Below are 103248 nucleotides of genomic sequence, written 5' to 3'. Positions count from 1 at the left end.
CTCGTTCAAATCTGACAATGGAAAAGAGGGGGGTGTTAACTAATGGCATTAACATTGATGCTTATCGTTTTACTAGTTCTATTTTTAATTAATGTACCTATCGCATTTGCATTAATAGTGAGTACATCGGTTTATTTCTTCTTTAATGATAGCTTTACGATAACAGTCATGATACAAAGGATCATTGGTGGATTAGAATCGGTTCCCCTTCTTGCGATTGTTTTCTTTATCACCGCTGGTATTTTAATGAATTATACAGGGATTACATCCAGAATGTTAAAATTTGCTGAAGTTATTACTCGTCCGTTACCAGGAGCGCTGGCTCAGGTTAACGTTGTACTTGCAACATTAATGGGTGGTATTAGTGGTTCGAACTTAGCAGAAGCGGCAATGCAGGCAAAAATGATCGTGCCTGAAATGGAGAAAAAAGGATATTCAAAAGCATTCGCAACAACCTTAACTGGTGCGGCAGCATTGATTACACCGATTATCCCTCCGGGTGTTGCAATGATCATGTACGGCTATGTTGGAAATGTTTCAATTGGAAAACTGTTTTTAGCAGGGGTATTACCAGGCGTGGCTTTGTGTATCATGTACATGATTTATATTTATTTCTACGCAAAGAAGCACCATCTTGAAACCGATAATAAAAAGAAAATCACAATGAAGGAGTTTCTATCTTCCTTTAAAGATGCCATCCTGGCTCTAATTTTACCGGTTATTATTATCGGTGGAATCCGTATGGGAATATTCAGTGCAACAGAAGCAGGAGCAATTGCGGTATTGTATGCGTTAATTCTTGGATTGTTAGTATACCGTGAAATGAAAATCAAGCATTTAATGCAGGCTTTATTGGAAACTGCTCATACAGCAGCCTCCATTCTTATTATCATTGGGGCAGGCTCTGCGTTTGGATGGGCATTAACCTTGGAGCAGGTTCCTCAAAAGATGACAGAATTAATGGTTGGAAATATTGCTTCTCCAACAATGTTCTTCATTGTAGTTCTAGTCTTCTTATTAATTGTGGGTATGTTCGTTGAAGGCAACGTTTCTATTATTATCTTAACACCATTATTTATGCCAATGCTGATGCAATATGGGATTGATCCCGTCCATTTCGGAATCTTCTTCATTATCTGTTTAAGTATAGGTACAATGACACCACCGCTTGGTACAATCATGTTCGTAACTTGTGCCGTTACCGGTACGAAGGTAGAGGAATTCGTAAAAGAAAGCTGGCCGTTCTTAGTAATACTAATTATTGCAGCGTTATTAATGGCGTTCGTTCCAAGTATCTCTATGTTCTTGCCAAATCTACTATTCTAGTAACAGGGGGAGTCTTTTCTAATGAATAATGCAGTCCTAAATGTCACTCAAATTCATCCTGATGATAATGTCTGGATCTGTTTGGCTGATATGAAAAAAGGTGACGAATTAACAATAAGTGGTATACGGGTCACCCTTAAAGAGGATATTTCCAGAGGTCATAAGGTAGCATGCAAACCTATTAAAAAGGGATCCAATATAATTAAGTTTGGATTTCCGATTGGCCATGCCGAGGAAGATATTGATCCTGGTGAATTTGTTCATACGCATAACGTAAAAACAAATTTAAAGGGTGAACTTGAATATACCTTTAATCCTACAAATAATCAACTAAGCTCAACCAATGATAAAGTAAGCCCTACGTTTATGGGGTATCGCCGTGAAAATGGCGATGTAGGGGTGCGTAATGAAATTTGGGTTATTAATACTGTAGGCTGCATTAACAAGGTGGCCGAAAACCTTGTGAAAATGGCGGAGCGTTCAATAAAGGTAGACAATATCGATGGCTTTAGTCATTTTGCTCACCCATATGGCTGCTCGCAGCTAGGTGATGATTTAGTTTATACCCAAAAAATATTAGCAAATCTAATTCATCATCCAAATGCAGGCGGTGTACTCGTTTTAGGACTTGGCTGCGAAAATAATTATATTGATCTATTTAAAAATGTGATTGGTGAATACAATCCAAATCGCGTAAAATTCCTTGCTGTGCAGCAGGTTGAGGATGAGTTTGAAGAAGGTCTTGCAATCCTTGAGGAGCTCGCAGAGTACGCTGGTCGAATCAAACGAGAAGCGGTTCCGGTTTCTTCCCTGAAGATTGGGTTAAAATGTGGTGGTTCTGACGGGCTTTCCGGTATTACAGCCAATCCACTGCTTGGCGTATTCTCTGATAAGCTGATTTCTTATGGAGGAAGTACAGTTTTAACAGAAGTACCTGAGATGTTTGGTGCGGAAACGATTTTAATGGACCGCGCCAAAGATGAAGAAACATTTACTAAAATCGTAGACTTAATTAATAATTTTAAAAAGTACTTTATTAAATATGACCAGCCGGTTTATGAAAATCCGTCACCTGGAAACAAAGCAGGCGGTATTACAACACTAGAAGAAAAGTCGTTAGGCTGTGTTCAAAAGGGTGGATTTTCTCCCGTTAATGATATCCTTGAATACGGAGGCCGTGTAACTGAAAAGGGCTTAAGTCTTCTTCAAGGTCCCGGCAATGATCTGGTATCGGTAACTGGCTTGGCAGCAACCGGCTGCCAAATCGTCTTATTTACAACAGGAAGAGGTACTCCATTTGGAGGCCCAACACCAACTGTCAAAGTCGCAACGAATACGGCACTTGCAGAAAAGAAAAAAAGATGGATAGATTTCAACGCCGGTCAGTTAGTAGAAGGCACTACTATGGAAGAATTATCAGAACAATTTTTCCAGTATATTATTGACGTAGCTTCTGGAAGAAAACAGACTAACAATGAACTTTATGGTTACAAAGAAATAGCCATTTTTAAAGATGGCGTAACCATGTAGGAGATGAGTAAATGTCTAATACTTCGTCATTATTAAATAAAAAAACTCTATTAGAAACTGGTTTTGCTAACGGACTTCCATCATCCTCTTATCCTGAACGTGTGTTGCAAATTGGGGAAGGAAACTTTTTAAGAGGATTCATTGATTGGATGTTTTTCGAAATGAATAAGGTTGGGGAGTTTCAAGGCCGTGTTGTTGCTCTTCAGCCAACCCCTAGAGGGAAGGTTGTACCGAAGCTGAATCGCCAAGACTGCTTGTATACCCTTATCCAAAGAGGGATTTACCAAGGGACTACTGTCGAAAAGATTGATGTAATTGATTCCATAAGTAGAGGCATCAACCCTTATTCAGATTGGGAAGAGGCTCTAAAGGTAGCGGAATCTCCTGACATTGAATTTGTATTTTCTAATACAACAGAAGCAGGGCTGCAATATGTTGATGAGAGTTTTGACGAAGCTGCTTCCCCTCTATCATTTCCAGGCAAACTTGTGTCACTGCTATTCCACCGTTATACAATTTTTAACGGTGAAAAGGGCCGTGGCTGGATGATTATTCCTTGCGAATTAGTAGAGAATAATGGGGTTGTTTTAAAGGAGCTTTGCAAAAAGCTTACATTGAATTGGGGACTTCCGGAGTCATTTTGGACATGGGTTGAAAATGAGTGTTCGTTTTGCAATACACTTGTGGACAGGATCGTAACAGGTTTTCCGCATGGCGAAGAGCAACAATTAGCGGATCGTCTTGGCTATCAGGACGAATTAATGACAGTTGCAGAACCCTATCATTTGTTTGTTATTGATGGACCAACTGAACTACAAGAAAAGCTTCCTTTTAAAAAAGCTGGATTAAATGTTTATTTCGATGATATCACTTCGTACCGTGAATTAAAGGTAAAATTGTTAAATGCACCTCACACGCTCCTTGCCTCCTGCGGAATTTTGTATGGGGTTGAAACGGTAAGAGAGGGGATTAAAGATGATTTACTCGGTAATTTCATAATTCATGCGATGATGGAAGAAATAAGTTCAACATTACAGCCGAAGGAAAAGGAAAGCTCTAGTCAATATATTCATGATATCATTGACCGTTTCTTGAATCCGTTTCTGCATCATCGATTGTTGGATATTAGTTTAAATGGATATTCAAAATATCGAACAAGGGTTATGCCAAGCTTACTGGCTTTTAAAGAAGCAGAGGGGGCATATCCGAAAAGACTGGCTTTCAGCCTGGCAGCTTTAACTTCTTTTTATAAGGTAGTCGAAGACGATAAGGAAGCAAACAAGTTTTTTGGACATGGTCCTAATGGATTGTATGAAATTAGGGACAGCCATGACGTTATTTCGAAATTCCGTGAATTTTGGGAGAAATATGATGGAACGACGGAGTGTACAACTAAATTGGTGAAAGAACTTGTTGTTAATGACTTGCTGGGTGAAAAGACGTTATCAGAAGCAGAGGGGCTTTCAATATTTATTGCGAAACATATTATGATGCTTCAAGAATTAGGAATGAAAAAAACTTTAGAATTCATTGAACAATAAGTGAAACAGGGGGGCGGTTCTGCTGTTCCAAATTTTGTACAGTCCCTCCAGTTTCTTATTTTACTAACGGGAGATGTAAAAGTTGAAAACGATCGTATGTCAACAGCCTGGCGAAATGAAAATGATTGAACAAGAAAGACCTTCAGTCATTGCTGATAATGAAGTATTAGTAGCGGTAAAAAGAATAGGAATTTGTGGTACAGATATTCATGCTTATGGCGGAAACCAGCCATTTTTTGCCTATCCAAGAGTTCTTGGTCATGAATTATCAGCCGTTGTTGAACGTGTTGGTGCCCATGTAACAAAGGTTGAAGCAGGTGATCTAATCTCTGTTATTCCTTATATGCATTGTGGAGAATGTATCTCTTGTAAAAATGGTAAAACAAATTGCTGCACTAATATGAAGGTTCTTGGCGTTCATATAGATGGAGGAATGACTGAACATTTAGTCCTTCCGGAAAGCCATGTTTTTAAAGTAAACGAATTATCTCTAGAAGAAGCGGCGGTAATTGAACCGTTATGTATCGGTGCCCATGCAGTAAGAAGAGCTGATATTCGTGAAGGTGAAACAGTATTGATTGTTGGTGCAGGACCGATTGGGATGGGGGCAGCAAGATTTGCCAAGCTTCAAGGCGCGAAAACAATCATTATGGACATTAATGAAGAACGTTTACAGGCCTGCAAAGAATGGGCAGGTTGTGATTTTGCAGTCAAAGCATCTGATGCGGCTGTTGAAGAATTAAAAGCTGTGAATGACGGCTGGCTTCCAACTGTAGTTATGGATGCAACTGGAAATAAATTTTCGATGACGAATGCATTTGATTATGTATGCCATGGCGGGAAGGTCGTTTATGTAGGGCTTGTGAAAGATACAATCACTTTCAACGACCCAGACTTTCATGCGAAGGAACTAACTTTAATGGGAAGCAGAAATGCGACTAAAGAAGATTTTGAATATGTTATTCAGTCTGTTAAAGATGGAAAAGTAAACGCAGCGTCTTATATTACTCATAAGATTAATTTTGATGATGCAGTTTCATATTTTGAAGCTAAAAGTTTCAATACCAATAAAGCGTTAATCGTCCTTGAATAGTGATGAAAGGAATTTTTTGAATGGAAAAATATCAAATTTTTCAACGTTTAATGGAATCTGGCGTTGTCGTAGTCATGCGTAAGATGACACCAGAGAAGGTTGTATCTATTGTTTCCGGATTGAAGTCTGCGGGGATAACAGCTGTTGAAATTACAGTTGAGGATAATGGTGGTCTCGAGGCAATCCAAACGGTTAAGGAGCACTTTAATGGTGAAATACTTATTGGTGCCGGTACCGTTTTGGATGGTGAGACTGCGAAGGAAGCTATTAATGCAGGTGTTGACTTTATCGTAACCCCAGTTGTTTCAAAAAGTGCGATCGACGTTGCCAAGCGCTATGGCTGTTTTATTGGGGTAGGTGCGATGACACCAACGGAAATATTGACTGCCTATGAAGCCGGGGCAGATTTAGTGAAAGTTTTCCCAGCAGATAATTTAGGTCCTTCTTATCTGAAAAATGTAAAAGGACCTCTAGGACATATTCCGCTAATGCCTACTGGTGGTATTAATTTGAATAATATCGGTGACTATGTAAAAAGCGGTGCAGTATGTGTAGGCGTAGGCGGAGCACTATACAATTATGATACAGAAGAAGAAATTGCAGCAACGGCAAGAAAGTTTGTTGAGGAATATCAAAAAGCTAAAATGAATATGAAGTAATTTAATTTTAGGAATTTGGTTACTTTGGGGTTTTGCACAAGGGATTTTGCTTATGATCTCTTGTGCTTTTTTTATTTATTGGATTTAATATGACATTTCGTATAGGTTTTAGGTATTTTGAGGATGATTCTATTTTTGCGCATTAAAAATATGGCATAAAAATGCCTGTCCCTACATAAATCTGTAATGTCATAGTAAAAATTGGATTCGAAAGGTGAAGTTGTATTTTGCTTTTTGAATAACCTCTAAATATAGAAGGGGGAGGACGTTCATTGACATTTAATCAAACATCTTCTATACGATTTTCAGTAGAAGAATCTGTATGGTTTAAAAAAGGACAGGAAGTATCTGATTTAATTGGTATATCGTTAGAACCTGAAATTTCTGTACAAGAACATGACAAATATATATCCATACGTGGTGCATTAGTACTTTCTGGAGAATATCGTGCACAAACTCGTGATGGTGAGGACGAAATTAATTCACTTCGGGATTCCGCCATCTACAGAACTGTCGACGAAGTTAGCGAAAATGGTGATGGAAATCTCGCTATGAAGCACCGCTTCCCAATTGATATTACGATCCCGACTAATCGTATCCGTAGCCTTGAGGAAGTATATGTACTTGTGGAATCCTTTGATTACGAAATTCCCGAAACCGGCAGGCTTGAGCTAAAGGCGGACCTGTGCATTAGTGGGATTGCAAATGAGAGAGAACAAGAGCAACAGAGTGTTTATGAACCACAAGAGGTCCGTGAAGCTGTACAGGAAATTTCGAGATTTAGTGAAATTCCAGTGGCGCAGGATATACGGGGAGAGTTAGGTATTCAACCGGATCAAGAGGTTCAAGCAGATCAATCGGTTGATGATGACGAGGAGGCGATAGAGGCTCGCCAGGCTTCTTTGAATGTACAGCTGGAAATTCCTCAGCCGCCCTCTTTAATCGAAGCTGTAACAACCAATGACGGACTCGGAAGTGCCTTTAGACAAAGTGTATTTGATACTTTTAAAAAGTCACAGGTAGAAAGCGAAAAAGAAGAAGAGGATACTTTTCCATCGTTTACTACAGAAGTTCGAAAACAAGAGGACGAAAATGAGGCTGCTGATTTAGAAAATGCTGCTGAGGCAACAGAGGCACCGCCAGCCGCAGAAAGAGCAGAGGTTAATTTAACGCTTGTTTCCAAAGGAGTGCCAAATCAGAGCGAAGTCGTGGATGTTGATCAAGTGGATGAATTTGAGTTAGCAGAGCGACCAATTGTGGCCGAAGCAAACACGGAAGATGTTGTGGATGCAGATGCAGTTGCTGAAGCTGCCGTTGAAGAAACGGCCATCCCAGTGAATATTGTAGCAAAGAGGTCTCCGCAAATTGGTATGAAAGGTCGTTCGGAGCAACAAGAACAAGGCTGGAATCCAAAAAGCCTATATGGAACACCGCAAGCAACCTATAATACTTCCGGAGCAAGAGAAAATGTTGCAGAGGCAGTTGAAAATGAAACAGTAAAGCCACAACGTTCAATGAGAACAGAAAATGCCTTATATTTAACAAAAATGCTTTCTTCCGATGGTGAAGAGGATTTTTCAAAATTAAGGCTCCGCATTGTCCAAAATGGCGAGACATTAGGAACAATTGCTAAAACCTATGATATTTCTACAACTCAAATAATCCGCTTGAACGGGTTGGATGATGAAATTGTAAAAGAAGGGCAAATTCTCTATATCCCTGCCTATGCTGGAGTTGAAAAATAATGGGCTTCCATATGGGAGCCCTTATTTTTACTTTATGAAATAGGCTTTGTGCTTCGTTAAGCACTTGTTTTTCTAATCATCATGGAGTTCCGTGAGGTGATTTTTATTGAAACAACAAACACTTGAACCATATTTTAGAATATTAACAAAGTATAGGTTGGAACCTGATTTTATCGAGGATTATGGGAAGATCAAAAAAGTATACACAAAACAAGGAATTTTTGCATTAAAAGAAGTCAGATACTCGGAAGAGCAGCGAAATCGATTTATGCAAGCCGTTAATCGTTTGCATGACAAGGGCTACCGCCATGTTGTTCCAATTTATTTAAGTTCCGATGGCAGGCATTTACAAAGTGATAATAGCAGTGGCTGCGAATTTTATCTAATGCCATGGATTGATAATGGGCAAGTACGAGCGGATCAACGGTTTGTGGATTTAATGAGGGAAGCAGCTCGAATCCATAAAGTTACCGAGGTAACAGGGAAAGCAAATCACTCTTATTTTCAGCATTTTTATGAAAAATCTATTGCAAATATCGATAAGCGCAAACTTGATTATGAACGATTTATTGAAAAAAGTGAGCAGAAAATATATATGTCTCCTTTTGAATTATTGTATTGCACGCATTTTGTTCAATTAATGCGAATGGAGGATTTTGTATTAAATACCTTAGTGGACTGGTATGAAGCAACAAAAGAGAAAAACAAAGACCGCATATCTATTTGTCATGGCAATTTATCTCCTAACCATTTACTCTACGATGAAAGAGGGTACAGCTATCTTTTCAACTTTGACCGAACATTTAGGGCATCTCCCATATACGATCTGCTTGATTTCTTTAGAAAGGCGCTATACCGCTATCCGCAAAAAGCGGCTGAAGCCGTAGGATGGTATAAGGAATACAGCCAAAACCACCAACTTACAGACGATGAAAGATTATTATTATTTTACTATTTAACTCAAACAGATAACATTCACAGAATCATTCATCAATACCAAACAGACCCATCCATCTCAGAGAAAAACATTGTTGTTAAACTGCAACGATCAATCTGGCAAATGCAAGCCGCCCACACATTAGTCACACAAATAAATGAAGGCATTCAACAGGAAAAGAACGAGGCTTTATTTGCGGAAGATAACGGGGGTGGCGGTGAAAGCAGTGAAAGCTTTGTTGGTAGCGAAAATAATGGAGGAACTGAAAACAATTATTAGTAAAAATAGCGAAGCAGTGTTTACGAAGAAAACTATGACAGCATCTTCTCTAACACAGCAAAAAGGGCTGACCCCGAAATTCATAGGGCCAGCCCTTTTCATATCCACTCCAAGTAAAAGGCAACTAATGTTAAAATCAATATAGAAAGCAAAATGACATCAAAAGTCGTTGGGAGAAAAAGAGTTCGAATTGCTTGGAAAATAACAAGTGGCAACATAATCTGTTCCAACACTAAAAGAAAATGACGACACCAAGGAGGAAGACGAAATCGATAAAATCTACTCATGGGAACGATCTCCTTTCTAAGTTGTTGAATGAAAGGTCGTAAAATTGTGTAGTAGTATTTATTATATGAACAAATTTGGAAATTGTGTTGTTTCATTGGTCAAATTTTTAAATATGATTAGAAGATAAAATGCGGCCAATCTGGCGTGTCCAGAGCAGGTCCTGTCCGCAAAATGATGATAACTATCTAACTGCTCTATTAAACTCTATCGGTACTATATAATGCCCGGGCTTTCCATAGCCTTCATATTCAAAATTGTTTGCGAGAATTCTACGGATAGTTCTTATTGACTTATTCCCCTTACACCACTCATAAATCCTATTCGTCGTAATCTTTTCATCCGGGAACAGCCATCGAAACTCCTCAATGCTTCTCAAAATTGCTGCAGAGGGAGCCTCCTCAAATCCACATTTACACTTTAAGGTTACATCTACAAATGTTCGGCAATGTGGGCAATATATGCCTTTTTCAAGTTGATCATATTCATAGTTGGGCAGTCGTTTATAGGGGGATTGAAAGGTTTGTTTTGAAACTAATGTTTCTGCAAGTTTTGAATGCTTCCCATTTAATTTGGATGGTGTCCGATTGAGCTTGTCTAAAAATCGGCTGAGTTGTGATGGGAAAATAATTGATTGATTAATTGGAGCATGGTATAAGTGGAAATTAGGATTGATGAATATTAGGTAAGATTCGATGTGCATGTTATAGCCATTGTTTTGGAGAAGTTGCTTAAGCAGGATTTCGCTTCGTTCCAGTTGATGCAATGGATTCCTAATAGTAGACCCTGATAGTGTGAGCCATTTGTCGCCTTCAAGATAATAGTCGCCTTCAAAATTTTTGACCTCGAATTGAAACAGTGTTCCTTGAGATATAAGCGTTGAGTCGATTTGAAATACGGTGTTATTAACCTCAAAAAGCAAATCATTTAAAAGTAAACCATCAATTAATATATCCTCAGACCATATATCAAATTGCTGTTCACCTTTAAATCCCTTCTCAAGGTTCTCGTAACGTCTTAAATCATCAATTGGAAACTCCATCCTCGAATATAAAAATCTAAGGAGTTTTAATTCATCAGAAACAAAGCGTGGTTTAATGAATTTCATGAAAACCCTCCATAACAAAAATATAAGATTATGTTAATTTTATGCAATTAACAGAACCTTTACAAGAAAAAATTCCACCAAACGACAACTTTTTCCTCCAACTTAGTATTAAAAAAGAAAAATATTGGGGATAATGTTGACGATTTGAATTTTTTAAAGTTAATATATATTAAGTGAACTGAAAAAAAGCGGGTCAGATGTGAAAACACGATATCGGTTTTATGAAGTTAGACTCAGACACTATGTTAGTTATAACAAAGTAATGGTCCATTCACATATAAGGTCGTCCCGCCATATTAATAAGTAAGTTAATTAAATTCAATTCAATGAAATGCAATGATAGGGAAGAGTACTTCGTGAACCCTTCAGAGAGAGAGGTCAATTTGCTGGGAGATCTCTTAGGATGTAGCGCGGGAAGGTAGCCCTTGAGCAGCTTTTCTGAACAAAACGTAAACTAACGTGGGAAGTATGTGTGGAGCTTCTTAATTTGCTAAACTATTCTGCAAAAATTTACTTGCCCAATCAAAACGTAAGTAGGAAAAGCCGGCCACAGTCCGTTATCTGTTTGAGCGCATTGATATTTTTTTGCATGGGTATGCGGGTATGTATCGCATAATCAAATAGCCATAACAAAAATATCAATGAAAAAAGGTGGTACCGCGAAGAATAGCTTCTTTCGTCCTTTTATATGGACGAAGGGAGTTTTTTTATTTTTTTGAAAAAAAAATACATAATTAAATTCCCAACCAAATCAGGAGGTACAAAGGAATGACTAATCAAGAGATCAATTTACCTACAAAATATGATCCGCAAGCTGTTGAAGAAAATCGTTATGAATGGTGGCTGCAAGGAAAGTTTTTCGAAGCTGATCCAAGCTCAGGAAAAGAGCCGTATACAATCGTTATTCCACCACCAAATGTAACAGGTAAACTACATCTTGGTCATGCGTGGGACACAACGCTCCAAGATATTTTAACAAGAATGAAGCGGATGCAGGGCTATGATGTTTTATGGCTACCAGGGATGGACCATGCTGGCATTGCGACTCAAGCAAAGGTTGAAGGTAAACTTCGTGAGGAAGGTAAGTCACGTTATGACCTTGGCCGTGAGAAGTTTCTAGAAAAATCTTGGGAATGGAAAGAGGAGTATGCAAATTTCATCCGTACCCAATGGTCTAAACTTGGCCTTGGCCTTGATTATAGCCGTGAGCGCTTTACGTTAGATGAAGGTCTTTCAAAAGCGGTTCGCGAGGTGTTTGTAAAGCTTTATGAAAAAGGTCTCATTTACCGCGGTGAGTATATTATTAACTGGGACCCACAGACGAAAACAGCTTTATCTGACATCGAGGTTATTTACAAAGATGTTCAGGGTGCTTTTTATCATATGAATTATCCATTAGCAGATGGCTCAGGTTCCATTGAAGTTGCGACAACACGTCCAGAAACAATGCTTGGCGACACGGCTGTTGCTGTTCATCCTAAGGATGAAAGATATCAACATTTAATTGGTAAGACGGTAAAACTCCCTATCGTTGGCCGTGAAATTCCAATAGTTGCTGATGATTATGTTGATATGGAATTTGGTTCAGGGGCGGTAAAAATTACGCCTGCCCATGATCCAAATGACTTTGAACTAGGAAATCGTCATAATCTTGAACGTGTTTTAGTTATGAATGAAGATGGAACGATGAATGAAAATGCAGGCATTTACCAAGGCATGGACCGTTTTGCTTGCCGCAAACAAATCGTGAAAGATCTTCAAGACCAAGGTATTCTATTCAAAATCGAAGATCATTTACATTCAGTTGGTCATTCAGAGCGCAGTGGGGCCGTTGTTGAGCCGTATCTTTCAACACAATGGTTTGTAAAAATGCAGCCACTTGCTGACGCAGCAATTGAACTACAACAAAAGTCCGGTGAAAAAGTAAACTTTGTTCCTGAAAGATTTGAAAAAACATACTTACATTGGCTAGAAAACATCAGAGATTGGTGTATTTCTCGTCAATTATGGTGGGGTCACCGCATCCCGGCTTGGTACCATAAAGAGACAGGCGAAATTTATGTTGGTCACGAGGCACCAGCTGATGCGGAAAATTGGAATCAGGATGAGGACGTTCTAGATACATGGTTTAGTTCTGCACTATGGCCGTTTTCAACATTAGGCTGGCCGGATGAAAACGCTGAAGATTTCAAGCGTTATTACCCAACAGATTGCTTAGTAACAGGCTATGATATCATTTTCTTCTGGGTATCAAGAATGATTTTCCAAGGACTTGAATTTACAGAAAAACGCCCGTTCAAAGATGTTCTTATTCATGGCCTTGTTCGTGATGCAGAAGGTCGTAAGATGAGTAAGTCCCTTGGCAACGGTGTAGACCCTATGGATGTCATTGAAAAATACGGTGCGGATTCACTCCGTTATTTCCTATCAACTGGTACTTCACCAGGTCAGGATTTACGTTTTGTTTGGGAAAAAGTTGAATCAACATGGAACTTTGCCAATAAGATTTGGAACGCATCCCGGTTTGCCCTCATGAATATGAATGGCATTAAATATGAAGAGCTTGACCTGAGCGGTGAAAAATCAGTTGCAGATAAGTGGATTTTAACTCGTTTAAATGAAACAATCGAAACAGTAACGAAAATGGCTGATAAATACGAGTTCGGTGAGGTTGGTCGTGTTCTCTATAACTTCATTTGGGATGATCTATGTGACTGGTATATCGAAATGGCGAAGCTTCCATTGTATGGTGAAGACGAAGCAGCGAAGAAGACAACTCGTTCTGTATTAGCTTATGTTCTTGATAATACAATGCGCTTACTACACCCATTCATGCCATTTATTACCGAGGAAATTTGGCAAGCACTTCCACATGAAGGCGAGTCTATTACGGTAGCAAAATGGCCAGAGGTACGTGCTGACTTAACAGATAATGCAGCTGCCGAAGAAATGAAACTATTGGTAGACATTATCCGTTCAGTACGTAATATCCGTGCGGAAGTTAATACACCAATGAGTAAGCAAATCAAGCTAAATATCAAAGCGAAAAACGATGATATTTTAGCAAGCTTAGAAAGAAATCGTCATTACTTAGTACGATTCTGTAACCCAAGTGAATTAACAATCGCAACTGAACTATCAACAGATGAAAAAGCAATGACAGCAGTAGTGACAGGTGCAGAATTATCGCTACCACTAGAAGGCTTAATTAATATTGATGAAGAAATTGCCCGTCTGCAAAAAGAATTAGAAAAACTAAATGCAGAAGTAGACCGTGTTCAAAAGAAATTAAGCAATGAAAAATTTGTAGGAAAAGCTCCAGCCAATGTTGTTGAAGAAGAACGTAAAAAAGAACAAGATTACCTTGAAAAACGTGCAGTAGTGGAAGCGCGCATTCAGGAATTAAGAGGCTAAAGACAGACTCTGACCCCAAAATAGAGGAACTAAAAAGCAAATCTCAAAAATTATCATGAGATTTGCTTTTTATTCTTTTTCAGAATTATAAAGATCCTTAAAAAATTGAATTCTCCCGTCGGACTTAGGCTAAGGTATGGTATTAGCTTTTTAAATGCGGTCTATATACATTCCCATGATTTTGCTATAATAGAGGTAAATCGTGGGAGTTGATGCAATGTCTAAGGAACGCATTAATCATGACGGTCTATTTAAAGAACTGCTTAATAACTTTTTTGAAGAGTTTATGATTTTATTTTTTCCTGAAGCATGTGAAGAAATTGATTTCAATCATACAGTATTTTTATCACAAGAATTAATTCGAGATATTTTTAAAGGTGAAAAGAAAGTTGTGGATTTGTTGATTGAAACAAAGCTTAAAGGTAAAGATGGGTTTATTCTTGTGCACATTGAATCCCAATCCTATGAGCAAATAGACTTTAACGAACGAATGTTTTATTATTTTACTCGGCTTTATGACGAACATCGTAAACAAATTTTGCCTATTGCTATTTTCGGTTATGATAAACTTAAAAATGAGCCAAACACATTTTCAATAGGATTTCCTTTTCTTGAAGTCCTTAATTTTCAATTTTTGAAGGTTGAATTAAAATCCCAGAACTGGCGAGAATATTTAAAACAAGATAATCCAGTAGCAGCAGCACTTTTAAGTAAAATGGGGTATTCCGATGAAGAACGTGTCCAAGTCAAAAAAGAATTCTTAAGAATGTTAGTTCGCTTGGAATTAGACCCAGTGAGAACGGAATTAATTGCTGGCTTTTTTGAAACATACTTAAAATTAACCTCAGACGAAGAAAAACAACTATATGATGAAATAAAATCTTTAGGACGTGAAGAGGAGGAAAAGGTTATGCAAATCACAACTTCATGGCATGAGAAAGGCAGAGAGGAAGGAGTTAAAAAAGGGATTGAGGTAGGTAAAGAAGAAGGGATAAAAGAAGGCATAAAGGTGGGAAAAAAGGAAGGAAAAAAAGAAGCCTTGATTGAAGTAGCCCAAAGTATGCTGAAGGATGGCTATACAGTTGAACAAATTGAAAGATTAACAAAACTTAGCAAGGAAACGATTAAAAATCTAATTCATTAATATTAAAATTCTAATTTAATTTGGAAGGATGAAAAAACTTGATAATTTCTCATCCAGATCGAAAATTCAAACCGAAGTATGTATATTATTTCCATGTTGAAAATGGTCTTGCTGCCTATGATAGTGAAGAAAAATCGGAGGTTGGCTCTGTTATTATTGTTGATGGGATTGGAACATATTCTATTAAAATTACTCGTATTTGGACATCTGAAGAAAAAGAATTTATTGAATATGAATCTTTCAAGACTATTGTTTGTAGACCGAAATTTTTACCTTTAGAGGAAATTCAAAGGACCATTAAATACCCAAAAACGTCATATTTTGAAAAAGGCAAAGAAGAAGGGTTAAGAGAAGTGAAAAAAGAAGTTGCTCGTAATTTAATTAACGAAGGGATTGATTTGGAAAGAATCGCTAAAATAACTCAATTGTCAATAGATGAATTAGAAAAAGTTCAACAGCAATTAAAACATTAAACAATCAGTCTGCATAAAAAATAAAAAGCAAATCTCAAAATTACATGAGATTTGCTTTTTTAATTTTTTTCGGAGTTATTAAGTTCCATTAAATAATTTTCATATTCTTGTTTGTTCTTTTCAAGATACTGAACGAGATCGCCAATTCGATCAATGGAGTTCCAACTTAAATGATGTTCAATGCCTTCAACATCATTATAAATATTCTCCTTTTTTACCCCGATTAACTCTAAAAATTGTTCCAACAATTCGTGGCGTAATAATAATCGTTGACCAATTTTTTTTCCTTTCGGCGTGAGTACAATACCTCGGTATTTTTCATATATAAGGTAGTCGTCTTTGTCTAACTTTTGTACCATTTTAGTTACGGAAGATGGTTGAACAGATAAATTTTCGGCAATATCTGATACCCTTGCATAACCTTTTTGGTCAATTAATAAATAAATTTGTTCAAGATAGTCTTCCATACTAGGTGTAGGCATTTCGATACCATCCTTAAAAATTTTCAGTGTACCTATAATTATAAAGGAAGATAAAAGGTCTTACAACAAATTATAGGAAAGCGACTATCCAATTATCATATCCAACCAAGTGCCCTTACTACTGTTGCGATTAAAAAGGTTATAAGAACGGCAACCATGGTTGGAATAAGAAAGGAGAGAAAGGTCCATTTCTTACTTTTTGTTTCTTTGTAAATATTAAACAAAGTTGTTCCACAAGGATAATGCAGTAGAGAAAACAGCATCATGTTTAGGGCTGTTAACCAAGTCCAGCCTTGGTTAACAAAAATCAGCTTAACCTCTGCCAAACTATCAATTTCAAGTAAAGCCCCTTGGGATAAATATCCCATTAAAAGAATCGGAACAACAATTTCGTTAGCAGGCAATCCTAGAATAAAAGCAGTCAAAATAAATCCATCCAAACCTAACATTCTCGCGAAAGGGTCTAGAAAACCAACAAAATGGATGAGAATGGAGCTATCCCCAATAGTAATGTTTGCTAAAATCCATGTAAGGATGGAAGCTGGGGCAGCAACGATAACCGCTCTTTTTAAAACATACCATGACTTATCAAGACTTGAGCGCACAACGGTGTTCCAAATTTTTGGACGACGATAAGGGGGGAGTTCTAATGTATAGTGGGAAGGTACCCCTCTTAACAATGTTTTAGATAAAAACCACGATACAAATAAGGTTACAGCAATTCCGAATAAGACCAGAACCATTACTGTTGCAGCTGTAACAATGGTAGCCATTCCACCGCTAAAGGTGGCCGCCATATATAAGGATGCAATCAAGATTAACGTTGGCCAGCGACCGTTACATGGTACGAAATTATTCGTTAGAATCGCCAGCATTCTCTCCCTTGGTGACTCGATAATTCTTGTTGACATAATTGCGGCCGCATTACAGCCAAACCCCATTGCCATTGTCAGACCCTGTTTTCCATGTGCGCCGACCCCTTTAAAAAGGCGGTCAAGATTAAAAGCAACCCGGGGCAAATAGCCATAATTCTCAAGCAAGGCAAACAGCGGGAAAAATATAGCCATTGGTGGGAGCATCACGCTTACGACCCATCCGGTTCCTCTGAAGAAACCTAGAACTAATACTCCATGTAGCCAGCTGGGTGCATGGATCGCAATAAAAAATTGAGTTATGTGCTGTTCCACCCAAGCAAATCCGGAAGCAATTAGACTTGATGGAACATTTGCTCCAGCAATTGTAATCCAGAATACGATGCCAAGCATGAAAAACATAATAGGAAATCCCCATATAGGTGAGGTCAGAACAGCATCAATTTTTTCTGTTTTCCATTTTTCTTTGTCTTTATATGTCACGACATTTTTGCATATCGTTGAACTTTCCTTATAAATATTTTCAACAATTTCATCTCGTATTTCTTCATTTACCAATGTAGAAGCAAATTTTGCAACATCAGCTAATGAAGAATTTGGTAACGGTAATTGTGCACCCATGTTCTCACATCCTTTTATTCAAGCTTTCTACTAATCCTCTATCCCCATCTAAAAGCCTCAGTGCAATCCAGCGAGAGGGGAAGCGATTGCCAACTATTTTTTCAACAATCGGTTCTAATTCATCAATTTTCTTTTCTAGTTCTGGAGAATAATTGATTTTGTATTTTTTTGTAGTTATGTTTCCATGGACTAGGTCGTGGATTGTTTTAAATAAATGGTCAAAGCCCAGCTTGTTTCTTGCCGAAATTTTTACAACAGGTACATTTAGTTGTTCAGACAACCGCCCGCTATCTATTGTAATTCCCTTTTTTTCCGCCTCATCTATTAAATTAACGCAGACAATCACCTTTTCTGTCATTTCTAGTACTTGAAGGGCAAGATTTAAATTCCGTTCCAAAGCTGTTCCATCTACAACAACGAGGGTTACATCAGGGGTTTCAAAAAGAATATAATCTCTGGCAACCTCTTCATCAACTGAGTTGGAATATAAGGAATAGGTTCCTGGCAGGTCAATGATTTTGAATGTGTCATCCAAATATTCGAATGCCCCTTCCGCCAGTTCAACGGTTTTTCCGGCCCAATTGCCTGTATGCTGTTTTAAGCCGGTTAGTGCATTAAAAAGGGTGCTCTTTCCAGTATTGGGGTTACCGGCCAAGGCAATTTTAAATGTACTCATCATGTGCGCTCCTTTACAAAGATTTTGGAACTTTCTTCTTTTCGCAAAGCAATCGTTGTGTTATTAACTCGATAAGCTGCGGGATCACCCAATGGGCTTTTTTGCAAAACTTCGATAAGTGCTCCTTTTACAAACCCTAAATCTAATAAACGACGGCGCATCACACCTTTGATGGACATGCTTTCTATTACAACGTTATCACCAATTTCACATTGACAAAGTGGTATGGAATTTTCAATCATATTATTTACCCTCACTAAAAATAGTTATATAGACGCCAAAAAGTTTCCTTAAGGAAAATTTTATTTTATTTTATGCAAATTTCAATAAAAAGTAAACTATTTTGTTTCAAAAAATTATGTAAGCCACTCACGTTGACAATAAGAAAGAGTTATTCTTACAATTATTGTAGGTATATACTGTAAGTATGGTAGGAGGATTAACTAATGAACAATGAATTTAACGAAGCACTTCACTGGCTAAACAGTCGTACTACATTTGGGATCAAACCAGGCTTAGAGCGGATGAATTTCATGCTTGAGCAGTTGGGTCATCCAGAAAGACGCTTAAAAACTGTTCATGTTGCCGGTACAAATGGCAAGGGCTCAACTGTAAGTTTCATGTGTCATATTTTACAAGAAGCAGGCTATATTGTAGGTACCTTTACTTCACCTTATATTGAGAGCTTCAATGAGAGAATTAGTGTTGATGGAATACCGATTTCCGATGAGGATTTTGTGGAGATAGTAAAAAAAATAAAGCCAATCGTTGAAAAATGCGAAGCAACGGAATACGGTGTCCCAACGGAATTTGAAGTATTAACTGTGATTGCACTTGAGTATTTTGCTAAAGTTGCAGTTCCATACATTTCACTTATCGAAACTGGTCTTGGAGGCCGATTAGACTCAACAAATGTAATCACCCCACTCGTTTCAGTGATTACAAATATCGGACAAGATCATATGAATATCCTTGGCAACACAGTAGAGGAAATCACAAAAGAAAAGGCTGGAATCATTAAGTCAGGTTTCCCAGTTGTAACGGCAGTTGAACAACCTGAAGCGGAGGAAATCATTGCTGATGTGGCTAAATCCAAAAACTCTAAGCTATACAGATTAGGCAAAGAATTTAAAACTATCGATACAGCCCTACATAATGGCAATGAAGTATTTACGTTTCAATCGCTATTTAATAGGCTCGAAAACCTAGAAATTACAATGAAAGGCGAGCATCAAGTGAAAAATGTTGCAACTGCCTTGATGGCGATTGAATACTTAAAACAATATTTTGCCTTTGTTATTGATGAAGAGCATATTAGAACTGGTCTTTTAAAAACAACGTGGAAAGGACGTTTCGAAAAAGTCTCAGACAAGCCGCTTACCTTTATTGATGGCGCCCATAATCCTGAAGGTATTGATACATTGTGCAAGACAATCCAAAGATATTATTCGGACAAAAAAGTTCACATCATTTTTAGTGCACTTAAGGACAAACCTTTAAAAGAAATGATTGGCAAATTGGATGCTATTGCAGATAAAATCACTTTTACTCAATTTGAATTCGCTCGTTGCACGGAGGCTAGCGAACTATTTGAGCTTTCCTCATCAGCAAATAAGCACGTTAATGTGGATTGGAAGGAAGCAATTGAAAGTGAGAAGCGGGAAATCGGTAGGAGTGAAGAAGAAGTTCTAATTATTACCGGGTCGCTTTATTTTATCTCGGAAGTTCGTAAGCTAGAATGCAGGTAGCAACAGAGAATGTTTGTATAATTCCCAAAAACTGAGATGGGACTTGAAAAGGGGAATCATAGAACCTGTATGATTCCCAAAATCAATATTTTTTATTTTGGTGCATATGTTGGAAGGCGATGATAGTGTAAACATCTTTTTGAGGATTATTTTTAAAAGAAATTATATAGGGTTTTATCTTTACGTAATACCTGTCCTTGTAATTCATCCTTTGTTGATATGTCTGGTAAATCTGTGGATAGAAATTCCTTAACCTTAGCTGTTTCAAAAGAAAGAATAAAAGACCGCCAATGAAAAGCAGTCTTGTCTTTTATTTATATTCAATTTCAAAGGAGTCCTCATCCAATGCCCAACCCAGAAATGGTTCTTCCCCTTTAGATATGTTTGCTAGAGGAGATTGACTAATATAGGAATAAGCCGACGCACAAATTCCACGAGATTTAGTAGCATTGCAATAGCTTGGGTAATTACCTGGCAGGTCACTATTATCCGCAACATAGACTGTCCCTGTTACTTTAATTAACAGTTGGTTACCTTTATTTGTTTTAAAATTTGTCACATCACCAAATATATAAGCGTCACCATTGACGGTTATTTCACCATTTACTGCTCCAGTAATATCTCTAAAATAGGCATCTCCATTTTGAACAAGGATGGATGATTTATTCCCAATCGTAACTTTTCCATTAATATACAAATTACCGGATTGAATTACAATATCACTATCGTTATTGGTTAATTCAAGCCCTCCATTAATATATAGCCCTTTTATTGTGAGATCCGTTTTTTTGTCAACAACACTCGTACCGGATATTAAGATGTTACCTTTATTATTACATAGTTCAAGTCTAGTACAGCTGTTAAAATTGGAAGGCGGATTTGGAAAGATAATATCTTTCCCTATATCGTTTCCGTTGTTTGCTAGACTATGATTATCGATTAAAAAGCTCCCATTGATCACTTTCTTATACCCCATAAAGTCACCTTCACTCGTAAAATGGACCTCGATATGGTTGCAGTTACTTCGATTGATAGTTACATCTTTTATTGTTGATTGATAACTGGATTTCATAGAAGTAGGAATAGCCGGGAAACCATTTAGTTGAATTGAACTACAAAAAAGCCGTGATAGATCATCTATTTTAACTTTGGGATCTTTCAAACGAAAGTCCTTTACCTCATTTTCTGCCTTCTTTATTTGCTGGAGGGAATATTGGTGAAAATATAATATCCCCATTTCGGCCAAATTTGTTGCTTGAATCTGTTTTTGGCTAATCCCCGTTTGTTTAGCAGAATTCAGGACAGCTGCTGATAAAACGGCTGAAAAAATGAGAATAATAACCATGACCAAAAGTACAGTAACAAGGGCAGAACCTCGATTATTATGAAAAATATTCATTACCTCATCCCAGCCTCAATGCGAATAATCCCTGTCTCAATTTCAAAAGGAGTGCTCCCATTCGGAGCCGTTCCCTTAATTTTTACGTTCAAAAGATTCGTATCCGGTGAAACACTAAAAGGATTGCTTTCTGATATCTTCATATTATTGATTTCTACCTCAAAGAAAACATTTCGATTTCCAAGTGTATCCGTCGTACTATTTGGATAGGTTACGATATAAATGTTTTCATTTTTATCGTAGGAAATTGTGTAACTCCTATTTTGCTGATGAATCGTCCGCAGTTGTGTTAGTAATAGGTTTGCTTCCTGCTGAAGAAGCTGCTCGGAAGCAATATTTTTATAGCTATTCATACTATTAATCAATACAGAAGCGGCAATCCCCATTACGATTGTTGAGATGGCAATTGTTACCAACAACTCTACTAACGTTAGACCTCGATTATATTTTTCACGCATATTATAAGGAGCCTTCCAAGTAATGGTAGGTTTCAGTGATGACCGAATCCTTAGGTTCTTCTATCAGAATATGAATTAAATAGAGGGGATAATTTTTATCTTTCCTTAGCTCTAGTTGAAGTTTAAATTGCTCCTCTTTGTTAACGAAATATTGGTTATTGTCAATTCCCAAAATGATTTTCTCTTGTTCAGAAAATGGATCTTCAAACGATTTATTATGTTGAAAGATAGTGTTATTACTTTTAATAATCCCGATAACCTCTTGAGCAAGATTGATTGCCATTAATTGATGATTATTCTTATTTGTAAATAAGGCAGACTGACTAAAAAAAACGAAAAATGATAAAAGAATAACCGATAAAATTACAACTGCCACTAAGACTTCAATTAATGTAAAGCCACTCATGTCTCTTTTATTTAACACATTCATCACATTACCTTTCAGAGAACAGTGTTCTATTTATTATTTGCAACATGATTTAAATAATTCAAAAATCAAAGGATTTTAGTATGGTAATTCACAATATTGTTACAACCTTACAAGTTGTAATTTGTATTTTTTTGTATAATTAAGTCAATAGCAGGATAAATTTTACATTTGGTAAAAATGATCGGTGAAAAAGTGTTTTGAGCAGTATAAGGGAGGGAGAAAGGATGAAAGCTAAGAAATCCATTGCCATATTACTAACATTTCTGTTGTTAGTTATGCAATGCTATCCGTTCAGCGATATTTTTGCTGGAGGTCATGTAGAAGCAGCAGATACATTAGTTGAAGTCAAAGTTTTAACAGATGTAAATGTAAATGCAACACTAAACCCAGGAACAGGGGACCATTATGAACTTGGTTTAAATATGTCTAGTGGTGATGGGCTTCTTGATGTAAAACTTGTGGGTGCAGATGGGGTTGCTATATTTTATGCACCAGATTTAGCTGGGAAGTTATCTGTAGAAGAAAAGGCAAATGTGCGAGTTGAACTTCTTCCAGTTACAATGAATGATTTGCCTACGTTGAATAATTTAGTCGGTCAATTGACTTCAGAACTAAACGGTTTAGTGAATAAATTAGTTGGTGGAATAGAATCAATTCTGAACAACCCTTTAACAGGCTGGCTATTAAATGTACAAGGGCTTACTAAATTGACAACATCACTTACAGCTTTAAATAATTTGAATAAAAGTCTAGAAGACTTAACGGCTTATAATGGTCAAGCAGATGTACAAGTACTTGATAATGGACTATTGATTGTTGATTTTGGTGAAGGTCTAGGGAATCATTTGAATACAGTAGTAAATGATGTTGTGATAGAATTACTTGAAAATGTTGCTGATGCAATTGAAGGAGTAAAAGTTGGTGGGGTAGCAGGCTATCTGCTCTCACCAGTAGTAAACCCAACAATAGGATTGTTAAAAGGATTAGTTACAACTATGATTAATCCACTAATTACTAATCTAACGAATGGAGTTATTGATCTAACGAATGATTTAGTAAAACTCCATGTAATTGGTAATACAACCGTTTCCCTCAATGTATTGTTAGATAAGCCGGCTGGAGTGGTTGGTGAAACAAAGATTTATGGAGCAGTTGCAACTGATGCTCTGATTGATATTACGTTGCTAAGTAAGTTGACTAACTGGGATTCTATATTTATAAATGAAGAAGAAAGTGAAGAGGAAAATGTAGATTATAATTTGGCGTTTAACCAATCCGAATATAAAATTAATGTAAAACAAACCGATATAGATTATGACGGAATAGAAGAAATTTGGTATAAAGACCTATACAATGAACTTAATGTTGTTCCTCTTTCAGGTGAGGATCATATAAAATTGCCTAAAAAAGAGGATTTAGAATTAACTTGGAAAATTAAAGAAGGCAAGCATGTAGCAAAAATTGACGAAACAGGAAAGGTAACAGCCCAAGGAGTTGGAAAAGCAGTTATTGGGGTGACAGCAATAGATAAAAATGATCAAGTAAGAACGGCAACGGCAGAACTATTAGTTAACTTGAAAAATATGGAGTTTTCAAAACCGTTATACGTATACCCAGATGATGGAGACGACATGTTCGAAAAACTAATCATTGAACCAGATGGTTTCAACAAAACCCGAGAAGTATTTGAATGGTCATTGACTAGCGAGGATAGTACAGTGGATAATTTAGCATTAAAAGTAGATGGAAATGGCAAAGTTAAACAGAATGGTGATAAGTGTGGCTTTGTCATATTGAAGGTAAAGCTTAAAGAGACATATGATAGAATTGATGGTATATTAGAAGATTCAAATGACCAAGCGATGACATTAATAAAAATAAATAAAATAGATGGTCCGATAAAAGACCCGGTTAAAGAGTGGTAGACTTATATTGACAAACATGTAATAGCAGGCTGAGAATTTGTTCTCAACCTGCTATTTTTATTTGAATAGGCAATGTCAATCTATTTATCGAATAATGTCAGACTTTGGGTAAACGTTTGTTATATTGTCAATTTTTGGGTGAAAACCAAATAGATATTTTTGTATAATTATATAAAAACAATAAAGAATAATAGTTTTAAATGGGGGTTAATTCAATGAAAGGAAAAAAGGATTTCAGTCTATTGTTAATCAATTTTAATATTCTCTTAATAGCTTTACTAGTTTTAGGACAGGTGTGGTATCCGTTAACGGCCGATGCAGCAACAAGTTCAGCTTCATTAGATGTAAAAGTTGAACCGACAAAACCTGAAGGTTACCTTATTGATCTGAACACCGGAGTTGTGACTGCTGAGATTAATACTGGTATTTTACCCCAAGGGGTGCTAGATAGCGAAACTCGTGTTACTCCGATGGATGTAATTTTTATGGTAGACGTTTCATTATCAATGTCCGGAACGTTTGACCACGAATGGAAGAATGGATGGCTATTTCATGTCGTTAATAAATTAGAAGGGGCCCAAAGAGCCTCTAACAAACTAATAAACCAATTGAAGGAAACAACGATTGATGGTGACCGCTTTGCGATGATTTCATTTCATAACGGGCTCCAAGAAGTCCAGCCATTTAATACTTCAAATCAAAACAAAAATGCAATAAATACACATTTAGATAGTATCAATAACAGAATACAAGGTTTAAAAGTTTCAACAAAATGGTCAAACTTTCAAGCAGCATTAGATAAAGCAAATACAATGTTTGGTGATAGCAAAAATGTTAAATATATTATCTTTTTTACGGACGGATTGCCCAATGCCGGAGTACAGACCGTCCAGAGAAATATAGATGGAATGTATGAACCGAAATGGTGTATAAATTGTAAAAAGGAATATGTAAAACAAGATTATACAACAATCACAAATCATTTATTGGGGCATAGTCCATTCTTACACCGTTCAGAATTTTGGTATAACGGTAAAGAGTATAAGTACTCTTATAAGTACAATGTCTACGATTTAGCAGCTTTTGATGCAGTTAGTTCTTTAGCATCCAAAAATATAAAATTATATTCAATTGGTTTAGGCAAGTGGATGGACTTCGATAAAGAGATATTGTCGGAGTTCTCAAAGGCTACAGGGGCCAATTCCTATAATCCACAAACGCTAGATCAATTGACATCTCAATTAAGTCATATTAGTGAAACGATTAACGAAGCGGCAATGAAAGAAATCCAACTTAAGATTAATTTGAAGGATGTTTCAACTCCTGATGGCGGCCACATCGGAATACCAGATGATTCTAGTGCAACTGAAACGAAAGATGGGCATTACGCTTTAGTCAGTATACCAGATATTAAATATAAAGCTGGAGAGGGAACCCCTAGTGAATTAAATAAGTTGTTTACAATGGAATTTGATAAAGCGGGAGAATATACATTCCATGATGTGAAATTAACTTATACGGATTTAGCTGGACGAAAACAATCCATTGATGCTCCGTTTACAATAAAAGTAATAGACAATGAAAGCTTTGGTTTGAAGTTCAAAAATCCGCCATATGCGATTAATGTTTATAAAAATCCTAGTAATCTTACACTTGATTTAAATAGTGAAGTGGAGGTTGTACCACCAGTTGGTTTAGAAATTGAAGAAATCGAAATGCCGACCGACTTTACGTGGACCTCCTCCAACGAAAAAATAGCAGTAGTAAACGAAGGTATTGTTACTGCGAAAGGTGTAGGGACAACAAAGATTACAGTCGAGGCAAAAGATAAAAAAGGCAATATCGTTAAGGCGGAAACGCTAGTTAAGGTTAATCTAGAAGGAATTTCATTTGGAAAGACAATCTATGAATATACCCCTGGTTCAACCAAAAATATGTTTAATGAGCTAAAAGTCAAACCTAATGGTTTTAATATTTCACCGGATGTCCTTACATGGACAGTTACTGGCGAGAATTCTATTATAACCGTAGATGACTTTGGTAATATTGAACAAAGAGGATTAGATAGTGGTTTTGTGGTTTTAACCGCAGAACTTAAAGATGAGTATAAAATTGACGGTGATCCCGTTACACCTCATGATAAAGCAACGACATTAATAAAAATCAATAAAACAGATAATGCAATTGGCGGGCCGCTTCAGGAGTGGTAAAAATCACCTGATAAAAAGGTATCTGAGGTTAATCGTGGCTTCAGATACCTTTTTTGTTGCAATATGATTCATTACTTAGAATTTCCTAGATTTCACTAAAAGGTTAGAATTTTGATATATCCAAAATTTTGTAATAAAATTTACATAATAAATTAATATAAATATATACCATTTTTGAAAAATATTATATTATTTAGTAGTAGAGTGTATTTTTGGGCTTATTTAATAGTGTATAAGGAACGTTAAATTATAGCTTGGAGGGATAAATTAATGATGACTAGAAACCTATTACCTTTATTACTTGTCTTTCTTTTAGTTTTTGGCGGCTTAGGAAGTTCATTTGCACAAGCAGCCCAAAAAGCCAGCCTTGATTTCGAAGTTAAGCCATCACAGACAAGCGGCTATATTATTGATCCAGAAACAGAAGTTGCAGTAGTTGATATTAATGCGAATATTATTCCAAAAGGTGTAGCGGGGGACGCTACCCGAAAAACACCAATTGATGTTGTATTTGTTTTTGATACATCAGGGTCAATGGTGTTGAATATGAAAGACCGCAGTTCTGATAAAGATAAATTTAAAAAAGCTAAAGATGCTGCAAAAAGTGCAATTGATAAATTCAAAGAATCATCGATTAATGGTGATAGGTTCGCTTTTGTACCATTTGCAATAGAAGTTGGTAGTGTTAAACAGTTTAATAGCAATACCTCAAAGTCGGCTATAGAAACACAATTAAATTCAATAAAATCATCTATAGATACACTGAAAGCAGAGGGCGGAACGAATTATTATGCAGCCTTATTAAAGGCAAATGAACTTTTTGGAAGTTCGAGCAATCCGAAATACGTCATATTTTTAACCGATGGTCGTCCAGACACATATGAAAACTACTCAAGTGCAAAAATAAGTGGTGAGTTTCCAAAAATGGAAAGAACTACGAAAGAAGTTAAGGTAAAAGAATGCTTCTTATTATGGTGTGATTGGAAGATCAAGACTCAAACTGAGGAAAAATGGTCGAGTAAAAAATATCCTGTAAACGGTATAAATGTTTCATTAAGTAGGAATAAGACCAATGGGGAAATAACATTTAATTATAATAGTGACAAATATTTATTTGGAAATGGTGACATTGACTACGCATATGCAAGGATAGCTGCTTCCAATTTGGCATCAAAAGGTGCTAAATTATATTCTGTAGGTTTTGGTTCAGATGGTGATGTCGATATGGGCTTCCTTAACGAACTTTCAAATCTTACAGGTGCTTTCGCTATTAAAGGTGAAAAATCTAATATAATCTCCATCTTTGATAGTATTACCAATACGATCATTAAACAATCAATCAGGGATATTAAAGTAAAAGTAAATATCAAGGACCCAAGTTTTCCTGGTAATGTATCTTTAAATGGGGGTGCTGTCATTGATGAGACAACCCCAAATTATGCAGTACTCAATTTCGATGATATCCAATATGAAGCGGATAAGACGCCAAGTCCATCAGGGGCAAAATCGTTTTCATTAAATATTGATGAACCAGGAACTTACACATTTAGTGATGTGAAACTTATTTACACCGATTTATCCAATGAAACAAAAACAATTGAAGGTGCACCTTTTACAGTAACCGTATTGAATAATAAAAGCGTTGGAATGAAGTTTAATGCGGATAAGTATGAGATTGATGTTGACTCTGATCCTGCGCCTACCATTGATTTTACAACTGAAGTTGTCCCTGAAACCGAGGAAGGTGAACTTCCGGAGAATATAGTATGGACTTCTACCAATAGAAATGTAGCTACAATCAATAATGGGAAATTAACACCTACTGGGGTAGGGGATACACAAATTAAAATCACAGCAGTGGATGAAGATGGGAATCCAATCCAAGCCACAACGATGATAAAGGTTAACGTAGTGATTGAAGGAATTGAATTTGATGCCCCAAGTTATCAATATAATGGTCCAATGGATATGCTTGAAAAAGATAATGAAAAAATTAAATTAATTCAATCAGCAGATAAAAAATTCAAGCTGCCTAACCCTCGAAATGTATTACAATGGGGACCGGCAGACAACGATATAATAAAGATTGAAGATGGAAATGTTACTCGAAAAGGGGATGCTTCTGGATTTCAAATAATAACAGCTAAACTTAAAGATCCAGATCCAATCAACGATTATTATAAGATTAAACCATCTGCAAAAAAGGAAGCAAGTGCTTTAATAAAAGTAAATGGAAGCAGTAAGGTAATAAAAGAACCAAAAGAACAATGGTAAGTGAAAAGAAGAGGCTCCAGGTGGGGCCTCTTCTTTCTTAATGAATCACTTGGTTGTCTACAATCACTTGCAGTCGATTTACTCGAGGAAGGGAACTAAGTTGATCGGTTATGACTCGGTTGTCGTATTCTACATAGAAACGCGAGCGTAGACCTTCGTATGAATTATAGTTAGCAAATTTTACGACATCGATTGATTCTGTTGATGGAAATTTATACCGAATTGCATTTATTATTAGTTGTTCACGGGCAAATATGCCACCTTCAATTTGAAACAGTGATCCGACCCCATAAAGGGTAGCGGTCTTATTAGTGTAGAAAACCCCTTTTAAATTTGGTGGCGTATTAATAATATTAACAAGACTTTTGTCGTCTAATGCAGCATTATCATATTCGTTCACCCTTACAATCTTTAAATCACCATTACTAATGACAACAAGCTGCTTTCCATCTGCACCATAAATATTAACGTTATCAATAGTTGTGTTACCACGCACATAAATTGTTGCATCGAATTTTAGAATTTCACTTTTGTCATCATTCTCTGCATCAGTACTTCTAATGTACAAGTCACCATTTACGAGAATATTTCCTTTAATAACAGGCGCTGTTGATAACTCTTCACTACCATTTATTTCGAGCGAACCATTAACTACGAGCCACCCTTTTTCACGATTATCTGGATTTTTTAATAGTAAATTATTATCACCACCTATTTTAAGTATATTTGGCATTGGAGTTTTATCTTCGTCTTTATTTTTAATATAAGTATTTAGTAGTCTCCGTTCAGTACTAATTTCATTCTCCGGATCAAATCTATCAATATTGGTAAAAAATATTGTGTTTGTAGTATCCTTTACGTCAGTATCAAAAAGTTTTGCTTTATAAACATTGTATGTTTCAAGCATTGATTCCTCAATTAAATAAACAGGTTTCGTGCCATCTTTATTTTTGCAAGTGAATTTCGGATTATTGTATCTCCCATCATGAGGTGTGACTGTACTTGTAATCTTTCCATTTTCTTTTTCGACAGTAGTAAAATCATTCATAAGTTCATCAGGATCGCCTGTTACTATATGATTATTCTCAACCATAGCATCTAAATTTTCTAATGCTTTAAATAGATTATCGTCTGAGCAGTTTAATTCTCCATACAAAGGGTTATTAGCAAGCGAACCATCAGAAAGTATAGGTAGTTTAGGTGCTCCAGATTCTATCCACTTAAGATAAAATGTTTCATCAAAATCCATATCAACAAAATTCGAACCAGTTGATTTTATAGCAGGTATTCCATTGATACCATCGATTTTTTCATCGAATTCACCATCAAAAAAAGGATAAAATACTTTTCCTTCTGGATTGCTAGGCTGATTATCTTTATTAATCTTTTTTGTGTATAAAGTTCCAAAAATACTAGGTCCTTGAAAATCCCCTGTGGGATTTCTAGTATTATTTTTAATGTAGTTCGCTCTACTATTGAGCTCTAATGTCGGTGCAAAAACGTTGCCGATAATGTCTGGTGAGCCGTTAATAATTAGTGCACTATCGCTGCCACGTTTTATGTCCTTATTTTCTTCATCTTTACCGATTACATCATTGATGTTAATGGGTTTATCTGTACCGAACCTCTTTCCATATGCTCCGACAGCATAATTTAAGAAGCTAGGTGTCGGTGATAATATAACATTTTCTGTTATGGTCCTTTTAATAGCAGGATTACCGGAATCTGCACCTGTATTATCAATCTTAATCTCGTAAATACGCAGAAAATTATTTTTTTTAAAATTAATCACATCAGATATACCATATTGCTTATAAATTTCCTCATTATTAATTTCAATGGTAACGCCGGTAAAAGCACTTGCTGTATTGCGAACTGCTGTTTCTACTTGACTTTTATAATCTGTAGACGGTGTCTCTTTTTGTAGTTCCTTTTCATCAATTGTGTTATTCAAATTCTCTTGCAATTTTGCCACTACTTCACTCATCAACACTTTGGTGTTTGCTGTAGTCTCAATTTCCGCTTCTCTAATTTCTGTTCGTTTAACGTTATTTACAGATGCTCCTAAAACTGCTAGGCCAAGTACTGAAAATATTAGTGTAATTAACAGGACAACGAGTAAACTAGAACCCTTTTCATTCATATAATTTTCCTTCCTTAAAATCCAAATTGACTTTTTAATTCAAGCTTGTATTTATCATTCGAAACATTTGCACGTTTAATAATTAATGATATATCAACAATTCCATTTGAACATTTTTTGTTTATAAGTTTTTTCCAATTAGTAGGGGCATGGTCTGTTTCGTCTATTATAATGGCTGCTTCGTATGAGCAAGTAGCATTAATTTTAGAGCCATCAAAATCATAATGCTCAGAATTGATTTTTTCGGATTCCGGAGGTGAGGACGAATCAATGGTAATGTTATTTGTAGAATCCACAATCGCATTATATTTTTCAAAGACTACATTATGATTATCATGATTATCGTCTATTTTAATTCTTGTAATCTTTCTATTAGAAGCATCTTTTAATTCATTGAAACTTGTAATTCCCACTTCAGTGCTTCCAGTTTTAATTTTCAATGATTCTGTACTAAGGATCTCTATGCATAATTTCGATGTCGAATCACAGTTTCTAATATCACTAATATCGCCCTCGTAAAACTTCTCCATTATCCTTGAAACAACATAATCTGCCTCATCGCGCTGTCCTTGTTCTATTCCAACTTTTTCGTATGTTTTATAGCCTGCCATTAACAAACCGTAAGCTATCCCTAATACAAGTGTACTAATGACAATGGCTGCTAACAATTCAATTAATGTAAGGCCATTATTATTTTTTAATAGTTTAGCGAAATGCCTCATCAGAGATAACTCCTTCTAGGACAATATTGTCTCTTTTTTTATGCCATGTAACAACAACATAGAATTTCATTAATTGTGATTCATAATTCGGAGACCCTGATAAAATGGGATTAATTTGACCTATAATAGCTGTTTGGTCATTTTCAGATTTTAATAGATTGATTAGTTGATCACTTTTTGTTCTATCTTCATAATAGTCTGTTAAATAGACTTTAATCTGGTCTTTAAAGTCAATATTGTTGATTTCAGGTGCTAATACAGATAAGCAGATTCTGCCATCTTCTATTTTATTTCCTGAAGGGTCTACTCCACTAGTAAATAGAGGGAAATCGTTAAATTCTGATTCGCTACATGTCGAAAGGTCTCGATTCCCGTCAACGCTTGGTTTTACGCAAGTCTCATCTTCAACACAGTCTCCCCAACTCAATGTTACAAATTTGTTGCCACCTTTTGTATCATCGAGATAACCTTTAATAACAAAAATGTTTTGCTTCTCCATATAATTAACAACATTCCTAGCAATATTCACAGCAATAGTTTTATTCCTACTATCCATTGTGTAATCATACGCTTGCAAGAAGAAGCGAAATAGGGGGAAAACGATTAGAAAAATAAGTGTAAGAGATAGTAAGACTTCTAGTAATGTAAATCCGTTTTTGTTTTTAAATGAATGAATGGTGAACAAATTTTCCCCTTCTTTCGAGTGTTTTTACTATTGTGGTAGTTGTTTGTAGATTATCGTCGGAATATGTTAAGAATTGTATAACATTATCTTAATTTACTTTTAAATTACCAATTTTTATTATACAATAAAATTCAGGTTAAAAAGTGTCATTTTTCATACACTTGGGAAATAAATGGAATGATTAATCTTTGATATGAAAGCGGGTGATGATTTGGAAGTTTACATTTTTGGATTTCTCTTCATTTTGATTCTAATACCTATTTTATATATCGTTCCGATTGGTTTTAATAAGAAGGAAAAAGTATTGATCGCAGGCCTATCTTTCATACTTGCAGAGGTTGGCATGTTGGTCAACAAATTCCTTCCTTTATGGAAGGCGATTCTTATCATGTTGTTGTTTGCATTAATTGCTACCTATTTTTATGAGACAAGGTTAAGATCCCGTTTTGAAAAGGGGAAAGACACTAGTAAACGTTCATTAAAAGGGCAACTTGCTGGAATAGATTTACCTGGGAATGAGTTTAAAATGATTGATAAACCGCAAGATGATGAAGTCCAAAAAGATTTTGGCGACTATAATCTAGGTCAAGATGCGATTGACAGATTGCTTTTTGAAAAGAAACAAGCTGAATTAATACAAGACTCCGATAGCTTAGCAGAATTACCATCCAATCTGGCAACAGAAGAACCTATATCCGAAAACGAAAATCTCGATCATATTGAGGAGCAGAGTGGCGTAATTGAGGACTCCTATAATAATACTGAGCTTTTTTCTGATTTTGATGAGGCACAGCAATTAGAAGAAGACAGACAAGCAATCATCTCAGAACAAGATGAAACAGAAGTAATCGCTGTCAATGAACCGGAAATGCAACCAAACACTGAGGAACAACATGAAGATGAAACTCAACTAGAAATAGTAGACGCAACAGAAGAGCAGGACGTTTTAGAGATACTTTCCGATGAAATTTTATCTAATGAAGTTTTACAAAATGAATCTATAGGATCAGAAGACGTTGATTTAGAAGATTTAGTAAGTGGGCAACGTTTCGATAACGATGATGATGTTGGTAAGGATTCTATTCATACTTCTGATACGGCTGAGCCTGAGGATGATGAAGTTGAGTTGTTGCAACGGCGGTCTGCATTATTTGAAGAACTTGAAGGGGAAAGCATCATCGAAAATGCCGATCTATTTAGTGAAGAAGAAGCTGAAAAAAATGAATCAGTCATCGAAGAAATATTGGAAGAAGCTGAATCGGAACCACAAGACATCGAGAATGAAATTGAGTTAGAGGAAAATGTTCAAATTGAAAAACTGGAAAAAGTCAATAAGGTAGAAACTGAAGATAACAATACTACAGATCACATCATAGAAGATATGGAAGTGCTTGAAGTCATCGATGAAATCCAAATCATTGATGAAAACAGTAAAAACACTGATATCACTGAAGATGATATTCCATCACTAAAAGAAGAGCATGAAATAGAAAAAATTTCTGAAACAATAATGGAAGACATCACCCCACAAATCAAAGATGATTATGAGGAAATATTGGATAAACATGAATACATTTCTACTAGTGAAAATACTGAAAACAGCAGTAAAATAGGTAATGATGTAGAAGAAAAGACTGATATTCTGAACGAAGTGATAGAACAAGTAAATCAACCGAAAGAAACAAAAACACAACAACAAATGGTCCAAACAATGCTGGACTATATTAATGTATCGAAACAAAGCTTATCAGCGGGCGAGTATGAAGATCTAGTTCGTGCCCATATGCATTCAGAATTATCGGATCATGATTATTATACTTTCGCTTATCTATTAATCGAACATTATATTTCACATGGGAAATCTGATGAATTATTCGATTTGCTGAAAAATCTAGATAGCAAATTCTCTAAATATCCAGTTTTAAAACAACAGATAAATTATCTTATTGAAAGATACTGTTAATAAGCAAAAGACAATAAGACAAATTCAACAAAGAAGCAGAAAAATTAAAAACAGGTATGGTGAATAAGATGAAAAAAAGTAATCAAATAGTAGGACTGCCAATCATTTGTATTTCTGATGGATCAGAAATTGGGGCTGTAAAATCGCTAGTTATTAATCCAGATAAAGGCTCAATTGATTTCATAATTATTGAGAAGGAAGATTGGCAAGTAAGTGTCAAGGCCATCCCTTATAAAAAGGTTGTTGGAATTGGGGAATATGCGGTTACGGTAGAATCCGATAATGCTGTGATTGATTTAAATGAGATCCCAATTGCAAATCAATTAGTCAATAAGAAAATAAAAATTAATGGTTCTAAAGTAATGACTCGAAAAGGTGAGTTAATAGGTGAAATAATCGAATATTACCTAGATGAGGATAATGGTCAAATACTAGGGGCATCCCTTAATGTTGCTAACCGTGAAGTAATCATCGCTTCAAGCAGTGTCATTACGTATGGAAGAGAAATTATTATCGTAAAAGAAAATGCCTCTAATTATTTTTTGGACACGCCTGAACAATTGATTCAAGACAAAGGAATAAAGGGTGATCCATTTCAAAATGAACTTGCTGAAGATTACCATATAAAAGGCGGTACGGATTTATTCGAAGATCTAACTGCCACATCCAAAAGACAAGCTAAGCAAGAACTTGATTTTGAACCGGACCCTGTCAAAGCTATTAAAGATCAGCAATATGAAATATTAAAAGGGAAGGTAACAACAAAGGATCTACTTGATTTAGACGGTAATGTCCTTATTTCTAAAGGGACTGTTTTGGGAAAAGAAGAAATTTTAAAAGCACAACAACTGGGCCCGAGCACAATTGTTCAGTTATCTATGAATGTTGAAGGTGAATAAGGGGTGATCTAACCTGTGAGTAGATATTTGAATGTGAAGCTATTTGGGTTATTGATCACATGTGCAGGACTTATTTTTATACTTTCTTATTTAAGTACAAAAACATATGAAACAGTATTTCATGATCAAAACCCAGTGTTTGCAAGTGGAACGATGATTAGTTCAATTTCTTTAGATGGTATGTCAAAAGAGCAAGCAGAGTCTGAATTAACGAACAAAATCAAGGAATGGAGCAAAGCCAGCTCCTTCTCCCTTCGATATCAAAACAAAACAACAGAATTGCCTGACAATATCATTAGTATTGATGGAAATGCAAGTATACAAAAGGTAAAAGATGGCCAACAAGTTGGGTTAGTGGTTGTTATTGACAAATCATTACTAGACGAAGCCATAAACAAAACGATTGAGAATAAAGCAATTTTAAAAGATTTAGATATTGATAAGCTTGAAGAGGCATTAATACATTCAGTCCAAGAGCTTCAGGCTGAACCAAAGCAATTTCAGTTATTGGCTTACCTCAAAACAACGGGTGAAAATGCCAAAAAGGAATTAACAGTAAGTAATATTAAGGGGATTGCCAACCAGTATAAAAATCTTGAAACAATCCTAACGAATCAAAAGGAATTTGAAATTGGGCCGAATGAGACTTTTTCATTTCAAAATGTTTTTGATAGTAATCAGCCGAATAATGAAGCGCTGGGCATGATTGCATCGGGTATTTATGAAGCTATTCTTCCAACCAATTTCATGATAGTAGAAAGAAATATAAGCAAACAATTACCATCCTATAGTGAACTTGGCTTGGAAGCAAAGGTTTCAGACAAAATGGACCTAGTATTTACTAACCCTAATCCATATTCGTATAAAATCACATTCAGTCTATTAAAGGATACATTGCAGGTAAAATTAATTGGTCCACCATTCCCTTACAAATATAGTATAAAAAAAGAAACAGAATCATACTCACCTAAGACAGTGCTCCAATTTTCAGCTAAACTTTCTCCAATACAATCAAAGATAATTGATAAAGGAAAAAATGGTTTGTTAGCAAAAGTATATCGTGAAGCCAAAGATGATCAAAATCTAATTGTTGAAACAACCTTTGTTTCTGAAGACTTTTATCCACCTGTATATCGGGTCGTACAATCGGGACTCCTACCATCAGAAAAAAGTGCAAGTGAGAATAATAGTGAAAATGGTGGCAATGATAGTAAACAAGACTTAGAGAATTCAAGTAATGGTAGTGGCGATTTAAATAGTACTAACATGCTACCAACAGAAACTGACATTGAAAATCCATCTTAAGAAAGCTAATACGGTTAGCCAATATGTTAGTAGGTGATCTCATGAAATCGAAGCGGAAACGACTTGGTGATTTACTGGTTGAAAATGGTCTTATCACCCATGATCAACTACAGGAAGCTTTAGCAGATAAAGAAGAAGGACAAAAACTAGGAAATGTTCTTATTAAAAAAGGATATATAACAGAACAACAATTAATAGAAGTGCTCGAATTTCAGTTGGGAATTCCGCACGTTAGCTTGTTTCAATATCCAATTGACATCAATTTAGTCAATCTAGTTCCAAAAGAATTTGCACGAAGGAAATCTCTTGTTCCCTTAAAAAAATCGGGCGATCGTCTCTTTGTGGCAATGGCAGATCCAATGGATTACATTTCAATTGATGATTTACGCCTCAGAACCGGATTTCAAATTGAGACGGTTATTGCAACAAAAGAAGACATCCAAAGAACAATCAACCGCTATTATGAGTCTGATGATTCTTATAATATTGATGAAATTGGAAAATTAAACCCGATAATACAAGAAGAGGTAGAACAGATTACCGATGAAGATGCCCCAATCGTTAAATTAGTGAATCAACTGTTGTTGAATGCTGTTCAGCAACGTGCAAGTGACATTCATATTGATCCACAAGAAGATAAAGTATTGGTGCGTTACCGCGTTGACGGAGTTCTGAAAACAGAACGAACATTATCGAAAAATACTCAAAATGTGTTAACAGCAAGAATCAAAATTATGTCAAAGCTTGATATTACTGAAAGTAGAGTCCCACAAGACGGGCGTATCAAACGGACGATTGATTTCCACCCAGTTGATTTACGTATTTCAACCTTACCAACGGTATATGGTGAGAAGATTGTAATGCGGATTCTCGATTTAGGAAGTGCGTTGACGGATATTAATAAGCTATCCCTGAATAAATTGAATCATCAGCGTTTTATAGAATTGATTGAAAGACCGAATGGAATCATTCTGATTACAGGACCAACGGGGTCAGGAAAATCTACTACCTTATATGCGGCTTTGAATCACTTGAATCACGAAGGTACTAATATTATTACGGTAGAGGACCCAGTGGAATATCAGCTTGAAGGAATTAATCAGGTGCAAGTCAACGCTAACGTTGGGATGACCTTTGCAAGAGGATTACGAGCTATCCTTCGTCAAGATCCAAATATTATTATGGTCGGGGAAATTCGCGACCAAGAAACAGCGGAAATTGCCATTCGTTCCTCACTTACAGGACATTTAGTCTTAAGTACAATCCATACGAATGATGCGATTAGTACAGTTACGAGATTAGTAGATATGGGGATTGAACCGTTTTTAGTTGCGTCATCATTAGCTGGCATTCTTTCACAGCGCCTCGTCCGTCGGGTATGCCGGGATTGTGCAGAGACGGTCATTCCAACAAAGAGTGAATTGCAGCTTTTTGAAAGACGGGGAATGAAAATCGATAAGGTTGTAAGGGGCCGGGGCTGCGGCCGTTGCAATATGACAGGCTATAAAGGGCGGCTTGCTGTTCACGAACTACTTGTCATTGACGAGAAGATTCGCCGGATGATTATGGATCAAGAAACTGTTTCTAAAATTCGTGAACAGGCGATCCGCAACCAAATGATTTTTTTACTCGATGATGGCTTATTGAAAGTGAAACAAGGGTTAACAACAACAGAAGAAATATTAAAAATTGCGTTAAGTGAATAGGGGATTGCAATGAAAAACCGGATCGAAACTTTGATGCGAGCAGCCTATGAATTAAGAGCTTCTGACTTGCATTTAACAGTCGGAGTACCTCCTATCTTGAGAATTCATGGGGATTTAAAACGATATGGGACAGAAACGCTAAAGCCTTTAGACATCGAACAGATGGCACAGGCCATTGTTTCTCCTAAAATGTGGGAGCGGTATTTGGAAGTTGGTGAAATCGACTTCTCTTATGGAATTAAACAAGTATCCCGTTTTCGTATAAATATTTATCAGCAGCGTTCCTGTGTATGTATGGCAATTCGTGTCGTCCCAACGAAGATTCCAACCGTTGAAGAATTAAAAATGCCTGAGATATTGAAAAAAATTACGACAAAACCACAAGGACTTGTTTTAGTTACCGGTCCAACCGGTAGCGGTAAATCGACAACGCTAGCATCGATGATTGATCATATGAATCGTAATATGAAAAAACATATTATTACGCTCGAAGATCCTATTGAATATCTCCACAAGCATAACAATTGTATCATTGATCAGCGTGAAATCGGCTTTGATACGGGTTCATTTGCATCAGGATTACGGGCTTCATTGCGTCAAGACCCAGATGTTATTCTAGTTGGAGAATTGCGAGATTTAGAGACTATTTCGACAGCGATTACAGCAGCCGAGACGGGCCATCTTGTGTATGGAACACTACATACGTCAAGTGCACCTGCGACGATTGATAGGATTATCGATGTTTTTCCGCCAAATCAGCAGGGACAAGTAAGAGTTCAGCTGGCAACAGTTTTAGTAGCTATTATTTCACAACGGCTCTTCCCGACCATTGACAAATCAGGAAGACGGGCTGCGACAGAGGTATTAATCAATAATTCAGCTGTAGCCAACTTAATACGCAACGAAAAAATCCATCAAATTATGAATATTATGCAAACAAGCCGTGGTACTGGCATGCATACACTTGAGATGGATATTAAAAATCTAGTAGCAAAAGGTGTTATATCAAAAGAAATTGCAGATCCATTTTTATTAGAACATCAAGGAGAAATGTAGAAATATACAATTTATTGTATTTTTTTACAAATTTCATCATTTTGTAATATTTTCATATTCCTTTTACTAATTTTTTACTATAAAATGTATGTGAAGGATGCATTCAAAGAGGGTTGATGCCATGGCACAATTTAAATACACAGCTAGAAATATGAGCGGGCAAAAGCTGGCGGGAACAGTAAAAGCTGACTCAAGAAGGGAAGCCATCTCCAAATTAAAGGATCGAGGGGTTCGCGTTCTACATATAGAAGACATCCCGGAAACAGCGCTCAATAAAGATATTTATATTGGCAATCCAGTCAAATTAAAAGACTTTGTCATATTTCTTCGGCAGTTTTCAACATTGTTGAAAGCCGGTGTAACCATTGTTGATTCTACAAAAATACTAAGCATGCAAACTGAAAGTAAAGCTTTACGAAAAGCTCTAGCCAATGTTTTAGAAGATTTAAACCAGGGTATACCACTTTCTGAATGTGCTACTAAGCATAAGCGAATCTTTCCACCAATGTTTATTAATTTAGTAAAGGCAGGAGAAGCGAGCGGTGCCCTCGATGATACATTAGAGAGATTAGGCGACCATTTTGAAAAGCAGCATGAAACAAAACAGAAAATACAGTCAGCATTAGCCTATCCAATTGTTGTTGGGATTATTGCAATTGGCGTTGTGATCTTTCTATTAAACAATGTTGTTCCGACATTCGCTGATATGTTCGCTGATTTTGGCGGTGAACTTCCTGCGATTACGCAATTTGTGCTTGCAGCCAGCGATTGGATTCAAACGAAATGGTGGATTATTTTACTAATAGCTATTATTATAGGTATTTTTTTAGTAGTGTTAAAGAAAAACGACTCGACTAAGTATTATGTCGATTATGCGATATTGAGAATTCCAATATTTGGCAAGTTGGTCCAAAAGGCATTGCTGGCCCGAATGACTAGTACCTTAAGCTCGTTATTTGCTAGTTCCGTTCCAATTTTAGAAGCCGTTTCTATCGTTGAAAAAGTTGTAGAAAATGAAGTGTTTGCTAAAGTGCTTCGTGAATCTCGAAAAGCCTTAGAGCAAGGGATTTCGTTAACAGTACCGATGAAAACCCATTGGGTCTTTCCACCGCTTGTCGTACAAATGATATCAATCGGTGAAAAAACTGGTGCCCTCGATGCCATGCTCGCCAAGGTGGCTGGTTTCTATGAACTAGAAGTAAACACGGCCACAGACCAAATTAAATCATTAATCGAGCCATTAATGATTGTTGTCTTAGCAGCAATTGTTGGGACAATCGTTCTTTCAATTATGGTGCCAATGTTCTCAATCTTTGGTCAAATTAAGTAAATTCGTAATAATTTCTATTATTGCGCTATTTATACAAAAACAAAAAACAAACACATAAAGGGGGAAAATTTTATGCTAAAACGAATTTTAAAAAATGAAAAAGGTTTGACATTAATTGAATTGCTAGCAGTAGTTGTTATTTTGGGAGTTATTGCAGCAATTGCGGTACCAGCGATTGGGAAGATTATTGAGGATTCTAAAAATAAGGCAGTTGTTTCTGATGCTTTACAAATTATAAATGCTGCGAAAATTGCTAAAGCGAATAATCCAAATGAAACAACATTTATTGCCGACGGAATTAAAGGTAACGCAACAACTCCAAGCCAGGAGCTTGATGATTATCTAGATACTCAAGTAAAAGCTACAACTACTGTGACATATACATCTGGTGGTAAATGGGAAATTGACGGTCATACTGATTTAGCTGCATTAAAAACGAAATTAGGTACCACTGACGATCCATTTTCTACCAAACCACTAGAAGAAGAATTAGTTAACTTTTTAGACGGTAAAACCAAAAAAACAACAACACCATAATGTAAAATCAAATATCAAATAGGGCATATACATCAGAGTATATGCCTTATTAATCTAAACTAAGGATTGGTTGCATACTATGACATTATTCCTATACATCTACATTTGTATACTTGGTCTTGTTTTAGGCTCTTTTTTTAATGTGGTAGGATTACGCATACCAAACAATCAATCAATTGTAAAACCACATTCAGCTTGTCCAAATTGTCAAAGACAATTAACACCAAAAGAATTAATACCAGTTTTCTCATACGTATTTCAAAAAGGCCAATGTAAAAAATGTCACGAAAAAATCTCACCACTCTATCCTTCCATGGAACTTTTAACGGCAATTCTTTTTACGATTTCGCCATTATTGGTGGGATGGTCAATGGAATTGATTGTAGCGTTAACGTTAGTTTCAATGCTGATTATTATTGTTGTGTCAGATATAAAATACATGCTTATCCCTGATAAAGTCCTAATATTTTTCGCACCATTGTTCATCATTGAACGTATTTTTATTCCACTTGACCCATTGTGGAATCCGATCCTTGGTGCGGCTATAGGATTTGGCTTATTACTACTTATTGCTATAGTAAGTCGAGGCGGTATGGGTGGTGGCGATATAAAACTGTTTGCTGTACTCGGACTCGTACTTGGCTGGAAATTAGTTTTATTGGCTTTTTTCATGTCTACCTTATTTGGATCAATTTTCGGTATAATCGGCTTACTTATTAAAAAAGTCGAGCGAGGAAAACCAATGCCTTTTGGACCTTACATTGCACTAGGTACCATTGTTACCTATTTCTGGGGTGAAGTTTTAATAAACTGGTACAGTGTCAATTTCTTATCAACGTTACTCTAACTGTGTATTCCATCAGCTGATTATTGCGACCGAGTTTGATTGGACAACGTACCAAATAATGATCAGATGGAATCTAAGTTTTTAGGCGGACAAACACGAATACAGTCTCACTTCCCAGAGACTCCCAGATGTTTATTCGTGTCCGCTTATAAACTTGCAATGACTGCAACCTTTGGATTGACCAATTACTTTAGGAAGCGGTAATCAGCTGATGGAATATTTGTATCGATAGTTGGAGCCACTACCCATTGAGCCTTTTTAATTTTTAATGAAAAAGGAGAACAACAACGTGTTCAAAAAATATCTATTAAATTCAAAAGGCCTCACTCTTTTAGAATTATTAGCAGTTGTTGTCATCCTAGGTATTATTTCAGTCATTGCGATGATCGCAATCGTAAATGTGATTGCTAACACGAAGAAGGACGCTCATATTGCCAACGCAATCCTTTTAGCGAATGAAGCAAAAAAATATATTATCGCCGAGCAAATAGAAATTGATGACTCTGCAGGGCAAACAATCTATTTAAAGACTCTAATAGATGGAGAATATTTAAGTCCAATTAAAGATCCACATTCAGTTGGTTACTATGATCCGGATGAAACCAATGTCAAGATCACTAAGGTTGGAAATAGAAATGTATATACTGTGGCTTTAAAAAGCACAACCAATGGTTTTTATACAAATCATGCCAAGGATGTTTTTTTATTAACTAGAGAAGATATAGAGATAAAAGCGCCATAAACTAAAGTACTAGATTTACATAAATTGATCATACAAACCTACTAGAATAATATAGTACAATGTTCATGAGGTATTGTGAGGGGGATTCAGATGGTTTTGCGGCTTTTTGGTAAAAAGCGTTGTGCGAATATCGTCATTAAAGACCATGTCATTCGCTTTGTTGAAGTTCGTTCGTCCTCTCCACTCAGTGTCCGATTACAAGGAGAGCGTGAATTGCCTCCCGGGATTATTCATGAAGGAAATATTATCGATAAAGAGTCTTTTATTATGATCCTAGAGGAATGTGTGGAAGAATGGAAAGTTAAAGGACAGGATGTGCGCTTTATTGTTCCTGATTCTTTTGTCGTAATTAGAACAGTTGATGTACCAAATGATTTAAATGATGACGAAATAAAGGGGTATTTATATTTGGAGCTTGGAACAAGCATTCATTTACCGTTTGAGGATCCCGTTTTCGATATATTTGTCCTTGGAACAACTGAAAATAAAAAAAATGTGCTCCTGTTTGCAGCACCGGAACAAATCGTACTTGATTATGTAGAAGTTTTAGAGGAAGTAAAGCTGAAACCGATCGTTGCAGATATTGCACCGCTATCCATTTATCGGTTATATACAAACTTAGACCAAGCTAATCCAAAGGATCATTTAATGATTATTCAGTTTGACTTGCCAATGGTGAATGTTAGTATATTTCACGATGATACGCCGGTCTTTCATCGTCATTTAGTGATCGATTTGAACTATTCGTTCTGGAAGAAAAACTATAATGGGGAGTTTGAATGGAAAGGTGAACAAGCCGATTTAATGGGTCAAATGGAAGATACTTATACGGAAATCGATCGAATCATGAATTTTTATCGTTTTTCAATGCAACAAGGAAATCAAGAAGTAACTAGAATCCTATTAACCGGTGATCATCCGCAATTTGATGATATAAAAAAACGACTAATAGAATTGTATGAAATCCCGATAGATACGATTCAAGATGCAACATTAGTTGATTCAAATGGAGAAGAGTTACAACGTAAATTTCACCTTGCTCTTGGACTTGCCATGAAAGAGGGGCAGTGACAAAATGCTAATTGAAATTAACTTATTACCTAAAAAAGATCGGCGATCTATGTCAACCATCATGATTGCCATTGCAATACTACTTATTTTATTGATTGGAAGCATTTATATTATTTTTAATTATCAATCGGCAAAGGTTGAGGTGGATTCGCTTACGAATGAGCTGCAGACAACAAAACAGCTGCGAGCTATTCAGGAACAGAAATTAACCGATGTTACATCGACAACTGCGGTCGACCAATTAAAAACAACGATTGATTGGGTACAGAAGCTGCCTATCTCGACCGTTGCCTTACTTCAACATTTAACCGCCCTACTTCCAGAACGGGGTTTTATCTTAAATATCACTTATGCAGATTCGGGAACGGTTACACTTACTACTCAATTTGATACAAATCGAGAGGTTGCCTATTATTTGAATGAATTAGAGAATTCTGATGTTATCGAATCAGTCCAATTAAGAAGCTTGAATACAAGTGGAGATGAGCTTGAAAAAACAAACAAAAACTTAAAAGACAAATTAATGAAAGTTCTTGTTCCTAGATATGTTGCCGTATATGAGTTACATCTTAACCGTCAAGCTTTAAAGGCGCTTGAGAAAAAGGAGGGTGAATCATGAACCTCCAATTAACGAAAAAAAATCTCGCACTTATATTCAGCGTTCTTTTTGTAGTCGCATTAGTGGTTGGGAGTTATTTTTACTTTCTTAATCCATTAAAAACAAAAATTAAATTGCTACAGGATGAACTTGCGACAGAAGAGAAGCTTTACGATGCGCTTGCCCAACAAGTTGGTGATACAAAAACGGGTGTTATTGAAAATTCACGATTTTTACAAAAAAAGCTACCTGTAGATTCTTTTTTAGAGCAATTTTTATTGGATTTGGAAAAGGCTGAGGTTGTTTCGAATAGCTTAATTGAAGATATGTCTTTTCAAGATAATGCCGTCTCAGAAAATGATGTCATCATTGATAATAGTGAAGAAGACCAAGCTGATGGACAGGAGAATGAAGCAACAAAAGTAGATGAGTCTGAGGAAACAGAACAACAGGCTAGTAACGTTCCTAGTATGCCTGAAGGAATCAAAAGAGTGACTGTTAATTTAACGGTCACATCGGCCAATTTTTTTGATATGATTAAATTCCTTGAGACGATTGAACATCTTGAACGAATTACGAAAATCGATTCATTATCATTTACAGGTGGTAAAGAAATTTTATCAATAGATGATGAGCTTGAGGAGTTAACTTATACGGTTGTGTTATCAACGTTTTACTATCCAACTCTAGCCGAATTAAGAGATGAATTACCGGCATTCGATACACCGCCGCCAAGCAACAAGGACAACCCATTGCCAACAGGGATGTATTATAAAGAAGATCAATCGAAGGCTGCCAAAACAGATGATCAAAAGTCTAAATCAGCTACAAGCAACACTGCTGGGACAAGTAAAAATAATACAAAATCATCTGAAGCACAGTCCGAAGATCAATCTAATTTAGAGCCAACCGAAAAATCGCAGTCTATAAAACAGCGAGCCGTTATGAGCGGTAATTCCGCGGAGTAATGATGAATTATACAAAAAGTTAATATGATGTTTGAGGAATAATGTCATAATTTGACGAATATTTATAGGAACAAGACGACAAATGTCTTGTTCTTTTTTATTTTCAGTATGTTAGCATTTAAAGACAAGACTGTTTGCGTGAACTGTTTTTGAAAGAGGTGTGGGTGATGGACAAGCAAAAAGTCGAGCGTATTTCGATTCGAATTAATGGTAAAGAAAGAGTATTCTTGTCTGATGAAGAATTAAATCAAGAGATTTCGGCAGCAAAGGAAGTAGATGCTGGTTTAGCAGAAGCGGATATCGACCATTTTGAAACCTTTGTAATTGGGGAGTTAGTAGGACATGAACCAGAACGTGAACGGGATAATGTCATTGATTTTGAAGAAAGACGAAATGGAAAAAAGAATTATTCTTCAAAATCATTTAATAGAAATAATACATTGTTATTGAATAAGAAAAAAAAGCGACCACTTTTAACTTCTGGTGGAGGACGAAAGCCGGATCCAATTTTAAAGAAATTTATAGCCGTTCTTATTTCAGCGATCATCATTGGGGTCGGGTTTGGTTATGTTGTTTTATCACTTTTCACTGATTTAAGTGAGGGACAGGGCGGAGGAGAATCCCATATCACCGTTGATAATGGACAAACTGTAGAAGAAAATAATGAAGCAACCGGTGAAGTGCCGTCTGAAGTAATATTAGGTCCTATCGGAGCCAATACAGGAACTACAGCAAATGGCATTGCACCCTTAAGTGTGCAAATCATCCAAGGAGGGGCATTTGAATCGGTTGAAGCGGCAAATCAAATTGCTAATGGTTTAAAAGAAAATGGGAAAGCAGCAGTTGTGAAGCCAGGGTCCAAGCCGGTTCTAATGTTCATCGGACTAGGAACTGACCGTAATGAGGCGGGGATTATAAGTCAACTTTATCTTAATGCTGGGCAGGATGTGTATATGAAACCATTCGGACTTTCAGAAATTAAAGCAGGTAAGGTGAGCAATGAGAAAGAGGCGGCATTTGTCTCGGCTGGTATTAGCCTCTACCAATCTTTACTTGGTCTCTCCACCGAAACTTTTGATCAAAAAAAGATCAACCAGGCTACATGGAAGGACATTGAGTCAAAGTTTACACAGTGGAATCAATCCAAACCTCAAGAACTACCAGCCTCACTTGAGCAATTTGCAAATTCAATTTCAAAAACCTATCAATATTTAGCAAGCTATCAAATAAAGGCGGATGAACAGCAATTGTGGAATTCCCAACAAGCCCTATTAGACGGACTTTTATCCTACAAAAAATGGCATGATGAAAAAGTTGCCCAATAAGCTGATTTACCGAAAAATAGTTCAATTTTCAATTTCTCAAAGAAAAATGCTTGAAAAATTTAAAATTCAAAAGAAAAGAGGCCATTTTGGTTTCTTTTTTTGTTTATTTTGGCTTGAGAATTTCAATTTCTCGAATTTGTTTTACTTATGGAAATTTGGTATTTTACCATTAATAGATAAAAGATATTAATACAGATTGGTGATGTGTAGTGAAAAAATTAATATTAGCTTCAAGCTCTCCAAGGAGAAAAGAATTATTATCGTATGCGCAGATTCCGTTTGAAATTGTGGTCAGTCATGTGGAAGAGCATTTTAATGAAAAAAATGATCCAAATGAAATTGTTCAAGCACTGGCCTTACAAAAAGCAGAGGCGGTTGCAAATATCCTTGATCAGGATGTTGTTGTGCTTGGAGCAGATACGATTGTGACGATAGACGATCAAATTTTGGGGAAACCAAAGGATGAAAATGAAGCAAGAATGATGTTAAAACAGCTTTCCGGACGAGAGCATATTGTTTATACAGGGGTTGCGATTGTATCTGCTGATGAATCGACAACTTTTTACGAGGAAACGAAGGTTCAGTTTTGGGAGCTATCAGATGAAGAAATAGACAGCTATATTAAAAGTGGTGAGCCTTTTGATAAAGCAGGTGCCTATGGGATTCAACAGCTTGGTTCTATTTTAGTAAAGCGGATTGACGGGGATTATTTTAATGTTGTAGGTTTGCCGATTGCTCGGACATACCGGGAATTGAAATCGTTCCTTAAGTAGTAGCGGGACATTTCCGGGTAAATGCTGGAATTTTACGGCTAAAGTAGCAGAATTTCCGGGTAAGCGCCGAAAACTTACGGGTAACCACCAAAAACAACTATTAACTGGCTTTGATGCAAGCACCATAGCCAGTTTCATAGCAGCAACCAAACGGAGAGGAGAAACAATATGCCAGATTCTTCACTGATGATTAAGGATTATCCAAAGGATTCAACGCCGAGGGAACGTCTCATAGCCGATGGCCCTGGCAGTCTTTCAAACCAAGAGCTTTTAGCAATTTTACTGCGAACAGGTACGAAAAATGAGTCCGTCTTACAGCTTTCCAACCGTCTGCTGAAAAATTTCGAGGGGTTACGGTTGTTAAAGGATGCCACGATTGAGGAAATCACAAAAATTAATGGCATTGGCCGGGTCAAAGCGATTCAGATACTAGCTTCACTAGAACTCGGTCGAAGGGTCGGGAGACTTCAATATGATGACCGTTACACGATTCGCTCCCCGGAGGATGCGGCTAAATATGTAATGGATGAGATGCGCTTTTTATCGCAGGAACATTTTGTTGCATTATTTTTAAATACAAAAAATCAAGTACTTCATAAACAATCGATCTTCATTGGTAGCCTCAACGCCTCGATCGTGCATCCGCGCGAGGTTTTCAAAGAAGCCCTCAGACGGTCCAGTGCCTCCATCATATGTCTGCATAACCACCCTAGTGGAGACCCGACACCAAGCCGTGAAGATATTGAAGTTACGAAACGTTTGGTCGAATGTGGAAAAATACTTGGGATTGAACTGCTAGATCATCTAATAATTGGTGATACTAAATTTATAAGTTTAAAGGAAAAAGGATATGTTTAAAAAACCTATCCTTTTCTATTTTTTTACCGTATAATATTCATTATGAGTTTGTGTGTACAAATTTGGTTGACATATCTGTGTCTAGCTACAGCGCCTAGCCCCTCGAGGTCATAAGCTGTACTGCTCTGTGGCATAAAACGCCACGACGCAGTCCATCTTATGCTTGTCGGGGCTGACCAAGGCGCTTTCGCATTTCAAATTTGTGCGTCATGCTGAGAAAGGAAGAGATACATATTTATGTTTGGTTTAGGTGGCTTTTCTCGTGATATGGGAATTGACTTAGGAACAGCTAATACGTTAGTTTACGTGAAAGGTAAAGGTGTCGTTGTACGTGAACCTTCTGTTGTAGCCTTTCGCACTGATACGGGGACAATTGAAGCTGTTGGTAATGACGCAAAAAATATGATTGGCCGTACACCTGGTAACATTGTAGCATTAAGACCGATGAAAGACGGGGTTATCGCTGATTTTGAAACTACGGCTATCATGTTAAAGCACTTTATACAACAAGCACAAAAAAACCAAACTGCTTTTTCAAGAAAGCCGCATGTCATGGTGTGTGTACCATCAGGAATCACAGCTGTAGAAAAGCGTGCTGTTGAGGATGCAACAGTGCAAGCAGGTGCTCGTACAGCTAATACAATTGAAGAACCATTTGCTGCAGCAATCGGGGCTAATCTACCAGTATGGGAACCAACCGGTAGTATGGTGGTTGACATAGGTGGCGGAACAACCGAGGTTGCCATTATTTCTCTTGGAGGGATTGTAACAAGTCAATCCGTTCGTGTCGCCGGGGATGAAATGGATGATGCGATCATTCAATATGTTAAGAAAAAATACAGTCTATTAATTGGAGAACGTACAGCTGAACAGCTTAAGTTTGAAATTGGTTCTGCTGGTATGCCTGAAGGTATTGAGGATATGGAAATCCGCGGGCGTGACCTCCTTACAGGACTTCCAAAAACAATATCGATTAGTGCAGTGGAAATTGGAGAAGCATTGCATGATACAGTGTATGAAATTGTTGATGCAGTGAAATATACTTTGGAGAAATCTCCGCCAGAATTAGCGGCCGATATTATGGATCGTGGCATTGTCTTAACGGGAGGAGGCGCTTTACTGCGCAATCTTGATAAAGTTATAAGCAATGAAACGAAGATGCCTGTATTAGTGGCCGAGAATCCGTTAGATTGTGTTGCCATTGGTACTGGTAAAGCATTGGACAATCTTCACCTTTTCCGGTCAAAAGCAGGAATTACATCGAGGTCAAGAAAATAGGTAAGTAGGTGTAAATCATGCCACAGTTCTTTTATAACAAACGATTAATCGTGCTTTTAGTTAGTATCATTATTTTAGTGGCATTGATTGGTTTTTCCTTAAATGATCGTTCCAAATTAAGCTGGCCTGAACAGTTTTTGAAGGATACGATTGGCTGGTTTCAATCAGTTTTCCATCAACCCGCTGAATATGCAGCGGGTTTCTTTGAAAATATATCTGACATAAAAAACACATTTGAGGAAAATAAACTATTAAAGGCACGCCTGGATGAGTATGTCGAATTAAATGCCAGGGTTATGGAATTAGAAAAAGAAAATGAACGGCTTCGTGGGATTTTAGATAAAAAAGAAAGCCTTCGTGATTATAAGCTTATTCAAGCCAATGTCATTGCTCGAAATCCCGATCAATGGCATGAATTAATTTTCATTAACAAAGGTGAGCAGCATGGAGTTAAGAAAAATATGGCTGTCATCACTTCAGAAGGTATGGTAGGGAAAATTAAGCAAGTTTCACAATTCACTTCTACTGTACAGCTTTTAAGTGCTGTTGACCGAACAAATCGAATTTCAGCCGTTGTAAAAGGAAATAAAGATATTTTCGGACTAATTGAGGGTTATGATGAAAAAAAAGGTGCACTTTTATTTAAACGTATCCCATTTGATGTTGATATTAATTTAGCGGAAAAGCAAACGGTTATCACATCTGGATTAGGGGGAGTCTTCCCTAGCGGCCTAGTGATTGGTGAAATTACGGAGATTGTCCCGGATGAACATGGCTTGACGCAAATGGCTTATGTGAAGCCTTCTGCTAAGTTTTTCGATATTGATCATATTATGATAGTTGAAAGGGTATCGACTACCCCAGAAGAGGATTTAGTTGAACAATCTAAAGGAGGAGTCTAATTGTGAAAAGATTCCTTCTTGCGTTTATTGTATTTTTAGCTTTTTTATCTGAGAGTATCTTCATAGAGTTATTCCCTGCTGAAAGATTTGGGATTGACCGCATTTTTGTGCCAAGGTTTATGATTGTAATGATCATGCTTATTTCATTTTTTTATGATCGAAATAAAGCGCTACTTTTTGCGATAATTTTCGGCTTATTATTTGATATTATATATACAGATATTATTGGGATTTATATGTTTTCATTTCCACTTATCGTATATGTTATTTCTTTATCTATGAAAGTGCTTCATAGAAATCTCCTAGTAATATTTTTTGTTGTACTAGTAGGCATTGGCCTTTTAGAAGGGTTTGTTTTCGGGATTTTATATCTTGTTAATGTAGCCCACCTTGATTGGAACCAATTTCTCTATGATCGATTATTCCCTACACTTGTATTAAACGGGGTATTTCTAATTGTTATTTACTACCCGATGAAGAAGTTTTTATTAAGGGTAGAGAAATGGGCAAATAAAGAAAATGATAAGTTAGTATAGGTTTTAAAGGAAAAAATACAGATTGTGTCGAATTACAAATCATCGAGGTGAACGAAGATGATCGGGCAAAAGCAACAAAATGTGACGATTAAAGGAACGAAAAGTGGTCTCACTTTATATTTGGATGATTCATGTTCTTTTGAACAGCTATTAAAGGAACTTGATGAGAAATTATCCTCTAATCATCAACCACCCGAGGGTAGTCCTTTAACCTCCGTTCACATAAAAGCAGGCAACAGATATTTAACTAGAAGTATGCATGATCAAATTCGCGAGATTATTCGAAATAAGAAAAAATTAGTCATTGATTCATTGGAATCAAATGTTATGTCAAAAGCGGAAGCTCTTGAATGGAAAAAACAAACAGACGTTGAAACGGTTTCGAAAATAATTCGTTCCGGACAGGTGCTTCAGGTTAAAGGGGATCTTCTGTTAATAGGTGACGTAAACCCTGGTGGCACTGTCATGGCTGGTGGTAATATTTTTATTATGGGCGCATTACGGGGAATTGCTCATGCTGGATGCTTTGGCAATCGTAATGCCGTGATCGCAGCATCATTGATGAAGCCAATGCAACTACGCATTAGCGACTTAGTGAATAGGGCACCAGATGACCACGAAGAAGAAGGCCGTGAAATGGAATGTGCTTATATTGATCAAAATGTAAATCAAATCGTGATCGACCGAGTTCAGGTTTTACCACATCTAAGACCAAATTTAACGAGGCTTGAAAGGGGTATGATGTAAATGGGAGAGGCTATCGTTATTACATCAGGAAAAGGCGGCGTTGGAAAGACAACTACAAGTGCTAATCTAGGAACGGCACTAGCTTTAACAGGTAAAAAGGTTTGTTTAGTTGATACGGATATCGGGCTGCGCAATCTGGATGTTGTTATGGGACTGGAAAATCGTATTATTTATGATTTAGTTGATGTTGTGGAGGAACGGTGTAAGCTTCAGCAGGCTTTAATTAAGGACAAGCGTTTCGAGTGCTTGTATTTGCTTCCGGCTGCACAGACGAAGGATAAGTCTGCCGTTTTTCCTGAACAAATGATAAAGCTTGTTGGCGAATTGAAGCAGGATTTTGATTATATTTTAATAGATTGCCCGGCTGGGATTGAACAGGGCTTTAAAAATGCTGTAGCCGGAGCGGACAAGGCCATTGTTGTAACGACTCCAGAGGTATCTTCTGTTCGTGATGCGGATAGAATTATCGGACTGTTGGAACAAGAGGAGGTTGAACCTCCAAAACTAATAGTAAACCGCATTCGCACTCATATGATGAAAAATGGTGATATGCTTGATGTCGATGAGATTGTGGCAATTTTAGCTATCGATCTATTAGGAATTGTAGGAGATGACGATACTGTTATTAAAGCATCCAATAATGGTGAACCCATTGCATTGGACCCTACAAGTAAAGCATCGATCGCCTATCGAAATATGGCTAGGCGCATATTAGGTGAATCTGTGCCACTCCTTTCTTTGGATGATGATAAGGGCGGCATGTTTTCGAAAATGAAAAAGTTTTTTGGAATGAAGTAAAATTTGAATTAGTACAAGCTTGAGTTTGGGATATTTGAGTCCTAAGCTCTTTTTTATTCTTATTTTCAAAGTCATATCCACCGAGGACAAGTCATAGATATTACTAATAGTTATGCTTGTTCAAAACGAGGGCAATTGGTCCTTTTCAATACTTGAGCGGGGGAATGATGAAGGTGAGAAATCAAGTCGATGATGTAAAAAGGAGAATAGCAAAACGGAAAAAGGCGCGTAGTTCAATTGGTGGATCGCCAACAGGATCGAGGAGAACTGCCTATCCGCTGCCTAAAGATGAAGAACGGTACGGGGAAACTCCGTTTTATGATTATGAGCCAGGCTCAAACTCGAAACATCCGGTCTTTCGGACTGAGTTTATTATTTTACAAGTTTTATTAGCAGTATGCTTATTTTTAATAGTAGGGATTTTGTTTAAGGACCCGTCTCCACGCTGGGAAAAGGCACGTACTTTCGTCAGTAAGACGATGGAAAAGGAATTTCAATTTGCTGCTGTAATGGATTGGTATGAAAATCAATTTGGTAAGCCGGTTGCCCTATTGCCGGAAACGAATAAGGAGCAGATACCTAATCAAATTGATCAGAATGAAGATGTTCAGCATGTCTATGCAGTGCCAGCGGCCGGCCGTGTGCTTGAGCCATTTTCAAAAGACCGTCAGGGGATTATGGTTGAAACAGGTCGTGATTCCTTCGTTGAGGCCATTGATGATGGCATTATCATCGATGTCAGCGTCAAAGAAGAGATTGGCAAGACAGTTGTTATTCAGCATTCCGATGGCAGTGAAACATGGTATGGAAATTTGAATTCAATCAATGTTAAACTATATGATTTCGTGAAAAGTCGTACCCAATTAGGTCAAGTTACCAATACTGAGGATGGGCAAGCCGGAACTTTTTATTTTGCAATTAAAGAGGGTGACTCTTTTATTGACCCCATTCAGGTGATCAACTTTGACTAAGGTTGGTGAGGCCATTGTCTAGAGTGACAGAAATTTTCAGTAAAATTTCAATTCATCCCTTGTTCTGGCTTGTTGTAGGTATTGGGGTACTAACTGGACGATTTTTAGAAATCATCATGCTATTTACGATTGTGTTCGTACATGAAATGGGCCATGCGATTACCGCCAATCATTTTCTCTGGCGGATAAAAAAAATTGAACTATTGCCATTCGGTGGCGTTGCTGAAATGGATGAGCATGGCAATCGTCCTTTAAAAGAGGAGCTGCTCGTTATTATAAGTGGGCCGCTGCAGCACCTTTGGATGATGGCGCTTGCCTATATTCTTTTTTTTATCGGGTGGATTGATCAAAATACATATGACTTATTTTTGAAGCATAATCTGATGATTTTGATCTTTAATCTTTTACCGATTTGGCCATTGGATGGTGGGAAGCTTGTATTCCTCGGGATGTCACTTAAGTTCCCGTTCAGCTTAGCCCATCGCTATTCATTGATGATTTCGATTGGTATTGTATGCTTGTTAATTTTAACTACACTAGTTATCTATCCATTTCATTTGAATTTGTGGATTGTAGTTGCGTTCGTTATTTTCGCTCATTATATTGAGTGGAAACAAAGAAAGTTTGCGCATATTCGCTTTTTATTGGAACGATATTATGGGAGAAGCCGGGAGATCAAAGATTTGCGACCAATCGTCGTAAATGAAACGGACCACTTAGTAGATGTTTTTGCTCAGTTCTGTCGAGGATGTAAGCATCAAATTATTATAAAAAGGAATGATCGCGAGCAACTCACATTTGATGAGAATGAGCTTCTTCACGCGTATTTTACTGAAAAAAGAACGAATGGCACGATGAGGGAGATATTTGGATAGGAGTGGGGCACGGGGAACTGTGCCCTGTTTATGTTGGTGCAACCAAATATTAAGGGATAGAAATTATGAGGCCAGAGCAAGCAGCGGTCCCACAACCATTGTCCGCATTTTAAAAGGATAACTGGAGAACAGCTACTCATCGATCGCTACCATTGTTCCCCCTACTCCCCGGTTTATAGTACAATGAACTAAAATATACCTCCTAAGCAAAGGAAAGATTCTTTTGAAAAAAATTATTTTGAACTGTCGAACTTCTGAAAAGCGGGTTGCCGTTTTGGAGCATGATAAATTAGTAGAGCTGTTTTATGAATCGTCCGAAGGCGAGTCAATTGTAGGTAATATTTATAAAGGGCGGGTTGAAAAGGTCGTTCCGGGGATGCAAGCTGCATTTGTTAATATTGGGCTTGAACGTAATGGATTTCTGCAAATTGATCAGCTTGCAAATTATAAGTCTTTAGACCTCAACGAAAAGCGTAAAGTGTCTATTTCCAATTTGCTTCATGAAGGGCAGGAAGTTATTGTTCAAGTGACAAAGGCCGCTTTTGGAGAAAAGGGTCCCAGATTGAAAACATTACTTGAGCTTTCTGGCCGATATGTAGTTTATATGCCCAACGATACACAAATTGCCATATCGAAAAAAATCAATGAAGATGAAAGAGAGGTTTGGCGTCGTTTTGGCCAAGCTATTTGCGATAAGAATGAGGGGTTAATTTTTCGAACTGTCTGTACCAATAAAACAACAGAAGTTGTAAAAAAAGAAATTGAGTATTTGAAAGAAAACTGGAGCGAAATCGATAAAGAGCAAGCCGGGAAAAAGACTCCGTCTCTTCTTTATAAAAATACTGATCTCATAGAATTCATTGTCCAAGATTTAATTGGTGATGAACCCACCGAAATTATTGTTGATGATGGTATCGTTTTTCGGAAGCTTAAAGAAAGACTTTCTATTTATGATGACACTATCACCGAAATTAAACACTTCATCAATAAGGAAGATTTATTTTCTTATTTTGGTATTGAACAAGAAATTCCAAAAACTCTAAATCCTTATGTAGAACTTGAAAATGGTGCGAGTTTAATGATTGAACAGACAGAGGCTTTAACTGTTGTTGACGTTAATTCAGGGAAGTTTACGGGAAAACATAATGTGAAAGAAACAATCTTAAAATCCAATGAACTTGCGGCCCTCGAAATTGCCCGACAGCTTCGACTCCGTAATATCGGTGGAATAATCATCATTGATTTTATCAATATGGAATCCCAAAAAGATCGGGAATACATTAAAAATAAGCTTAACGCCGCATTAAGGACAGACCGCAATTATACAAAGGTATACGGCTTCACCCAGTTAGGTCTCCTGGAAATGACCCGAAAGAAAGAACAAAAATCATTGCTTGAAAAATTAACAACGACCTGTCCAACCTGTCACAATGTAGGCAGAGTCTATTCCCCAGAGCAGGTAACCCGCCAATTAGAAAGAGCGCTTTGGGAATACAAAGGGATGGATCACGAAGCCGTTTGGGTTGAAGTCCCCACGCCAGTACTGGAGCTATTCAAAGCAAATGCGAATGTAAAGCTGAGGCAGCTTGAAGAGACTTTAGGCTATAAAATTTTGCTGACAAGCACTGACCAACTAATCAATAATTTTGAAGTCAGGAATTTTGGTACCGAAAGCGAGATCAAGTCTAGAATTTCTAAGAAAAAGACACACTAATTGTAATTGACAATTTTTAATTAAATATGTTATGATTTTCATTGTGTTTAATGTAGCGCACCACGGCTACAACCGCACAGAACAGGTTTTAAAACCATTTGAATGGTACCTGGGATGGCGAGTCTTAGTATAAGAGGAGGTGCAGAGAATGTACGCAATTATCGAAACAGGCGGTAAACAAGTTAAAGTTGAAGAAGGACAAGCAATCTACATCGAAAAGCTTAACGTTGAAGCTGGTGAGACTGTAACTTTTGACAAAGTGTTAATGGTAGGTGGCGAAAACGTAAAAGTTGGAAGCCCAACTGTAGAAGGTGCTACTGTAACAGGTAAAGTTGAAAAACAAGGTCGCGCTAAGAAAATTATCGTTTTCAAGTATAAGTCTAAGAAAAACTACAAGCGTAAGCAAGGTCATCGTCAACCTTACACTAAAGTTATTATCGAAAAAATTAACGGTTAATAGGTTGAATGAATGATTAAAGTTATCATTACGAGGCGTGCAGACCATTCAATACATTCGTTTGAAATAAGCGGACATGCTGAATCCGGTCCACATGGACATGATTTAGTGTGTGCAGCCGTATCAGCTGTTTCATTTGGAACTGTCAATGCGGTTTATGGTTTATGTCAGACGAAACTTGGAATTGAACAAGGTAAAAAAGGAGGCTTTCTCCGCTGTGTTGTTCCTGATCATCTTGATCAAGACACCAATAGGAAAGTACAATTATTACTTGAAGGGATGCTCGTATCTCTACAAACGATTGAAAATGATTACGGCAAATACATTCAAATTAATGACAATTACTAAGGGTAACTAGGACAGAGAAGTTCTAGGCGTCGAAGTCACGAGTACCGGAACGTATTATATACGTGAGGAACGGAGTGGCGAGACAACAACGAAATTCGACGGTCATAGTTAGCCGTAATAGGAGGTGAAACTGATGTTAAGACTAGATCTTCAGTTTTTCGCATCTAAAAAAGGGGTAGGTAGTACTAAGAACGGTCGTGACTCTATCTCTAAGCGTCTAGGCGCTAAGCGTGCTGATGGCCAATTTGTTAACGGTGGAGAAATCCTTTACCGTCAACGTGGTACAAAAATCTACCCAGGAAATAACGTGGGTCGTGGTGGTGACGACACATTGTTCGCTAAAACAGCTGGTGTAGTACGTTACGAGCGTGTTGGTCGTGATAAGAAGCAAGTAAGTGTATACCCAGTAGCTCAATAATTCAGTTATATCTTACCCGAGAAGAAAAGGCTCTAACCAGATATTGGTTGGAGCCTTTTGAATTATTGGAAGCCCCTATAAGATAAAGTAGAGAATATTTATAAACAGGTTATCCATTAAGTGAAATATTTGGTATAATTCATACATCAAAACTTATAGGGGTAAAAATATGGGAAAAGAATGGAATGCAGTTGAAATTTTGAGGCATTCACGTCATGATTGGTTAAATAAGCTACAACTAATCAAAGGTAATCTCGCTTTAGAACGATTGGATCGTGTTAATGAAATTATAGAAGGAATTATTATGGATACAAAAAATGAATCCAAACTAACAAATTTAAAAGCACCTCAACTGGCAGCATTATTAATGTTGTTCAATTGGGAAGAGCAACATTTTTTTCTTGAGTTCGAGGTTTTAGGTGATGAGCGAAACCTATCCAATCATGATTATGATATAACAGCATGGTGCTTTGCGTTTTTAAATAAATTGAACAAGGTTATTAAACCATTTGCAGAAAATCATCTAATTCTTTCAATCCAATTATCCGATCAGGAAGTTCGTTTCATTTTCGATTTTAGAGGAATAATAGAAGATAAAAGTATAATTTCAAACTATCTGGAAGAACGAAAGAATGGTGCTTTGATTCAAGTTTTAGAGTATGAAGTACATAATGAAGAAATGGTAGTAGTAACTCAAATTTCGTTTTAGCTTTAGATTGAGAGGTGACAACAATGTTCGTAGATTATGTCAAAGTATATGTAAAAGGTGGAGACGGTGGGAACGGTATGGTTGCCTACCGTCGTGAGAAATATGTTCCAAAGGGCGGCCCTGCAGGGGGCGATGGCGGTAATGGAGCAGATGTTGTTTTTGAAGTAGATGAAGGCTTGCGTACGCTAATGGATTTTCGCTATCAGCGGCATTTTAAGGCAGATCGTGGTGAACATGGGATGTCTAAAAGTATGCATGGAAAAAATGCTCAGCCAATGATTGTCAAGGTGCCACCAGGTACAGTTGTCAGGGATGTAGCGACAAATGAAAAGATAGCCGATTTAACGATCAACGGTCAAAGGGCTGTAATTGCCAAAGGTGGCCGTGGCGGCCGTGGTAATACTCGTTTTGCAACGCCGGCAAACCCAGCTCCGGAAATTGCGGAAAATGGGGAGCCAGGCCAAGAACGGGATGTAATACTTGAATTAAAAGTACTTGCAGATGTTGGATTAGTTGGATTTCCAAGCGTTGGGAAATCAACGCTTCTTTCCGTTGTTTCGTCAGCAAAGCCTAAAATTGCAGAATATCACTTCACAACGATCGTGCCAAACCTTGGAGTTGTTGAGACAGAGGATGGACGAAGCTTCGTGATGGCCGATTTGCCTGGGTTAATTGAGGGTGCACATCAAGGAGTTGGATTAGGGCATCAATTTTTGCGACATATTGAAAGAACAAGGGTTATTGTTCATGTTATTGATATGTCAGCTATGGAAGGCCGTGATCCTTATACCGATTATGTCACAATTAATGAGGAGTTAAGGCAGTATAATTTGCGCTTAACAGAAAGACCTCAGATCATTGTTGCGAATAAAATGGATATCCCTGGTTCCGAGGAAAACTTAGAAAAATTTAAAGAGCAGTTGGAAGAGGATGTACCGATTTTCCCAATTTCCGCTGTAACAAGGCAAGGTTTAAGGGACCTGCTCTTTAAAATAGCCGACCTATTAGAGACAACACCTGAGTTTCCATTGGAAGAACAAGAGGTCGAGGAAACACACATTTTATATAAACATGAAGCACAAGAAATACCGTTTGAAATTACAAGAGATGATGATGGTGCATTCGTAATATCGGGTGCATATATTGAGAAAATGTTTAAGATGACTAATTTTTCAAGGGATGAATCAATCCGTCGTTTTGCCCGTCAAATGAGGGGACTTGGAGTTGATGAAGCTCTAAGGGAACGCGGGGCAAAAAATGGGGATATCGTAAGGCTGTTGGAATTTGAATTTGAATTTATAGAATAGTCTTGGAAAAGACTGCTAGTAACTTCATTCAGCGTAAGTAGAGAAATGAATACAAATTAGTATTTTAATTCAGTTGGGATACTAACCTCTGCTGAATGAAGTTAACGCCTCCGGCGGATGCCTCAGATTTTTAAAGGTAGTTTTCGAGCATGGGAGCTCGATAATATCCGCTGGGATCAAATACGCCAAGGCGTATTTGATCATGCAGTCTTTTTCTATAATTGTCGAGGGGTTATGGGTGAAAACTAATAAAGATAATATGGAACAAAGCTATTACTTAATTCGGGAAGACTTTTTACCTGAGGCTATGAAAAAAACTCTAGAAGCAAAGGCCCTTATTGAAAGAGGAAAGGCTGATTCTGTTGCGGATGCTGTCCAAATGGTTGGCCTAAGTCGAAGTGCTTTTTATAAATATCGAGACGGGATTTTTCCATTTCATACGATTGTGAAGGAACGGATTATCACACTTTTTTTTCACCTTGAAGACCGCTCCGGTACGTTATCGCAAATGCTGGCAATGGTTGCTGATGCTGGTTGTAATGTATTAACGATCAATCAAAATATTCCCCTTCAAGGGAAGGCAAATGTTACACTATCTTTAAATACTTCTGGGATGAAGGAAGATATTAATGTCTTAATTCAAAGTTTAAAGGGGCTGGAATTTGTGGAAAAGGTTGAGATTCTAGGCTCTGGTGCTTAACTTTATTAAGTTTATAAGGGAGAGAAACGACGTGTCTACAAAAGTTGGCTATCTTGGTCCAAAGGGGACTTTTACAAAAATTGCTGTAAATGAATTATTTCCTACTGAAGAAAAAATTCCATATGAAACCATTCCAGCAAGTATCGATGCTGTCACAAAAGGGGATGTGGAATTTGCAGTTGTACCACTTGAAAATGCAATTGAAGGGTCTGTCAATATCACGATTGATTATTTAATTCATGAACAAAACCTGCCGATTGTGGGTGAAATTGTGGTTCCGATTCGCCAGCATCTTATGGTGCATCCACAAAACAAAGAAATGTGGGAAAGTGTGACGTCTGTTCTTTCTCATTCACATGCGATTGCTCAATGTCATAAGTTTTTACATACAAAAATGCCTACTGTGGACCTTCAATATGTAAAATCAACAGGGGCTGCAGCGGAGTATGTTCATGAGCATCCAGAAGAATGCATTGCAGCGATTGGTAATGAATTAGCGGCAAAGGAATATGGCTTGGAAATTGTCAAAAAAGATATCCATGATTATGATAATAACCACACTCGATTTGTGATCCTACATAAAAACGCGGTAGATCTTAGTACCGAACATCGTTATTATGGTGGTGACCGTACGACATTAATGGTTACTTTACCGTCAGATTATGCGGGTGCTTTGCATCAGGTGTTATCAGCGTTTGCTTGGCGAAAATTAAACTTATCAAAAATCGAATCAAGACCAATGAAAACAGGTCTTGGAAACTATTTCTTTCTTGTCGATGTTGAAATGAAGATGGATGAGGTACTAATACCTGGAGTTGTGGCTGAACTTGAAGCACTTAACTGTTCAGTAAGAGTGTTGGGAAGCTATCCATATTATTTTATCGGTAAAGAACAAAGCGCTATTCAAAAATAACAAAATGCGACTTCAGGTGGAAGTCGCATTTTTCATGATAAAACCCGCAGCTGTAAGTTTTTGAATGGCTTGTTCAAGCTGTTCCTCATTGTCCGCTTCAATAGTATGGGAATGGGGTCCTCCTGTAAGCTGTAATAAAAGCGGTGCTTTGGTTGCTTTTACTTTTTCATAAAACTGGTCAACATCACTTCGATTGCTAACACCAATCGGTGCCGTTAAATTTCCATAGAGTGGGTGTTCAACCTTGACGTCCTTAACGGTTACCCCACAGTCAACCATTAAATAAAGCTCTTCTTTCGTTTGCTCAGGATTATGGGTACTGATGATCACCCTGGAAGGGCGACTGTACTGTTGTTCTTTTAAATAAAGATAGCCTTGGGATGTCGCAATGATTGGTTCATTTCGGGCCTTAAGTAATGTTATATCCTGACTGATCACCTGACGGCTCACGTTTACCTTTTCAGCGATATAGCTTCCCGTAAGCGGCTTGTCACTTAGCTTCAACCAATCCAGGATCAAATTTCGCCTCTCTTCTCCGAGTATCTTTTTTCCACCAGTCATGAATTTCTCTCCCTTATAAAATTTAATCAAATACGCCTTGGTGTATTTGCGCCCAGATTTTTTCGAGCTTGCTCGAAAAACTACCTTTGAAAATCTGAGGCATCCGCCGGAGGCTTTAACTTTATTCAGTAGGGTTATCCCTCAATTGAATTTTTAAAAACTAATTCGCATTTATCCCACCATTTATGTGAATGGAGGACCTGCTACTGAATAAAGTTAAAATACTTTTTTAAAAATCTTTGAAAGATATCGATCGTTTCTTCTATTTCAGCATCCGTTGTTAATTTTCCAAGCGATAGACGAATAAATTGTTTCGCCTCTTCCTTGGATTTTCCAATGGCAAGTAGAGTCTTTGAAGGTTTTTGCATGCCAACTGCGCAGGCACTGCCCGTTGAAATCGCTACTCCGTAACGGTTGCACTCAAGCATGATATATTGACCTTCAATTCCGGCTATAGATAGTCCAATAATATGCTCCAACCGCTTGCTGCTTGGTCCTACTTCAGATATTTTCCAGGCGTCCCCTTGAATACCGTCAACAAGCTTTCTTCTTAAACCTTGAAATCTTTCCTGTTCTACGTCCATAATTGGAAGAACTTCTTCAGCAGCTGTAATGAAAGCGGCGATTCCTGGAACGTTAACCGTTCCGGGTCTAAAACTGTTTTCGTGTGTTGTTCCCGGAATGACAGGCTTCCACGTCCTAGATGGGTTTATATAGCAAGCGCCAACCCCTTTTGGACCGTATATTTTATGGCTAGATACTGAGATGCTGTCTAGATTTGCTTTTTTAACATCTATCTCAATCTTACCAAAGGTTTGGACACAATCACTATGAAAAATAATATCATGTTTCTTTAATATCTCTCCAATCGCAACTAAATCTTGAATCGTTCCTATTTCCGAATTCCCATGATGAATAGAGGCCAAAACAGTATCTGGGCGGATTGCTTCAGATAGTGCTTCTAACTCAACCCTTCCTTCAGTATTGACTGGAACAAATGTAATTTCATAGCCGTCTTTTTGTAAATCTTCTAATGTATTTGCAATAGATGAATGCTCTAATTTAGTTGAAATAATATGCTTTCCCTTTTTATTATTCCCTTTAAGTAAGGAATGGATGGCAAAATAATTTGACTCTGAGCCACCGCTTGTAAAATAAACTCCTTTTGCCTCCCCATTAAAAAAACCGGCTATCGTTTTTCTTGATTCTTCTAAAATAGTTTGTGCTGCCAGGCCCATATCGTGGAGGCTGCTTGAATTGCCGTAATACTTAGTAGCCACTTGACTATATACATTTATTGCTTTCTCACTCATAGGTGTTGTTGCTGCATAATCTAAATAGATCATTACATTCCTCTCCTCACTGTTTTCATTAGTTGAGAAATGTGTCAACTAATGAAGTCTTTTGTAATAATTGTCAGAATTGTGACAATGCCATAAAAAAACTCTTGTCATTAGTTTAATTATGTGTAAATATAGGTGTCAAGACAATTGTTTTAGATTTCAATATTAAACCTAATTGGTAGGATGTGGGGGTTCCAGATAATGACTGATAGACATATCGCAGATGTTGTCATTATTGGAAGTGGCATTGCTGCGTTGGTAGCGGCAGATCGTTTAAGTTATCATAAGAATGTGATTATTATCACAAAGTCAAAAAAAGAAAATAGTAATTCATGCCGAGCGCAGGGTGGTGTAGCAGCAGCAATATCCCGCAATGATCATTGGACAAATCATTTTTCTGATACAATGGTTGCCGGGAATTTCCACAATGATGAAGAGGCCGTTGAAACCCTAGTACAAAGAGGGCCGGAATTACTTCGTGCCTTGATTGATAAAGGAATGTCCTTTGATAAAGATGCAAGGGGGCATCTCGTTCTTGGGCAGGAAGGTGCACATGGGATAAGAAGAATTCTTCATGCCGGTGGGGATGCTACCGGAAAAGCTCTTGTTGACTTCATGCTGAATCGCCTTCGTATTAATCCAAAGGTGAAAATTATTGAAAATATGTTAGTTGTTGATTTACTAGTCGAAGAGAATCATTGTTTTGGGATAAAGGTGAAAACAAATTCCGGAAGGTCTAAAATAATTTATTCAAGGGATACTATTTTGGCAGCAGGCGGCAGTGGCGGCTTATATTCATTTACATCAAATGACCCAACAGTGACCGGTGATGGGCTTGTCTTAGCCTACCGTGCAGGTGCTAATTTAGTAGATTTGGAGTTTGTTCAATTCCATCCGACATTACTATATGTCAATGGAGAAGTAAAAGGCTTAATTTCCGAGGCAGTCCGAGGAGAAGGTGCTGTTCTAATTACAGAGGGTGGGAAGCGCTTAATGCATGGCATTCACCCTCTAGAGGATCTAGCTCCAAGAGATGTTGTGGCAAGAGAAATTAACCGTGCCGTTTTAAATGGAGAACAAATATTTTTAGATATTTCGATGATAAAAGATTTTAAAAAATGCTTTCCAACAATCACTGAGTTATGTGTAGAAAATGGAGTAGATCTAACAGCGGGGAGAATACCAGTTGTTCCAGGCGCCCATTTTCACATGGGGGGCGTTGAAGTTAACCAACAGGGACAAACATCAGTAGAGCATCTATATGCGATTGGTGAGGTTGCTTGTACGGGTGTACACGGTGCGAACAGGTTGGCAAGTAATTCGTTGCTTGAAGGAATTGTATTTGCAACGGAATTGGCTGAACACCTTGCTTTTGAACGATCAGAGGTCTTTGATATTCCGACGATTGAATCAGATGATAAAACGTGTAAAGAGCTTCATTTGCCCGAAGAGGAAGAAATCAAAACCGTTATGATGAAATATGTCGGCATTATTCGGGATAAAACAAGCTTACAGACCGCAATAGAATGGTTGGAACGGTACTTGCCTTCTGAAGATAAAAACTTTGACCTAGATGCTTTAACCCATGAACAAATTGGCGTTTATAATATGCTTCAAGCAGCCTGGCTTATTACCACATCAGCTTTAATGCGAGAAGAAAGCCGCGGTGGACATTACCGTTCAGATTTTCCCGAAGAAGAAACGAATTGGACAAAGAAAAAAATTGTTCGTAAATTAATAAAAAATAATGAGAGGATTGCTCAAAAATGAACAAGGTAAAGCTGCGTAAACAATTACAAGAGTTTTTTATTGAGGATTTAGGAGAATTAGATTTAACGAGTGAGTATATATTCCCGTTAGAAAAAGTGTCAAAAGGAAATTTTCTAGTTAAGAATGACGGTGTATTAGCGGGAGTCGATATTATCAAAGAAGCATATGCTTTTTTTGACCCATCAATTGGAGTAACCCTTTATAAGCAAGATGGAGAATTGGTTAAAACAGGAGACGTCATCGCTTCTGTTCATGGACCTGTCGCTTATTTATTAAGTACTGAACGGGTTATTTTAAATCTTATGCAACGGATGAGTGGAGTAGCAACAGCTACTCATGCGGCTGTTCAAGCTCTTAATAGTGATCATACTAAAATTTGTGATACAAGAAAAACAATGCCGGGCTTACGTATGTTAGATAAATATGCAGTTCGTTGCGGAGGCGGCTATAATCATCGATTTGGTTTATATGACGGTGTCATGATAAAGGACAACCATATTACATTTGCAGGCGGAATTAAGGAAGCCGTTTCAAAGGTACGTTCACAAGCTGGACATATGGTTAAAATTGAAGTTGAAACAGAATCAAAGGAACAGGTGTTAGAGGCTGTAGAAGCCGGTGCGGATGTCATTATGTTTGATAATCGCTCACCAGAAGAGGTTGCTGAGTATGTAAAGCTTGTACCTAAAGAAATCGTAACAGAAATTTCTGGCGGTCTTACACTCGAGACGATTGGAAATTATCGCGATACAATGGTTGATTATATTTCACTGGGAATGCTAACACATTCTGTAACGGCATTAGACATTAGCTTTAATCTTGAAGGGGGAGTGAAATAATGGGGATTTTGGATGTTTTATCAGCGAAAAATAATACAACGATTCCTGAACGTTATAAAAATATGAGTGTTGAAGAAATGGAAAATCGAGTCCGTGAAATAAAGGAAAAGTTTGGTGAAAGATTATTCCTACCTTGTCATCACTATCAAAAGGATGAGGTAGTTCAATTTGCGGATGCAACAGGGGATTCATTACGCTTGGCACAATTGGCAGCCAAGAATGATAAAGCTGAATATATTGTATTTTGCGGCGTTCACTTTATGGCTGAAACGGCTGATATGTTAACTAGAGGCGATCAGATGGTGATTTTGCCTGATATGAGAGCAGGCTGTTCGATGGCCGATATGGCCGATATGGAGCAAACAGAAAGAGCCTGGAAGGTGCTCCAAGAAACATTTGGTGACACGGTTCTTCCAGTTACTTATATTAACTCTACTGCAGCAATTAAAGCATTCTGTGGCCGGAATGGCGGTGCAACTGTAACATCCTCAAATGCGAAAAAAATGATTGAGTGGGCATTATCTCAAAAAGAGCGCCTGTTATTCCTACCGGATCAGCATTTAGGCCGTAACACATGTGTTGATTTAGGAATTCCATTGGAGCAAATGGCAGTTTGGGATCCGATTCATGATAAATTTGAATATGACGGCGACCTTGAAAATGTAAAAGTAATATTATGGAAGGGTCACTGTTCCGTGCATGAAAGCTTTACTGTAGAAAATGTGGAAGAAATTCGTAGAACGAAGCCGGATATGAATATTCTTGTCCATCCTGAATGCAGTCATGAAGTTGTGAAAGAATCTGATTACAATGGTTCAACAAGTTATATTATTGAAACAATCAAAAAGGCCCCAGCTGGCAGCAAATGGGCAATCGGGACAGAAATGAACCTTGTGAAAAGAATTATTGCTGAACATCCGGATAAAGAAATTATGTCACTGAATCCGAATATGTGTCCTTGTATGACTATGAATCGAATTGATTTACCACATTTATTATGGGCGCTGGAAACGATTGAACAAAAGGAACAGTTCAATCAAATCACTGTTGATCAAGAAATTGCAAAAGATGCGTTGCTTGCATTAGATAAAATGTTAAAAATCGTGTAAAAGCTGATACATTTCGTATCGGCTTTTTTCATAAAATTATTTTTTTAGCATAAATTGTTACGAAAGAAGATAAATAAAGGTAGCATTTTGCCCATGAGCCCATATAATGATAAAGACTTTTTTAGAGGAGGTTTATGCACCGTGAAAATTCATATCGTGCAAAAAGGCGATACACTATGGAAAATCGCCCAAAAATATGGTGTAGATTTTAACGAGCTAAAACAAGTAAATACCCAGCTCAGCAATCCTGATATGATTATGCCTGGTATGAAAATTAAAATTCCAACCGGCAGTGTGCCCGTCAAGAAACATGGAAATCCGCATTCAAAAGAAGAGGTGTCCTTATCACATTTGGCACCGAAGGAAATGCCGATACAAATGCCGCCAACACAAATGCCGAAGCCAATTCAGCCAACCCCAGCACCAATGCCTGTTGTGCCAAAAGAAATGCCACAAAAAATCATACCAACACCAGTCGTACCGAAGGAAATGCCTGTTCCTCCGGTGATAAAAGAAACGCCAATTGTGCTGCCACCAATACCACAAATGCCTATTGAACAATCTGAAATTGATTATAATATCGAACAAAATATGTATAATTATACATTCAACATACCTACTTTTCCAATTAAAGAGGCACCAGTGAAAGAAAAACCAGTTGAGGAAGTTAAAGAAGAACCAGTAGTGCCACCGACAATGCCAGCTCTACCGTTGCCGGAACCTCCACCGGCTTACCCTTGTGTACCAATGACTGGTTTAATGCCTGGCTCAGGATTACCGTGTGGTTTTCAGCCAATGCCATGTCCACCGATGCCATGTCCGCCATATCCATGTCCACCTGTTGCTGTTCCTTATGGAATGCAGGCGGGTATGTTTAATCCAGCAGGATACGGTGCGATGCCGGAAATGCAGGGGGCACCTTTTACACCGCAACCAACGGCTATTAGTCCGGCGATGTTTGATGATGAAAATGATGGTATAGAACAAATGTATCCAGGCCTTTCACCAATAAATGCACCGGCAGCACCAGTTAGCCAAATGACAGCTGCAGGTGGAGATTGTGGTTGTGGCGGACCTAAGCTGGACCCTCCTGCCTTCGGAGCGATGCCTGCGGGCTATGGAGGGGTACCAGGAGCCGGATTTAGCGGCATCCCACCGGCAGGCTATGGAGGGGTACCAGGAGCCGGATTTAGCGGCATCCCGCCAGCAGGTTATGGAGGAGTACCAGGAGCCGGATTTAGCGGCATCCCGCCAGCAGGTTATGGAGGTATGCCAACGGGTGTTGCAGGAGTCCCGTCTGGATATGGCAGTGTCCCTGTAGGCACTATGGGTGTACCAACTGGTTTTACTGGAATGCCAACAATGCAAACTGGATTTGGAGGTCCACAAGGAGGCTATGGCGGCATCCCGCCAGCAGGATTCGGGGCACCACAAACAGGTTTTGCAGGTGCAGGACCTCAAGCACCTCAAGGAACATTTGCGCCGCCTGAATTTCCGTTTGCACAATTCCAAACACAGATGCCTGCAACAAATTTTGGTGAACCTTCATTTAGAAATGATGTTTTAGATGATGAAGAAGATGAGTGGTAAAAATAAATAGAAACTGGCTAAAGAGGCGATTATAATACCATCGCCTCTTTTTCTGTGATAATATGGATTAGAAAAACACGTAATTTGCCCATAATGGCAAATTGCGATGTTTTTTCTTATACTTTAAACCATAACAAAGTTAAACTTGCTTAAAGTGCAAAAATAGAATCGGTTGAAAGGAAGAAAAAAATGAAGCAAAAAATAGAACAGCTTGTAAACTGGCTCCAGGAGCAAGTAAAAGGTGCAGGTCTTAATGGTGCAATCGTTGGTATATCAGGCGGAATCGATTCTGCCGTTGTCGCTTATCTAATTAAAAAGGCTTTTCCAAATGATTCAATGGGAGTCATCATGCCGTGTAAAAGCAATCCTAAAGATCAAGAGGATGCAATGCTTGTTGTTGAAGGCAGCGGGATAAAAGCTTTAACAATTGATTTAACCGAATCACATCAGCTTCTCTTCTCACAAATTCAAGATCAACTTAAGGGAATTGGAGAACTTAATGAAAAGTCTCTCACATTAGGTGATGCCAATTTAAGAGCACGTCTCAGAATGAGCACCCTCTATACGGTTGCTAATAATTATGGGTATTTGGTAATTGGCACAGATAATGCCGCCGAATGGTATACAGGCTATTTTACAAAATACGGGGATGGTGGAGTTGACCTCGTTCCCCTTGTACATTTAACTAAAGGTGAAGTAAGGGAAATGGCCGAGGAACTCGGTGTACCTGAGCCTATTATTACAAAATCACCAAGTGCCGGCCTTTGGGAAGGACAAACAGATGAAAATGAAATGGGGACAACCTACGATACGATTGACCGCTATTTAAATGGTGAAGAAATCCCGGAAAAAGACCGTGAGATTATTGAAAGGCTCCATAGACGTTCAGAACACAAAAGAAACTTGGCTGCACACCCGCCAAAGTTCTAAAGTAGCACTATGTAAAAGTTACCAGCTAAATAAAAGAGTAAAATAAGCCTCCATCTGCCAACCTAACAATGGGACCCCAAAAAATGTCCCCAAAATCCTCTAAAAATGGCGGGAGGCTTTTCGGCATGAGAGGTATACTTTTATCGCTTTCAATAATGATAATGATCGGCTTTGCTCTTACAGGCTGTGGTATTAATGATTCGACTCAAGATGAAAATTCATCGCTAGAACAAGTCGCGTTTTATTCGAATGATAAAAATACAAATCGCGATTCCGGGGCTTTTCGATTTATCAATGACCGCGGGTTTAATGATCAGCACATGGTTAATCAAGTGCGGACTCTTAATGGAGGAAATGACTTAGGTGAGCAAGATGGGGCTTTTTCAAAATATGGTGATGGGAATTATGGCTATGATGACTATAATTATCATGGACATTTAAATACCACTTTCAACGGTGTTCCAACAAGATCATATAATACCGGTCATGATAACATCGTTGCCCAAAGAATAACGGATCGCATTGAACATGTTGCCAATGTCAATGATGTTGCAGCCATTATCGATGGTAATACAATTTTGGTTGTCATTGATACGGACGATGATGACAGCCAAGCTATTGAAAAGAAGGTCCGCCGAATTGTAGAAGGAATGGCAAATGGGCGGGAAGTAAGAGTTGTTACTGACAAAGGAATGTTCGGGTCACGGAAGTAAATAATTGAGAAAAATTCTACAGTATTTAGGATAAAACTTCTATTCCATGGTGAAACTAATAGTGACACCAGAATAGAAGTTTTTTATTTAATCAAAATCGAGGTGACCATTATGACTCCTTTATTTAAGAGGGCTCATGCCGTGAAGTATTTAGTTTTAAGTCTAGTAATCGCAGGTTTTTCTATATTCTTTTTGCTCTATCATACGGCTGCTGAGAATAATGGAGTAAAAATTGAACAAATCAAAGAAGAGACCCAAGCGCTCGAAGTTACTGGACCGCTAACCGTAAATGTAATTTTACAACAACAATATCTTGATGGGAATACAAGTGAGGAGACTGTCACGGAAACGATTTGGTCTATGGAGGACTTTTGGGCACAATATCGTGATTGGCAATTGGTGGATCAAAAAGAAGGACAGATGATATTTAGAAAAGCGGTCGATGATATCTCTCCACTACTAAAAGCGAATGGCTATTTTGGAATATCTGAGGACGGAACATTAACCATCTTCAAAGGCTTGCCAGCAGAATCTGAAGAAGTGATCCAGTCTTTCTTCCAAATTGATATTAGTAAACTTGAAAGTAGGCAGCAGGAGGAATTAAAGAAAGGAATTCCTGTCGTATCAAAGGATCATTATATTCAGGTTATCGAAAGCTTTAAGACACTTTCTATTAAACAATAAGGGACTTGGGTTAGGCACTAAGATTGAGTGTCTAACCCTTTTGTTTGTCTAGCTCAAGCACCCAGCGACTAGTAAACTTCGCTGAACGGGCGCTTTCGCTTTTCTATATATGTTTCTTCTACTATGCAAACGAAATATGGTAGAATGGTTAAAGTATATATAGAAATGCACGTTCGCATAGGGAGAGGAATTTTTTGATTGAATTTATTAATGGAAAAGTTGATTTTATTAGCCCGGAATTTATAGTAGTTGATGTATCTGGAGTTGGGTACCAAATCTACACACCAAATCCGTTTTTGTTTCAAAAAGATCTTCAGCAAATTATAAAGATTTATACATATCAGTACGTAAGGGAAGATGTCATTGCCTTATATGGCTTTGAAACAAGGCAGGAACGAACATTATTTACCAAACTATTAAATGTTTCTGGAATTGGTCCGAAGGGGGCAATGGCAATCCTTGCTGCTGGACAGCCGGATGCAGTTGTTCAAGCCATTGAAGATGAAAATGAAAAGTTTTTAGTAAAGTTTCCGGGCGTAGGCAAGAAAACCGCTAGACAAATGATCCTAGATTTAAAGGGTAAGCTTAACGATTTGTTGTTGGATTTAATGCCCGATTTATTTGAACCTGAAAAAGTTGTCATAAATTCAGGGAAATATTCACACGACTTAGAGGAAGCCATTGAAGCTTTAAAAGTGTTAGGCTATGCTGAAAAAGAGATTACAAAAGTGATTCCGCAGTTGCAACAAGAACAGTTACCAACAGATCAATATATAAAGAAGGCTTTGCAGCTCTTACTCAGGTAGAGGAGGCGTTTTAAGTGAACGAGCGCTTAGTTTCAAGTGAATATACAGCTGATGAGGATCTGTTTGAACAAAGCCTCAGGCCTAAGCTGTTAACACAATATATCGGACAGAAAAAAGTAAAACAAAATTTGCAGGTTTTTATTCAGGCGGCAAAAATGAGAAATGAGTCATTGGATCATGTTTTGCTATACGGACCACCGGGACTAGGAAAAACAACATTAGCTACGATCATTGCGAATGAAATGGACGTTCAAATAAGAACAACTTCAGGCCCTGCAATCGAACGTCCGGGAGATTTGGCCGCGATATTAACATCGCTTGAACCGGGAGATGTCCTGTTTATCGATGAAATTCATCGTTTACAGCGTACCGTGGAGGAGGTTCTTTATTCAGCGTTGGAGGATTTTTGTATTGATATTGTGATCGGCAAAGGTCCTGGTGCAAGGTCTGTAAGAATTGATTTACCACCATTTACGTTGGTGGGGGCAACGACAAGGGTGGGGCTATTAACAGCGCCATTGCGCGATCGTTTTGGAGTGCATTGCCGTTTAGAATATTATAAAGTAGAGGAATTAACTCATATTGTTGAACGGACAGCAGATATTTTTTCGATAGAGATAGAGAAACTTGCCTCGATCGAAATTGCTCGCCGTTCAAGAGGAACCCCAAGGATTGCCAACCGTTTATTAAAAAGGGTTAGAGATTTTGCGCAAGTACAGGGTAATGGTACAATAACAGCAGATTTAGCCAACCATTCGTTGGAAATGCTTCAGGTTGACCGATTAGGATTAGACCATATTGATCATAAATTATTAATAGGAATTATTGAGAAATTCCGCGGTGGTCCTGTGGGTCTTGATACGATTGCTGCAACAATTGGAGAAGAACCACATACAATTGAGGAGGTTTATGAACCCTATTTGTTACAGATAGGCTTTTTACAGCGGACTCCTAGAGGGAGAGTTGTAACCCCGCACGTATATGAACATTTCCATTTGGAGGTGCCGAAAAAATAATGGGAAAAATGTTAATGCTCACGGGAGTGGTCCTCATCGTAGTAGGATTTCTTTGGCAATTTATCGGGAAACTGCCCGGTGATATTGTCTTCAAAAAGGGAAATACCACTTTTTATTTTCCAATCGTTACTTCAATCGTGGTCAGTATTGTTTTATCACTAATTTTTTATATTATTGGTCGATTTAGATAAAGTGAAGGAGACAACTAGACATCTATGAAAGTTGATTTATTTGATTTTAATTTACCTGAAGAGCTTATCGCCCAAACACCTCTCACAGAAAGAACCGCTTCAAGGTTAATGGTGCTTGATAAACAAACAGGTGACTTTAAGCACGAACAGTTTAGAAATATTATTGATTATTTACAAGCGGGTGATTGCCTTATATTAAATGACACTCGTGTATTACCGGCACGACTTTTTGGTGTAAAAGAAGATACGGGTGCCCAAATAGAAGTTCTTTTATTAAAGCAGGTCGAAAATGACGTCTGGGAGACGCTAGCAAAACCGGCTAAACGGGTCAAAGTGGGTACAATTATTACATTTGGTGATGGTCGCTTAAAAGCGAAATGTATAAGTGAGGGCGATCACGGCGGTCGACATTTTGAATTCTCCTATGATGGGATTTTTTACGAAGTTTTAGATTTGCTTGGCGAAATGCCGCTGCCTCATTACATAAAAGAGCAGCTCGATGACAAAGAACGGTACCAAACTGTTTTTGCAAGAGAACGTGGATCAGCAGCCGCGCCTACAGCTGGTTTGCATTTTACAAAAGAACTTCTCGAAGAAATTAAGCAAAAAGGGGTTCACGTTGCTTTTATTACTTTACATGTTGGTCTAGGTACATTCAGACCTGTAAGTGCGGAATCTGTAGAAGATCACGATATGCATGCGGAATTTTATCAAATGACGCAAGAAACTGCGGATTTATTAAATCGGGTTAAGGCTGATGGCGGTCGAATCATTTCAGTAGGGACCACTTCAACAAGAACGCTTGAAACGATCGCTTCCGGGCATGATGGTCAATTTCAGGAAACATCAGGTTGGACAGATATTTTTATTTACCCAGGCTATGAGTTTAAAGCCATTAATGGGATGCTGACAAACTTCCATCTGCCAAAATCTACATTAATGATGTTAATCAGTGCTTTGGCTGGACGTGAACATGTATTAAAGGCCTATGAAGAGGCAGTTAAAGAAAGGTATCGCTTTTTCAGCTTTGGCGATGCAATGCTTATCATTTAGTAAAGGGGAATTTCAGTGACGGCTATTCGTTATGAATTGATTAAAACATGTAAACAAACAGGAGCTAGGCTTGGGCGGGTAACGACACCGCACAGTACATTTGAAACACCAGTATTCATGCCGGTAGGGACACTTGCAACAGTAAAGACAATGAGTCCTGATGAACTAAAGGAAATGGGTGCAGGGATTATATTAAGTAATACATACCACCTTTGGTTAAGACCAGGGGAAGATATTGTGCAGGAAGCGGGAGGTCTCCATTCATTTATGAATTGGGACGGTTCGATTTTAACGGACTCCGGCGGATTTCAAGTGTTTAGTTTAAGTGATCTCCGCGATATTACGGAAGAAGGCGTTCACTTTAGAAACCATTTGAATGGAGAGAAGCTATTTCTTTCGCCTGAAAAAGCGATGCAAATTCAAAATGCTTTAGGTTCTGATATTATGATGGCATTTGATGAATGCCCACCATATCCGGCAACACCTGAATACATGAAAAATTCCGTGGAGCGGACAAGCAGATGGGCTGAACGCTGTTTAGAAGCACATTCAAGAAAAGAGACCCAAGGGTTATTTGGCATTGTGCAAGGCGGAGAATATGAAGAGTTTCGAAAGCAAAGTGCAAAAGACCTGGTCTCACTAGATTTCCCAGGGTATGCAGTTGGCGGTCTTTCTGTTGGAGAACCAAAAGAAGTGATGAACCGTGTCTTAGAGTTTACAACACCATGGCTTCCGGAGAATAAGCCACGGTATTTAATGGGGGTTGGCTCGCCGGATTCCTTAATAGATGGGTCTATTCGTGGCATTGATATGTTTGACTGTGTGTTGCCTACACGTATTGCCAGAAACGGTACAGTCATGACAAGTGTTGGCCGATTAGTAGTTCGAAATGCTAAGTATGCTAGAGATTTTACACCATTAGATCCAAATTGTGACTGTAAAGTATGTAAAAATTATTCCCGTGCTTACATTCGTCATTTAATTAGATGTAATGAAACGTTCGGTATAAGGCTTACTACTTACCATAATCTATATTTTCTGTTAAAATTAATGGAGAATGTTCGACATGCCATCCGTGAGGACCGCCTAGGTGATTTCCGTGAAGAATTTTTTGAACAGTATGGGTTTAATCGACCTGATGCGAAAAATTTCTAATCTGGTGTTCTTTTGAATTAACATAGAATATTTTGGATGGTTGTAGAATATGTTCTATCAATACCAAATACATAGACAAGCAGTGAAAGGGGTGAAATAAAAATATGGATACACTCGTTCAATTATTACCATTAATAGCGATGTTTGCGATTTTCTACTTTTTGCTTATTCGTCCACAGCAAAAACGCCAAAAGGCTGTACAATCAATGCAGTCAAATCTTCAGAAAAATGATCGTGTCGTAACAATCGGGGGACTTCACGGGATCATTGATTCAATTGATGAAGACAAAGTTGTCATTAAATGTGGTGACGGGTCAAGGTTAACATTTGACCGTAACGCTGTTCGTGAGGTAAAACACGATTAAAAATAAAGCGGAAGTGCTTGTTGGGTACTTCCGCTTTTCATTGTCCAGCTTCAGCTTTTCTTCTATTATGCTCTCTTCCCTGTCATATTAACCCCAATTACTCCTCCTAAGACAGCGATGATAATATATCCAATGTGATAGGACATCTGCTCAATCGAAAAGCTCGTCTGGTACCCCAAAAATTGAACTAGGAATATCAACAACGTAAATAACACTCCTGTACCACCGCCGACAAACCACCCCTTTTGTTTCCCTTTACCACCTGAAACGAATCCCCCAATAAATAGCGCAAGGAAGGAAAGGGTTAAAATTACCCAAGTTAAAGAAGATTCTTGGATTTTAGTAAAACGAAGTAGTAAGGATAAAACAATACTAGATGTTAGAACGATGACAAAGGTCGTTATTACTCCATATAAAATTGCCGCAAACGAGTTTTTTGCCATTTATACGCCTCCTTCAATTCCCATAGAGGTTGTTCAACCCTTATTAAAAACTTATTCGTTCGGACAAATTTTAGAACAAGAAAAGCGGAGGCGCCTGTTAAGCGAAGTCCACTAGTCGCTAGGCGCCGGACAAAGAAAATTGGAAAAACCTTCGTATTATGTTTATGACTCTCAAGGTCAAACTATATAAAGGGTCGACAAAGATGTACGTGATAAGGAGCGATCAAATTGGAAATTTGGACAGTAATTTTGCGGACTTTGTTTCTATATTTGTTGATCGTTATTATCTTTCGATTAATGGGAAAACGAGAGATCGGGGAATTAAGTCTTTTAGATTTGGTGGTTTTTATTATGATAGGTGAGATGGCGGTGGTAGCAATTGAGAAGCCGGATAAGCCGTTACTCATCGCCGTACTGCCAATGATATTATTGCTATTAATTCAGCTTACGCTGTCAATTTTTTCTTTAAAAAGTCAAAAAGTACGCGATGCTGTAGATGGTCAACCGTCGCTCATTATTGATCAGGGACAAATTAATGAAGAAGAAATGAGGAGGCAACGCTATAATATTGATGACCTTTTGACACAATTGCGTGAAAAGGACATTAAAAACGTAGCTGATGTTGAATTCGCCATACTAGAAACAACAGGAAAGCTTTCTGTTTTTGAGAAAGATAAATATAATCAAACAGATCAAGCATTCAACCTTCCTTTTCCGTTAATAAAGGACGGAAAAGTCCAAGAAGACCAGTTAAAGCGAATTCATAAAACAAATTTGTGGTTACGGCAAGAGCTTCGGAAATTAGGGCACAAAGAACTAAAAAATATAACCTATTGTTCGATCGACGATAATGGAAAGTTGTTTGTTGATGTCAAGGATGACAAAAAATAAAAATAAGGCTTCTTCTTTATAAAAGGAGCCTTATCGTTTTTTACTATCTGGAATTAGCATGGCTAAACGAGGGCCAACATAAGGAATTCTATTTATTTCTTCTTTTGACACTAATTTTAAAATAATCAGCAATAAGAAGTACAAAATAGAGGTACCCATAATGGCTATTAAAGTTCTTGTTAAAAGCGATGCATCAATAATGAAATGTGTAAAAATATATCCGCCGAATATACCAGAAGCAACTATCGTTACAATACTTTTAAGATAATCTTTTACATAAAAAGTGTAACTGATTGTTTTAATAATCGTGGCAAAATGCAGAAGAGTGACAAGTAATATTCCTAGTACAATCGCAATGGCTACCCCCATAATCCCAAATTCCGGTCTTGATGCAAATGCAAATATCGCAACTATTTTTACAACAGCACCAATAAGGCTGTTAATCATGGCTGCTTTTGCTAGGTCGAGTGCTTGTAAAGTAGCCTGTAAAGGACCTTGGAAATAAGACAATAAGAAAAAAGGAGCCATTAACTGCACATAGACAGCGGGTTTAGTTGTATTAAACATTAATTCCATGAGCGGTGTTGCAAATACATATAATATCACAATGGAAAGTCCGCCTGTCACTAATGATAACCGTAATGCTTGCTGCAAGCGATGTTCGATGACTAATGATTGCCCTTTGGCAGCAGCTTCACTAATAGCGGGAACTAAAGAAACTGACAAAGATGTTGTAACAAAGGATGGAAGTAAGAGAAGCGGGATTGCATATCCTGTCAGTTGCCCGTATTGCATCGTTGCCAGTGCCGTTGCCACACCTGCAATCGCTAAACTTTGGGAAACAACGATGGGTTCGACAAAGTACGAAAGTGATCCAATTAAGCGGCTTCCTGTTGTTGGAAGGGCAATTCTCAGCAAATCATCTAAAGTGCTTTTCCCAGCTTTCATTTGTTTAAAAAAATTGCGGCGAACCTTAATTTGTTTTCTCATTTTAAACATCGTCAGCATAAATAGTAACGATGCCAATTCGCCTAATACGGCGGAAATCATTGCACCTGCTGCCGCAAATTCCACACCATATGGCAATAATGCTTTTGTAATAACGGCCACTAAAGCAATACGAACAACTTGTTCAATTACCTGTGAATAAGCAGCAGGACGCATGTTTTGCAGTCCTTGGAAATATCCGCGTAAAACGGAGGACAATGCGATAATGGGAACAACTGGTGATATCGCTATTAACGGGTAATAGGTTCGTGAATCCGTTAATAAAGTATTTGATAAAATCGGTGCAAGGACGATCATGCCCGTTGTGAAAATAATACTTGTGACTCCGGTAACTGCAAGGGAAACGACGAGAATTTTCTTGATTTTATGGCGGTCACCTAATGTCTCAGCCTCTGCCACTAACTTCGATATGGCAACAGGCAGCCCCAACTGTGTAAGCGTTATGGCTAGGATAAAAGTGGGCACGGCCATCATATACAGTCCGACGCCCTCTTCCCCCATAATTCTTGCAACAACAATTCGATTAACAAATCCCAAAAAGCGGGTAACGAGCCCTGCTAAAATTAAAATTAAAGTTCCTCTTAAAAAACTTTGTTTAAATTGTTTAGACATTTTCGCCCCTACCTTCAAAAATCTAACGATAAACGATACAATAATTTATATGCTGTTAACATGGGCAAGCATGACAAGTTTATCTTTGGTAATCTTAAGGAGGGATAAAAATGGAGGTAGAGAGACATCCTGTAGATTTTTATAAACATCAAGTAGAGCCTGTACTGCAAAGTAAGATGGAAGAGTTTGTATTAATGGGGTATGATCGAGTAACCATCCAAGAGGTATGGGACTGTTTGCATAAAAAGAAATGGAAGAAAAAAGCGGACAAGTTTCTCCATGAGGTTGTTGCTGATATTTTAACACTTAGTGTAGGCGAGTATATGAGCTATTTGACAATCGAAGCCTTCAAAGGCCCTGATTATTTTAGTCAATTTGAAAATGAGAAGTAAACGAGAAATCCGGGTAACAAATTGACATCTGTTACGACATTTTTCTATAATGGACATACTGTTATTATATTTACATAAATAGATTAGTTTTATTTGGAACGGGAGTTAATCCCGTTGTTTTTTCGTGCAGGTTAAGAAAGAATAGAAGCCGCGCATATTGTCGTCTTTTGTTCTTAAAAGGAGGAGCAATTTATGGTTAAAAGAGGACGGATATTAGCATTTTTCCTGATCGTCCTGCTGGTAGGAAATCTGATGGGATTCTCAACAAATGGAATTCTGAAAAACATTAAATTAGGACTTGATCTTCAAGGTGGATTTGAAATTTTATATGATGTGAAGCCTATTAATGCAAATCAAAAGGTCGACCGTGATCTCTTATTAAGCACGGTCAGTGCTTTAAATAAACGGATTAACGTATTAGGCGTAAGTGAGCCTATTATCCAAATTGAAGGAAATGATCGGATTCGCGTTCAGTTAGCAGGCGTGCAAGACCAGGAGAAAGCTCGTGAAATTCTTTCTACACAAGCAAAGCTTACATTTAGAGACGTGTTTGACCAGAAATTGTTGGATGGTGGGGATTTACAGGAAGGCGGTGCTGCTCAATCATTCGATGACAAAAATAGGCCTATCGTCACTCTAACTCTTAAAGATGCTGATAAATTTGGACAAGTTACACAGCAAATTTTAAGCATGAAGCCAAACAACCTTATGGTAATTTGGTTGGATTTCATTGACGGTGTTGACTCGTTTGCAGCAGAATCACAAAAAGACCCTAGTCAACAAAAGTATTTATCGGCTGCAACTGTTAGCCAGGTTTTAAATACGAAAAATGTAATGATTAGCGGGAACTTTACGATTGAAGAAGCAAAGCAATTGGCTGACCTTTTGAATGCCGGATCATTACCAGTTGATTTACATGAAGTGTTCTCAACATCAATTGGAGCATCATTCGGTGAACTAGCCTTACATGATACAATTTTTGCAGGGCTAATCGGTATTGCATTAATTTACTTGTTCATGTTGGTATATTACCGTTTCCTTGGATTTATTGCGGTTGTTGCGTTATCTATCTATATTTGGCTCATACTAGTAGTGTTTGACTGGATGAATGCTGTTTTAACGCTACCGGGAATTGCAGCGTTAATTCTTGGGATTGCTATGGCGGTAGATGCCAACATTCTCACCTATGAGCGGATAAAAGAAGAAATTAGAGCGGGGAAATCAATGATGTCGGCATTTCGAGCCGGTAGTAAACACTCCTTCAGAACTATTCTCGATGCTAACTTAACTTCGATTATAGCAGCGGTTGTTTTATTCTACTACGGTACAAGCTCGGTTAAGGGTTTTGCGACAATGTTGATTATTAGTATCTTGGTTAGCTTTGTAACAGCTGTCTGGGGCTCTAGATTATTATTACAATTATGGGTCAATAGCCGTTTCTTAAATAACAAAGTTAGCTGGTTTGGCGTGAAAAAGAGCCAAATTCGTGATATTCATGAATATAACGAAGAAGAACTTGTTGTTCGAGGTCCATTAAGAAACGCTGACTTTATCAAACATCACAGGATCTATTTTATGGTGTCAGGGGCCATGACTGTCATTGGTATAATTGCCCTTTTAACAATGGGTCTCAACTTAGGGATTGATTTTGCGAGTGGTACAAGGATTGAAATTCAAGCACCTAATCATCAGTTAACGAAAGACGTATTAACGAAGGAATTTGATGAATTAGGGTATAAGATTGAGGATATTACATTAGCAGGTAATAATAATGAAATGAGCATATCTCGTTTTGTTGGTGTCCTTTCCAAAGAGGAAGTTGCCAAAGTAAAAGCCCATTTTGTTGATAAATACGGTGTTGAGCCAAACATCAGTACAGTATCACCAACTGTAGGTAAGGAACTTGCTAAGAATGCTTTCAAAGGAATTATGTTTGCATCCCTTGGTATTGTCCTTTATGTAGCCTTCCGTTTCGAATGGTATTTCGGGTTTGCGACGATTGTTTCGCTATTACATGATGCATTTTTAATTATCACCATCTTCAGCATTTTAAGAATTGAGGTTGACTTGACATTTATCGCTGCGGTTCTTACGGTCGTCGGTTTCTCGGTACACGACACGATTGTTACGTTTGACCGAATTCGCGAAAATATGAAAATAAAGAAACGTGTGAAAACCTATGATGATTTAGCGGAAATTGTCAATAAAAGTTTGATCCAGGTGATGGCCCGTTCTATCAACACGGTTTTAACCGTTTTAATTGCATCGGGAGTACTTTGGATTTTTGGAGCGGAATCGATCAAAAATTTCTCATTAGCTTTATTAGTTGGTTTAATAGCTGGCGCGTATTCTTCCATCTTCATTGCTGCGCAGCTTTGGTTAGTTATGAAGGCTAAAACACTTGGTAAAACGAAAACAAAACCAAAGGATAAAGAAAAAGATTATGATCCTGAACCACAAGTTTAAGGGAAAACAGAGAAAAATCGGCATAATGCCGATTTTTTTTTGTCCAGTTGCAAAGAAATTTTATCTCTTAAATAGGGTAATCTACTCATATAGATTTTCCCGAGGTGATGATGTGGAAACAAACGAAAGATTTCGACAGGCGGAACGTGCAGCTGTCGTTGGGGCAATTGGGAATGTCGTGTTAGCCATTGTAAAAGGGATCCTTGGAGTAATGGGAAACAGCCGTGCCCTTGTCGCGGATGCAGCCAATTCGGCATCGGATGTTTTAGGTTCGATTGCGGTATTTGTAGGGTTAAGGGCTGCCAAACAACCACCCGATAAAGAACACCCTTACGGTCACGGGAAGGCAGAATCGATTGCAGCGATCATTGTTGCTGTATTGCTTTTTATAGTTGGAGTTGAAATGGGAAAAGGGTCAATTGAAGCATTTTTCCACCCAATATCTGCTCCGAATATGTTAGCAGTATATGGCGCCTTGATTTCAATCCTTATTAAAGAAATGTTATTTCGATATACATTTCGAATTGGTAAAAAAGTTAAAAGTGATGCAATCGTTGTCAGTGCCTATGACCACCGTACTGACGTTTTTTCCTCGCTTGCAGCCCTTATTGGAATTGGAAGTGCGTTAGTAGGGGAAAGATTCAATGTTCCTTGGCTCAAGTATGCAGATCCGTTGGCCGGGGTATTAGTATGTTTATTAATTTTAAAAATGGCATGGACGGTTGGGTCGGAATCAATTGTAAACACGATGGACCGTGTTTTACAGGAGGATGAAACGGAAGAACTGCGAAAAACGGTTGAAACGGTTCCTGATGTTAAAAGGATCAACGAGCTTTTTGCAAGGGAACATGGACATTATGTCATCGTTGATATTAAGATCGCCGTAGATCCGTTTATAACTGTTGAAGAAGGTCATCGGGTCGGGAAAAAGGTTAAAGAACAGTTGCTGAAGTTGAATAATGTTTATAATGTTTTTGTGCATATCAACCCCTATGCACCAGAATAATCGATTGGAGGTTCAATAATATATCCATTTGCCACTACTTTACCTTTTTTGTATAATTAACAGGTTAAGGAGTGGTATTTTTGTTACAGTCAAAATCACGTTGGATCATACAAGATTGTGATCGAATTCTATCAGAAGCATTATCAAATGAACTTAATATATCACCTCTTGTTGCAAATTTATTAGTAAATAGAGGAATTGTAACAGCAGAAACTGCAAATCAGTTTTTAAATAAAGATGCAGCGAACTTTCATGATCCGTTTTTACTGGATTCAATGGATATTGCCATTGCAAGAATTGAAACGGCAATTGAAAACAATGAAAAGATTCTTGTGTACGGTGACTATGATGCGGATGGAGTATCAAGTACAACGGTTATGGTTCGAGCATTAGAAGAAAAGGGAGCAAGGGTAGATTTTTATATCCCTAATCGTTTTACAGAGGGGTATGGCCCGAATGAGGCTGCTTTTAGATGGGCAGGTAATGAAGGCTATACTGTAATCATTACGGTCGATACGGGAATTTCTGCAATACACCCGGCAAAGATTGCAAAAGAGTTAGGAATCGATTTAATTATTACTGACCACCATGAAGTGTCACCAGAATTACCGGAGGCATTTGCGATTATACATCCGCGAAAACCGGGCGGCCATTACCCTTTTGGTGAACTCGCTGGGGTTGGAGTTGCCTTTAAAGTAGCCCATGCTTTATTAGGGAAATTACCGAAGCATTTGCTTGAATTTGCGGTAATTGGTACGATTTCAGACTTAGTTCCGTTAAAAGATGAAAATCGTTTAATTGCTAGTTTGGGATTAAAAGCGATGCAGAATACAACCAATCCAGGACTACGAGCTCTTCTTAAAATAGCGGGAATGGAAGACAAGGAAATTAATGAAGAAACAATCGGTTTTGCAATTGGACCAAGGATTAATGCGGTTGGACGACTAGGATCAGCTGATCCTGCAGTCGAATTGTTAATGACTGATTCTAAGGAAGAAGCTGAAATGATCGCGGCTGAAATAGATGAAATCAATCGTGATCGCCAAACACTAGTAAATGAGATCACAGAAGCAGCAATCGCCGAGGTTGAAAAACATTTTCCTCTGGAAGAAAACAAGGTGTTAGTGATCGCGAAAGAAGGCTGGAATCCGGGCGTTATTGGTATTGTTGCTTCGAGGCTTGTTGAAAAATTTTATCGACCAGCAATCGTTTTAAGCATTGATAGGGAGAAAGGTGTCGCAAAAGGATCGGCAAGAAGTATTGAGGGATTTGATTTGTTCGAAAATCTATCTACATGCCGTGATATTCTTCCGCACTTTGGCGGCCATGCAATGGCAGCGGGAATGACATTAAAATTAGAAGATGTTGAAACACTAAGAAACCGATTAAATCATTTAGCTAGTGAGATATTAACAGAAGAGGACTTCACCCCATTAATGAACGTCGATATAAGATGTTCATTGGATGACGTGAGTGTTGCAACGATTGAAGAAATGCTGCAATTAGCACCATTTGGGGTTGGCAATCCCAAACCGCTTGTCTGTTTAGAGGACGTTTCCTTACAACAAATTCGAAAAATTGGCAGTGGAATGAACCATTTGAAGGTTATTTTTGAAAAAGACGGACAGGTTTTGGATGCAGTCGGATTTGGGTACGGATACTTGGCTGATGAAATCTCACCATTGTCAACCGTTAAAGTAGTCGGTGAATTATCGATCAACGAATGGAATGGCTTTAGAAAGCCGCAATTAATGCTAAAGGATGCAGCTGTCGAGGAATGGCAATTATTTGACTTAAGAGGAAAAAAGGAAATTAATAAGCAACTTCAAAATTCTAAACTAACATCGGAAACGTTGATTGCATTTAGGGAAGAGACAATTGCCCGCTTACAATTAGAGGATTGGAAACATCAAATTGTTCTCGTTCAAGATTTAAAATCAATCGATCAAGTTAAAAATAGTAGTAAATCGCTTGTCATATTAGATTTGCCTTATGAATCAAAACTATTGGAAGATCTTTTACAGCAGGCAATGCCTGAACGAATATATGCGGTATTAGACCATAAAGATGAGCATTTTTTTAGTACATTACCTACCCGAGATCATTTTAAATGGTATTATGCTTTTTTATTAAAGCAACAGCCATTTGATGTTAAGAAATATGCAGATGCACTTTCGAAGAAAAAAGGTTGGTCAAAAGAAACGATTCATTTTATGACGCAGGTGTTTTTTGATTTAGAATTTGCTAAAATAGAAAATGGTCTGATTACACTTGTCGAAAATCCAGCTAAAAGGGATTTTGAATCATCAAAAACTTATAATCAAAAACAAGAGTTATTAAAGATGGAAGCAGAACTAGTATACTCTTCTTATCAATCTTTAAAGGAATGGTTTGATAGAGTGATTAAAACGTCCTGTATAGTAGAGGAGGAAGTCGTAATATGAACTACAAAGATTACATCGCATTAGTACCAGATTGGCCTAAAGAAGGAATTCAATTTAAAGATATTACACCATTGATGGATCATGGTCCTGCCTTTAAAAGTGCGGTAGATGATATAGTTGCCTATGCAAAAGATAAAGATATTGATGTTATTGTTGGTCCAGAGGCTCGCGGATTTATTGTCGGATGCCCTGTTGCTTATGCATTAGGAATTGGCTTTGCCCCGGTTCGTAAAGAAGGAAAACTTCCAAGAGAAGTGATTCGCGTTGAGTACGGACTTGAGTACGGGAAAGATATATTAACCATGCACAAAGATGCGATAAAACCAGGACAAAGAGTTTTGATTGTCGATGATTTGCTGGCAACCGGTGGTACAATGGATGCATCCATTCGATTAGTAGAACAGCTTGGCGGAGTTGTGGCCGGCTTAGCGTTTTTAGTTGAATTAACTTATTTAGATGGTCGTTCTAAGCTTAAAGGGTATGATGTTTTAACTTTAATGGAATATTAATTATTTATTTTTTCGCAAGGAGTACTCACAGAGTGCTCTTTGTTTTTTGATTTTTTATCAAATCACTTTACATTACGGCCTTATTTAAAGATAATAGATTAAATAAGGAATTTTTCTATTCGGATAGAATATTAGGTGATCGATTTTATGGCTAACGAACAAGTACTTACAATAGAACAAGTATTAGACCTTGCAGGACGCTATTTGCCAAAGGAAGATGTAGCGTTTGTTGAAGCTGCCTATAAATATGCAGAAGCTGCCCACAGTGAACAATATCGGAAATCGGGAGAACCCTATATTATACACCCTATTCAAGTTGCCGGGATTTTAGCGGAGCTTGAAATGGACCCTGTTACAGTTGCTGCAGGGTTTCTTCATGATGTTGTTGAAGATACAGAGGTAACTTTAAAGGATTTGGAAGTTGCATTCAATAAAGAAGTTGCGATGTTAGTTGATGGTGTTACAAAGCTTGGTAAGATTAAGTATAAATCCAAAGAAGCACAGCAAGCCGAAAACCATCGCAAAATGTTCATCGCAATGGCTCAAGATATACGGGTCATCCTAATTAAGCTTGCAGACCGTCTCCATAATATGAGAACATTGAAGCATTTGCCTCCAGAAAAGCAAAGGCGTATATCAAATGAAACGCTTGAGATATTTGCACCCCTTGCCCATCGACTTGGTATTTCAACAATCAAATGGGAACTTGAAGATACTGCATTAAGGTACTTGAATCCACAGCAATATTATCGAATCGTGAATTTGATGAAAAATAAACGTGCAGAACGCGAAAACCAGGTCCATGAAGTTATCGATGAAATTCGCAAGCGGTTGGATGAGGTTCATTTGAAGGCCGATATTTCCGGTCGTCCGAAACATATCTATAGCATTTATCGGAAAATGGTCCTTCAAAATAAACAATTTAACGAAATTTATGATTTGTTGGCAGTTCGGGTTTTAGTTGAAAGCATTAAAGACTGTTATGCCGTTCTCGGTGTTATTCATACGTGCTGGAAACCAATGCCAGGTAGGTTTAAGGATTATATTGCGATGCCAAAGGCTAATATGTATCAATCCTTGCATACGACAGTCATAGGTCCCAAAGGCGACCCATTAGAAGTTCAAATCCGAACAACTGAAATGCACCAAATCGCTGAATACGGGATTGCAGCCCACTGGGCTTATAAAGAAGGGAAGCAAATTACACAAAACCGAGAGAATCTCCAAGAGAAGATGACGTGGTTCCGTGAAATTCTTGAATGGCAGCAAGATACAAACGATGCAGAAGAATTTATGGAATCATTAAAAATTGATTTGTTTTCGGATATGGTGTTTGTGTTTACCCCTAAAGGCGATGTTTATGAATTACCTAGGGGCTCTAACCCAATTGATTTTGCTTACCGAATTCACACGGAGATTGGAAACAAAACGATTGGTTCGAAAGTGAACGGGAAGATGGTACCGCTCGACCATGTGTTAAAAACGGGTGATATCATTGAGATTTTAACATCAAAGCAATCATTTGGACCTTCCCAGGACTGGATTAAGATCTGCCAAACCTCACAGGCTAAAAATAAAATTAGGCAGTTTTTCAAGAAACAACGTCGTGAGGAAAATGTTGTCAAAGGGAAAGAGTTAGTTGAAAAAGAAATTTTAAAACATGACTTTGAACTGAAAGAAGTATTAACAGCGGAAAACCTGAACCGCGTTGCTGAAAAATTTAATTTTACCAACGAAGAAGATATGTATGCTGCGGTTGGTTATAACGGAATTACCGCTGCCCAAATAGCAACAAGATTAACAGAAAAGCTTCGCCGTAGAAAAGATCAGGTTCAGCTTGAGGAATCGCTGTTAAAAGCTGTTTCCGAGGTAAAAAGTATACCACATAAGAAGAAAAAAGATACAGGTGTCGTTGTAAAAGGCGTTGATAATCTATTAGTAAGATTATCAAAATGCTGTAATCCTGTACCTGGGGATGAAATCTTAGGATTCATTACAAAAGGGCGGGGTGTATCTGTGCACCGCACTGACTGTCCGAATATTCATACTGAGGAAGCGAAGGAAAGGCTCCTTGAAGTAGAATGGGAGGGCGGTGGTGAGGGCGGTAAAATGTACAATGTCGATATTGAAATCACCGGTTTTGACCGCCGCGGTCTTTTAAATGAAGTGCTTCAAGCAATAAATGAGGCAAAAACAAATATTACGGCAGTATCAGGTCGAACGGACCGAAATAAAATCGTTACAATCGATATTTCGATTCCAATTCAAAACGTAAATCATTTACAAAAAATTGCTGATCGAATAAAATCAATCCCTGATATTTATTCTGTACGGAGAATTATGCAGTAGGAAATAAAAAACGTAAGGCGGCCGCTAACTGAATGGCCGCCTTTTTACATAAGGAGTTGTCTACCACAATGAGAGTTGTTATTCAGAGAAGCAAACAAGCAAGTGTCCAAGTGAATGGAGAAATTGTCGGGAAAATCGAGAAAGGTTTGGTACTTTTAGTTGGCATAACTCATTCAGATACAATTGAAGATGTTAATTATATAGCTGAAAGGATAGTGAACCTTAGAATTTTTGAAGATGAAGAGGATAAAATGAATTTATCATTGCTCGATGTTGGTGGAGCTATTTTGTCAATCTCGCAGTTTACTTTATATGGGGATTGTCGTAAAGGAAGAAGACCTAACTTTATGGAAGCCGCTAAGCCGGAGTATGCGAATGAGCTTTATGAAAAATTTAATGAACGCTTGAAGTCAAAAGGTGTCCAAGTTGAAACAGGGATATTTGGCGCAATGATGGATGTTTCCTTAATCAATGACGGACCTGTTACGATCATCCTTGAAGGTAAATAAATTAGAGTAAATAAGTCGCTAAATCAAATTTTCCTTCACAAGTAATTATTTAGTAAATTGTGGGCAAGATATTACAAGACTAACTAAATAATTAGACGTGTCAATGAAGGGAATGAAGATGGTGCGATATAGCGCAAAAGGAGAACTGACAGGGAATCCGGCAAATCAATTATTTGGTGTTGATTTTCATGATTTTATGCAAAAAGAACAATCTGGAACGAGTATGGAAATTGCCCAAGAATTTGGAGTAACGCTGCGAACAGTTAAAGATTTGAAAAAGCGGCTTGAAAGAAATTAATCTTGACAAGACTGCTATTCATCCAATAAGATTGTAATTAATGCGAAAATATTATCGAAAAAAATCGATACTACATATTTAAATTTTTTGAACCTATAACGGAGAAAAGTAATTAGGATTACACATGGATAGAGAGGAAATGCCATAGGCTGAAAGCATTTCTCTATGATGACTTAATGAAGAACACTCAAGAGGTTCCACTCTGAAATAAACTATAGTAGGAGCTGGACGTGTCAGGCGTTATCTGAACAAAGTGGAAAAGCATATGGATTTAATTTTTTTGCTTTTCAACTAGGGTGGCACCACGGGTAAACTCTCGTCCCTACATTTAATGTAGGGGTGGGGGTTTTTTTGTACTGATATAAAGTTTAAAATTTTATTGGTAATCAGTATAGAAAGGACATCAAGGGCCTTCAGGTCATACCTTTAGGTACTTCCGCCATTGTGGGCGGCAAATCGTGTCTTTCTAATTTTTCGAATTCAAATTTTATTGTTCGGGAGGCTAAAACAGTTTCAAAAAAAATACACAAAACTATATAAACCTCTAAAATACTTCCAAAAATATACTTTTCCAAGGAACGTTTGTTTCTATTTATGATATAATTATCTATATCATAATAACAGAGGTTGATAAAAATGAAAGTGACTCGCACAGGTCTATTATTCATTGAAAATAAGGCTGATGAAAAAGAGTTATTTAATTTAATGGCTGTGTTTTCTTCCGCCATTCGTTTTTCGTTTAACCGACTTCTTGATGGGAAGAAAGCCGATGAATTAATTAAACAGGTCAATGCACAATTCAAATTAAATAAACGCTTTGCTGAAGATGCTGTGTTACAAGCGCAGGCTATTATTACAAGCCAAAAGGAACTACTGCCCTCACGTATCGAAGGTATTCAAGCTAAAATTAAAAAGACTGAAAAGAAATTGGATCTTTATATGTCAGGAAAACTAAAACCTAAAAAGGTTTCGTTAGCGGTTTGTCTAAAAGGTTTACATTCCAGATTAGAAAAACTAAAAGAAAAGGAAAAGGAACTGCTTAAACATCAAGAACACAATTCAATTCCAACCGTCATTTTCGGTGGAAAACGTAACTTTTTTGACCGAATGGAAAACAAAATTTCGAAAGAGAAATGGAAGGAAATTCGTTCTAATACCCTTTATTCTCGTGGAGATAAATCCAAAAAGGGAAATTTGAATACACGTATCGTTTGGAACGAAACAGATCATCAATTTTATCTTGAAGTCGCGAATCCACTTCTAGCAAAAGAAGGCAAACATAGCCCAAGATTACTATTTAAATTGAATATACCTGATAAGTATTTCGATGAAATCGTCAATGTTGTGATGCCGAATATAGCAGGGGCTACTCCTAATGGAAAATCCATCGAAGAATACAATGTGTATTCTATTGAATTAAAACGTAAGAATAAAAAGGTGTACGTGCATATTACACACGATATCAACACTTTAGGTTCAATGTTGAAATGGGACGAAAAGATAACCTCTGATATTGTGGCAGGAATTGATGTGAACATTGATAAAATTGCTGTTTCTATTTTGACAAAACAAGGGAATTTACTTGAAAGTAAAACCTTTTACTGTCACGAAATGGAATATGTGAAAAGTAACCGCAGGACAAATATTGCAGGCGAATTGGCAAAAGAAATAATGGATTACCTTCTTTCTTGGAATGTCGGTGCTTTCGTTTTAGAAGATATAAAAATAAAACAGGATCATGATACAAATCGTCGAGTTAATCGATTAACTCATTCTTTTGCGAAAACCAAAATGCAAAAAGCGTTAATTTTAAGAGGAGTAAAGTTTGGATTTAAAATTAAAATGGTCAATCCAGCTTATACATCTGTGATCGGACGTTTTAAATACACCAAAATGTACGGATTATCTGTTCATGAAGCAGCTTCTTTCGTGATTGGAAGAAGAGGTCTTTATTTTGAAGAAAAACTTCCAAAAGAAGTATTAAAACAAATACAAAACGTTGTGAAACCGCATTTAGTTAAAACTCTCGGGACAATGGAAGTATCCGAGAAAAAAACAAAAACAGGTAAGCAGCGAAGAAAATATATTGGGATGCTTTTAAATAACATTGACACATTTAAAGAAAATCATATTTGGAAATTATGGAATGTTATTCATAAAACATTACGATTAGAGAACCATGTATTTAAATTGAAGGAGGTGTAAACCTCGGTTACTAAAGTAGACCTTGCGAAAGGCTGACCTAGAAGGAATGGTCTTTCGTATTGCTGGCTCTAACAGAGCACCGCAGGTTGTTTTGCACATCTGGTGCATGACAGAGGTTAGATCCCTCTCCTGACGGAATGACGTGAGAATCGTCACAGAAGTCCCAGTTTCTTGGTTCGGGGGCGAAGGTACCACTATAAAAAATAAATGATAGTTTTTTATAGATTTTAGTAACCAGGGAAAAAATATGGCGATTAATATTCCACGCGGTACGCAGGATATCCTACCAGGTGTAGTTGAAGAATGGCAGTATGTGGAACAAAAAATGAGAGAAATTACGAAACGATATAATTATAGCGAAATTCGTACACCGATTTTTGAACAAACAGAGCTGTTCCAAAGAGGTGTAGGTGAAACGACAGATATTGTTCAAAAAGAAATGTATACATTCGAAGATCGTGGTGGTCGCAGCATGACATTGCGTCCGGAAGGGACTGCTCCAACTGTTCGATCTTATGTTGAAAATAAAATGTATGGAGACCCCAACCAGCCAACGAAGCTATTTTACATAGGTCAAATGTTTCGCTACGAACGCCCACAAGCAGGCCGTTGGCGCCAATTCGTCCAATTTGGGGTAGAAGCCCTTGGCAGTAATGACCCTGCGATTGACGCAGAGGTTATAGCGCTTGCTATGGATGTATACCGGGAACTGGGCCTAAAACATTTAAAGCTTGTGATTAACAGCCTAGGGGATCTTGAAAGCCGAAAAGAGCACCGTAATGCTTTAATAGCCCATTTTAAACCAAGAATCGGTGAGTTTTGTTCAGATTGTCAAAGCCGACTTGAGAAAAACCCAATGAGAATTTTAGACTGTAAAAAAGACCGTGATCATGAATTGATGAAATCGGCTCCATCCATTTTAGATTATTTAAACGAGGAATCGCAAGCCTTCTTTGAAAAAGTAAAAATGTATTTAACAGACATAGGTGTCGAGTTTGAAATCGATTCACGTTTAGTGCGTGGCTTAGATTACTATAATCACACTGCCTTTGAAATCATGAGTGATGCAGAAGGTTTTGGTGCGATTACCACTTTAATGGGTGGAGGACGTTATAATGGCCTCACTGAAGAAATTGGCGGCCCAGCAACACCGGGAATTGGCTTTGCGCTAAGTATTGAGAGATTACTTTTAGCCTTAAAAGCCGAGGGTATTACTCTGCCGATTGAAAAAGGACTTGATTGCTATCTTGTTGCCCTTGGAGATTCGGCCAGAGACAAATCGGCTTCTCTTTTATATGAATTAAGAAAAGCGGGGTTCACAGCTGATAAGGACTACCAGGATCGCAAATTAAAAGCTCAATTTAAAGCGGCGGACCGTCTGAATGTTAAATATGTTGCAGTGCTTGGTGAAGACGAGCTTGCTAAAAATGTAATTAATGTAAAAGACATGGCAACTGGTACACAAGAAGAAGTTCAGCTGTCAAACTTTATCGAATATTTACTTGAAAGAAGTTAAGGAGGATTTAGGAATGTCAGAGTTAGGAAGAAGTCATTATTGTGGTGAATTACGTGAAGAGCATGTTGGTGAGTCCGTTCAATTAAAAGGCTGGGTTCAAAAAAGACGTGACCTTGGTGGTCTAATCTTTTTAGATTTAAGGGACCGTACAGGGATTATCCAAGTTGTTTTTAGCCCGGAAGTTTCAGGTGAAGAAAATGTTAAAATTGCTGACCGTGTAAGAAGTGAGTATGTTTTAGATATTAAAGGAAAAGTTGTTGCACGTGCGGAAGGTACTTTTAATAATAAAATTCCAACTGGAACAATTGAAGTTTTAGCTGAAGAAATAGCGATTATTAATGCATCCAAAACACCGCCATTTATGATTGAAGACGATGTTGATGCATCTGAAGAACTTCGCTTGAAATATCGTTATCTTGATCTACGCCGTCCGGAAATGTTTAATACATTAAAGATGCGTCATCAAGTTTCTACAACAATCCGTAATTTCTTAGACCAACACGGATTTTTAGATGTAGAAACACCAATTTTAACAAAAAGTACTCCTGAAGGGGCACGTGACTATCTAGTACCAAGCCGTGTTCATGAAGGTCAATTTTATGCGTTGCCACAATCACCACAGCTGTTCAAACAGCTATTAATGGTTTCAGGTATTGATCGTTATTATCAAATCGCACGTTGTTTCCGTGATGAGGACCTTCGTGCCGATCGTCAACCTGAGTTTACACAAGTTGATATTGAGACTTCATTTTTAGATAAAGAAGATTTAATTGCCTTAATGGAAAAAATGATGACATTAGTGCTTAAAGAAGTAAAAGGCGTTAACATCCAAACTCCATTCCCTCGGATGACTTATGACGAAGCAATGTCACGTTACGGATCTGATAAGCCGGATACACGTTTCGGTATGGAGCTTGTGGATGTCGGCGAATTAGTAAAAGATACTGAGTTTAAAGTATTTGCCAATGCAATTTCAGGCGGCGGACAAGTTAAAGCGATTAACGTAAAAGGTGCTGCTGAAAAATACTCTAGAAAAGATATCGATGCGTTAATGGAATATGTAAGCCGTTACGGAGCAAAAGGGTTGGCTTGGTTTAAAGTGGAGGAAGATGGCTTGAAAGGTCCGATTTCTAAGTTCTTCAATGAAGACCAACAAGCTGGAATTCAAAAAACTCTTGAGGCAGAAGTTGGAGACTTACTTTTGTTAGTAGCTGATTCCAAGCAGGTTGTTGCAGATAGCTTAGGCGCTCTTCGCGGGAAGCTTGCAAAGGATTTACAATTAATCGATGAAAACAAATTCAATTTCTTATGGATTACGGATTGGCCGCTCTTAGAGTTTGATGCGGATGCTGGCCGTTATTTCGCAGCGCACCATCCATTCACAATGCCGGTGCGTGAAGATTTGCCATTATTAGAAACAAATCCTGGTCAAGTTCGTGCACAAGCCTATGACATCGTCTTAAACGGCTACGAGCTTGGCGGCGGTTCTTCACGTATTTATGAGCGTGATATTCAAGAAAAAATGTTCAAAGTTCTAGGAATGCCTGAAGAGGAAGCTCGCGAACAATTTGGCTTCTTATTAGATGCGTTTGATTATGGAACACCTCCACATGGTGGTATAGCGATTGGACTTGATCGTTTTGTTATGCTTCTTGCTGGACGCACAAATCTTCGCGATACAATTGCGTTCCCGAAAACTGCAAGTGCAAGCGACATTATGACAAATGCACCAAGTCATGTTAGTCATGATCAATTATTGGAATTGAATTTACAGGTTAAACTATAAATCATATTGATATTAAAACATCAATATGTTAAGATTTAAATACAAAGTCCTGAGGTGCACGTTATTTAACCTATTCGTTTTGACCGAACATATTAACTAGGGGAGCTTGGAGTTTTCTAGTTACGTACATGCCTCAATCGGAAGCTGGCATTTCCGCCGCCCGGAGGAAGTACAAAGGCCTGAAATAGAGCACCCACCTGCTTTAAGCGGGTTCAAAACAAAGGCCGAGTGACGACACAAACGGGACTTTCATACTTAAGAATGATAACCCTAAGCATAGAGTTGCTTAGGGTTTTTTATGCAAATTAATATTCCGCAAGTCGAATATTTTTAACCAAGAATATTGTTATTCAGTTGATTACCAAGTAAAATTATAGGAAAAGTAAACCTGAATGAAACGAATCAATTTAGGATAAAACATTACTAATTCATACGTTTTGGAGAGTGAAAACATTGCTACATCAATTTTCTAGAAATGAACTTGCCTTTGGTAAAGAAGGATTGGATTTATTAAAAAATACGACTGTTGCCGTCTTAGGTATTGGCGGTGTCGGCTCTTTTGCAGCAGAGTCATTAGCACGTACAGGGGTGGGCAGATTAGTTTTAATAGATAAGGACGATGTCGATATAACGAATGTTAACAGACAGTTAATTGCTCTATTATCAACGATTGGAAAATCGAAGGCAGAACTGATGAAGGAACGCATTGCTGACATTAATCCAGAGTGTGAAGTTATTGCCTTAAAAATGTTTTATACGGAAGAAACATACGAAGAAATTTTTAATTATGGGTTGGATTTTGTCATTGATGCATCAGATACAATTATTTATAAAATCCATTTAATGAAGGAATGTTTAAAAAGAAACATACCGATCATATCAAGTATGGGTGCGGCTAACAAAATGGATCCTACGCGCTTTAGAATTGCCGACATTTCCAAAACCCATACAGATCCGATTGCCAAGGTTGTTCGTCAGAAGCTTCGCAAAGAAGGGATACGCAAGGGTATTCCAGTAGTCTTTTCAGATGAAAGCCCGATTGTCATTCGTGAAGAAATTAGAAAAGAAATTGCTAATGAGAATTCAGCAATTAGAAAGGCAAAAATGCCACCTGCTTCAAATGCTTTTTGCCCTTCAACTGCAGGCTTAATCATGGGAGCATATGTAGTTCAACAAATTTTAAAAGATATTAAAATCGATAGGGTAGCTCCGGAATAGGAAAAGCGGAAGCGCTGGACAAAAAATGAGGCTGAATGTTCAGCCTCATTTTGCAATTTGTCCAAAATCATCATTGTTAAGATTGTTTGGATCAGTAAACGAAACCATCCGTCTGGCTCTATCCATTATTTGTACAAGAGCTTGATAATCCTCTTGAATAACGATATTTTCCTGCTTTAATCGCTGTAACGTTCTTTCTATTTTTTCTTTTTCCTCTAACAAGTGTCGATTTTCTCTGTTAAGTCTTTCATTTTCAGACTGTAAAATTTGAGAATTCATTCCTAAATTTTTTACTGAATAAAGATAGGAAATCACGGAATCTAAATTAATTTCGTTCGCAAATTCTTCCTTTATTTCTACTTGTCTAGTTAATAGCTCATTGGTTGTATTGATATTATTATATGTTGTGTAATCGAATACGGTTTCCACCGTTTTTGCTTGTGCGGGGGCAGTCGTTTGCGCTGGGACCGATACTTCATTCACCATAGATTGGTGGTTGTGATTAATATATTGCTGTGATTGCCCCGCTAGAGCTCTTTTCCGATCTTTTCGCTGCTTTTTCGCTAGTTCCATCGCTTGGTAGTATTTCTTGCGTACCTCAGCATTCCAACGGAATCCACAAGCTGCCGATGTTCTATTTAATTTATCACCAACCTCTTCAAAAGCGTTCAACTGTGTACTGCCTTCGCGAATATGCCGTAATACCGTCTCTGCTAAAAGCAGGTCATCTTCATGGGACCATGCGTCCTGTCTAATTTTCATATGTTCATCTCCCTAATATCTAGTTTCTAGTAGTTTGCCCAATTGTAATATGATTATACTTTTGCAAACCAATGCTAGTTTTAGGGAATGATATAAAGTAGACTTATCGGTCCTTTTTCTTTTTTAGCTCCTCAAGTCGTTCATAAACCTTTGAAAAGTGCTTTTCTTGTCCGCTTTCCTTTGGGGAATAGTATTGCTTGTCCTTTAATAGATCAGGCAAATACTGTTGCTTTACCCAGGAATTAGGGTAATCATGGGGGTATTTATAGCCTGTGCCATGCCCCATTACGGCTGCTCCCTTGTAATGGGCATCTTTTAAATGGGGTGGAATTTCACCAATCAATCCTTTCCTTACATCTTCAATCGCTACATCTAAAGCTTTATAGGCACTATTTGATTTAGGTGATAGACATAGTTCAATGACTACGTTCGCTAAAGGTATTCTTGCCTCCGGTAAACCTAGGCGTTCGACCGCTTCGACTGCCGCTACAGTATGGACACCGACCTCTGGTGCAGAAAGTCCTATATCTTCGTAGGCAATTACTATTAATCTGCGACAAATAGAAGTTATGTCCCCACCTTCGATCAGTCTAGCTAAATAATGGAGAGCAGCGGAAACGTCACTTCCACGAATGGACTTTTGCAAGCAGGATAAAAGATTATAAAAGATATCACCATGTTTATCATGGGAAAACCCTTTATTTTCAACGCATTCTTTTACTACTTCGATTTCGACCTCTATTTTTCCTGATTTGTTGTTTTTGGATGCACGTGTTACTTCTTCTAGAGTATTTAAAGCTGATCGGGCATCCCCATTTGTTGAAACAGAAATCATTTCGACGGCTTCTTTTGATATTTCGATATTCATTTTTCCTAAGCCGCGCTCTTCATCTAACAAAGCGCGCCATAATAATTCTTCTAGGTCACTTGGCATAAGTGGCTTTAATTCTTTAATTTGTCCGCATCTGCTCCTAATCGCAGGATTTACATCGTGAAATGGGTTTTCTGTCGTAGCCCCGATTAAGGTAATTAATCCGCGTTCTACATGTGGTAAAAGATAGTCTTGCTGTGCTTTATTAAATCTATGAATTTCATCAATAAATAAAATTAATTTACCTTCTGCTTTTGCGATTTCAACCGCTTGTTCTATTTCTTTTTTTCCGGCTGTTGTTGCATTGATACCTTCAAACGGAAAACTAACGGTCCCGGCGATTGCTTTGGCAATCGATGTTTTTCCTACACCTGGAGGCCCGTAAAGCAACATAGAAGGAACATATCCATTTTGAATCATCTTATAAAGTGAAGTACCTTTACCTATCACATGTTTTTGACCGACGATCTCATCTATATTACGAGGTCGCATTCGATAAGAGAGGGGTTCCTCAACTAAGAAATCAAACAGCAATCAAATCACCTCTTTTTTATTGCTCCTTTTAATACTTTATCATATAATTTCATGCTTTTCTTATATTTCATATTTGCTAAATATCGTGCTACAATTACATAATGTGCATTTGATTAGGAGAGAAGGATTTATATGAGAAAATGGTTAGTTTACTTAATTGGGCTGTTAATCATGACCTTAGGTCTTGTTTTGGTGATTGTAGCTAATCTTGGTAGTGCCCCATGGGATGTCCTTCATATCGGCCTTTATAAACAGTTTGGTTTAACGATAGGAAGCTGGTCGATCATTGTTGGTGTATTTGTACTTGGTTCTTCCGCAATTTTGTCAAAAGCTATCCCTAAAATAGGTGCATTTTTAAATATGCTCTTATGTGGAATTTTTATCGACATGTATATGTTAATACCATGGCTTGATACACCGGAAACGATACTCGGTCAATTTATTATGTTGTTAATTGGAATCATCCTTAATGCTTATGGGATGGCTATTTATATTTCAGCAAATGTTGGGACTGGTCCAAGAGATAGTCTAATGTTAGCCCTCATGCAAAGGACAGGAATAAAGGTACAATGGGTTCGACTAATTATGGAGGTTACTGTTTTGGCGGTGGGTTGGATGTTAGGTGGCCCGGTCGGTATTGGAACCGTCATCCTCAGTTTATTAATCGGCCATATAGCCGGATTTGCCCTGCCGCAATGCCAAAAAATGACAGATTATTGGTTGAAGAAGAGACCCGTTGAGGTTATCGAAGATCGTGTGCCAAACAATAGCTTATAACATCAAAAGGCACTTTTAATCATTTCATGGTATAATAGCGGTGACTAAGATGCGTCGGAAATTGTCGTAAAATAACTTCATTCTGTAGAGTTTCCCTATTGCATAAATGACTTGAGGTATACAGATTAGTATATAAATTCAATGGGCTCCAATCTTAGGCTGAATGAAGTTAAAGCCTCCGGCGCAAATATGCCGAGGCATATTTGATAAGGAGTGAAAACTGTGAAAATTTCTACAAAAGGTCGTTACGGGCTGACGATCATGATTGCGTTGGCGAAAAAACAAGGAGAGGGACCTATTCCTCTTAAAAATATCGCAAAAGACCATGATTTATCAGAGCATTATCTTGAGCAATTGATTGCCCCTTTACGCAATGCTGGTTTAGTAAAAAGTATCCGCGGGGCATATGGTGGTTATATTTTAGCAAGGGATGCCGAAAATATTACAGCAGGTGATATTATTCGAGTTCTTGAGGGACCAATTAGTCCTGTTGAAGTTTTGGAGGATGAAGAGCCTGCAAAGCGTGAATTATGGATAAAAATTAGAGATGCGGTAAAAGAGGTACTAGATACAACAACACTTCAATATCTTGCAGATTATGAAGGCGACAACGCTCAAGATGCCTATATGTTCTACATTTAACTTAAAAGTTAAGCCTCCGGCGGATGCCTCAGATTTTCAAAGGTAGTTTTTCGAGCGAGCTCGAAAAAATCTGGGTGCAAATACGCCAAGGCGTATTTGATTAGGTAGGTGAAATTATGCAACAACGAATTTACTTAGACCATGCAGCTACAACTCCAGCTCACCCTGAGGTGGCTCGGGTGATGATGGACTGTATGGTAAATACTTTCGGAAACCCATCAAGTATTCATTCCTTTGGAAGACAAGCGCGACATATAATTGATGATGCAAGGGCTTTTATTGCTAAATCCATTAATGCATCAGAAAATGAAATTATTTTTACAAGCGGTGGTACTGAAGCTGATAATACTGCACTATTCGGGGTCGCTATGGCAAATAAAGAAAAGGGAAATCACATCATAACAACTTCGATTGAACATCATGCTATTTTACACACTTGCAATCAGCTAGAAAAAGAAGGCTTTGAGATTACCTATTTGCCAGTAAATGAATTTGGAGAAATTAATTTAGATGCATTAAAGGCGGCAATTACAGAGTCTACGATATTAGTATCTATCATGTATGGGAATAATGAGGTTGGAACGATTCAACCGATAAAGGAAATTGGTGAATTGCTCTCTGATTCTCCTATAATATTCCACTCTGATGCAGTTCAAGCATATGGCACGCAGCTAATTGACGTTAAAGATTTGCATTTAGATTTAATGTCAGTATCTGCTCATAAAATAAAAGGTCCAAAAGGGATTGGATTTTTATATGCAAAAAATGGGATAAAATTTGTTCCGCGCCAATATGGCGGGGAGCAGGAACGGAAACGCCGTGCTGGAACAGAAAATGTAGCTGGAATTGCTGGCTTTAAAGAGGCTGTACGTCTTGCCCACGATGGATTACAGGGGAAAATTGAGAAATATGAACAATTTAAACATCGGATGGCATCTATTTTCGAACAAGAAAAAATTCAGTTTGAAATCAACGGAGAAGGTGCAAAATCCTCCCTACCCCATGTCTTAAATATTTCATTTTCCGGAACCAATGTTGAATCAATGCTAGTAAATCTTGATTTAGCAGGTATTGCTGCCTCTAGCGGGTCTGCATGTACAGCAGGGTCGATTGAACCTTCCCATGTCCTCGTGGCAATGTTTGGGAGTGAATCAAGCAGAACTACTAATTCAATTCGATTTAGTTTTGGTTTCGAAAATACGTTGGATGAAATTGAAAAAGCGGCATTAAGTATAACGAAAATTGTAAAAAAAATAACAGAACGATAAAAGGGTAGGAGGTGACCAAGTTGAACAATCCTAAAACTCCGGCTGAGACAAGAGTTGTCGTCGGCATGTCTGGTGGTGTTGATTCATCTGTTGCAGCATTGCTATTGAAGCAACAAGGTTATGATGTAATCGGCATTTTTATGAAAAACTGGGATGACACTGATGAAAATGGTGTTTGTACGGCTACTGAAGACTTTAATGATGTTATTCGCGTCTGTAATCAAATTGACATCCCCTATTATGCTGTAAATTTTGAAAAACAATATTGGGATAAGGTGTTTACGTATTTTTTAGACGAATATAAAGCTGGGCGTACCCCAAATCCGGACGTAATGTGTAATAAAGAAATTAAATTTAAAGCTTTTCTAGAGCATGCCCTTACATTAGGTGCGGATTATTTAGCAACAGGTCACTATGCACAAGTTGAATACCGTGATGGCGAATATAAAATGCTCCGTGGTGTGGATGATAATAAAGATCAGACCTACTTTCTTAATCAATTAGGTCAGGCACAGCTTTCTAAAGTTATGTTTCCGTTAGGGCACCTGCCAAAATCGGAAGTCCGCAAAATTGCAGCAGAAGCAGGTTTAGCGACAGCTACTAAAAAGGATAGCACTGGAATTTGTTTTATTGGTGAACGTAATTTCAAAGGATTTTTAAGTAATTACTTACCGGCACAGCCTGGGAAAATGACGACATTAGATGGTGAAGTTAAAGGTACTCATCAAGGCCTTATGTATCATACAATCGGCCAAAGGCATGGTCTAGGAATTGGCGGCTCTGGGGAACCATGGTTTGCGATCGGTAAAAACTTAAAGGAAAACGTTCTTTACGTTGGACAAGGCTTTCATAACGATGCTCTATATTCCGATTCCCTCATCGCAGTTAATGGAAGCTGGGTGAGCGATCGAAAGCCAACTGAACCATTTGTTTGTACAGCCAAATTCCGCTACCGTCAACCGGATATCCCGGTAACAGTGGAAATAATCGAAGAAGATAAAGTTAGAGTAATATTTGGTGAACCGGTTAGGGCGATTACACCAGGGCAATCTGTCGTTTTTTATAATGGTGACGAATGCTTAGGTGGGGCAACCATTGATGCGGTATATAAAAATAATGAACGTTTGACATACGTGTAGGAAGAAGCAAGAGATGGTTCTCTTGCTTCTTAATTTTAGAAGGGGGAGACAAAATGATAGATAAAAATAGCATAGGAATCCAATATATGCAGCAAGGAAAATATGAAGAAGCAGCCCGAATTTTTAATGAAATTCTTGAGCAAGACCCCAATGATCCTATCGCCTATATAAATTTTGGTAATTTACTTGCAGCAGTAGGGGAAAATGTCCGCGCCATCGCCTTTTTTAATAAGGCCATTGAAATCGATGATTCTTTAGCAACTGCGTATTTTGGAGCAGGAAATACATACTACAATCAGGAAGATTATGTGAAAGCTAAGGATAACTTTGAACAAGCGGTAAAGCTTGGGCTTCAGGAAGCAGATGTTTATTTTATGCTCGCGATGTGTTTAGCCCAGCTGGGTCAGGAAAAGTTAGCCTTACCATATTTCCAAAGAGCGATTGAATTGAATGATTTAGATGAAGAAGCCCATTTTCAATATGGTTTATGTTTGGCATTGCTGGAAATGGTTGATGAAGCAATACCTCATTTTGAAAAAACAATCGAATTAAATGATGAGCATCCTGATGCCTATTACAACTTGGGCGTTGCTTATGCTTTCAAAGATCAATCTGAAAAAGCACTTGAGATGTTTGAAAATGCTTTAAACATTCAACCGGACCATTTCTTGGCTGCAAACGGAAAGAAAAATGTTGAGGAATTCTTTCGTAAGCATTAAAGGGGAATAACAATGGAAAAACAGCAATCAATGGATTTAATGGAAGAACAAAAGAAATATATAAAAGGAAAGGTCATTGTTATGATTTTTCACAATGAACAAACATTATATTCAGTTGCGAGAATTCGAATTACCGAGACGAACGAGCAATATGAGGATAAAGAAGTTGTTGTTGCTGGTTATTTCCCATATATACATGAAGATGAGGTCTATACATTTTTTGGTAACCTTCACAACCACCCTAGACACGGGCTGCAATATCAAGTCAACCAATTTCGGAAGGAATTGCCTCAATCAAAGGATGGAATCATCCAATACCTTTCCAGTGATTTATTTGTAGGTATCGGTAAAAAAACAGCTAAAAAAATTGTTGATACATTAGGAGAAAGGGCTATTTCCAAAATTTTGGAAAACCCTTCTGTTTTGACAACGATACCGAAATTGCCTGAGGAAAAAGCAAAATTGCTTTATGATACTTTAAAGCATCACCAAGGGCTAGAACAAATCATGATTTCCCTATCAAATTACGGCTTTGGTCCACAGCTTTCGATGAAAATTTATCAAACCTATAAGGAAGATACACTCGAAATTATTCAAAATAATCCTTATAAAATGATTGAGGATGTTGAAGGAATTGGTTTTGCCAGAGCCGATGAATTAGGACAGGCACTTGGTATATCTGGTAATCATCCAGACCGAATCCGAGCAGGCTGTATCTATATTTTAAACCAGCAATCTATACAAGAGGGTCATGTTTACTTAAAGTTGGAGCCTTTTTTGTTACAAGTTTATAAATTGATTAACGAAAAAGCAAAAGGGAACAAGGTTTCGGAAATCGACATTTCTCGGGAAATAATTGGTCTTGGTGAAGAAGGAAAAATTATCATTGAAGAGGACAGAGTTTATCTGCCATCGCTTTATTTTTCCGAAAAGGGCTTAGTTACAAGCTTAAAGAAAATTACGGAACAGAGTGAGTTTACTGAACAATTTCCTGAATCTGAATTTTTAAAGGCACTCGGAGGTTTGGAGGAAAGATTAAAGGTCCAATATGCGCCTTCACAGAAAAAAGCAATTCAGACCGCTATTTCTTCTCCATTAATGATTTTAACCGGAGGTCCAGGCACTGGAAAAACGACTGTAATTAAAGGGATTGTCGAAATCTATTCGGAGCTGCACGGCTGTTCCTTAAATCCTAAAGATTATGATAAGGATGACGGCTTTCCTATTATCCTTTGCGCCCCGACAGGCAGAGCGGCAAAACGAATGACGGAATCCACGGGTCTTCCGGCTGTAACCATTCATCGTCTTCTTGGTTGGAATGGCTCTGAAGGCTTCAGTCATGATGAAGATAATCCAATTGACGGAAAGCTTGTCATTATCGATGAATTTTCGATGGTTGATGTGTGGCTTGCTAATCAGCTATTTAAAGCGTTGCCTCAGAAAATTCAGGTAATCATTGTTGGAGATGAGGATCAATTACCTTCTGTAGGCCCTGGTCAGGTGCTAAAGGATTTGCTTAGAACTGAAAAGATTGACGTTGTGCGTTTAACAGATATTTATCGTCAATCTGAAGGCTCATCCATTATTGATTTAGCGCACAGTATGAAGGTTGGTGTAATTCCTGAGGATATAGCCAAACCTAAAGTGGACAGAGCCTTTTTTAAATGTAAACAAGACCAAGTGTTGGATGTCGTTCGCCAGGTTAGTGCAAATGCACTAAAAAAAGGATATACGGCTAAGGATGTTCAAGTGCTTGCTCCAATGTATAGAGGCTCAGCTGGTATTGATGCTTTAAATAAAATGCTCCAAAATTTGTTTAATCCAAAAGCTGATGGGCGACGAGAGCTTTTGTTCGGTGAAATAGTTTACCGTGTCGGCGATAAAGTATTGCAGCTTATGAATCAACCCGATGATAATGTATTTAACGGG

Annotated in this window: 94 protein-coding genes, 1 other RNA gene and 3 other annotated features (1 of these 98 cut by a window edge); of the genes, 77 read left to right on the top strand and 18 right to left on the bottom strand. The window is 37.7% G+C overall.

The window, feature by feature from the left end; translation table 11 throughout:
- The first annotated feature begins 42 nt into the window (after positions 1-42).
- The 7 genes from P9E47_RS08595 (at position 43) to ysxE (ending at position 9110) form a co-directional block, all read left to right on the top strand.
- On the top strand, positions 43-1326 hold the full coding sequence (locus P9E47_RS08595; protein WP_035194124.1) for a TRAP transporter large permease: 1284 nt from the start codon (positions 43-45) through the stop codon (positions 1324-1326).
- Between the two features lie 21 nt (positions 1327-1347).
- Entirely contained in the window at positions 1348-2856 is a 1509-nt protein-coding gene (locus tag P9E47_RS08590) for a UxaA family hydrolase (RefSeq protein WP_326163149.1), read from the top strand.
- A gap of 11 nt (positions 2857-2867) precedes the next feature.
- The gene (locus P9E47_RS08585; protein WP_003331649.1) at positions 2868-4397 is read left to right on the top strand and encodes a tagaturonate reductase; all 1530 of its coding nucleotides are present in this window, start codon (positions 2868-2870) and stop codon (positions 4395-4397) included.
- A gap of 82 nt (positions 4398-4479) precedes the next feature.
- On the top strand, positions 4480-5490 hold the full coding sequence (locus P9E47_RS08580; RefSeq protein WP_326163148.1) for a zinc-binding alcohol dehydrogenase family protein: 1011 nt from the start codon (positions 4480-4482) through the stop codon (positions 5488-5490).
- Positions 5491-5510: 20 nt separating this feature from the next.
- Complete coding sequence (locus P9E47_RS08575) at positions 5511-6149, top strand: bifunctional 4-hydroxy-2-oxoglutarate aldolase/2-dehydro-3-deoxy-phosphogluconate aldolase (protein WP_326163145.1); 639 nt, start codon at positions 5511-5513, stop codon at positions 6147-6149.
- Between the two features lie 272 nt (positions 6150-6421).
- Positions 6422-7894, top strand: a complete 1473-nt coding sequence (locus P9E47_RS08570; protein ID WP_326163144.1) for a LysM peptidoglycan-binding domain-containing protein — start codon at positions 6422-6424, stop codon at positions 7892-7894.
- A 106-nt stretch (positions 7895-8000) separates the two neighbouring features.
- Positions 8001-9110 carry a spore coat protein YsxE gene (ysxE, locus tag P9E47_RS08565; RefSeq protein WP_326163142.1) on the top strand — a complete coding sequence of 370 codons (1110 nt, stop codon included), beginning with the start codon at positions 8001-8003 and terminating at the stop codon, positions 9108-9110.
- 98 nt (positions 9111-9208) lie between these two features.
- Here ysxE and P9E47_RS08560 read toward each other — a convergent pair whose 3' ends face one another.
- Both P9E47_RS08560 and P9E47_RS08555 read right to left on the bottom strand, forming a co-directional pair.
- Positions 9209-9397: a hypothetical protein gene (locus P9E47_RS08560; RefSeq protein WP_081585692.1), complete on the bottom strand. Its 189-nt coding sequence runs from the start codon at positions 9395-9397 to the stop codon at positions 9209-9211.
- Positions 9398-9579: 182 nt separating this feature from the next.
- The gene (locus P9E47_RS08555; protein ID WP_326163141.1) at positions 9580-10503 is read right to left on the bottom strand and encodes a nuclease-related domain-containing protein; all 924 of its coding nucleotides are present in this window, start codon (positions 10501-10503) and stop codon (positions 9580-9582) included.
- Positions 10504-10830: 327 nt separating this feature from the next.
- Positions 10831-11190, top strand: a binding site (T-box leader).
- A gap of 81 nt (positions 11191-11271) precedes the next feature.
- Between P9E47_RS08555 and P9E47_RS08550 the strand changes: the two genes are divergently transcribed.
- From P9E47_RS08550 to P9E47_RS08540, 3 genes are all read left to right on the top strand, one after another.
- Positions 11272-13917 (top strand): valine--tRNA ligase, encoded by a 2646-nt coding sequence (locus tag P9E47_RS08550; RefSeq protein ID WP_003331842.1) that lies wholly within the window; start codon positions 11272-11274, stop codon positions 13915-13917.
- Positions 13918-14134: 217 nt separating this feature from the next.
- Entirely contained in the window at positions 14135-15061 is a 927-nt protein-coding gene (locus P9E47_RS08545; RefSeq protein ID WP_326163140.1) for an Rpn family recombination-promoting nuclease/putative transposase, read from the top strand.
- 38 nt (positions 15062-15099) lie between these two features.
- Positions 15100-15534, top strand: a complete 435-nt coding sequence (locus P9E47_RS08540) for a hypothetical protein (RefSeq protein WP_326163139.1) — start codon at positions 15100-15102, stop codon at positions 15532-15534.
- 59 nt (positions 15535-15593) lie between these two features.
- Here P9E47_RS08540 and mntR read toward each other — a convergent pair whose 3' ends face one another.
- From mntR to P9E47_RS08520, 4 genes are all read right to left on the bottom strand, one after another.
- Positions 15594-16016 (bottom strand): transcriptional regulator MntR, encoded by a 423-nt coding sequence (gene mntR / locus P9E47_RS08535; protein ID WP_003331839.1) that lies wholly within the window; start codon positions 16014-16016, stop codon positions 15594-15596.
- A 95-nt stretch (positions 16017-16111) separates the two neighbouring features.
- Positions 16112-17509, bottom strand: a complete 1398-nt coding sequence (locus P9E47_RS08530; protein WP_326163138.1) for a nucleoside recognition domain-containing protein — start codon at positions 17507-17509, stop codon at positions 16112-16114.
- 4 nt (positions 17510-17513) lie between these two features.
- The gene (locus tag P9E47_RS08525; RefSeq protein ID WP_326163137.1) at positions 17514-18185 is read right to left on the bottom strand and encodes a FeoB small GTPase domain-containing protein; all 672 of its coding nucleotides are present in this window, start codon (positions 18183-18185) and stop codon (positions 17514-17516) included.
- Positions 18185-18427, bottom strand: a complete 243-nt coding sequence (locus P9E47_RS08520; protein ID WP_326163135.1) for a FeoA family protein — start codon at positions 18425-18427, stop codon at positions 18185-18187. Before P9E47_RS08520 ends, P9E47_RS08525 begins: the two co-directional genes overlap by 1 nt.
- A 204-nt stretch (positions 18428-18631) precedes the next feature.
- Between P9E47_RS08520 and P9E47_RS08515 the strand changes: the two genes are divergently transcribed.
- Positions 18632-19933, top strand: a complete 1302-nt coding sequence (locus tag P9E47_RS08515; RefSeq protein ID WP_326163134.1) for a bifunctional folylpolyglutamate synthase/dihydrofolate synthase — start codon at positions 18632-18634, stop codon at positions 19931-19933.
- 310 nt (positions 19934-20243) lie between these two features.
- On the opposite strand, the gene P9E47_RS08510 is transcribed toward P9E47_RS08515, so the two are convergent.
- From P9E47_RS08510 to P9E47_RS08500, 3 genes are read right to left on the bottom strand one after another with little or no spacing between them, the layout of a single operon-like run.
- Positions 20244-21332 carry a hypothetical protein gene (locus tag P9E47_RS08510; protein ID WP_003331834.1) on the bottom strand — a complete coding sequence of 363 codons (1089 nt, stop codon included), beginning with the start codon at positions 21330-21332 and terminating at the stop codon, positions 20244-20246.
- A complete protein-coding gene (locus tag P9E47_RS08505) occupies positions 21332-21790 on the bottom strand; it encodes a PilW family protein (RefSeq protein WP_003331832.1) in 459 nt (152 codons plus the stop codon). Before P9E47_RS08505 ends, P9E47_RS08510 begins: the two co-directional genes overlap by 1 nt.
- Before the next feature lies 1 nt (position 21791).
- Positions 21792-22220 carry a type IV pilus modification PilV family protein gene (locus tag P9E47_RS08500; protein ID WP_003331831.1) on the bottom strand — a complete coding sequence of 143 codons (429 nt, stop codon included), beginning with the start codon at positions 22218-22220 and terminating at the stop codon, positions 21792-21794.
- Positions 22221-22444: 224 nt separating this feature from the next.
- Between P9E47_RS08500 and P9E47_RS08495 the strand changes: the two genes are divergently transcribed.
- The 3 genes from P9E47_RS08495 (at position 22445) to P9E47_RS08485 (ending at position 28629) form a co-directional block, all read left to right on the top strand.
- Positions 22445-24145, top strand: a complete 1701-nt coding sequence (locus tag P9E47_RS08495; RefSeq protein ID WP_003331830.1) for an adhesive domain-containing protein — start codon at positions 22445-22447, stop codon at positions 24143-24145.
- A 215-nt stretch (positions 24146-24360) separates the two neighbouring features.
- Positions 24361-26355, top strand: coding sequence for a VWA domain-containing protein (locus tag P9E47_RS08490; RefSeq protein WP_326163132.1), 1995 nt, complete (start codon positions 24361-24363; stop codon positions 26353-26355).
- Between the two features lie 270 nt (positions 26356-26625).
- Positions 26626-28629, top strand: a complete 2004-nt coding sequence (locus P9E47_RS08485; protein WP_003331828.1) for a vWA domain-containing protein — start codon at positions 26626-26628, stop codon at positions 28627-28629.
- A gap of 37 nt (positions 28630-28666) precedes the next feature.
- Here P9E47_RS08485 and P9E47_RS08480 read toward each other — a convergent pair whose 3' ends face one another.
- The 3 genes from P9E47_RS08480 to P9E47_RS08470 are packed head-to-tail and all read right to left on the bottom strand — an operon-like array spanning position 28667 to position 32179.
- On the bottom strand, positions 28667-30772 hold the full coding sequence (locus P9E47_RS08480; protein WP_003331827.1) for a hypothetical protein: 2106 nt from the start codon (positions 30770-30772) through the stop codon (positions 28667-28669).
- A 14-nt stretch (positions 30773-30786) separates the two neighbouring features.
- The gene (locus P9E47_RS08475) at positions 30787-31494 is read right to left on the bottom strand and encodes a PilW family protein (RefSeq protein ID WP_003331826.1); all 708 of its coding nucleotides are present in this window, start codon (positions 31492-31494) and stop codon (positions 30787-30789) included.
- Positions 31478-32179, bottom strand: coding sequence for a prepilin-type N-terminal cleavage/methylation domain-containing protein (locus P9E47_RS08470; protein ID WP_003331825.1), 702 nt, complete (start codon positions 32177-32179; stop codon positions 31478-31480). The genes P9E47_RS08475 and P9E47_RS08470 overlap by 17 nt, the downstream gene beginning before the upstream one ends.
- Before the next feature lie 211 nt (positions 32180-32390).
- Between P9E47_RS08470 and P9E47_RS08465 the strand changes: the two genes are divergently transcribed.
- The 30 genes from P9E47_RS08465 (at position 32391) to pheA (ending at position 60830) form a co-directional block, all read left to right on the top strand.
- Positions 32391-34142 carry a hypothetical protein gene (locus tag P9E47_RS08465; protein WP_326163130.1) on the top strand — a complete coding sequence of 584 codons (1752 nt, stop codon included), beginning with the start codon at positions 32391-32393 and terminating at the stop codon, positions 34140-34142.
- Positions 34143-34210: 68 nt separating this feature from the next.
- Complete coding sequence (locus P9E47_RS08460; protein WP_003331823.1) at positions 34211-35041, top strand: PRC-barrel domain-containing protein; 831 nt, start codon at positions 34211-34213, stop codon at positions 35039-35041.
- Positions 35042-35056: 15 nt separating this feature from the next.
- Positions 35057-36346, top strand: a complete 1290-nt coding sequence (locus P9E47_RS08455) for a VanW family protein (RefSeq protein ID WP_326163128.1) — start codon at positions 35057-35059, stop codon at positions 36344-36346.
- A 41-nt stretch (positions 36347-36387) separates the two neighbouring features.
- Positions 36388-38052: a GspE/PulE family protein gene (locus P9E47_RS08450; RefSeq protein WP_003331821.1), complete on the top strand. Its 1665-nt coding sequence runs from the start codon at positions 36388-36390 to the stop codon at positions 38050-38052.
- A gap of 9 nt (positions 38053-38061) precedes the next feature.
- A complete protein-coding gene (locus tag P9E47_RS08445; protein ID WP_326163127.1) occupies positions 38062-39108 on the top strand; it encodes a type IV pilus twitching motility protein PilT in 1047 nt (348 codons plus the stop codon).
- A 121-nt stretch (positions 39109-39229) separates the two neighbouring features.
- Positions 39230-40438 carry a type II secretion system F family protein gene (locus tag P9E47_RS08440; protein WP_003331819.1) on the top strand — a complete coding sequence of 403 codons (1209 nt, stop codon included), beginning with the start codon at positions 39230-39232 and terminating at the stop codon, positions 40436-40438.
- A 72-nt stretch (positions 40439-40510) separates the two neighbouring features.
- On the top strand, positions 40511-40975 hold the full coding sequence (locus tag P9E47_RS08435; protein ID WP_326163125.1) for a type IV pilin protein: 465 nt from the start codon (positions 40511-40513) through the stop codon (positions 40973-40975).
- 79 nt (positions 40976-41054) lie between these two features.
- The gene (locus P9E47_RS08430; RefSeq protein WP_326163124.1) at positions 41055-41822 is read left to right on the top strand and encodes a prepilin peptidase; all 768 of its coding nucleotides are present in this window, start codon (positions 41055-41057) and stop codon (positions 41820-41822) included.
- 289 nt (positions 41823-42111) lie between these two features.
- On the top strand, positions 42112-42564 hold the full coding sequence (locus P9E47_RS08425) for a prepilin-type N-terminal cleavage/methylation domain-containing protein (RefSeq protein ID WP_326163123.1): 453 nt from the start codon (positions 42112-42114) through the stop codon (positions 42562-42564).
- Positions 42565-42654: 90 nt separating this feature from the next.
- A complete protein-coding gene (gene pilM / locus P9E47_RS08420; protein ID WP_326163121.1) occupies positions 42655-43635 on the top strand; it encodes a type IV pilus biogenesis protein PilM in 981 nt (326 codons plus the stop codon).
- A 4-nt stretch (positions 43636-43639) separates the two neighbouring features.
- On the top strand, positions 43640-44254 hold the full coding sequence (locus P9E47_RS08415) for a PilN domain-containing protein (RefSeq protein ID WP_003331813.1): 615 nt from the start codon (positions 43640-43642) through the stop codon (positions 44252-44254).
- The gene (locus P9E47_RS08410; RefSeq protein WP_326163120.1) at positions 44251-45201 is read left to right on the top strand and encodes a pilus assembly protein PilO; all 951 of its coding nucleotides are present in this window, start codon (positions 44251-44253) and stop codon (positions 45199-45201) included. Before P9E47_RS08415 ends, P9E47_RS08410 begins: the two co-directional genes overlap by 4 nt.
- 167 nt (positions 45202-45368) lie before the next feature.
- Positions 45369-46526 carry a hypothetical protein gene (locus P9E47_RS08405; protein WP_003331811.1) on the top strand — a complete coding sequence of 386 codons (1158 nt, stop codon included), beginning with the start codon at positions 45369-45371 and terminating at the stop codon, positions 46524-46526.
- Between the two features lie 209 nt (positions 46527-46735).
- Positions 46736-47299, top strand: coding sequence for a Maf family protein (locus tag P9E47_RS08400; protein WP_003331810.1), 564 nt, complete (start codon positions 46736-46738; stop codon positions 47297-47299).
- Between the two features lie 168 nt (positions 47300-47467).
- Complete coding sequence (radC, locus tag P9E47_RS08395; protein WP_003331809.1) at positions 47468-48157, top strand: RadC family protein; 690 nt, start codon at positions 47468-47470, stop codon at positions 48155-48157.
- Positions 48158-48394: 237 nt separating this feature from the next.
- On the top strand, positions 48395-49435 hold the full coding sequence (locus P9E47_RS08390) for a rod shape-determining protein (RefSeq protein WP_003331808.1): 1041 nt from the start codon (positions 48395-48397) through the stop codon (positions 49433-49435).
- A gap of 17 nt (positions 49436-49452) precedes the next feature.
- A complete protein-coding gene (gene mreC / locus P9E47_RS08385) occupies positions 49453-50337 on the top strand; it encodes a rod shape-determining protein MreC (protein ID WP_003331807.1) in 885 nt (294 codons plus the stop codon).
- A gap of 2 nt (positions 50338-50339) precedes the next feature.
- Positions 50340-50873, top strand: coding sequence for a rod shape-determining protein MreD (gene mreD, locus P9E47_RS08380; protein WP_326163119.1), 534 nt, complete (start codon positions 50340-50342; stop codon positions 50871-50873).
- 57 nt (positions 50874-50930) lie between these two features.
- Positions 50931-51620 (top strand): septum site-determining protein MinC, encoded by a 690-nt coding sequence (gene minC / locus P9E47_RS08375; RefSeq protein ID WP_326163117.1) that lies wholly within the window; start codon positions 50931-50933, stop codon positions 51618-51620.
- Entirely contained in the window at positions 51621-52418 is a 798-nt protein-coding gene (gene minD / locus P9E47_RS08370) for a septum site-determining protein MinD (protein WP_326163116.1), read from the top strand.
- Positions 52419-52585: 167 nt separating this feature from the next.
- Entirely contained in the window at positions 52586-53389 is an 804-nt protein-coding gene (locus P9E47_RS08365; RefSeq protein ID WP_326163160.1) for a M23 family metallopeptidase, read from the top strand.
- A 14-nt stretch (positions 53390-53403) separates the two neighbouring features.
- Complete coding sequence (locus tag P9E47_RS08360; protein WP_326163115.1) at positions 53404-54264, top strand: M50 family metallopeptidase; 861 nt, start codon at positions 53404-53406, stop codon at positions 54262-54264.
- A 223-nt stretch (positions 54265-54487) separates the two neighbouring features.
- Positions 54488-55978 (top strand): Rne/Rng family ribonuclease, encoded by a 1491-nt coding sequence (locus tag P9E47_RS08355; RefSeq protein WP_003331800.1) that lies wholly within the window; start codon positions 54488-54490, stop codon positions 55976-55978.
- A gap of 60 nt (positions 55979-56038) precedes the next feature.
- Positions 56039-56113 (top strand) — a sequence feature (ribosomal protein L21 leader region).
- Positions 56114-56126: 13 nt separating this feature from the next.
- Entirely contained in the window at positions 56127-56435 is a 309-nt protein-coding gene (rplU, locus tag P9E47_RS08350; RefSeq protein WP_003331799.1) for a 50S ribosomal protein L21, read from the top strand.
- Between the two features lie 12 nt (positions 56436-56447).
- Positions 56448-56783, top strand: a complete 336-nt coding sequence (locus tag P9E47_RS08345; protein WP_326163113.1) for a ribosomal-processing cysteine protease Prp — start codon at positions 56448-56450, stop codon at positions 56781-56783.
- Between the two features lie 133 nt (positions 56784-56916).
- Positions 56917-57201, top strand: a complete 285-nt coding sequence (gene rpmA / locus P9E47_RS08340; protein WP_003331797.1) for a 50S ribosomal protein L27 — start codon at positions 56917-56919, stop codon at positions 57199-57201.
- A gap of 169 nt (positions 57202-57370) precedes the next feature.
- Complete coding sequence (locus P9E47_RS08335; RefSeq protein ID WP_003331796.1) at positions 57371-57910, top strand: sporulation initiation phosphotransferase B; 540 nt, start codon at positions 57371-57373, stop codon at positions 57908-57910.
- Positions 57911-57933: 23 nt separating this feature from the next.
- Complete coding sequence (gene obgE / locus P9E47_RS08330) at positions 57934-59217, top strand: GTPase ObgE (protein WP_003331794.1); 1284 nt, start codon at positions 57934-57936, stop codon at positions 59215-59217.
- A 259-nt stretch (positions 59218-59476) separates the two neighbouring features.
- A complete protein-coding gene (locus P9E47_RS08325; RefSeq protein WP_035194387.1) occupies positions 59477-59917 on the top strand; it encodes an ACT domain-containing protein in 441 nt (146 codons plus the stop codon).
- Between the two features lie 31 nt (positions 59918-59948).
- Positions 59949-60830 carry a prephenate dehydratase gene (pheA, locus tag P9E47_RS08320; RefSeq protein ID WP_326163112.1) on the top strand — a complete coding sequence of 294 codons (882 nt, stop codon included), beginning with the start codon at positions 59949-59951 and terminating at the stop codon, positions 60828-60830.
- A gap of 12 nt (positions 60831-60842) precedes the next feature.
- Here pheA and P9E47_RS08315 read toward each other — a convergent pair whose 3' ends face one another.
- Positions 60843-61391: a transcription repressor NadR gene (locus P9E47_RS08315; protein WP_003331791.1), complete on the bottom strand. Its 549-nt coding sequence runs from the start codon at positions 61389-61391 to the stop codon at positions 60843-60845.
- 203 nt (positions 61392-61594) lie between these two features.
- Positions 61595-62737 carry an IscS subfamily cysteine desulfurase gene (locus P9E47_RS08310; protein WP_326163111.1) on the bottom strand — a complete coding sequence of 381 codons (1143 nt, stop codon included), beginning with the start codon at positions 62735-62737 and terminating at the stop codon, positions 61595-61597.
- Positions 62738-62935: 198 nt separating this feature from the next.
- Between P9E47_RS08310 and nadB the strand changes: the two genes are divergently transcribed.
- The 13 genes from nadB to yajC all read left to right on the top strand — a co-directional run bounded on the left by nadB (position 62936) and on the right by yajC (position 74955).
- Complete coding sequence (nadB, locus tag P9E47_RS08305; RefSeq protein WP_326163109.1) at positions 62936-64504, top strand: L-aspartate oxidase; 1569 nt, start codon at positions 62936-62938, stop codon at positions 64502-64504.
- Complete coding sequence (nadC, locus tag P9E47_RS08300) at positions 64501-65343, top strand: carboxylating nicotinate-nucleotide diphosphorylase (RefSeq protein ID WP_326163107.1); 843 nt, start codon at positions 64501-64503, stop codon at positions 65341-65343. The genes nadB and nadC overlap by 4 nt, the downstream gene beginning before the upstream one ends.
- A complete protein-coding gene (gene nadA, locus P9E47_RS08295; RefSeq protein WP_003331787.1) occupies positions 65343-66452 on the top strand; it encodes a quinolinate synthase NadA in 1110 nt (369 codons plus the stop codon). Before nadC ends, nadA begins: the two co-directional genes overlap by 1 nt.
- A 141-nt stretch (positions 66453-66593) precedes the next feature.
- Positions 66594-68042, top strand: a complete 1449-nt coding sequence (gene safA, locus P9E47_RS08290; protein ID WP_326163106.1) for a SafA/ExsA family spore coat assembly protein — start codon at positions 66594-66596, stop codon at positions 68040-68042.
- Between the two features lie 189 nt (positions 68043-68231).
- Positions 68232-68972, top strand: coding sequence for an NAD(+) synthase (nadE, locus tag P9E47_RS08285; protein ID WP_003331785.1), 741 nt, complete (start codon positions 68232-68234; stop codon positions 68970-68972).
- A gap of 125 nt (positions 68973-69097) precedes the next feature.
- A complete protein-coding gene (locus tag P9E47_RS08280) occupies positions 69098-69685 on the top strand; it encodes a YhcN/YlaJ family sporulation lipoprotein (RefSeq protein ID WP_326163105.1) in 588 nt (195 codons plus the stop codon).
- 141 nt (positions 69686-69826) lie between these two features.
- Entirely contained in the window at positions 69827-70369 is a 543-nt protein-coding gene (locus tag P9E47_RS08275; protein WP_003331782.1) for an intercompartmental signaling factor BofC, read from the top strand.
- Positions 70370-70563: 194 nt separating this feature from the next.
- Positions 70564-71175, top strand: coding sequence for a Holliday junction branch migration protein RuvA (gene ruvA / locus P9E47_RS08270; RefSeq protein WP_326163104.1), 612 nt, complete (start codon positions 70564-70566; stop codon positions 71173-71175).
- A 14-nt stretch (positions 71176-71189) separates the two neighbouring features.
- The gene (ruvB, locus tag P9E47_RS08265; RefSeq protein ID WP_326163103.1) at positions 71190-72191 is read left to right on the top strand and encodes a Holliday junction branch migration DNA helicase RuvB; all 1002 of its coding nucleotides are present in this window, start codon (positions 71190-71192) and stop codon (positions 72189-72191) included.
- A complete protein-coding gene (locus P9E47_RS08260; protein WP_326163102.1) occupies positions 72191-72382 on the top strand; it encodes a DUF2905 domain-containing protein in 192 nt (63 codons plus the stop codon). The genes ruvB and P9E47_RS08260 overlap by 1 nt, the downstream gene beginning before the upstream one ends.
- A gap of 24 nt (positions 72383-72406) precedes the next feature.
- Positions 72407-73435: a tRNA preQ1(34) S-adenosylmethionine ribosyltransferase-isomerase QueA gene (gene queA, locus P9E47_RS08255; protein WP_326163101.1), complete on the top strand. Its 1029-nt coding sequence runs from the start codon at positions 72407-72409 to the stop codon at positions 73433-73435.
- Between the two features lie 15 nt (positions 73436-73450).
- Positions 73451-74590: a tRNA guanosine(34) transglycosylase Tgt gene (tgt, locus tag P9E47_RS08250; RefSeq protein WP_326163099.1), complete on the top strand. Its 1140-nt coding sequence runs from the start codon at positions 73451-73453 to the stop codon at positions 74588-74590.
- A 104-nt stretch (positions 74591-74694) separates the two neighbouring features.
- Positions 74695-74955 carry a preprotein translocase subunit YajC gene (gene yajC, locus P9E47_RS08245; RefSeq protein WP_003331776.1) on the top strand — a complete coding sequence of 87 codons (261 nt, stop codon included), beginning with the start codon at positions 74695-74697 and terminating at the stop codon, positions 74953-74955.
- A 65-nt stretch (positions 74956-75020) separates the two neighbouring features.
- Here the strand turns inward: yajC and P9E47_RS08240 are convergent, their stop codons facing one another.
- The gene (locus tag P9E47_RS08240; protein ID WP_035194008.1) at positions 75021-75398 is read right to left on the bottom strand and encodes a TIGR04086 family membrane protein; all 378 of its coding nucleotides are present in this window, start codon (positions 75396-75398) and stop codon (positions 75021-75023) included.
- Between the two features lie 228 nt (positions 75399-75626).
- Between P9E47_RS08240 and P9E47_RS08235 the strand changes: the two genes are divergently transcribed.
- A complete protein-coding gene (locus P9E47_RS08235; RefSeq protein WP_003331774.1) occupies positions 75627-76289 on the top strand; it encodes a DUF421 domain-containing protein in 663 nt (220 codons plus the stop codon).
- Positions 76290-76319: 30 nt separating this feature from the next.
- Here P9E47_RS08235 and spoVB read toward each other — a convergent pair whose 3' ends face one another.
- Positions 76320-77909 (bottom strand): stage V sporulation protein B, encoded by a 1590-nt coding sequence (spoVB, locus tag P9E47_RS08230; RefSeq protein ID WP_003331773.1) that lies wholly within the window; start codon positions 77907-77909, stop codon positions 76320-76322.
- Between the two features lie 110 nt (positions 77910-78019).
- On the opposite strand from spoVB, the gene P9E47_RS08225 reads away from it, so the two are divergent.
- The 13 genes from P9E47_RS08225 to P9E47_RS08165 all read left to right on the top strand — a co-directional run bounded on the left by P9E47_RS08225 (position 78020) and on the right by P9E47_RS08165 (position 94607).
- The gene (locus P9E47_RS08225; protein ID WP_003331772.1) at positions 78020-78301 is read left to right on the top strand and encodes a post-transcriptional regulator; all 282 of its coding nucleotides are present in this window, start codon (positions 78020-78022) and stop codon (positions 78299-78301) included.
- A 192-nt stretch (positions 78302-78493) separates the two neighbouring features.
- The gene (secDF, locus tag P9E47_RS08220; protein WP_003331771.1) at positions 78494-80767 is read left to right on the top strand and encodes a protein translocase subunit SecDF; all 2274 of its coding nucleotides are present in this window, start codon (positions 78494-78496) and stop codon (positions 80765-80767) included.
- A 112-nt stretch (positions 80768-80879) separates the two neighbouring features.
- Complete coding sequence (locus P9E47_RS08215; protein WP_326163098.1) at positions 80880-81773, top strand: cation diffusion facilitator family transporter; 894 nt, start codon at positions 80880-80882, stop codon at positions 81771-81773.
- 80 nt (positions 81774-81853) lie between these two features.
- Positions 81854-84217: a single-stranded-DNA-specific exonuclease RecJ gene (recJ, locus tag P9E47_RS08210; RefSeq protein WP_326163097.1), complete on the top strand. Its 2364-nt coding sequence runs from the start codon at positions 81854-81856 to the stop codon at positions 84215-84217.
- Positions 84214-84726: an adenine phosphoribosyltransferase gene (locus P9E47_RS08205; RefSeq protein WP_003331767.1), complete on the top strand. Its 513-nt coding sequence runs from the start codon at positions 84214-84216 to the stop codon at positions 84724-84726. The genes recJ and P9E47_RS08205 overlap by 4 nt, the downstream gene beginning before the upstream one ends.
- A 147-nt stretch (positions 84727-84873) precedes the next feature.
- The gene (locus P9E47_RS08200; RefSeq protein ID WP_326163096.1) at positions 84874-87075 is read left to right on the top strand and encodes a RelA/SpoT family protein; all 2202 of its coding nucleotides are present in this window, start codon (positions 84874-84876) and stop codon (positions 87073-87075) included.
- 68 nt (positions 87076-87143) lie between these two features.
- On the top strand, positions 87144-87584 hold the full coding sequence (dtd, locus tag P9E47_RS08195; RefSeq protein ID WP_003331765.1) for a D-aminoacyl-tRNA deacylase: 441 nt from the start codon (positions 87144-87146) through the stop codon (positions 87582-87584).
- A gap of 121 nt (positions 87585-87705) precedes the next feature.
- Complete coding sequence (locus P9E47_RS08190) at positions 87706-87882, top strand: hypothetical protein (protein WP_003331764.1); 177 nt, start codon at positions 87706-87708, stop codon at positions 87880-87882.
- A gap of 86 nt (positions 87883-87968) precedes the next feature.
- Positions 87969-88209: a binding site (T-box leader), on the top strand.
- A gap of 309 nt (positions 88210-88518) precedes the next feature.
- Positions 88519-90087, top strand: a complete 1569-nt coding sequence (locus P9E47_RS08185; RefSeq protein WP_003331763.1) for an IS200/IS605 family accessory protein TnpB-related protein — start codon at positions 88519-88521, stop codon at positions 90085-90087.
- Positions 90088-90334: 247 nt separating this feature from the next.
- Positions 90335-91603, top strand: a complete 1269-nt coding sequence (gene hisS, locus P9E47_RS08180; RefSeq protein WP_003331762.1) for a histidine--tRNA ligase — start codon at positions 90335-90337, stop codon at positions 91601-91603.
- Positions 91604-91616: 13 nt separating this feature from the next.
- On the top strand, positions 91617-93389 hold the full coding sequence (gene aspS, locus P9E47_RS08175; protein ID WP_003331761.1) for an aspartate--tRNA ligase: 1773 nt from the start codon (positions 91617-91619) through the stop codon (positions 93387-93389).
- A 43-nt stretch (positions 93390-93432) separates the two neighbouring features.
- Positions 93433-93640, top strand: a non-coding RNA gene (ssrS, locus tag P9E47_RS08170) — 6S RNA.
- A gap of 202 nt (positions 93641-93842) precedes the next feature.
- Positions 93843-94607 (top strand): tRNA threonylcarbamoyladenosine dehydratase, encoded by a 765-nt coding sequence (locus P9E47_RS08165; RefSeq protein WP_003331760.1) that lies wholly within the window; start codon positions 93843-93845, stop codon positions 94605-94607.
- A gap of 45 nt (positions 94608-94652) precedes the next feature.
- Here the strand turns inward: P9E47_RS08165 and P9E47_RS08160 are convergent, their stop codons facing one another.
- The gene (locus P9E47_RS08160; protein ID WP_326163094.1) at positions 94653-95369 is read right to left on the bottom strand and encodes an RsfA family transcriptional regulator; all 717 of its coding nucleotides are present in this window, start codon (positions 95367-95369) and stop codon (positions 94653-94655) included.
- Positions 95370-95472: 103 nt separating this feature from the next.
- A complete protein-coding gene (locus tag P9E47_RS08155) occupies positions 95473-96732 on the bottom strand; it encodes a replication-associated recombination protein A (protein ID WP_326163159.1) in 1260 nt (419 codons plus the stop codon).
- A gap of 174 nt (positions 96733-96906) precedes the next feature.
- Between P9E47_RS08155 and P9E47_RS08150 the strand changes: the two genes are divergently transcribed.
- The 6 genes from P9E47_RS08150 to recD2 all read left to right on the top strand — a co-directional run.
- On the top strand, positions 96907-97551 hold the full coding sequence (locus P9E47_RS08150; RefSeq protein ID WP_326163092.1) for a YczE/YyaS/YitT family protein: 645 nt from the start codon (positions 96907-96909) through the stop codon (positions 97549-97551).
- A 222-nt stretch (positions 97552-97773) separates the two neighbouring features.
- On the top strand, positions 97774-98193 hold the full coding sequence (gene cymR, locus P9E47_RS08145) for a cysteine metabolism transcriptional regulator CymR (protein WP_003331756.1): 420 nt from the start codon (positions 97774-97776) through the stop codon (positions 98191-98193).
- A gap of 116 nt (positions 98194-98309) precedes the next feature.
- Entirely contained in the window at positions 98310-99461 is a 1152-nt protein-coding gene (locus P9E47_RS08140) for a cysteine desulfurase family protein (protein WP_326163091.1), read from the top strand.
- A gap of 20 nt (positions 99462-99481) precedes the next feature.
- Positions 99482-100600: a tRNA 2-thiouridine(34) synthase MnmA gene (gene mnmA / locus P9E47_RS08135; protein WP_326163089.1), complete on the top strand. Its 1119-nt coding sequence runs from the start codon at positions 99482-99484 to the stop codon at positions 100598-100600.
- A 53-nt stretch (positions 100601-100653) separates the two neighbouring features.
- Entirely contained in the window at positions 100654-101319 is a 666-nt protein-coding gene (locus P9E47_RS08130) for a tetratricopeptide repeat protein (protein ID WP_003331752.1), read from the top strand.
- Between the two features lie 12 nt (positions 101320-101331).
- A protein-coding gene (gene recD2 / locus P9E47_RS08125; protein WP_003331751.1) for an SF1B family DNA helicase RecD2 crosses the window boundary here: on the top strand, positions 101332-103248 show its 5' portion. It continues 429 nt past the right edge of the window; only the first 1917 of its 2346 coding nucleotides appear in the window; its start codon is at positions 101332-101334; its stop codon lies off the right edge, out of view.

It is taken from the genome of Schinkia azotoformans (assembly GCF_035811335.1).
Lineage (GTDB): Bacteria > Bacillota > Bacilli > Bacillales > Bacillaceae_J > Schinkia > Schinkia azotoformans.
This window is presented reverse-complemented; position numbering and strand designations above follow the sequence as displayed.

What these genes read in the sequence shown, in the direction of transcription:
- P9E47_RS08545 (WP_326163140.1), top strand. Translation starts at nt 14,135, where the DNA reads ATGTCTAAGGAACGCATTAATCATGACGGTCTATTTAAAGAACTGCTT.
- P9E47_RS08475 (WP_003331826.1), bottom strand. Translation starts at nt 31,494, where the DNA reads ATGAGGCATTTCGCTAAACTATTAAAAAATAATAATGGCCTTACATTA.
- obgE (WP_003331794.1), top strand. Translation starts at nt 57,934, where the DNA reads ATGTTCGTAGATTATGTCAAAGTATATGTAAAAGGTGGAGACGGTGGG.
- P9E47_RS08460 (WP_003331823.1), top strand. Translation starts at nt 34,211, where the DNA reads ATGAAAAAAAGTAATCAAATAGTAGGACTGCCAATCATTTGTATTTCT.
- secDF (WP_003331771.1), top strand. Translation starts at nt 78,494, where the DNA reads ATGGTTAAAAGAGGACGGATATTAGCATTTTTCCTGATCGTCCTGCTG.
- radC (WP_003331809.1), top strand. Translation starts at nt 47,468, where the DNA reads ATGCCAGATTCTTCACTGATGATTAAGGATTATCCAAAGGATTCAACG.
- P9E47_RS08550 (WP_003331842.1), top strand. Translation starts at nt 11,272, where the DNA reads ATGACTAATCAAGAGATCAATTTACCTACAAAATATGATCCGCAAGCT.
- P9E47_RS08520 (WP_326163135.1), bottom strand. Translation starts at nt 18,427, where the DNA reads ATGATTGAAAATTCCATACCACTTTGTCAATGTGAAATTGGTGATAAC.
- minC (WP_326163117.1), top strand. Translation starts at nt 50,931, where the DNA reads ATGATCGGGCAAAAGCAACAAAATGTGACGATTAAAGGAACGAAAAGT.
- P9E47_RS08415 (WP_003331813.1), top strand. Translation starts at nt 43,640, where the DNA reads ATGCTAATTGAAATTAACTTATTACCTAAAAAAGATCGGCGATCTATG.
- P9E47_RS08200 (WP_326163096.1), top strand. Translation starts at nt 84,874, where the DNA reads ATGGCTAACGAACAAGTACTTACAATAGAACAAGTATTAGACCTTGCA.
- P9E47_RS08405 (WP_003331811.1), top strand. Translation starts at nt 45,369, where the DNA reads ATGGACAAGCAAAAAGTCGAGCGTATTTCGATTCGAATTAATGGTAAA.
- queA (WP_326163101.1), top strand. Translation starts at nt 72,407, where the DNA reads ATGAAAGTTGATTTATTTGATTTTAATTTACCTGAAGAGCTTATCGCC.
- P9E47_RS08450 (WP_003331821.1), top strand. Translation starts at nt 36,388, where the DNA reads ATGAAATCGAAGCGGAAACGACTTGGTGATTTACTGGTTGAAAATGGT.
- nadA (WP_003331787.1), top strand. Translation starts at nt 65,343, where the DNA reads ATGGGGATTTTGGATGTTTTATCAGCGAAAAATAATACAACGATTCCT.
- P9E47_RS08335 (WP_003331796.1), top strand. Translation starts at nt 57,371, where the DNA reads ATGGGAAAAGAATGGAATGCAGTTGAAATTTTGAGGCATTCACGTCAT.
- P9E47_RS08140 (WP_326163091.1), top strand. Translation starts at nt 98,310, where the DNA reads ATGCAACAACGAATTTACTTAGACCATGCAGCTACAACTCCAGCTCAC.
- P9E47_RS08505 (WP_003331832.1), bottom strand. Translation starts at nt 21,790, where the DNA reads ATGCGTGAAAAATATAATCGAGGTCTAACGTTAGTAGAGTTGTTGGTA.
- P9E47_RS08240 (WP_035194008.1), bottom strand. Translation starts at nt 75,398, where the DNA reads ATGGCAAAAAACTCGTTTGCGGCAATTTTATATGGAGTAATAACGACC.
- mreC (WP_003331807.1), top strand. Translation starts at nt 49,453, where the DNA reads ATGCCACAGTTCTTTTATAACAAACGATTAATCGTGCTTTTAGTTAGT.
- P9E47_RS08490 (WP_326163132.1), top strand. Translation starts at nt 24,361, where the DNA reads ATGAAAGGAAAAAAGGATTTCAGTCTATTGTTAATCAATTTTAATATT.
- dtd (WP_003331765.1), top strand. Translation starts at nt 87,144, where the DNA reads ATGAGAGTTGTTATTCAGAGAAGCAAACAAGCAAGTGTCCAAGTGAAT.
- P9E47_RS08495 (WP_003331830.1), top strand. Translation starts at nt 22,445, where the DNA reads ATGAAAGCTAAGAAATCCATTGCCATATTACTAACATTTCTGTTGTTA.
- P9E47_RS08575 (WP_326163145.1), top strand. Translation starts at nt 5,511, where the DNA reads ATGGAAAAATATCAAATTTTTCAACGTTTAATGGAATCTGGCGTTGTC.
- P9E47_RS08590 (WP_326163149.1), top strand. Translation starts at nt 1,348, where the DNA reads ATGAATAATGCAGTCCTAAATGTCACTCAAATTCATCCTGATGATAAT.
- pilM (WP_326163121.1), top strand. Translation starts at nt 42,655, where the DNA reads ATGGTTTTGCGGCTTTTTGGTAAAAAGCGTTGTGCGAATATCGTCATT.
- P9E47_RS08525 (WP_326163137.1), bottom strand. Translation starts at nt 18,185, where the DNA reads ATGAGTACATTTAAAATTGCCTTGGCCGGTAACCCCAATACTGGAAAG.
- P9E47_RS08160 (WP_326163094.1), bottom strand. Translation starts at nt 95,369, where the DNA reads ATGAAAATTAGACAGGACGCATGGTCCCATGAAGATGACCTGCTTTTA.
- P9E47_RS08555 (WP_326163141.1), bottom strand. Translation starts at nt 10,503, where the DNA reads ATGAAATTCATTAAACCACGCTTTGTTTCTGATGAATTAAAACTCCTT.
- P9E47_RS08485 (WP_003331828.1), top strand. Translation starts at nt 26,626, where the DNA reads ATGATGACTAGAAACCTATTACCTTTATTACTTGTCTTTCTTTTAGTT.
- P9E47_RS08150 (WP_326163092.1), top strand. Translation starts at nt 96,907, where the DNA reads ATGAGAAAATGGTTAGTTTACTTAATTGGGCTGTTAATCATGACCTTA.
- P9E47_RS08480 (WP_003331827.1), bottom strand. Translation starts at nt 30,772, where the DNA reads ATGAATGAAAAGGGTTCTAGTTTACTCGTTGTCCTGTTAATTACACTA.
- P9E47_RS08310 (WP_326163111.1), bottom strand. Translation starts at nt 62,737, where the DNA reads ATGATCTATTTAGATTATGCAGCAACAACACCTATGAGTGAGAAAGCA.
- rpmA (WP_003331797.1), top strand. Translation starts at nt 56,917, where the DNA reads ATGTTAAGACTAGATCTTCAGTTTTTCGCATCTAAAAAAGGGGTAGGT.
- rplU (WP_003331799.1), top strand. Translation starts at nt 56,127, where the DNA reads ATGTACGCAATTATCGAAACAGGCGGTAAACAAGTTAAAGTTGAAGAA.
- P9E47_RS08345 (WP_326163113.1), top strand. Translation starts at nt 56,448, where the DNA reads ATGATTAAAGTTATCATTACGAGGCGTGCAGACCATTCAATACATTCG.
- P9E47_RS08225 (WP_003331772.1), top strand. Translation starts at nt 78,020, where the DNA reads ATGGAGGTAGAGAGACATCCTGTAGATTTTTATAAACATCAAGTAGAG.
- P9E47_RS08595 (WP_035194124.1), top strand. Translation starts at nt 43, where the DNA reads ATGGCATTAACATTGATGCTTATCGTTTTACTAGTTCTATTTTTAATT.
- P9E47_RS08280 (WP_326163105.1), top strand. Translation starts at nt 69,098, where the DNA reads ATGAGAGGTATACTTTTATCGCTTTCAATAATGATAATGATCGGCTTT.
- P9E47_RS08325 (WP_035194387.1), top strand. Translation starts at nt 59,477, where the DNA reads ATGGAACAAAGCTATTACTTAATTCGGGAAGACTTTTTACCTGAGGCT.
- P9E47_RS08500 (WP_003331831.1), bottom strand. Translation starts at nt 22,220, where the DNA reads ATGAATGTGTTAAATAAAAGAGACATGAGTGGCTTTACATTAATTGAA.
- P9E47_RS08560 (WP_081585692.1), bottom strand. Translation starts at nt 9,397, where the DNA reads ATGAGTAGATTTTATCGATTTCGTCTTCCTCCTTGGTGTCGTCATTTT.
- P9E47_RS08205 (WP_003331767.1), top strand. Translation starts at nt 84,214, where the DNA reads ATGAACTACAAAGATTACATCGCATTAGTACCAGATTGGCCTAAAGAA.
- spoVB (WP_003331773.1), bottom strand. Translation starts at nt 77,909, where the DNA reads ATGTCTAAACAATTTAAACAAAGTTTTTTAAGAGGAACTTTAATTTTA.
- nadC (WP_326163107.1), top strand. Translation starts at nt 64,501, where the DNA reads ATGAACAAGGTAAAGCTGCGTAAACAATTACAAGAGTTTTTTATTGAG.
- P9E47_RS08510 (WP_003331834.1), bottom strand. Translation starts at nt 21,332, where the DNA reads ATGAATATTTTTCATAATAATCGAGGTTCTGCCCTTGTTACTGTACTT.
- P9E47_RS08440 (WP_003331819.1), top strand. Translation starts at nt 39,230, where the DNA reads ATGGCACAATTTAAATACACAGCTAGAAATATGAGCGGGCAAAAGCTG.
- P9E47_RS08155 (WP_326163159.1), bottom strand. Translation starts at nt 96,732, where the DNA reads ATGCGACCTCGTAATATAGATGAGATCGTCGGTCAAAAACATGTGATA.
- P9E47_RS08430 (WP_326163124.1), top strand. Translation starts at nt 41,055, where the DNA reads ATGACATTATTCCTATACATCTACATTTGTATACTTGGTCTTGTTTTA.
- P9E47_RS08260 (WP_326163102.1), top strand. Translation starts at nt 72,191, where the DNA reads ATGGGAAAAATGTTAATGCTCACGGGAGTGGTCCTCATCGTAGTAGGA.
- aspS (WP_003331761.1), top strand. Translation starts at nt 91,617, where the DNA reads ATGTCAGAGTTAGGAAGAAGTCATTATTGTGGTGAATTACGTGAAGAG.
- minD (WP_326163116.1), top strand. Translation starts at nt 51,621, where the DNA reads ATGGGAGAGGCTATCGTTATTACATCAGGAAAAGGCGGCGTTGGAAAG.
- P9E47_RS08365 (WP_326163160.1), top strand. Translation starts at nt 52,586, where the DNA reads ATGAAGGTGAGAAATCAAGTCGATGATGTAAAAAGGAGAATAGCAAAA.
- P9E47_RS08445 (WP_326163127.1), top strand. Translation starts at nt 38,062, where the DNA reads ATGAAAAACCGGATCGAAACTTTGATGCGAGCAGCCTATGAATTAAGA.
- P9E47_RS08515 (WP_326163134.1), top strand. Translation starts at nt 18,632, where the DNA reads ATGAACAATGAATTTAACGAAGCACTTCACTGGCTAAACAGTCGTACT.
- P9E47_RS08185 (WP_003331763.1), top strand. Translation starts at nt 88,519, where the DNA reads ATGAAAGTGACTCGCACAGGTCTATTATTCATTGAAAATAAGGCTGAT.
- P9E47_RS08435 (WP_326163125.1), top strand. Translation starts at nt 40,511, where the DNA reads ATGCTAAAACGAATTTTAAAAAATGAAAAAGGTTTGACATTAATTGAA.
- P9E47_RS08390 (WP_003331808.1), top strand. Translation starts at nt 48,395, where the DNA reads ATGTTTGGTTTAGGTGGCTTTTCTCGTGATATGGGAATTGACTTAGGA.
- P9E47_RS08530 (WP_326163138.1), bottom strand. Translation starts at nt 17,509, where the DNA reads ATGGGTGCACAATTACCGTTACCAAATTCTTCATTAGCTGATGTTGCA.
- P9E47_RS08585 (WP_003331649.1), top strand. Translation starts at nt 2,868, where the DNA reads ATGTCTAATACTTCGTCATTATTAAATAAAAAAACTCTATTAGAAACT.
- P9E47_RS08315 (WP_003331791.1), bottom strand. Translation starts at nt 61,391, where the DNA reads ATGACTGGTGGAAAAAAGATACTCGGAGAAGAGAGGCGAAATTTGATC.
- P9E47_RS08130 (WP_003331752.1), top strand. Translation starts at nt 100,654, where the DNA reads ATGATAGATAAAAATAGCATAGGAATCCAATATATGCAGCAAGGAAAA.
- yajC (WP_003331776.1), top strand. Translation starts at nt 74,695, where the DNA reads ATGGATACACTCGTTCAATTATTACCATTAATAGCGATGTTTGCGATT.
- nadE (WP_003331785.1), top strand. Translation starts at nt 68,232, where the DNA reads ATGAAGCAAAAAATAGAACAGCTTGTAAACTGGCTCCAGGAGCAAGTA.
- mntR (WP_003331839.1), bottom strand. Translation starts at nt 16,016, where the DNA reads ATGCCTACACCTAGTATGGAAGACTATCTTGAACAAATTTATTTATTA.
- hisS (WP_003331762.1), top strand. Translation starts at nt 90,335, where the DNA reads ATGGCGATTAATATTCCACGCGGTACGCAGGATATCCTACCAGGTGTA.
- P9E47_RS08410 (WP_326163120.1), top strand. Translation starts at nt 44,251, where the DNA reads ATGAACCTCCAATTAACGAAAAAAAATCTCGCACTTATATTCAGCGTT.
- nadB (WP_326163109.1), top strand. Translation starts at nt 62,936, where the DNA reads ATGACTGATAGACATATCGCAGATGTTGTCATTATTGGAAGTGGCATT.